Source organism: Nonomuraea sp. NPDC049028 (assembly GCF_043197735.1).
Lineage (GTDB): Bacteria > Actinomycetota > Actinomycetes > Streptosporangiales > Streptosporangiaceae > Nonomuraea.
This window is the reverse complement of record NZ_JBICTR010000003.1, coordinates 752404-865618: the sequence shown is the minus strand read 5'-3', so window position 1 is coordinate 865618 and position 113215 is coordinate 752404. Positions and strand designations below refer to the sequence as shown.

The following is a 113215-nucleotide window of genomic DNA, read 5'->3' as shown; positions in this document are numbered from 1 at the left end:
GTGTCGCTGATCGGTGGGCAGAGAAGCGATCGCCGAAGCCACCCGGTCGGCTTCCAACCGCTGCAATACCTCATCCTCGGCCGACCACACGGTGGCGTCCACGAGCGGTTCATGGTGTCGCACCAGCCGCCGCGTCCGCCGCAGGCACTCGTTGCGGACGATGCGAAACATCCATGACGCCAGCGCACCGGACGCCCGCAACGTGCCGATCTTGCGGTACAGAATGATCAACGCCTCCTGCGCGGCGTCTTCAGCATCTTCCGGCGAGGCGCACATTGAGTAGGCGAATCGCTGCACATGCGGGTGCGCACCGGACACCAGCGCGGCGATCGACTCGACGTCGCCATCCCGCGCGGCGACAACCAGCTGCTCAACCGGCCAACTCACCTCAGCCACGCGACCGACCCCGCCGACGCAGCACCACGACGGTGCACGCGCACAAGAGCACAGCCGCGACGACGATACCAAGGAGCATGACAACCTCCTGAACCTGTCCCGACGCTGTTGCCGGGTACAGGTATAAGAGACGCGAACCCCACCAAAGGATTCACCCAGCACCCCAAGACCGGAACTCATCCAAGGGGTGCCCTCTCCTAAAACCCATGAACGGGTCGATGTCAGGCGTCAGAGTGGGCGAAGGCCTCCTGAAGGGGCGGCAGCATCTGGCGAGCGTCGTACCCGGCGAACCACAAGCCGACCACGAACACACTCACGGCTTCCAGGTATCGCGCCCGCCTCAGCCCACCTGCCCGTACCGGCTCGAATCCCAGATCGCTCACCAGACCGGCGACCACCTCCACGGCCCGCTCATCGTCGCCGCACAGCGGCACCCCCAGCCCGCGCCCTGCGTGGGAGGTCCACACCTCCGCGGCGCACATGTTGAACGCCTTGACAACCCCCGCCTCAGGGGCCAGCCTGGCCACCCGCTCGGCCACCGCGTCGTCGGCCAGTAGGAACGAGTTCGGCGCGTCGGTGAACGCGTCAGGCTCGTAGGCGTTGGTGCAGTCGATCAGCGTCCGCCCGGCCAACGCGCCGTCCGCCGCGCCGACCCCGGCGAGAATCCCGTCCACCGACAAGGCCGGTACGGCCAGCAGCAACGCCTCGCCGTGCTCCGCGGCGGCCCGCAGATCACCGCCACAGGCGCCCGCCCCGATCGCCTCGGCCAGCTTGCGCGCCTTCTCCTGCGACCGAGCGCCGACCATCACCTCGTGCCCGGCCCGCGCCCATCCCGATCCCAGCGCCTCGGCCATCTGCCCGGCCCCGAGTATGCCAATACGCATGTCTTTCCCTCTTCCTCGCCTGAACCGCAGCTTCCCGCGAAGACAGTAGGCGTGCCGATAGGCACCTCCAGGTGTCCAACGGATGCGGGAGACTGGCGAATGTGGACCACCACGACGACGCTCCGTTCGAGCCCTACGGCGACTTCGTCGCCGACTGCCCGGCCCGTCTGGCCGTGGACCTGTTCGCCCATGCCTGGCTGCCGGTGGTGGTGTTCGCCCTAAAGGAGGGGCCCATGCGCCCCGGCCGGCTCCGCCGGGAGATCGGCGGCATCAGCCAGAAGGTGCTCACTCAGACCCTGCGTCGCATGGAACGCTGTGGCCTGGTCGAACGCCGACGCTATGCCGAGGCCCCGCCGCGGGTGGAGTACGAGCTGACCCAAGCGGGCAAGGACCTGCTGGTGCCGATCCGTGCTCTGGGCGACTGGGCCTTCCGCCACGCCGACACGGTCCTGACCGCCTACGACGACTCCGCCCGCACGGCCGGCTGACCAGCACGGCCAGGCGAACCACGGCCGGATCAGCCGACGGGGAGAGTGCTCCGTGGAGGCTGGGTCGCGCCGCCGGGTCTGGTGTTGTCAGGGCGGTCGCGGTTCACGTCCGGGGAGGCGAGTCCCCACAGGGCGAGTGCGCCTGCGGCCCGGCGGTCATCTTCCTGGAAACAGGAAGGAAACAACCGCTGCGTTACAACTGGTCCGCATGACGTACCGAAGATCACTGACGGCATTGGCATTGGCGCTGGCGGGGCTGGCGGCGCATCCTTCCGCGGCGGGCGCCACCGCTGAGGCCGGCCCGAGCGCGAGCGTCACCGCGAACCCCAGCCCGAGCTCCGGCGTACCGTCCGTTCAATGGAAATCCTGCCCGGACTACTCCGATGAGGTGATCCAGAGTCTGCGCGTGACGCAGGAGCAGGTTCCGGCCTTCCGTACGCTGATGAAGCGCCTGGAGTGCGGGACGGTCGGCGTCCCGCTGGACCACCGCGACCCCGGCGGGCGGAAGATCGACATCGCGGTGACCCGGCTCGCCGCCACCGACAAGGCCCACCGGCTCGGCGCGACCGCCGTCCTGCCAGGAGGGCCGGGCAACAGCGGATACCTGGACCCGATCCTGCGGGCCGCGCTCAGGAACGAGGAGATGGCCAAGCTCAACGAGCGATACGACATCATCGGCTTCGACCCGCGCGGGGTCGGGTACAGCACCAAGGTCGCCTGCCCCACCTTGCCAGGAGGCCCGCAGGAGCCGGGCGCCCTGACCAAGGAGGCGGCCAGGAAGATCTACGACGGCCAGGTCGCCGCCAACCAGAAGTGCGGACGCTCCGACGCCGCCTTCCTCGGTCAGCTCACCACCGGCAACGTGGCCAAGGACCTGGACCTGGTGCGGACCGCACTGGGTGAGCGCAAGCTGAACCTGCTCGGCTTCTCCTGGGGCACCTATCTGGGCATGGTGTACCGCAGCCTGTTCCCCGAGCACACCGGACGGGCCTTCCTGGACAGCGTGGCGCCGCCGTGGACCCGTTTCGACGAGCACGTCAAGGACAGCGCGGAGGCGGCCGAGCGTGACTTCGGGCGCATGGCCGCCTGGCTGAGCCGCCGCGATGAGACCTATGGTCTCGGTGCTACCGCCCGGCAGGTGCGCGAGCAGGTGGCCCAGCTGGTCCGCGACTACGACAAGAGCCCCAAGACGTACACCGACCTGCCGCGGCCCATCGACGGCTCGGCCGTCGCCGACCTGGCCAAGCGCAACTCGACCGAGTGGGTACGGGCGGGCAAGGCACTGGCCGAACTGCGGACGGCGACGGGCACCACCGCCCCGCCGACCGTCAAGGAGATGCTCAGCGGCGGTCAGATGATGGGTACGCCCCTGCCCGGCGCGCCCGAAATGCTGAACATGACCATGAACTTGGCGGTCGCCTGCAACGAGGACAGCAGCCGGGCCGGTTTCGACACCGCCTGGCGTACCTACCAGGAGCTCGTGAAGCGTCATCCGGCGACCGGCCGGTCCTGGGGACTGGGTGTCATGTGTGCCGGCTGGCCGCTGCCGGTGCAGCAGGCCACGTTGAAGCGGAGCAGCGGGTCGCTGGTACTGGCGGGGCACCTGTACGAGTTCATGTCCGTCTATGACTGGACGCTGCAGACGCGGCGCGCCATCGGCGGCACCGTCTACACGGTCGCTGACGACGTGCACGTGTCGACCACCCGGGTGCCCGAATGCGCCGCCGAGGTGGTGCGGTACTTCGAGACGGGCCGGATCGGCAGAGGCTGCGAGGGCAGCGCGATCCCGAGCTGACCATCGGTTTCCGGGCGCGGTGTTCCCGCGACCAGGAAAAGGATCTCCATCGTTAATCGTGCGACAGCGTGCGGCCTTGCCGGCTTTTCGCCACGCGGCCGGGTCCCGCTGTCGTTGAATTGAAGCCATTCACAGACTTCACGAAATTCTTGAAATAAGTTTAGTGTTGCTGTCATGAAGGACACCGAACTCATCGGGGTGCAGAAGACTCTCAGCCCTGTCCTGAAGGCCAAAGCACTGGACAACCGACTGCCGGACCCGATCCTCGGCGACGAATACGCCGAGCAGGCGATGCGCCGCCTCGACCCCGGCTACGACAGCCGCAGATTCGGCACCAGCCAGATGGGCCTCGCCGCCGTGGTGCGCACCAAGGCCCACGACGACTGGGCCCGAGGCTTCCTCGCCGATCACCCCGACGCGGTGGTACTGCACCTGGGCTGCGGCCTCGACGCCCGGGTGTACCGGATCGACCCGCCCGCCACCGTCGACTGGTACGACCTGGACTACCCCTCAGTCATCGAGCTGCGGCGACAATTCCTGCCGCCGCGCGAGCACTACACCCTGATCGACTCCAGCGTCACCGACCTGACCTGGCTGGAACGCATCCCCCGGGGGCGGCCGGTGCTGATGATCGCCGAGGGGTTGGTGCCCTACCTGACCGAGACTGACGTCCGGCGGCTGCTGACCAGCGTGGTCGATGCCTTCCCCACCGGCCAGATACAGTTCGACACGGTGCCGGTCTGGGCGTGGCGCACTTCGAAATGGGATCCCACGCTGCGCAAATACGGCGCCCAGTTTCACTGCGGCTTCGACGACCCGGCGGAGCCGGCCGATTGGCACCCGCGGCTCGAATACGTCGACGAGGCGCCGATGTACGACGCACCGGTGCTGACGGCCAAGGCACCCGCGGGCGTACGCCGCATGTACCGCCTCCTGAACCTGCTGCCGGGCCTGAAGCGGTCCACCCGCATCGTGCGGTTCCGCTTCTGACGCGGCCGATGGTCGGTACTGCGGCCGTTGTTCGCCGCGTTCCATCTCCTCATCCAGCCCGTGTTCCTTGATCGATGGGCTTAGTAGTGCCGTGGCCTCGAGGCTGTCTGCCGCTGGCGGAAACTCGGGCGAGCTCGGTGCGCCCCCTGGGTAGATTCGGGCAGTGCCCGAGCTGAAGCAACTGCATGCTGGTCATGCCCCGGCGGTCCTGGCCTTCGAGCTGGCGAACCGCGCCTACTTCGCCGCCTCGATCTCTGATCGCGGCGACGACTTCTTCGACCAGTTCACCGACCGGTACAACGCCTTGCTGGCTGAGCAGGAGGCCGGCGTCTGCGCTTTCTACGTACTCATCGCCGAGGACGGCTCGGTGCTCGGCAGGTTCAACCTGGTCGACATCGAGGATCGCATCGCGAACCTTGGCTACCGGGTGGCGCAGCACGTCGCCGGCCGCGGCGTGGCGACCGCGACCGTTCGGGAGCTGTGCCGGCTGGCGGCGTCGCGGCACGGGCTGTGCACCCTACGGGCGGCCACCGCCCACAAGAATGCCCCGTCCCAGAAGGTGCTGACCAAAGCCGGGTTCGTCCTGGTCGGCCCAGCTGACCCGGCCGACCTCGGCGGCAAGCCAGGCAGTTGGTACCAGCGCGACTTGGCCGGCTGGTCGGCGATCAGTCCATGACGACCGGTAGCTCCTTGATGCCGTTGATGAAGTTCGACCGTAGGCGCCGGGCCTCTCCCGTTTGCCGCAGTCGGGGATACCGCCGGGCCAGTTGCTCGAACAGCACCCGCAACTCCAGCTTCGCCAGGTGATTGCCCAGGCAGAAGTGTGCCCCACCGCCACCGAAACCGATGTGCGGGTTCGGGCTGCGGCCGATGTCGAATACCTCGGCATCGGGGAAAATGGAGGTGTCCCGGTTCGCCGCCGAGTAGAAGACCACGACCTTGTCGTCCTCGCGGATCTGCTGGCCGCCCAGCACCGTGTCCGCCGTGGCCGTGCGCCGGAACAGGTTCACCGGTGACACCCACCGGACGATCTCGTCGGATGCCGTGCCCGCCAGCGTGGGATCCGCGACGAGCCGCTGCCACTGCTCGGGGTGCTCGAAGAGGGCGAGCATTCCGCCGGAGGCCGCGTTGCGGGTGGTCTCGTTGCCGGCGACCACCAGCAGGAGGACGAACAGATCGAATTCATCCTCACCGAGGGTCTCGCCGCTCTTCTCGTCGGGCTGGATGAGCTTGGTGACGATGTCGTCGCGCGGGTTCGCCTTGCGCTGGGCGGCCAGTTGGTTGGCGTACGCGTACACCTCCATAGCCGCATCGCCGCCCTGGTCCTCCGAGGTGGCGTAGTCGGGGTCCTGGGCGCCGATCATGCGGTTCGACCAGTTGAAGATCTTGTCCCGGTCCTCGACCGGGGCGCCGAGCAGTTCGCAGATCACGTAGAGCGGCAGCGGAGCCGCCACCTCGGTGACGAAGTCCGCCTCGCCCGAGCACTTGTCGAGAAGGTCGTCGCAGATATCCCGGATGTGCTGTTCGAGCGCTCCAATCGTGCGCGGCGTGAACCCCCGGTTGACCAGCGACCGCCGCCGCGTGTGCTCCGGTGGGTCCTGGTTGAGCATCATCAACCGCTGGAGCGCCCGCTGGTCCTCGGTGACCTCGTCGAACAGTGCCAGTTTCCTGGACGAGGAGAAGAGGTCCGAGCGCCGAGACACCTGTACGACATCGTCATATCGGGTGACGGCCCAGAAGTCGGGCTCGCCCTCGTGCCGGTGTACGGGATCGTTGTCGCGCAGCCAGCGCAACTGCTCGTGTGGCGGGCCGGAGGTCGCGTAACGGTCCTGGTCGACGAGGTCAATATGCACTCGAGCTCACCTCGGGCCTGTGGAGTGATCAAGCGCTTGGTTAAGCGCCTTATTGAAACGTGTTCTATTACGCCCTGCTGCCTCAGTCAACCGCCCGCTCCGCCATCATCCCGATCCCCGTCATCCTGGCCCGCCGACGCTGCCAAGCCGGCTCTGTCATGCCTGAGGCGGACTCATCTTGTCTGCTCGTCCATGATCATGCCAACCTGTCCGCCCATCCGTCCAGCGGCCCAGCTCTTGCCCTCTCAGCTCTCTCTCAGTTCATAGCCCGGCACCTCCCGTCGCGTCGATGACCCGGCCTGTCACCCAGCGCGCGTCGTTGGAGGCGAGGAAGGCCACGATGTCGGCCACGTCTTCCGGTTGCCCGACCCGGCCGAGGGCGGCCAGGGCGGCCGCATGTGCCTCGGCCTGCGGATTGCCCCGCAGCCAGGCCGCATTGACATCCGTGTCGATGATCCCGGGGGCCACCGAGTTGACCGTGATGCCCCTTGGGCCCAGTTCCTTGGCGAGGTTGAGGGTGAAGGTGTCCAGTGCGCCCTTGGTGGCGCCGTAGGCGATGATCTCCGGCATGGCCAGGCGGGCCGCACCGCTGGAGATGTTGATAATCCGGCCTCCGTCACGCAGGCGCGACAGCCCCTGCTGCACGATGAAGAACGGTGCACGCACGTTCACGGCGAAGATCTCGTCGAAGCCGTCCTCGGTCAACGAGGCGAGCGCCGCGCTGCGCCCTATGCCGGCGTTGTTGACGATGATGTCGAGCTTCCCGTCGGACGCGTGGTCTTTGCCCGCGGCGTCGAAGGCGGCCCAGAGGCGCCTCGCGTCGCCGGGCCGTCCCAGCTCGGCGCGCAGTGCGAAGGCCAGCCCGCCGTTCTTCCGGATTCGCTCGACGGTCTCGCCGGCCGCCGTCTCGTCCCGGGCGTAGGCGACGCCGACGGCGGCACCGTCCCGGGCGAGTCGTTCGGCGATGGCCCGGCCGATGCCTCGGCTGCCGCCCGTGACCAGCGCGACCTTGCCCTCAAGTGCTTCTGCTGCCATGGCTGTTGACCGCCTTCCCATTTCTTGAGCGATGACTCAAGAAATGAACGTAGCACGCTTTCTTGAGTGCTCGCTCTAAAATCAGGGGCATGAATGGACCAGGCGTGAAGCGCGGACGGCCACCGGCGTTCGACCGCACGACGGCCCTGGCAGCCGCAACGCGACTGTTCTGGGAGCACGGTTACGAGGCCACCACCATCGGCGAGCTGACCCGGGCGATGGACATCAAACCCGGCAGCCTGTATGCGGCGTTCGGGGATAAGAAATCCCTGTTCAAAGAGGTTGTCCACGCCTACGGGCGCTCTCCCGTCGGTGCGTTCATCGGCACCGCCCTGGAAGAGGAGCGCACAGCCCGCGGCGCGTTCCGCCGCATCCTTCGCGAGGCGGCCGCCGTCTATCCCGACCCCTCCCACCCGGCCGGCTGCCTGACCATCAGCGCCGCCACCAACGTCACGGTCCAGGACGCCGACATCTCGGCATTCCTGAGCGACCTCCGCAACGCGAACCTGGCCGCCTTCGAAACCCGCCTGACGACCGCGCAGCGGCAGGGCGAGCTATCCGCCGCAGCCAACCCTCGCGCGTTGGCCGCCTACTTTGCCGCGATCATCCAGGGCATGTCACAGCGGGCCCGCGACGGCGCCACGGCCGCAGAGCTCACCGAAACCGCGGAACTGGCACTGGCCGCCTGGCCCCAAGCGCGAGGCTGATCGCCGCCCGGCAAGAAGCCCCGGCAAGAAAACGAGCTCTAACCGCGCTCGCCGCCTACGCCCTGCCGGGCTGCGGTTCCAACCGTTTGCCGGACAGTCCTCGGTTTTGGGGTTGGTGTGGTTGGTGGCGTCGCTGGGTTGCGAGGGTGAGGGTCGGAGGGGCGGAGGGCTGGTCGTGGGGGATGGGGGATGGTGTCGTACGTGGGGCATTGTGGTGATTCATCGGGTGTTTGAGGGGCTTTGATGGAGGTTTACCCGTTAAGTGGGGCTTGTGGGTGAGGCGGATGGGGAAGGCTGCGAGGTGGGTGAGCCCCGGTTCGCCCGGCAATTTATGCTAGACCTCCGAGGATCCACCCGTTACGCAGGTGAAAGGAGTCCGATATGGGGAACGGGGGCCATCCGATGTATGTGACGGCCACTCGGTGGCCCTTCCCGCGAAGATTGGGCGAAGCTGGTCACTGCAACCGTTTGTAATGCGACTTCAGCGCCACTCTCGACCCCTATGGATCCGATGTATCGCGCGTGGAGGCTTGACAGGCCCTACCCAGGCCGACCAGCATCATGCTAGATACATCCGATGTATAACTTAAGGATGCGGTGTGAAGCTGCTGCGAGTAGGACCCGTCGGCCAGGAGCGTCCGGTGGTGATGGACGGCGCCGGTAACCTGCGCGACATCGGAGAGCCCGAGATCGATGGGGCTTTCCTCGCTTCCGGGGGAGTGGCGCGCGTCCGCGACGCGCTCGAGCGCGACGCGCTGCCCGTGATCGCGGCCGAGGGGCTGCGCGTGGGCGCTCCGGTCGCGCGACCAGGCAAGATCGTCTGTATCGGGCTGAACTACAGCGACCACGCGGCCGAGTCCGGCGCGGAGGTGCCGGCGGAGCCGGTCGTGTTCATGAAGGCCACCAACACCATGGTGGGCCCCTACGACGAGGTGCTCGTACCGCGCAACAGTCTGAAGACCGACTGGGAGGTGGAGCTGGCCGTCATCATCGGTAAGCGGGCCCGCTACCTGGGCAGCCGGGAAGAGGCGCTCGACGTCATCGCGGGGTACGCGGTGGCCAACGATGTCTCTGAGCGGGAGTTCCAGCTGGAGCGGGGTGGCCAGTGGGACAAGGGCAAGTCGTGCGAGACGTTCAATCCGCTCGGGCCTTGGCTGGTGACCGCCGATGAGGTGGCCGACCCGCAGAACCTGACCATGCGGCTGTCGGTGAACGGCGAGGTGCGCCAGGACGGCGTCACCAAGAACATGATCTTCGATGTGGCGGAGATCGTCCGGTACCTGAGCCAGTTCATGGTGCTCGATCCGGGAGATGTGATCAACACCGGCACTCCGGCCGGCGTCGCCATGGGGATGCCCGGCCAGCCGTACCTGCGCGCGGGTGACGTGATGGAGCTGGAGATCGAGGGACTCGGCCGCCAGCGCCAGACAGTGGGCCAGGCATGACGACTCCCGACGGACAGAAGAGCAGCTACCGGATCGTGGAGTTGGAGACGCACGACATCCGTTTCCCCACCTCCCGGGAGCTGGACGGCTCCGATGCCATGAACCCCGACCCCGACTACTCCGCCGCCTACGTGGTTCTCAAAACCGATGACGGCTACGACGGGCACGGGTTCGCCTTCACCATCGGGCGCGGCAACGACGTACAGACCGCGGCGATCAGCGCCCTCGAGTCGTACGTGATCGGCAGGGACGTCGAGGACCTGGGCGCCCTGTACAAGGAGATGGTCTACGACTCGCAGCTGCGCTGGCTGGGCCCCGAGAAGGGCGTCATGCACATGGCGATCTCCGCCGTGGTCAACGCGCTGTGGGATCTGAAGGCGAAGCGGGCGGGCAAGCCGCTCTGGTTGCTGCTGTCCGAGATGACCCCCGAGGAGATCGTCGATCTCATCGACTTCCGGTACCTGAGCGACGCCCTGACGCCTGAACAAGCCCTAGAAATCCTGAAAAAGGCGGAAAAGGGGAAGGCGCAGCGGGTCGAGGACATCAAGCGCGAGGGGTACCCCGCCTACACCACCTCCCCGGGCTGGCTCGGCTACGACGACGACAAGCTGCGCCGGCTGTGCAAGGAGGCGCTCGACGCGGGCTTCGGCCAGATCAAGCTCAAGGTGGGCGCCGATCTCGACGACGACATCCGACGTTTCCGGGTGGCCCGCGAGGTGTGCGGGGCCGACTTCCCCATCGCGATCGACGCCAACCAGCGCTGGGACGTGGGCGCGGCCATCGACTGGGTGAACGCTCTAAAGCAGTTCAACCCGCACTGGGTGGAGGAGCCGACCAGTCCCGACGACGTGCTCGGCCACGCCGCCATCGCCGCGGGGATCAAGCCCATCCCGGTGGCCACCGGCGAACACGTGCAGAACCGGATCGTGTTCAAGCAGCTCCTGCAAGCGGGCGCGATCTCGTACCTGCAACTGGACTCTGCTCGGGTCGGTGGTGTTAACGAGAACATCGCGATCCTGCTGCTCGCGGCCAGGTTCGGCATCCCCGTCTGCCCGCACGCCGGCGGCGTGGGGCTGTGCGAGCTGGTGCAGCACCTGTCGATGTTCGACTACGTGGCCGTGACCGGCACGATGGAAAACCGGGTGATCGAGTACGTCGACCACCTGCACGAGCATTTCGTCGACCCCGTGGTCATCGAAGGCGGCCGGTACGCCGCCCCCAGCGCGCCGGGCTTCAGCGCGGCGATGCACCCTGAATCGATCGCCGCCCACACTTTCCCCGGCGGCGAGGTCTGGAGGGACGCATGAGTCTTAAAGCGATTGTCACGGGCGGCGGAGCCGGTATCGGCCTCGCCACGGCCACGTTGCTCGCCGAGCGCGGCATGAAGGTCGCCTGTTTCGACATCAACCCGCCCGGTGATCCGTTCATCGGCATCAAGGTGGACGTCACGGACGACGCCGGCGTACGCGCTGCCGTGGCCGAAGCGGCCGAGCGGCTCGGCGGCATCGACATCGTGGTCAACAACGCGGGCATCGGGGCGCAGGGTACGGTCGCCGACAATCCCGACAGCGAGTGGCAGAAGGCGTTCGACGTCAACGTGTTCGGCATGGTCCGGGTGACCCGGGCGGCGTTGCCGTACCTCAGGCAGTCGGAGCACGCGGCGGTGGTCAACACGTGCTCGATCGCGGCCACCGCGGGCCTGCCGAACCGGGCGCTCTACAGCGCGACCAAGGGTGCGGTCCTGTCGCTCACGCTGGCGATGGCGGCGGATCACGTACGGGAGGGCATCAGGGTCAACTGCGTCAACCCCGGCACAGCGGACACCCCGTGGGTGGGAAGGCTGCTCGACGCGGCCGACGACCCGGTGGCGGAGAGGCAGGCGCTGAACGCCAGGCAGCCGATGGGCCGCCTGGTCAGCGCGCAGGAGGTGGCCGCGGCGATCGCCTACCTGGCCGGGCCCGAGGCCGGCGCGACGACCGGCACCTCGCTCGCGGTCGACGGCGGCATGCAGGGACTACGGCTCCGGCCGGTCAACTGAACGAGTCGACGGACAGCCAAGCCCAGTCGAGGGCCGGTCAAGCAGAGGCATTCGAGGAAGGTAACCCCCCACCATGAAGTTCGGTCCTTTAGCCGCAGGCGCGGCCCTCTTGGCGGTCATCACCGCGTGCGGCTCCGGAGGTCAGACAGCAGCCGGAGGAGGCGGCGGCGGGAAGGTCGGCATCGACCACCCGCGCGCCGACTCCGACTTCTGGAACTCCTACATCAAGTACGTCCCGCAGATGGCCGGCGAGCTCAAGGTCGACCTGATGCCCGCGACGAACTCGCAGAACGACGTGACCAAGCTGGTCAACAACGTTCAGGCGCTGATCGGCCAAGGGGCCAAGGCGATCGTGATGGCGCCCCAGGACACCGGCGCGATCGCCACGACCCTCCAGACGCTGGCGAACAAGAAGATCCCCGTCGTGACCGTCGACACCCGGCCGGACAAGGGTCAGGTCTACATGGTCGTACGCGCCGACAACCGGGCGTACGGGACGAAAGCCTGCGAGTTCTTGGGCGAGAAGCTGGGCGGCAAGGGCAAGGTCGTCCAGCTGATGGGCTCCCTGAGCTCGATCAACGGGCGTGACCGGGCTGAGGCGTTCCGGGAGTGCATGAAGACGAAGTTCCCCGGGATCACGGTCTTCGAGGAGCCGACCGAGTGGGAGGGCAGCAAGGCCGCGTCCATGCTGCAGACCAGGCTGGAGCAGAACCCGGACATCAAGGGCATCTATATGCATGCCGGTGGTGTGCACCTGGCCCCGACGCTGCAGGTGCTGAAGCAGAAGGGCCTGCTCGTCCCGCCGACCGATCCCAAGCACGTGTTCGTGGTCTCGAACGACGGCATCCCGCAGGAGTTCGAGGCGATCCGCAAGGGCGACATCGACGCCACGGTGTCGCAGCCCGCTGACCTGTACGCGAAGTACGCCCTCTTCTACGCCAAGGCGGCGATCGACGGCAAGACCTTCAAGCCGGGACCGACCGACCACGACAGCACGATCATCCAGCTGCCGAACGGCCTGGAGGACCAGCTTCCCGCCCCGCTCGTCACCAAGGACAATGTGGACGACAAGAACCTCTGGGGCAACCAGGTCAAGTAATGAAAAATCATGTTGAAGCCCGAAATGTCGTGAAGCGCTTTGGCCCCACCACGGCGCTGAACGGCGCGGGCATCGCGATCGCCGAGGGGGAGACCCACGCGCTCGTCGGCAGGAACGGCGCCGGAAAGTCCACCCTGGTGTCGATTCTCACCGGGCTTCAGCGGCCGGACGAGGGCGAGGTGCGGTTCTCGGGAGAGGCGGCGCCCGCCCTCGCGGACCGCGACGCCTGGCGGCAGCGGGTCGCCTGCGTGTACCAGAAGTCGACGATCATTCCGGCGCTGACCGTCGCCGAGAACCTGTTCCTCAACCGCCAGACCACCGGCGGCATGATCAGCTGGCGGACACTCCGGGCGAAGGCCCGCGAACTGCTCGCCACGTACGAGGTGGAGGTGGACGCGGAGGCACTCGCCGGCGACCTGAACGTCGAACAGCGGCAGCTCGTGGAGATCGCCCGCGCGCTGTCGTTCGGCGCGCGGTTCATCATCCTCGACGAGCCGACGGCCCGGCTGGACGGCCCGGCCATCGAGCGGCTGTTCACCCGCATGCGGGCGCTGCGCGAGCAGGGCGTGACGATGATGTACATCTCCCACCATCTCGACGAGGTGTACGAGATCTGCCAGAGCGTCACCGTCTTCCGCGACGCCCGGCATGTCATGACCAGATCGGTCGCCGAGCTGCCGCACGACGAGCTGGTGGCGGCGATGACGGGCGAGGCCACGGCGGCGTACGAGGCCAGGACCCGCGGCGCCGCGAACGGCGACGTGGTCCTGTCGGCCGAGAGACTGTCGCTGGCCGGCCGCTTCCAGGCCGTCGACCTGGCGGTCAGGAGCGGCGAGGTGGTCGGCCTGGCCGGATCCGGCAGCAGCGGCAAGGTCGGCCTGGCCGAAACCCTGGTCGGCCTGCGCAAACCCGACTCGGGCACGATCACGGTCAACGGCACCCAGGTCAGGCCGGGCGACGTACCGGCCGCCCTGGGGGCGGGCCTCGGCTTCGTGCCGGAGGACCGCAACCGCGAGGGCTTCGTCCCGCTGCTGTCGGTGGGGGAGAACGGCACGCTTCCGATAGCCCGCAAGCTCGGCAGGTACGGCCTCATTTCACCGACGAGACGCCGGAACAAGGCCTTGCGACTGATCGAGGATCTGGACATCAAGACCGAAGGGCCCGACCAGCCCGTCGGTGATCTGTCTGGAGGAAACGCGCAGAAGGTGGTGTTCGCGCGGGCGCTGGTCGACGACCCGTCCGCGTTGGTGGTGATCAACCCAACCGCGGGCGTCGACGTCAAGGCCAAACAGGCCCTGCTCGGCGCCGTCGAGGACGCGGTCGAGCGGGGAGCGGGAGCCGTACTGGTCTCCGACGAGCTCGACGACCTGCGCATCTGCGACCGGGTGCTGGTGATGTTCCACGGCAGGGTCGTGAAGGACGTGCCGCGTGGGTGGACCGACCATGAGCTCGTAGCCGTGATGGAAGGCATTGAAGAGTGACAACCACACTGTCTGCGCCGGCCCCCCGGGTGCGGCTCGCCAGGTTCCGGGACCTCACGCTGGTGCCGGTGATCCTGATCCTGCTCATCGTGGGCGCGTTCCTGGACCCGATCTTCTTATCGGTCGGCAACCTGACGAACGTACTCCAGCAGCAGGCGTCGATCTCACTGCTGGTGCTGGCCGAGGCGCTGATCCTGATCGCCGGCAAGTTCGACCTGTCGCTGGAGTCGACGGTCGGCATGGCTCCGGCGATCGCGGTGATGCTGGTGATCCCGGCGTCGGCCGGTGGGTTCGGGCTCGGCCTGCCCGGGCCGTTGGTGATCCCGCTCTGCCTGCTGATCGGGGCGGCGATCGGGGTGTTCAACGGGTTCCTGATCATCAAGTTTCAGCTGTCGGCGTTCATCGTCACGCTGGCCATGCTGATCATCGTGCACGGCCTGCAGCTGGGCCCGACCGAGGGCAAGACGCTGTTCGAGCTGCCCGACTCCATCCTCTACCTGGGCAGCGCCATCTGGCTCGGCCTGCCGGCGGCGATCTGGATCGCGGCCGTACTGTTCGCGGCGGGCATCGTCGGGCTCGGCTACTTCCGGCTCGGGCGCTCGCTGTACGCGATCGGCGGCAACGCCGACGCGGCGCGGGCGGCGGGCATCCGGGTGGACCGGGTGCTCTGGGGCGTGTTCATCCTCGGCGGTACGCTCGCGGCACTCGCCGGCGTCCTGGAGACCGGACGGCTCGGCGCCATCGGCTCCAACCAGGGCGTGGGCTGGATCTTCATGGTGTTCGCCGCGGCCGTCATCGGCGGCGTCAGCATGGACGGCGGCAAGGGCACGATCCTCGGTGCGCTCACCGGCGTGCTGGTGATCGGCCTGGTCCAGAACATCCTCACTCTCAAGGGCGTCTCCGGTTTCTGGCAGCCGGTCGTCTATGGGTGCATCATCCTGATCGCACTCATCATCAGCCGGATCGCCGGCGGAAAGGCCCAGGACTGATGGAACGCATCGCACTGCGTACCAGGCTCAAACCCGGTTACGAGGAGACCTACGACCGGGAGCACGCGAGCATCCCCGCCGAACTGGAGGCGGTCATGCGGGCCAACGGCGTGCACTCCTGGCGCATCTTCCGCGACGGACTCGACCTGTTCCACTTTGTCGAGGTCGACGACTACGCCGCGCTGCAGGCGGCGCTCAAGGACGATCCCGCCGACCAGGCGTGGCAGGTCCAGATGAACCGGCTGCTCGACGGCGACTTCGACAAGGGCGCCGGCGGGCTCGCGCTGGTCTGGGAAATGACGTGACGAATGCTGACCTGGAGAACGACATGATCGAACTGCCCCGCCACGGCTTCGGAGCGGCGCCGATCGCCGGCCTCTACGAGGCGGTCAGCGACGAGCAGGCCCGCGCGACCGTGGACGCCGCCTGGTCTCATGGCGTGCGGCTGTTCGACACGGCCCCGCACTACGGGGTCGGCCTGTCCGAACGCCGCCTCGGCGCCGCGCTCGCCGGCCGCGAGGGCTACGTGCTCTCGACCAAGGTCGGCCGCCTGCTGGTCCCCTCCGCCATGGGCGGTCGCGACGAGCAGGGCTTCGACGTACCGGCCGCTTTCGAGCGCGTCTGGGACTTCTCGGGCGACGGCGTACGGAGATCTCTGGAGGAGTCCCTGGCCCGGCTCGGCCTGGACCGCGTCGACATCGCCCTGATCCACGACCCGGACGCCCACGCCGACCAGGCCATCAGCGAGGCGTACCCGGCGCTGGCCGAGCTCCGCTCGCAGGGCGTGATCGGCGCGATCGGCGTCGGCATGAACCAGTGGCAGGTGCCGCTGCGCTTCGTCCAGGAGACCGACATCGACGTGGTCATGCTGGCCGGCCGCTACACGCTGATCGACCAGTCGGGGCTCCCGCTGCTCGACGCCTGCGCCGACCGGGGCGTACGCGTGCTCGCGGCGGGCGTCTTCAACAGCGGCCTGCTGGCCACCTCCACCCCTGGGGGCACCTACAACTACGAGCCCGCTCCCGCCGAGGTGCTCGACCGCGCCAGACGGATCGCCAAGGTCTGCGAGAGGTACGACGTGCCGCTCCCGCAGGCGGCCATGGCCTTTCCGCTCCGGCACTCGGCGGTGGCCTCGATCGTCATCGGGGCCCGGTCGCCGGAGGAGGTGGCGAGCAACGCGGCGCTCTGGGAGCGTCCGGTGCCCGACAACCTGTGGTCGGAACTGGAGGCCGAGGGCCTCCTGTCGCGACCGGCCTAGCTCTCGCGACCGGCCTACCGTGGATCGCTGAACGTCCCGGCCACGTCGCTCGCAACTGCGGCAGACGTGGCCGGTTCAGCCATCGGGGACGTAGCTGGCCTAGCGGCCCGTAGGCGGTAGTTGGTTCAGCCGCCGTAGGCGTAGTTGGCGATCCACAGCCCCGGGATCACCTCCACCTCGTCGAGCCCCTCGAACCCCAGCCGCTCGTACAGCTTCCTGGCCGGCGCGTTGGCCCGGCCGGTGGACACCACGATCCTGCGGCCACCCGCCCGGCTCATGACCTCCTCGACGAGCGCCCGTCCCACTCCTCGCCGATGCGCCGCGGGATCGACCACCAACCGGTCGATGTCCACCTCATCTACCGCCTCGCTCCACGCGACGGCACCCACCAACAACTCGTCCTCGTCGAACGCCCCCACCCACCGCAACGGCCGCGCCCGCAGCTCATCGAGCGTCTCACTCAACGGGGGAATCCGGTCATCCTCGATGATCTTCGCCTCGACCGCGTACGCGGCATGCTGAACCGCCAGCAACCGAGGCCCCACCGACTCACTATCAGGCGATATTTCGGAAATCTGCATCCCCCGAGTATCGCCTAGCCGATCTCCCACAACGCGCTCACCGGCATCGCCCGCATCCGGTCGCCGAACGAGTAGGTCTGGTCGCCGGTATAGAGCACGAGACGGTCAAGAGATAGCGGCCCGGCCGCGGATCCCGGTCGACTTGGGACTTGATGGCAAGCAGCAGGTCGGGGACTCGCTGGATCTCGTCGATGACCATCAGGTCCGGGAACGCCACAAATCCAGGTTGCGGAGGCCGACCATGATCCGGGGTGCCGGGTAAGCCGGCACGGGCGCGCGGCGACGTGCTCCAGATGGCGGGCGAGCACGACGATCGGGGACGATGGCACGCGAATGCGGCCCCTGTTCTTGATCGACTGGCGTAGACAAACGATCATCAGGGGTCGCATTTGTCGTGCGTACCCGGGGTGCCGCTCAACCGCGTCATGCGAACGCTTCGGCCCTGGTGGCAAGCCCGATACCGGTTGCGATATACGTAAGACGCTTCACCGCGGCCCTCCTAATAAGTGCCATCGATGTTCTCCCGGTTATTGGAGCCAAGATCGTTGCTCTTGACGGGAGTCGTCATACAGCCGAGGCGGGAATCGGTCTTGTTGAGCATGGGTGTGGAGTAGTCGTCGTGCTGCAGGCCGACAGCGTGTCCGGTCTCATGGCAGACCAGCCCATAGGTGTAATTTCCGTTGCCTCGGATGCGAATGTACTGCTGGTCGCATTTGTAATGCGCTCCGCCGCGCGCATTGCACCACGTCATACCATCTGCACTGTCCGGAACGCTGGTCGAGCCCTCCTGGTAGACGATGTCGGTCTCCGCGCTCCCCTCGAACACCGGCGACGAGTCGTAGTGGAAGGCCAAATCCGTGGGCCGGTACTCTCCGTCAATGGCGTCGTTTACCGTCGACCGGTCCTCCGACTCCAGCTTGTGTTCGCCGCTGCTGTCCATGTAGAAATAGACCTCGCGATTGTCGGTCTGGCATGGCGGATGGCCCATGCTGAGCACGCAGCTACTACCGGTGCTTTCGGTCGGGAACATGTTGTCGGTGACGGCGGCCCAGGCCACCCCGACCGCCACCATCAACGGCACGAGAGCTATCGCGACCACACCGGTAACCCGTCGTCGAGCGGGCCTGCGACTGAATACTGACACTCTTCTCCTTCGGAAGTCATGAAACACGTACGGCGCCGCACAATGGGCGGCACCGTACGACTCAGGGGTCAGCCTTTATCGGCCTTGCCGATGGCCTGTTCCAACTGGTCCTCGGGTGAGGACTCTTTTCACAAGCCCTCGAGCAGAGGGCAGACCGATGCTCAGCCGCAGGTGGCCGTCGGCGGCGGTTCGAACTGCTGTCTTTCCCCAGGCTGGGTCGCCTTCAGCTTGGCGGCGAGGGCGTCCGCGCTGTTGCCTGCCATTTCCTCTTCCAGTCCGGCGTTCGGACCGGCGTCGGCCGCCAGCGTGCGTGCCTCGGCGGCGCTCTGCGCGTGGCCCTCCTCCTCGCCCTGGCCGATGATGTCGCCGTCGAAGGGCAGCTCCGAACCCTCGCCGAGCCCCATCCACTTTGCGGGCTCCGGGGTGTCGCCCTCGGCGCAGTGCTGCCCTTCCCAGGTGATGGCCAGGATGTACTGGTGCCCGGGTTCGATGCGCGGCCGATCGTATATGGCCGTCGCGGTCGGACTGTTCAGGTTCCCCTCGGTGAAGGTCCAACCGGACGCGTTGTACTCCCACTCCTTCGGGGCCGGCTGGGCCGCGTCCTCCCGCGACCACAGCACTTTCTTGACCTCCAGCTTCACCTTCCGCCCGATCAATCCTTCCCCTCGCTCGATCTCGATCTGGGCGGGCGGGATCGTCTCCTCGGAGGCGGCGCTGACGACGACCACATGGTCGGCGTACGTCACCCAGTCCGTGGCCGTGATGCTGGGCAGGCGGTCGTCTCCGTCGGCCATCACGACCCGGCGCGGCGCGGGCGCGCCGTCGGCGGCATTCACAGTGGCGACTCCCGCGACGGCGAGAGCCGCGGCGAGCCCGATACCGGTTGCGATATACGTAAGACGCTTCACCGGGGCCCTCCTAATAAGTGCCATTGATGTTCTCCCGGTTATTGGAGCCAAGATCGTTATGGTCGGTGGAAGGGGTCACCAGACAGCCGAGGCGGGAATCGGTCTTGCTGAGCATGGGTGTGGAGTAGTCGCCGTGCTGCAGGCCGACGGCGTGTCCGGTCTCATGGCAAACTCTCGCGTAGGTGTAACGCCCGTTGCCTCGGATGCGAATGTACTGCTGGTCGCATTTGTAATGCGTGCTACTGACCCCATTGCACCACGTCCTACCGGCCGCACTGTCCGGGAGGCCGGTCGAGCCCTCCTGGTAGATGATGTCGGTCTCCGCGCTCCCCTCGAACACCGGCGACGAGTCGTAGTGGAAGGCCAGATCCGTGGGCCGGTACTCTCCGTCAATGGCGGCGTTGACCGTTGACCGGTCCTCCGACTCCAGCTTGTATTCGCCGCTGCTGTCCATGTAGAAATAGACCTCGCGATTGTCGGTCTGGCATGGTGGATGGCTGCCCGTGCTGACCACGCAGCTACTGCCGGTGCTTTCGGTCGGGAACATGTTGTCGGTGACGGCGGCCCAGGCCACCCCGACCGCCACCGTCAACGGCACGAGGGCCATCGCGACCACACCGGTAACCCGTCGTCGAACGGGCCCGCGACTGAATACTGACACTCTTCTCCTTCACGAAGTCATGGGCGCTTGATGTACCGCTTTATACATGGGCATGAAACACGTACAGCGCCGCACTGATATCGTTCGCAAACGCCGACGATTCGATGTTTCACATACTTCAACTCATTGCGCAGAAGACATGGCTACAGCCCCGGACAGAAAGACGCTACGACGCCGTTCTTCCGTTCCTCTTCCATTCCTCTTCCGTTGTAACGGCACCGGTCGCGGCGTGTGATACAGGTAGAAAGCCAGGTCGCGGGGGTTGCCGAGCGAGCGGCGGATGAGCAGGCGGTGCGCGGGTCACATGGCCCCAACGGCGTTGTCGAGCGCACAGTCGACCAGCCCTGCCGTCTCGGGCGAAATGGGGTGACGTGCGCGTGCCCAGCAGGTATTGCCGCGCAGCATCAGGCTGCAGGGCGCACGAGCAGAACAGGCGCAGGCGCACGCGACGGCCTGCTCGCCCTGGCTCACCCACAGCCTGGGCGCCCGCACCGGTCGCCCGCGCATTGACCCCGCCAAGATCTCGACGGACGCTGCACAAGGCTCCGCTCCCTTCGGTGCGGTGCCTGTCCCGCTGAGGCGCAAACGGTTGCCGGCCGTATCTCCGGTACGGGCCGACCGGTAATGGGGCCGCTCAACCAGGGCAGCTTCTAGGTGCGCAGCGTTCTTCGACGACTGGAGGAAACATGATCGAATACGGTCAACCCAACCCGGCAGCCGGCCCGCCGCTCGTCGCCGTCGAGGGGACGCCTCGTGAGATGGGGGCCGAGATCGGCCGCAGGACCAGCGAACTCGTCGAGCGGAGCCTGGAGACGTACCTGCGCAGGTTCCGTGACGACGTGGGCCTGTCGGACGCCGACGTGCTGCGCTGGGGTGCCACCTATCTCGCTGTGGCTCAGGGTTACGACCGTACGATCGCGGAGATGCTGGAGGGTCTGGCCGAGGGTGCGGGCAGGCGGGTCGAGCACATCACGGCGCTCAACGCGCGTACCGAGCTGCTCTACGGGACCGGCTACCACGACGAGGGCTGCACCTCGGTGGCGGTGTTGCCGCAGTACACGCGCGACGGCCACACCCTGCTCGCGCAGAACTGGGACTGGAACCCCGAGCAGGGACCCGTCACGTTCCTGCTGGCGACCCGCGACACCGAGGGCTTCTCGGTGCTCACGCTGGCCGAGGCGGGCATGCTGGCCAAGAGCGGCCTGAACTCGGCGGGCCTCGGGGTCTGCGCCAACCTGCTCGTCTCCGACCTGGACACCGGCGGCGAGGGCGTGCCGTACCACTATCTGCTGCGCGGGGTGCTGAACTCGCCGCGGATCAGCACCGCCTTGCGCAGGACGCTCAACGTGCCCCGCGTCTCCTCGGGGAACGTGCTCATCGCCGACGCCGGAGGTGAGGCGATCGACCTTGAGGTGGCGCCCGGGATGTTCGGGCACCTGCTGCCGGAGGACGGTCTGCTGGCCCACTCCAACCACTTCCAATGCCCGCTTCCGCTGCGTGACGAGAAGGTGGCGGCCTCGGCTCTGACGCTGCTGCGGCCCGCGCGGATGCGGCATCTGCTGGAGGACGCGGCGCGCGTACGAGCGGTGACCGTCGAGGACATCGTGGCGGCGCTGCGCGACCACTTCTCCTTCCCTGACGGCATCTGCCGCCACCGTGATCCGGACGTCGCGGAGGCCGATCTGTCCACGACGGTGTACTCGATCGTGATGGATCTTGATGAGCGTGTGCTGTCCATCGCGAGCGGGCCGCCCTGTGAGCACCGCTACGCGCGCTGGCGCCTGGACGACGTCTTCACCCAGGACGCCGTGCCCGCCCTGCACGCGATACCGGAGGAGTCGGTCGGGGCTAGGCGGGGATGAAGAGCCAGGACTTCGACGCCCCCGGCTCATAGGGGGAGTCGAGGCGCTTGGCGATCACGCCGGGCAGCCCCTGCTCGCGGGCCGCCTGCCGTACCGGCTTGGCCTGGCCCGGCCACGCGGGGGCGGTCTGCCAGCGGGCGGAGGCCGGCTTGAGCGCTTCCAAGGCCGCGCGGCGGGTCGTGTACGGCAGCGCGACCAGGGAGTGGCCGTCGTCGTAAAGGAGGTCATAGCAGACCAGGACCTCCGTGCCCGCCATCGTGACCACCTCGCCGTCCAGCACCGCCGTGCGGCTGCCGAACGACGCCGCGAGCGGGCGCAGCCAGGGATAGCGCCGCGCCGCCTCCGTACGCCCGCCGTCGATCGCCACCAGCACGCGCTCCCCGCCCCACGCGAACTCGAACGCGTAGTCGGCCACGTCACGTGGCAGCCGGGTCCGTTCGACCGGGAGCATCGGGTCGAGCGGGGGCAGGGGGTCGCGGGAGGGCGGGTCCATGCGGTGGATCATCCAGTTCTTGCCGTTCGTCGGGAACAGCACGAACCGTCCCGCGGCTCGCGAGCCGTGCAGCACGACCTTGACCTCGCGGTCGGACCACTTCTCGGTCTCGTACGTGCCGCGGTCCCAGACCGTCATCGTGCCGCCGCCGTACTCGCCCTTGGGGATCTCGCCGTGGAAGTCGAGGTATTCCATCGGATGGTCCTCGGTCCGTACGGCCAGGTGATTGACGCGTGGGTCGGCCGGCAGGCCCTTGGGGATCGCCCAGGAGGCGAGCACGCCGTCGCGCTCCAGTCGCAGGTCCCAGTGCAGGGCGCGGGCGTGGTGCTCTTGGATCACGAACGCCGCCCCGTCGCCCGACTCGGGGGCCGTGTCGGGGACGGGCTCGGGGGTACGGCTGGCATCGCGTTTACTGCGATATTTCTCCAGTTTGTCGGCCACGCCGGGGTATCTACCCTCAGTCGAGGGCCTTGCGCAGCCAGGATTCCACTCCCGCGATGTGCACCGTGGCCCACGAGCGGGCCACGTCGGGCTGACGGGTCGCGATGGCCTCGTAGATCGCGGTGTGCTGCTCCCGCGTCTTCTCCATCGCGCCCTCCTGGGTCAGCCCGCGCCAGATCCGCGCCCGGGTCGTCGGCCCGGACAGGCTCTCGATGAACGAGCAGAGCACGCTGTTGCCCGAACCCCGCGCGATCCGGTGGTGGAAGTCCAGGTCGTTGGCCACCAACTCCTCCACCGTGGGCGAGTCGGGCAGCGACTCCAGGATCACCCGGAGCTCGTCGATCTCCCCGTCGGTCATCTGCTCGGTCGCCATCGCCGTCGCCGCGGGCTCCAGGATGCGGCGTACCTCGAAGAACTGGATCACCGTGTCGTCGCGATGCAGGTCGAGCACGAACGACATGGTGTCGAGCAGCAGGCGCGGCTCCAGGCTGGTGACGTAGGTGCCGTCTCCCTGGCGTACGTCGAGGACGTTGATCAGCGCCAGTGCTCGTACGGCCTCGCGGAGCGAGTTGCGCGACAGGCCGAGGCGCTCGGCCAGGTCGGCCTCCTTCGGCAGCCTGTCGCCGGGCGTGAGCTCGCCCGAGAGGATCATCTGCTTGATTTTGTCGATGGCCGCGTCGGTGACCGCCACGCTTTTCTCCCTAGACATCGGATGTCTAGGATTCTAGGGCCTGGAAGCGCACCGTATCGACTCCGGAGACGCGGCGAATCACACCACGCGCCTCCAGCGTGCGCAGATGCGCGGCCGCCTCTCCCGCGGCCATGCCGCGCAGGACGGGGGACAGGTCGTCCCAGGGCCGGTTCCAGGTCATCATCGCGGCGGTCTCCCAGATGGTCAGCGGTTGCGCGCGCTCGGCCAGGAGGGCGCCGAGTCGCTGGAGCTTCTCCTCGTGATGGCGGCGGATCTCGGCGGCGCGCGCGGCTACATCCGGAAATATCCATTCATGGGCGGGAAGCGCGTCCAGCGGGCCCAGCTCGCCGACGCGGTCCAGCGACTCCAGAAAATCCCCCAACGGATCAACATCGTCCCGGTCATAGGGATAAATCCCGACGTGGGGGGTGATGTCGGGGAGGACGTGGTCGCCGGTGAACAGGCGGTCGGCGTCCTCCAGGTGCAGGCAGATGTGGCCGGGGGTGTGGCCCGGCGTGTGTACGGCCCGCAGCTTGCGGCCTGGCAGGTCCACCAGGTCGCCGTCGCGTAGCTCGCGGTCGGGCAGCGCGGGCGTGTCCGGGCGGCCGGCGGTCGCGACCGCCACGTCCTCGTGCCCGGCCCCCGCCCGCCTGAGCATGTCGGCCTGGAAGTCGCGGTGTTCGCCTTCGGCGAGGTTGTGCATGAGCCTGACCAGCGCGGCGTCCGATTCGTGCATGGCGATCCAGGCGCCGGACTCCGCCCTGACCTGACCGGCCAGCCCGGCGTGGTCGGGATGGAAGTGGGTGACGACCACGCCTCTGACCGCGCTCACGTCAAGACCGAGCGTCCGCAGGCCGCCGCTGAGGGCCGCCCAGGCGTCCGGGTGGTTCCAGCCGGCGTCCACCAGCACGGGGCCCTTGGGGGAGTCGACGGCGTAGACGAGCGTGTAGCCGAGCGGGTTGCCGGGGATCGGCACGAGCACGCTCCACACCCCGCCGCCGAGGTCCTGCGGGCGCTGCTCGGTGTACGGCCTGCGCCGGGTCGTCTTCATGCTGGGGCCCCCGTTGAGCGTGCTTGTACTTGGTCGAGTGTGCGGGAGGGAAACGTGAGATCGGTACGGGTTTTCCCCGGACACGGCCGCGGATGACTCGCCCGGCGGGTCCACGCGGTGGTGGGACGGCCGTCCCCTGTCACGTGATGCGTTCGATGATCGTGGCCGTCGCCAGCGCCCCGCCCGCGCACATCGTGACCAGCGCGGTCGCCGAGTCCGAGCGCTCCAGCTCGTGCAGCGCCGTCGTGAGCAGCCGCGCCCCCGTGGCACCGACGGGGTGGCCGAGCGCGATCGCGCCGCCGTTGACGTTGACGCGGTCGAAGTCGGGCTCGTGCACGCTCGCCCATGACAGCACGACCGACGCGAACGCCTCGTTCACCTCGAACCTGTCGATGTCGCCGATCGTCATCCCGGCCGTCGCGAGCACCTTCGCCGTCGCGTCCACCGGCCCATCCAGGTGGTAGTACGGCTCCGCGCCGACGAGGGCCTGGGCCAGGATCCGCGCCCGGGGGCGCAAGCCGTGGCGCAGGGCCGTCTCCTCGCTCATCACCAGCACCGCGGCGGCGCCGTCGGAGATCTGCGACGAGGTGCCTGCGGTGTGCCGGCCGCCCTCGCCCATCACCGGCTTGAGCCCGGCCAGCCCGTCGACGGTGGTCTCGCGTAAGCCCTGGTCCCTGCGCACCTGCCCGACGGGCACGATCTCCCGCTCGAACCGCCCGTCGGCCCACGCCTTGGCGGCCAGCTGCTGCGACCGCGCCCCGAACCAGTCGAGCCGCTCGCGGGTCAGCCCGCGCCGGTCCGCGATCCGCTCGGCCGCGGTGAACTGGTCGGGCAGGTCGATGTTCCAGTCGTCGGGCTTCGGCTTGGCCGGCAGGACGTTGCTGCCGAGCGGCGCCCGGCTCATCACCTCGACCCCGCACCCGATGCCCACGTCGATGACGCCGGCCTGGATCATCGCCGCCGCCAGGTGTACGGCCTGCTGCGACGATCCGCACTGCGCGTCGACCGTGGTCACTCCCGTTTGGTACGGCAGCCCCGCGTACAGCCAGGAGTGCCGTCCCACATGCCCGCCCTGCTCGCCCGCCTGGGTCACGCACCCGGCGAAGACCTGGCCGACGATCGCCGGGTCGATCCCGGAGCGCTCGATCAGGCCGTTGAGCGCGGTGGCCAGCACCTGCTGCGGTTTGAGCTCGGCCAGCCAGCCGCCACGCTTGCCGATGGGGGTGCGGACGGCCTCGACGATCACCGGTGTGCCCACAGTAGCCTCCAGAATGATGCTCTGGACGTGACTGTAACGGGTTCTAGTTTCCGGTGGAAGCCCCGCTCAGCGTGCGAGGCAGCCCGAAGGTGTCGAAGAGGCCCAGGTCGAAGAACATCGCGACATGGCTGACCCGCGAGCCGGTGAACGTGAGCACCGGCAGCCCGAACGCGTCATAGACATCCCCGTGCCGCAGATACATCCCGAACGCCGGCTGCCCGTTCGCCTCGACCGGCACCAGCCGCAGGTCGCCGGGCTGCTTCGCCGGGCAGTTGGTCGCGATGAGCCGGCCGATCTCCTCGGCGCCCTGATACCAGCCGGTGAACGGCGGCATCTCCCAGACCGCGTCCTTCGTGAACAGCTCCACGATGCCCGCCACGTCGTAATTCTCGAACGCCGCCACGTAGCGGTCGAGCTGCGCCCGCTGCTCGGCCGTCAGCGGCTCGATGGGGTCGTCGAGGCTCGGTGCCACCTCGTCGAGTTGGGCATGGGCGCGTTGCAGCGCGCTGTTGACCGCGACGGTCGTGGTGTCGAGCACCTCGGCCACCTCGGCGGCCCGCCACTTGAGCACGTCGCGCAGGATCAGCACCGCCCGCTGCCTGGGCGGCAGGTGCTGCAGCGCGGCGATGAGCGCGAGCCGGATGCTGTCGCGCGAGGTGACGATGGCGGCGGGGTCGTCGGCCCCGGCGCCGACCATCCCGGTGGGCACGGGCTCCAGCCACGGCACCTCGTTGCCCTCGACCAGAGGGCCGGTCGCCTCGGACGCGGGCGCGCCGAGCCCGGTCGGCAGCGGCCGCCGGCCCCGGCTGTCGAGCGCCGTCAGGCAGGCCGTCGTGGCGATGCGGTAGAGCCAGGTGCGCAGGGACGAACGTCCCTCGAACCCGTCATAGGCGCGCCACGCGCGCAGATAGGTCTCCTGGACGAGATCCTCGGCGTCGTGCACCGACCCCAGCATGCGGTAGCAGTGCGCCAGCAACTCGCGCCGCATCAGGTCGGTCTGCCGCAGGAACTCCTCATTCGACGGCCGCTCAGTCATGCCTCCCTGTATAGCCCCCGCCACCGACAAATCGACGAGTCTCAGGGACGTACAGAGAGAACGATCTTCCCCGTCGTACGGCCGGACTCGCCCAGTTCGTGGGCTTTGGCCGCGTCCGCCAGCGGCAGCACGGCGGCCACCTCGGCCCGTAGTTTCCCGGCCTTCGCCAGTGCGGCCAGCGCCCGCATCGTGGCGTGGTCGGGCTCGACGAGCATCGCCGCCGACCGGATGCCCCGCTCGGCGGCCCGCGCGTGCAGGCTCTCGTCCAGGAGCGAGAGGGCCAGCGAGACGATCGTGCCGCCCTGGCGCAGGGTGCGCAGCGAGCGCGGGCCGTAGTCGCCGCCCATGGTGTCGATCACCACATCGACGTCGCGGACGACCTCGGCGAAGTCCTCGCTCCGGTAGTCGATCAGCTCGTCGGCGCCGAGGTCGCGGAGCCACTCGTGCTTGGCGGCGCTGGCCGTACCGATCACGTACGCGCCGCGCGCCTTGGCGATCTGCACGGCGAAGTGCCCCACACCGCCCGCCGCCGCGTGCACGAGCACCCGCTGACCCTCCGTCAGCCCGGCGGTGTCCACCAGCGCCTGCCAGGCGGTCAGCGCGGCGAGAGGGATCGCGGCCGCCTGGTTGTGGTCGAGGTTCGCGGGCTTGGGGGCGAAATGGCGGGCGGGGGCGCTCACGTACTCGGCGTAGGCGCCGTGGCCGAACGGAAAGCGGAGCATGCCGAAGACCTCGTCACCGGGCTGGTAAAGGGTCGAGCCCAGGCCCACCTGCTCGACGACGCCGGAGACGTCCCAGCCGAGCACGAACGGCGGCGCCCCCAGCTGACCGCCGCTGGTCCGGGTCTTCCAGTCCGCGGGGTTGACCCCGGCCGCGTGCACTCGCACGAGCACCTCGGTCGGTCCCGGCGTGGGCCTGTCCATTTCGATCGTCTTCAGTACTTCTGGTCCGCCCAGGGCGTCCTGGCTGATCGCGCGCATCTTCATACGGTCAAGCCTGCTGTGTCGGGTTGGGGGGCTGCGAGTGGCCCGAAGGCCAAGATGTGTAAAGATCGGGCCATGCATCGTGTGGTCGTACTGGCGCTGCCGAACGTCATCCCGTTCGAGCTGAGCGTGCCGTCCAGGATCTTCTGTACGGCACGCGATCCGGGAGGCGAGCCGCTGTACGAGGTGATCACCTGCACACTCGACGGCCGCCCCGTCGCCACGGCCGCCGACTACACGATCGCCGTCGAACACGACGCGGGCGCGCTGGCGAGCGCCGACACCGTCGTCATCCCCGCCGCCGCCGGCTTCGCGGACATCACCGGCCCGGAGTCGCTGCCTCCCGAGCTCCTCGACGCCCTCTCCTCGATACGGCCGGGCACCCGCGTCGTCTCGATCTGCATCGCCACCTTCGTCCTCGCGGCCGCGGGCCTCCTCGACGGCCGCCCGGCCACCACCCACTGGCGGCACGCCGAGCGCTTCGCCCGCCTCTTCCCCGAGGTGCGGATGGACTCGGACGTGCTGTTCGTGGACGACGGGGACGTGCTCACCTCGGCGGGCGCGTCGGCGGGCGTGGACCTCTGCCTGCACCTGGTACGGCGCGACCACGGCAGCGAGATCGCCAACCAGGTGGCCCGCCACTGCATCGTCCCCCCGTGGCGGGACGGCGGCCAAGCCCAGTACGTAGAACGCCCGGTCCCCGAACCATCGGCCTCAGGCACCGCGCCCACCAGGGCGTGGGCCCTCCAGCACCTGTCCACCCCGCTCCAGCTGGCCGACCTGGCCGAACACGCGGGCATGAGCAGACGCACCTTCACCCGGCACTTCCGCCACGAGGTAGGCCAGAGCCCCGGCCAATGGCTGCTCCAGCAACGCGTGGAGCTGGCCAGACACCTCCTGGAGAGCACGGACCTGCCGGTGGACCGGGTGGCGGAGCAGTCGGGCTTCGGCACGGCGGCCTCCCTGAGGCAGCACCTGAACGCGTCACTGGGGGTGTCCCCGCACGCGTATCGCCGCACCTTCAGGGCCGTCGGCTGACGACGACTAGAGGTCGTTGACCAGCCGTGCGGCGGCGATCTCGATGCGGCGCTGGATCTGCTCATAGGTGCGGCGCCCGCGCAGCATCTCCAGGAGCTCCTGCACCCACACGCTGGACAGCGACCCCGCCAGGTCGAGCTGCACCTCGCTGGCCCGATCCCGCGTGAGGTCGGCCGACACGCGCAGCAGCAGCCCCGTCATCCGGTCGCCGAACGGCGTCTCCACCTCGGCCATGATCAGTGACCGGATCAGCGCGTCGGCCAGCTCCGGCTCGCGCATGAGGCCGCGCGTGGCGCGCATCAGGACGTCGACCGCGCGGCCCGCCGGGGTGGAGGCGCTCGGCGGACGGCGCTGGATGCTGCTCTCCAGCAGGTCGATCTCCTCGCCGACGACCGCCACGACCAGGTCCATCTTCGACGGGAAGTAGCGGTAGAGGGTGCCGAGCGCGACCCCCGCCCGCTCGGCGACCGTGCGCATCTGCATGGCCTCGACGCCGCCGCGCGAGGCCAGGGCGGCGGCCGCCTGGACGATGCGCTTGCGGCGCTGGTGCTGGCTACGCGTACGGACGCTGTGACCGCCGGACGTGGAATGGCTCTCCATGATCCCCTCGGTGTCGCTGGGGGGCGCGGCGGTGGTCGCCTGCGGGGTACGCATGAGAACACGTTATCTGATTTCTCGATAACTCGGCTTGTTACTCGCGGGTCACAAAGAGCCTGCATAGACGCATGTCTGCGGCGCTACAGGCATATATCCAGACTTGTTGGGATGTGTCGTGGCTGGACAGATATTAGAATCTGTTCTAGTTTGCGGAACTGTTGACCGAGCGCTTGCTGGGAGGGTCGATGGCCGCGGACACACTCGCCGCCCTGCTACTGGCCCGGGCCGATGATGACCGTCCGGGGCTGGTGTTCGAGGATCGCGTGTGGTCGTGGCGCTCGGTCGTGGCCGCCTGCCGTACCGCCGCCGACTGGTTGACCGCTCGCTCCTTCGACGGGCCGCCGCACGTAGGGGTGCTCTGCGACAACGTTCCGGAGATGGTGTTCCTGCTGGGTGGGGCCGCGCTCTCCGGGCGGGTGCTGGTGGCGCTGAATCCGACCCGATCGGTGGCGGAGCTGACCCGCGACGCCCGGGCCACCGACGTCGGCCTCCTGCTGTGGGACACGCCGTACGAGACGGTGGCGCGGTCCGTCGCCGAAGCCTCGGGTACGGCCTCGACGCCCGTCCCGGACTGGGGCTCGGGGGACGCGCCTGATCTGCCTCTTCCGGGGCCCGACGCGAGCCCGCCGGATCCGGGCGCGTTGGTCATGCTGATCTTCACTTCCGGAACGTCCGGGCGGCCGCGGGCGGTGCGGATCACGCAGCGGAAGATCGCCGTCCCCGGCGTCTCGCTGGCCGTGATGCTGACCCCCGCCGACGCCGTCTACTGCGCGATGCCGCTCTTCCACTCCGGCGCCGTCATGGCCGCGTACGCCCCCGCCGTGGCGTCAGGGGCCGCGTTGGTGCTGCGTCGGAGGTTCTCCGCGTCGGGCCTGCTGCCGGACATCAGGCGATACGGCTGTACGTACCTCCACTACGTCGGCAAAGTGCTCTCCTACGTCCTGGCCACTCCACGACAGCCCGACGACGCCGACAACCCCCTGAAGCTCGCCTTCGGCAACGAGGGGAGCGCCACGGCGACCAGGCGGTTCGGGGAGCGGTTCGGCTGTCATGTGATCGACGCGTTCGGGTCGACGGAGACGGCCATCTCGCTCACCCCGGACCCCATGGGACCGCCCGGCTGCCTCGGCAGGCTGCCGGCGGGCATCGAGATCCGCAGCTGGCTGACCGGTCTGCCGTGCCCGCCGGGCCGCGTCGAGGACGGGCGGCTGCTCAACCCCGACGAGGCGATCGGCGAGCTGGTGAACATCGGTGGCCTCGGCCTGTTCGACGGCTACTACAACGACCCGGAGGCCGACGCCGAGCGGATGCGGGAGGGCGCGTTCTGGTCGGGCGATCTGGCGTACGCGGACGCCGACGGCTACGTGTTCTTCGCCGGGCGGGGCACCGAACGGCTCCGCGTGGACGGCGAGAACCTGGCGGTGGCGCCCATCGAGGCGGTCCTGCGGGAGTTCCCGGGCGTGATCGAGGCGGCCGTTTACCCGGTGCCGGACGCGGCGGCCGGAGACCAGGTCATGGCGGCGCTGGTCCTGGAGGCGGCGTTCGATCCCGTGGCGTTCGCCGGGTTCCTCGCCGGGCGCCGCGATCTGGGTGCCAAGTCGTTCCCCCGGTACGTACGCATCTCTGATGGTCTGCCCCAGACCCCCTCGCACAAGGTCGTCAAGCGTGTCCTGGTGCAGGAGGGCTGGCGGACGGCCGACCCCGTCTGGTGGCGTCCTGCGGGCGCGGAGATCCGATTACTGGGCGGCGCGGATGTCGCGGTGATCGAGCGGGAGTTCGCCCGGCACGGCCGGCAACACCTTTTGGAGAAATAGTGGATTTCAACCTGGATGAGACCCAGCAGGACCTGCGGACCCTGACCGCCGACCTCCTGGCGAAGGAGGCGACCTCGGAGCGGCTGGAGGCGCACGAGAAGAGCGGCCGGCCGTATGACGAACGGCTCTGGCAGGCGCTGTGCCAGGCGGAGCTGATGAGCGTGTGCGTGCCGGAGGACGCGGGCGGCGCCGGGCTCGGGCCCGTCGAGCTGGCCGTGGTGCTCCGCGAGTTCGGCGCGCGGGCCGCACCGGCGCCCGCGCTGGCGACACTGGTGAGCACACTCGCCCTGGCCCGCTACGGCACACCCGCGCAGCAGCGCCCGCCGGGTGACGGCGTCGGTACGGTGGCGCTGCGGGAGCCGGGCTGGGCGCCGGCGGCCCCGCCCGTGACCGCCGCTGAGAGGGATAGCGACGGGTGGGTGCTGACCGGCCGCAAGGTCGGGGTCCCGTACGGGAGCGAGGCGGCGTACATGCTGGTCACGGCCGCCGAGGGGGTGTTCCTGGTCACCGGCGGATGGACGGCGCGCCCGGAGTTCGCCGCCAACGGCGAGCCGCTGGCCACCATCGTGCTCAACCGGACCCCGGCCGAGCGGCTGGCCGGTCCGGAAGCGGTCTCCAGTCTGCGGCAGATCTTCACGGCGGCCGTCGCGGCCCAGGCGAGCGGCGTGTTGGCCGGCGCTCTCAAATTGACCACCGAGTACATCAAGAACAGGAAGCAGTTCGGCCGGGCCCTGGCCGAGTTCCAGGCGGTCACCGTACAGATCGCCGACGTCTACATCGCCACGCGGGCGCTCGACGTGGCCGTGTGGTCGGGCGCCTGGCTGCTCGCCAACGACCTCCCGGCGGAGGAGGACCTGGCCGTGGCCGCCTTCCACGTCAGTGAGGCGTACAAGGCGCTCTTCACCTGCCAGCACCTGCACGGCGGTCTGGGCCTCGACGTGACGTACCCGCTGCACCGCTACTTCGCGCACGCCAAGCACCTGACGCACCTGCTCGGCGGCGCCGACGCCCAGCTCGACCTGATCGGAGCGCTCGTCTGATGCTGATCGACCTGACCCCCGACCAGCGCAGGCTCCGCGACGAGCTGCGCGAGTACTTCCAGAACTGCCTCACCGACGAGGACCGCCGCAAGATCTCCCAGGATCCCTTCGGCACCGCCTACATGGAGCACTGCCGCAGGCTCGGCCGCGACCGCAAGCTCGGCCTCGGCTGGCCGAAGGAGTACGGCGGCGCCGGTTACGGCCCGCTCGAACAGCAGATCTTCGCCAACGAGATCGCCCGCGCCGGAGTGCCGTACCCGATCATCACGCTGCAGACGGTCGGGCCCACCCTGATGCAGTACGGGACGCAGGAGCAGAAGGAGATGTTCCTGCCGAGCATCCTGGCCGGCGAGTGCCACTTCGCGATCGGCTACAGCGAGCCCGAAGCCGGTACGGACCTGGCCTCGCTGCGGACCACGGCGGTGCTCGACGGCGACCACTACGTCGTCAACGGCCAGAAGATCTTCACCAGCGGCGCCCACTACGCCCAGTACATCTGGCTCGCCACCCGCACCAACCCCGACGCCAAGAAGCACAAGGGCATCACGATGATGATCGCCTCGACCGACGATCCCGGCTTCTCCTGGACCCCGATCATCACCATGGACGGCCGGCACCACACGAACGCCACCTACTACGCCGACGTCCGCGTCCCGGCGAGCATGGTCGTCGGCGAGGTGGACAAGGGCTGGGACCTGATCGTCAACCAGCTCAACCACGAACGTGTCACGCTCGGTCCCGCCGGGAACCTCGGCCAGACCTACGACCGCTTCCTGGCCTGGGCGCGGCGTACCGGGCTGGTGGAGAATCCGGACGTACGACGGGCGCTCGGCAGGGTGCGGGCGTACTTCCGTACGAATGAGCTGCTCAACTGGCAGGTCGCGGCGAACATGGACCTCGGCTGGCTGGGCGCGCCCGACGCGTCGGCCACCAAGATCTACGCCTCGGAGCGGGTACAGGAGGTCGGCCGGCTCATCGGCGACATCCTGGCCCGCTACGGCGACCCGTCGGACCCGGAGACGGCCGAGCTCCTGGAGCGCACCGATCACGGGGTGAAGGGCGCGGTGGTGCTGACGTTCGGCGGCGGGGTGAACGAGGTGCAGCGCGAACTGATCGCGATGCTGGGCCTGAACCTCCCGAGGCCGCCCCGATGACCGACCCCTCGACTCCCGAGTCTGTGATCCCCGGCCCCGCCACGCCCGACCTCGCCACGCCTGACCCCGCGAGCGTGGACAGGGAGTTGCGGGAGCTGGCGGACAAGCAGGTCGCCCTCGGGGAGATGCGCGGCACCCCCGCGGCCGATCCGGTGAACGTACCCATGATCAGGCACTGGCTGACCGCCCTCGGCGACGCGAACCCGGCCTACCTCGACCAAGGGGTCGCCCCGCCCGCGATGATCCAGGTCTGGACCATGCAGGGCCTCCGCCAGGACGCCAAGGATCGCTCGCCGGTCGACGACATGCTCGCCGCCCTGCAGGCGCACGGCTACACGGGCGTGGTGGCGACGAACTGCGAGCAGACCTATCACCGGTACGTACGGCTCGGCGAGCGCCTGACTCCGTCGACCCGCTTCACGAGCCTCGTGGGCCCGAAGCGGACGGCGCTCGGCGAGGGCTACTTCGCCACCTGGAATGTCACCTGGTACGGCGAGGCGGACGAACCAGTGGCCGAGATGATGTTCCGAATCCTGAAATTTCGCCCACGCACCGGCCAACGCCCCAGCTCCACGACCGCACCATCCGAGACCGCTCCATCTACGGCCGCAGCGTCCGAGACCGCGAAAGCCCCGGAGACCGGCCGTCGCGAGCCGTACCCCTTGCGTCCCGCCGTCAACGCCGACACGGCCTTCTTCTGGGAAGGCGTCCAGCAGGGCGAGCTGCGCATCCAGCGCTGCGCCGACTGCGGCGAGCTGCGCCATCCGCCCGGCCCGATATGTCCCGCTTGCCGCTCCACCAACCGCACCCACACCGTGGCGAGCGGCCACGGCACCGTCTACAGCTACGTCGTCCACCACCACCCCCCGGTGCCGGGACGCGAGACGCCCTTCGTGGTGGCAGTGGTGGAACTGCCAGAAGGGGTGAGGATCGTGGGAAACATCGTGGACTGTCCGACCGACGCCGTCAGTATCGGCATGTCGTTGCGTGTGACGTACCGCGCGCTGGACGACGAACTAGTCCTGCCCATGTGGGCGCCAGGGGAGTCGTGATGGAGACGCTGACCGAAGACCAGGTCGAGATCGGTTCGGTGCTTCCCGAGCTGTCGATCGACCTCACGCCCACGGTGGTCGTCTCCACCGCCCTGGCCACCATGGACTTCACTCCGGTGCACCACGACGTCGAGCGCGCCCGCGCGCAGGGCTCCAAGGACATCTTCCTCAACATCCTGACCACGATGGGACTGGTGGAGCGGTACGTCACGGACTGGGCGGGTCCGGCGGCCATCATCAGGCGCATCAACGTCAAGCTCGGGGTCCCGGCGTACGCGGGCGACCGGCTCAGCTTCACGGGCACGGTCGTCTCGCAGGCGGCGGGAGAGCTCACGGTCGGGGTACGCGGCAAGGTCAGCCTCGGCGACCACGCCACCGGCACGATCACCCTCACCCTCCCCACAGCCCCCTGACCCGAAGGAGTGGCACGTCAGTGCTCAAGTCACGAGCCGCCATCGCCGGCATCGGCGCCACCGAGTTCAGCAAGCGATCCGGCCGGTCGGAGCTGCGGCTGGCGGCCGAGGCCGTGTTCGCGGCGCTCGACGATGCCGGGGTGGCGCCGGGTGACGTGGACGGGATGGTGACCTTCACCCAGGACACCAACCAGGAGATCGCCGTGGCCCGCGAGATCGGCGCCGGTGAGCTCACGTACTTCTCCAGGGTCGAGTACGGGGGCGGCGCGGCGTGCGGCACGGTGGCGCAGGCCGCCATGGCCGTCGCGACCGGAATGGCCACCACCGTCGTCTGCTATCGGGCGTTCAACGAGCGGTCGGGCCGGAGGTTCGGGCAGCCGGACGCCCGCCTGGGCGGCCAGCCGACCTCGCAGGGGTTGGAGATGAGCTGGCACGTGCCGTTCGGGCTGATGACGCCCGCCGGGTGGGTGGCCATGTTCGCCCAGCGGTACATGCACACCTACGGCGCCACCTCAGAGGACTTCGGCCGGGTGGCCGTCGCCATGCGCAGGCACGCCTCCACGAACCCCGCCGCCTGGTTCCACGGCCGCCCCATCACCCTGGCGGAGCACCAGGAGTCCAAGTGGATCGTGGAGCCGCTGCACCTGCTCGACTGCTGCCAGGAGAGCGACGGGGCCGTGGCCCTGGTGGTCACGACCACCGAACGGGCCCGTGACCTGCGCCGCTCCCCGGCCGTGATCACCGCCGCCGCCCAGGGGTCGGGCGCGGGGCAGATGATGATGACCAGCTACTACCGCGATGACATGAGCGGCCTGCCGGAGATGGGAGTCGTCGGCCGACGTTTATGGGAAATGTCCGGCCTGACCCCACAGGACATCCAGACGGCCATCCTGTACGACCACTTCACCCCGTTCGTCCTGGCCCAACTGGAGGAGCTGGGCTTCTGCGGCCGGGGAGAGGCCCCTGGCTACCTCCAGGACGGCGGCATCGAGCTCGGCGGCCGCCTGCCCGTCAACCCGAACGGCGGCCAGCTGGGGGAGGCCTACATCCACGGCATGAACGGCATCGCCGAGGCCGTACGGCAGCTGAGAGGCACCTCCGCCAACCAGGTGAGCGGCGTCCGCAACGTCCTGGTGACGGCGGGCACCGGCGTCCCGACCAGCGGGCTGATCCTTTCGGCCGGCTGACGGCCTCCTGAGCGGCCCGGCCGTCGGCGGGGGTTCCCGTGGTTCGTCACGCGACCGTCTCGATCTCTGTGACGGTCCCGGGGCCGCCCGGCGGACTTTGACGACGACCCCTGCCACAAAGTGGTGGACGGCACCGCACTCTGCCACAAGCGCGTCAACGCGAGGCTGCGCAATGAGGCACCCGGGGCGCTGCAGCCTTTGCCCGTGAGCACGGCTTGAGATGATGCGCAGGTGTTCTAGGTGTGAGACCGGAATACGAACGAAGCGTGCCATGGCTCGGTTCCACCGCTGGTGGAGGCCGGTGTATCGAAGCCTGATCGGGATCATTAGGATTCTGTCACTCTGTTGGCCGCGCTGATCGTCGAGGTATCTGTTGACGTCGATCGACCGGCGCTGGAGGAGTTCCTGACCTCCGGGCGGGAGCTGCCCTGCTGGCCGGGCACACCGGCCAGGTCATCACCGCGCTGACCAGCCAGGCCGCCACCACGGCCGCCCACCGCCGCGACGGCCTGGATGCGTGCATCCGCTACCTGACCAACAACATCGAGTACCTGCGCTATGACCAGGCGCTCGAAGCTGGATGGCCGATCGCGACCGGAGTGATCGAGGGAGCGTGCCGTCATCTGATCGCTGACAGGTTCGACCTGGCCGGGGCGCGGCGGGGTCTGGCCGGGGCCGAAGCGGTGTTGAAACTCCGCGCGCTGGTCGCCAACGGTCATCTTGAGCAGTACTGGAGTTTCCATCTCGCCCGGCAGCACGAGCGTGTCCATCAGAGCGACTACCAGGACGGATATGCCCTCACGGCTTGATCATTTCAATCACTGAGAACGAGCCGCACCCACCGTGGCGCGTCAAGCCAGGGAGCGCAGGACGCAGAACTCGTTGCCCTCGGGGTCGGCCATGACCACCCAGCTTCGGTCTAGGCCTTGGCCCACGTCTCTCTTGGTGGCGCCGAGGCCGAGCAGTCTGGTCACCTCGTCGTCGGTGCTACCGTCGATCGGGCTGACGTCAAGGTGGAGCCGGTTCTTCACGGTCTTGCCCTCGGGCACCAGAATGAACAGCAGGGTGGGCGGCATCTGGCGGGCCCGGACCTCCTCGACGGTCGGCTCCCAGGAGCCGATCTCGACCTTGCCCTCGTTCCGGTCGATCACCTCGAAGTCCAGGACCTCGCACCAGAAGGCCGCGAGTCTCTCCGGATCGTGGCAGTCGACGGCCAACTCGATGAATCTACTGGTCATGTCTCTATTCCCTCTGTTTCAATGCGTTCCGAACCATGCGGAGAGTGCCTCCCGCAGCGGGGACATGGCGCTGTCCGTGGATTCGTCGAGGCCGGCGGCCCAGGCGACGTGGCCGTCCGGGCGGATCAGCAGCGCGTCAGCCGGCCGATCGTCGGTCTTGGCGGTGTGGACGTCGAGGAGATGCCGCCAGTCCCGGGCGATCTGGCGGAGCTCTGGGCGGTCGGCCAGGTCGAGGAGGATGGGTCGGGCGGTGTGCATGAGGTCGGCGACGCTGGTGACGCCCTGGTCGGTGTGCAGGGTGAGGTCGGGGGCGAAGGTGCCGGTCAGCGGGTGGTGGTGGGAGCCGGGCATCGGGTAGCGGATGTCGGTTCCGGCGACGAGGGCTCCCATCCGGCGTAGCGGCTGCTCGTCGGTGAGCAGTTCGGTGAAGACGTCGCGAAGTGCTTCGGCGGCCGCGTCGTGTCCGCGTCGCAGGGCTACCTGCGCTCGGGTGTGCAGCAGGGTGCGGGCGCCGGCCAGATGGCGCTCGGTGTGGTAGGTGTCCAGCAGGCCGGCCGGGGCCGTGCCGTGGAGTTCGGCGGCCAGCTTCCAGGCCAGGTTAACCCCGTCCAGCATGCCGGCGTTGAGCGCCACTCCGGTGGCGGGGAACAGGTGTGCCGCGTCGCCGGCGAGCAGGATGCGACCGGCACGGTATCGCTCGGCCTGGTGGGCCTTGAAGGTGAACCGGGACAGCCGGGTCGATCCGGCCAGGGGCAGGTGGGCGCCGAGCACGCGGTGGATGCTGTCCTGCAGTTCGGTCAGGGTCATGGGGACGTCGTCGTCGTATTCGGTGTTCTCGTCCTCGATGGTGTAGAGGGAGACGGACTGGGTGCCGGGTGAGGAGCCGACGCCGAGCAGGCCCTGGTCGGTGCGGGTGAATCCGGCGCGGATGGTGCCGAAGCCGGGGACGTCGAGATCGCCATTGCCCAGAACGGTGACCGTGGGGGGCAGGGTGACCTGGGCCAGGCGGTTGACCTCGGGATAGGTGGTGCCAGGGAACGGGATGCCGGCCCAGTCGCGGATGCGGCTGCGCGCGCCGTCGCACCCCACGAGATAGCGGGCGCTCACCTGGTAGGGGCCGTCCGGGCCGCGCACGTCCACGGTGACCGCGTCGTCGTCCTGGCTTACCCCGGTCACCTCGTGTCCGCGGCGGAGGTCGACGCCGAGTTCGCCTGCGCGTTCGCCGAGCAGCCGCTCGAGCAGTTGCTGCGGCAGCGGCAGGGCGTGCATCGGGGGATCCGGCAGCTGGGTGAAATCCAGGTGCACGCCGCCGAACGGGAACCGGGGAGCGGGCATCGGGCCGGTGCAGGCCGCTTCGAAACGTTCCAGCAAGCCCCGGTAGCGCAGCAGCTCCAGGATCTGCCCGCCCAGGCCCCCGGCCTTGGGGGTGTCGCGGGGGCGCGGCTGTCGCTCCAGCACCAGCGGCCGCACTCCGGCCAGGCGCAGCTCGGCGGCCAGCATAAAACCCGTCGGACCGGCCCCCACGACGATCACGTCGGCGTCCCCCGCCGGCCGCTCTTCTCGCAGGTCTTCTTCCGCGGGCCGGGCGGCGTCGTGGTGCTTCATCATCTTCATCATCTATGACCTTTCGATCGTGTCGTTCGTCGCGTCGGAACGCGCGAATCGGGACGGAGCTGTCAGCCGGGTGCCAGGCGGCTGAGGTGTTCCCAGGCGCGGTACTCTTCGGCCCTGGCCTGGTTCATCTGCTGAACCAGATCGAAGGACCGGCTGCCGACGATCAGCCGCAGGGGCGGGTCGGGCAGGTCCACGAGCCGCATGACGACCGGCGCGGCCGTGCTCGGGTCGGGACCCGCTTCGTCGCCCCACATCTCGGTCAGCTTCGCCCGCAGCGGGTCGTACGCCGGGTCGGGCGTGGTGGCCGTCGTGCCGGTCGTGAACAGGCCGGTGTCGTAGCCGCCCGGCTGGACGATGGTGACCTTGACGCCGAAGGGTTCGACCTCCATGGCCAGCGCTTGGCCAAGGGAGTCGATGGCCGATTTGCCGGCCGCGTACAGGCCGGCCGAGGCCGTCCCGCCGCCCGTGCCCATCGTCGTCACCAGGAGGATGTGGCCCGAGCCCTGGGCGCGCAGGTGGGGCAGCACGGCCTGGGTGACCCAGATCTGCCCGAGGACGTTGACGTCGAAGTGGGCTCGGATCTGGGTCTCCGTGGCCTCTTCGACCATGCCGTACAACATCGCGCCGGCGTTGTTGACCACGATGTCGAGCCTGCCGAACGCGGCCACCGCCCGATCCACACCCTCGTGCACCGCGGCGCGGTTGGAGACATCGAGCGGAACGCACGCCAGGGTGTCGGGATGGCGGGCCCGCAGGCCCTCCAGCGGCGCCATGTCGCGGGCCGCGGCCACGACGCGATCTCCCCTGCTCAGCGCAGCCTCCGCGAACGCCCTGCCCAGCCCCCTGGACGCGCCCGTAATGAACCAGACACGCATGACACTCACTCCTTGCATCAGTCTTCGAGAGCCTGGTAGACGGTGGTCCAGAAGTCGCTCATCAGGTGGGCGGGGTTGGGCACGCTGTAGCCGAGCTGGCAGAGCAGGATGCCGGTGAGCTGGTTGGCTGGGTCGGCGTAGGCGGAGGTGCCGCTGCCGCCGTCCCAGCCGAACTGGCCGATCGGGGCGTAGTCGCCGCGGTAGGTGCGCACCGCCATGCCCAGGCCCCAGCCGCCCTGCTGGCCCTGGCCGAAGGAGATGTGCACGGCGTTGCGGGCCAGCGCAGTACGGGCGGCGTTCTGCTCCGGGGTGAGCCGGTTGGTGGTCATCAGCCCCACCGCCGGCCGCGACAGGATCCGCCGGCCCTCGTGAACCCCACCGTTGAGCAGCATCCGGAAGTAGGCGTGGTAGTCGTCGGCGGTGGAGACCAGGCCGCCACCGCCGCCCTGGAACGCCGGGGGCTTGCTCCACCTGCCGCCCTCGGGTTCGTCCCACGCGAGGAATTCGCCCGTGGCGGGGTCGGGGGCGTACAGGGTGGGCAGCCGGTCGATCTGGTCGGCGGGCACGTGGAAGCCGGTGTCCTTCATGCCCAGGGGCTCGAAGATGCGCTCGCGCAGGAAGTCCTCGAAGCTCTGGCCGGTCACCCGGGACACCAGCACGCCGACCAGGTCGCTGCTGATCTGGTACTGCCACTGCTCGCCGGGCTGGTGCATCAGGGGCAGCTCGCCCAGGCGGCGCATCCACTCGTCCTGCTCCGGAACCTCGGTCGGCAGGTTCGGGGTCAGCCCCCGCTCGAAGATGGCGTTCAGGATCGGGGTGCCCAGCGCGGTCATGTCCATGCCCAGGCCGAAGGTGGAGGTCAGCACGTCGCGGACGGTGACCGGGCGGCGGGCCGGCACGATGGCGTCGAGCTCGGCGTCGATGCTCTTGAGAACCTGCCGGCCGGCCAGCTCGGGCAGCCACGGGTCGACCACGTCGTCCAGCCGCAGCCGGCACTCGTCCAGCAGCACCATCGCCGCCGCGATCGAGACCGGCTTGGAGGTGGAGGCCATCCGGAAGATCGTGTCGCGGCGCATCGGCGCGCCGCCGTCGTGCCGCATCGTGCCCAGCGTCTCCACGTGGGTCTGGCCGCCGCGGCTGACCAGGGCCACCAGGCCGGGGATCTTCCCCGAGTCGACATGCCGTGCCAGCACCTCACGCAGCCTGCGCAGCCCCTGCTCAGAGAAGCCGTTTCCGCCGATTGCCATGATCCTTATCTCCTTGGCGTCATGATTGGTCCGCCGGTTCCGTTGCGATCCGGCGTTCGTGCATTCACCCTCGCGAATGGGCCCGACATCGGGCCGTCGCCGCCCTGACGCCGCCGCTGACACGGCAGCGCCAGGTCAGCGGGCGGCCCGGCCGGGTGAAGGCCGCTCCGCGGCGAAGCCGGGAACGTAGTCCTTGAGCCGTATCAGGTACGGGCGGGCCGCCGTCGTGCGATCGAGCCCCTCCTGCGGAGGCGTGCCCAGGAAGAACTGGTCGGCGCCTTCGCGCCCCAGGTGCTGGTGCTCGGCGACGAAGCCGCGCATCTCCCGCTCGTAGGCGGCGAACGCCCGCGCATGGCCGCCGTCGGCGGCCAGCTCGCCGGCCAGGATGTAGGCGCCGATCAACGCCTGGGAGGCGCCGCGACCCGAGGCCGACGCCGCGCAGTAACCGGCGTCCCCGAGCAGCACCACCCGGCCCGAGAACCAGCGGTGCATCTCCACCTGGGCGTTCGCCTCGAAGAAGAGGTCCTTCGCCCCCCGCATCTCCTCCAGCAGGCGCCGGACCAGCCGGCCTTCGTCGGCGAACCGCCCGGCCACGATGCGCTTGTGCTGCCCGGCGTCATCGCGGTCGTAGGCCAGCGGCCCGGAGGCGAAGTGCAGCGCCGCCCGGGCTCGGGTGCCGTCGCGGGTGCCGAGCACCGCGGCCGCCTTGCCCGGTACGCGGTGGACCCGGCCGCCTTCTTCGGTGCCGAAATGGCCGGGCAGGCCGAAGACCGCCGTGTAGAGGCCCAGGTGCCGGACAAAGAGCTCGGGCGGCCCGAAAACCAGCGAGCGGGTTCGCGAATACAGCCCGTCAGCGCCAGCCACCAGGTCGAAGCGCCGCGGCTGGCCCCGGTCGAAGGTGACCCGCACGTCGCCGACCGTCTGCTCCAGTGTGGCGATCGAGTCGCCGAAGACATACTCGACCTCCCGGCGGGTGGCCTGGTACAGCAGGCCGGCCAGGTCGTCCCTGAGGATCTCCAGGTCGCCCGCACGGACCGCCACGGGCAGCGCGGCGTACTCGTCCGCCATCGCCGTATCACCCAGCCGCAGGTCCAGCGCTTCGGCCCGCTCCAGCAGGGCCATCCGGTCCAGCACGTCCAGCGCCTCGCCGCGCAGGCCCGCCGCATACCCGCCCGCGCGCACCCGCGGGGCGCGCTCCACCACGGTCGGGGTGAACCCGTGGTGGCGCAGCCAGTACGCCAGTGCAGCCCCGGCGACGCCGGCACCGCAAACCAGGACGTCCATCCACGTGCTCCCTCGACTAGGCGAATCGTACGCATCGAGGATCAAGTACGGTGAACACCCGAAACAACGACGAACCCCGAAAGATCACCTTCAGCGGGAGTGAACGGAGCAGGTCAGGCGTGGAACTGCGGGACATCGAGATCTTCCTGATCCTGGCCGAGGAACTGCACTTCGGCCGCACCGCCACCCGGCTGTGCCTGTCACCCGCTCGCGTCACCCAGGCGATCCAGAAGCAGGAACGGCAGGTCGGCGCTCCGCTGTTCGAGCGCAACAACCGCACGGTCCGACTGACACACGTCGGACGGCAGCTCCGGGACGACCTCCGGCCGCTGTATGCCGGGCTGAAGGACAGCATGGAGCGCGCCCAGCTCGCCGGCCAGGGCATCACCGGCATCCTGCGGGTCGGCATGCTCCCGCTCAACGCCCACGACCTGCGCCCCTACTGGGACGTCTTCCGCCTGCGCCACCCGCTGTGGAAGCTGCGCGTCCACAAAGCACAGGTGGGCGAAGCCTTTCCCGCGCTGCGGCGCGGAGACATCGACGTCCTGGTGAGCTGGCTCCCCGTCGACGAACCCGACCTCACCGTGGGGCCGGTCGTGTTCGCCGAGCAGCGCGTGCTGGCCGTCGCCACCGACCACCAGCTCGCCTCGCGCGCGTCGGTCTCGCTGGAGATGGTCTCCGACTTCCAGCACCCGCACGCCGACACCGGGCCCGGCTACTGGTACGACGCCTACGCCCCGCGCCTCACCCGGCGGGGCCGTCAGATCGAGCGCGGTCCCGTGGTGCGGGACGCGGAAGAGGCCATGACCCTCGCCAGCATGGACGGGCTTGTCGTGCTCTTCCCCGCCCACGTCACCCGCTACTGGGTACGGCCGGACATCGCCTACCTGCCGGTCACCGATATGGAGCCGCTGCCGTACGCGCTGGTGTGGCGGAGCGAGGCTGAGAGCGAGCCCATCCAGGCCCTGGCCGGGGTCATCCGCGATCTGGGCCCTCTTCCGTCGGCCCCTGACCCTTGAAGGCCTGGACGCCTGCAGATGGCCGCCGGCCTCGGAGCGCTCGGACCCAGCGAAGCTCTCCGCCAACTCATCGACCTCAGCATCCCCAGCACTCGATCAGCAGCGGACTGGGAACTTGCCTGCGCCGACCATCTGTACGCCCTCCGGCGCCGTCCCCCCACCCAGGTCCAAGCGGACATCCATCTCGACCTCATGGCGGTGGTGCACCAGGTCCAGCAGAGCATTGCCCAGATCGGGCCCGACCACGCGCATACGCGCGACCTGTACCGCGCCTTGGCCGCGCTCGCCACGCTGCACGCCAACGTGCTTACCCGCCTCGCCCAACACGGCGCCGCACTCCGGTGGTGGCGCACCGCGTGCCATGCCGCCGACGCGAGCGGCGACCTGTACCTGCAACTCGGCGTACGCAGCACGGAGGCGGGGCACGGCATCGACGGCGGACAGCGGGACCCGGAAACGGTGCTCCGTCTTCTGTCCAGCGCCGCGCCATTGGTCGAGAAGGTGCCGGGCTCGTACGGCGCCGCGCTGATCGACTACACCCGCTGCAAGGCCCTGGCCATGGTCGGGCGACACGATGAAGCACGCGCGACGTTGGAGCGGATCAGCGAGCGTCTGAGCACCGGTCATCTGCCGGCCAGCATCATGGCCGACTACTGGCGGTTGGGGCAGTTCCCGTACGCTCGGGTATGGGTGTACAGCGCGGTAGGCGACATGGCGAAGGCCAGTGAGCGCGGGACCAGGTCGTCAGAGACAACCCCGATTACCAGTACCCCGCTATCGCGCGCCTGCTGACCGCGCAATGCACAGTGGTCAACGGCGGGGTTGACGAGGGCCTGCAGGTGGCTGCTGAGGTTGTGGATAGCCTGCCGGCCATCCACCGGACGACGCTGGTCGAACAGGCCGGGCGGATGGTGTTGTCGGCGGTGCCGGTGGAGCAGCGGGAGCGGCCGGCAGTGAGCGATCTGCGGTCAGTGCTGGCAGCTAGCCGATGATGAGCGGGACCGCGAAGAACACGATCATCGCGATGGCGACGCAGACCAGGAACCCGACCAGTTCCCACGCCCAGTCGTGGTGCCGGTCCTTGCCGGGGCGTACCCGGGCTCGCGGTACGTCCGGTACGTCCGGGAGGTCCTCGGGTAGGTCGTCCACGATGGGCAGGTCGTCCACGGTCGGCGGGAACGGCAGCGGGGCCGGCAGCCGGTAGATGGGCTCCCTGGCGGCGGTCCTGGGGACGAAGAAGGAGCCCGGCTCCCTGGCCTCGCCCTTGTGTACGAGGATGTCGCCGATGGCGGGCAGTTCCTGGGTGATCGGCTCGTCGTCCAGCACGTCCGCCGGAATGGACGCCGAGAGAGTGAACGGACGTTTCGGCAGGGGCTCCTCGGTCGGCTGAGCAGGCGCGGGCTTCTCGGAAGCGGGCTGCGGTAAGCGGAACAACCCATCACGCACCGGTCGCGAGCCGGAGAGGGCGTCGTCGGACGGTCGCTTGCTGGGGAGCGCGTCGGAGGGTGGCCGTGTGTCGAAGAGGGCGTCGTCGGACGGCCGCCTGCCGAAGAGCGCGTCCCCAGATGACCGCGTGTCGGAGAGCAGGTCCCCGGGCAGTCGCGTGCTGGGTGACCGAGGCGTGAAGAAGCGCTGTCCCTCAGGAGCCAGGCCCTCAGGAGTCGGACCCTTGGGAGCCAGACCCGCGGGAGCGGGGCCCTCGAGAGCGGAGCCGGGTCCGAACGGGTCGCGGAGTTTGGGCATCGGTGCCGTGGGTGCCTCGTGCTCCGGCACTCGGGACGGCGACGGCGGGGTCAGCAGTTCCGTCGGGAAGATCCCGGTGCTGGTCGCCGCGTCCGCCACAGCCAACGGCTGCGGCCACGTGGGCGGGCCCGGCCAGAGCGGCTTGACGAACATCGGCGCCGCCGTACGACCGGGCGGGATCTGCGGAGCGAAGTGCGAGTGGAGGGACGCGGGCGGTGGCGGCCAGGGCAGCCGTCCCAGTACGTCGCGCAGTGGCGCCACGCCGAGCGCCCCGTAGACGTCGGCCACCGGCTTGGACACGCGGGTTTCTGTGCAGGCCAGGGTGGTGTCGAGCGCCTGCCGGTAGCGGTGCGTGGCGCTGGTGGCCAGCTCGTCCGCCGTGTCGGGCGCTACGTCGAGCACCCAGGCCAGCTCGGCGCGGTCCAGCCCGCACACCTCGCACAGCACGAGCACCTCGCGCTGGTGCGGGCGCAGCTCCCGCAGGACCCGCTCCACCAGCGCGGACGCCGGGTCGATCAGCGGGTCGACCACCGGCGGCGCGTAGACGACATCGCGGCGCTGGATCTCCCGGCGGGCGAACGCGAACAGGGCGGCGCGGGCAGGCGGCGCCGCCTGCCCGCCGACGCGGGCGGACGCTGAGGCAGTGGCCCCGGAACCGCGGGTGGATGCTGAGGTGTTGGCCCCGGAACCGCGGGCGGACGCCCAGGCGTCGGCGGCGGAGCCGAGGACGGACACCAAGGCGTCGGCTGCGGAACCGTGGTCTCCGAGCTGGTCAGCGCAGTACGCGAACAGCCCGGCGGCGTAACGGTCGTAGAGCTCCGCGATCAGTTCCGCCCGGGAGGGGTGATCGGTGAGCAAGTCTGTCACGGGGCCGGATCCTCTTGCTGAAATACGGACGCTTGAGGTGGGGGGTGCGGCGTCTGAGTGTGTGGTGTTAATCATGCCAACTTACCCAGGTGCAGCGCACTATCAGAACGGCATTTCGCATGAAACTTGCAGCTTGCTGAAGCGTTTCACAGAGGCCCGAGGGGACAGAGTGAGCTGGATCGCCGTAGTCTGGTCGTCCTAAGAGATCATGCGGCGGCCGTAGCAGGGGGGCTGCGGCCCCCGCCACGAACGCGAGAGGTCGCGCGTGATCACATTTGACGACGTCACCAAACGCTATCCGGACGGCACGGTCGCAGTCGATCACCTGAGCCTTGAGGCGCCGACGGGTGAGATCACCGTGTTCGTCGGCCCCTCCGGTTGCGGGAAGACGACGTCCCTCCGAATGATCAACCGGATGATCGACGCCTCAGAGGGGCGGATCCTCCTTGACGGTGAGCCCGTGCAGGGCATCGATCCGCCGACGTTGCGGCGCGGCATCGGCTATGTCATCCAGCAGGCCGGGCTCTTTCCGCACCGGAAGATCGTAGACAACATCGCCACCGTCCCCTATTTGCTCGGCTGGGACCGCAAGAAGGCCCGTGACCGCGCCATGGAGCTGCTCGAACGCGTGGGACTCGACTCGGCCATGGGCGAGCGTTACCCGTTCCAGCTGTCCGGCGGGCAGCAGCAGCGGGTCGGTGTGGCCAGGGCGCTCGCGGCGGACCCGCCGGTGCTGCTCATGGACGAGCCGTTCAGCGCGGTCGACCCGATCGTCCGCACCAGCCTGCAGGAAGAGCTGCTCAGGCTGCAGGCGGAGCTGAACAAGACCATCGTCTTCGTCACCCACGACATCGACGAGGCCATCAAGCTCGGCGACCGGGTGGCCGTCCTGCGCGTGGGCGGCAAGCTGGCGCAGCTGGCCGACCCCAAGACGCTGCTGTCGGAGCCCGCCGACGACTTCGTCCGCGAGTTCCTCGGTCATGACCGGGGCATCAGGCGCCTGCAGTTCATCTCGACGGAGGGTCTGCGCCTGCGCGACGATCTGACCGTGCCCGAGGGCTTCGAGGGGCCCACGGACGAGCCGTGGCTGCTCGTCGTCACCGGGGACGACCGGCCGGTCGGCTGGATCTCGCGCGAGCGGCCCACCGAGCTGGAGCCGTACGGGACGTTCGTGCTCGGCCGCGACTCGATGCGCTCGGCCCTCGACGCGGCGTTGCTGTCGCCGTCGGGCTGCGCGGTGGCCGTCGACGGGGACGGCAAGGTGGTCGGCGCCGCCACGCGGGAGGCGCTCGACGAGGCACTGGCGGAGGCGGCCGATGGCTGACGGACCGCCCTCCACGTGGGCGATTGCTGACGGACCGCCCTCCATATGGGAGTGGATCGCGCGCAACTGGGACACCGGCCGGGTCGACAGCATCAAGAACCTGCTCGGCGACCACCTGATCATGTCGCTGGTGCCGATCGTCGTCGCGCTGATCGTGGCGCTGCCGCTGGGGCTGGCCAGCGTGCGCTGGCGCTGGCTCTACCAGCCGACCACGGGCGTGTTCAACGTGATCTACGCGCTGCCGTCGCTGCCGGTCTTCATGCTGCTCATCCAGTTCACCGGCCTGTCGAAGACGACCGTGATCGTGCCGCTGACCTTCTACGCCTGCGCCGTGCTCATCCCGTCGGTCGTCGACGGGCTCGGCGCGGTTCCTGAGCACGTACGGCAGTCGGCCGTCGCGATGGGGTTCACGCCGCTGCGCCGCCTGGTGCAGGTGGAGCTGCCGATCGCCACGCCCGTCGTGATCGCCGGGCTCCGGGTGGTCGCCGTCTCCAGCATCAGCCTCGTGAGCGTCGGCGCGCTGATCGGGCAGGGCGGTCTGGGCATGCTGTTCACCAGGGCCTACCAGAACCCGTTCGTGCCGCCCGCGCTCGTCGGTATCGTGCTGATCGTGCTGCTGGCCCTCATCGCCGACGGCCTTCTGGTGCTCGCCCAGCGGCTGCTCACGCCCTGGGTCCGGGCTAGGAGGTCCGCGTGAACTGGCTGCTGGAGTTCTTCGGCAAGGCCGACAACTGGTCGGGCCCGGCGGGCATCCCCGCGCGGCTGCTCGAACACCTGGAGTTCTCGGTCATGGCGCTGGCCCTGGCCGTGCTGATCGCGATCCCGCTCGGCCTGCTCATCGGGCACACCGGCAAGGGCGGAATCGGCGTGGTGGTCACGGCCAACCTGGCCAGGGCACTGCCGACGCTGGGGCTGCTGGTGCTGTTCGTGCTGCTGCTCGGCACCGCGTCCATCCTGCCGGTGATCATTCCGCTGGTGCTCCTGGCCATACCGCCGATCCTGGTCAACACCTTCGAGGGCATCAGGGGCGTGGACCCGGAGCTGCGTGATGCCGCCTATGGGATGGGCCTGCGGAGCGGGCAGGTGCTCGGGCGGGTGCTGGTGCCGGTGGCGCTGCCGCTGATCCTCCTGGGGCTCCGGCTGTCGGCCATCCAGGTGGTCGCCACCACCACGATCGCGGCCTACACCGGATTGGGCGGGCTGGGGCGATTCGTCATCGATGGCTTCTCGACTCAGGATTACGCCAGCGTCGTCGGGGGTTCAGTACTGATTGTGTTGTTCGCGCTCGTCGTGCAGGTGCTGTTCACCCTCGTTCGGAGGGTGACGGTCTCCCCAGGGGTGAGCCAGCGGGTCAAGGTCCGCTAATCTCTCCAATACCTGCCGCTAAGGAAGGAAATAACGATGAAACGCATGTTCGGCACCGCGGCGGTGCTGCTGACGGCATCGCTCGCGTTGGCCGCTTGTGGGGGTGGCGGCAGTGGTGGAGGCAACCCGCTCAACACCACGAGCGCGGCGCCCAGTGGTTCGGCCGCCGCGAGCGGTGGCAAGGTCATCATCGGCTCCGCCAACTTCGATGAGAACACCCTGCTGGCCTCGATCTACGCCCAGGCGCTCCAGTCCAAGGGCGTGCAGGTGGAGGAGAAGCCCAACATCGGCACCCGCGAGGTCATCTACGACCAGGTCAAGAGCGGCGGGCTGACCGTCGTGCCCGAGTACAACGGCAACTTGCTGGCCTTCGTCGACAAGGAGACCAAGGCGAAGACCACTGACGAGGTCAACGCCGGGCTCAAGGAGAAGCTGCCGCCCGAGCTCGAGGTCCTCGACTCCTCTCCCGCCGAGGACAAGGACACCCTGACGATCAGCAAGGACACGCAGGCCAAGCAGTCGCTCAACACCATGGACGACCTGGCCAAGGTGTCCAAGACCATGGTCATCGGGGCTCCGGCCGAGTTCAAGAAGCGCTGGGAGGCGGAGCTCAAGTCGGTCTACGGGATCGAGTTCAAGGACTGGAAGGCCACGGGCGCCACGACCGCCGACGCCATCAAGGACGGCACGGTCCAGGTCGGCAACGTGTTCAGCACCGACCCGAAGATCGCCGCCAACAACCTCGTCTCGCTCCAGGACACGAAGAACCTCTTCGCCGCCCAGAACGTGACGCCGCTGGTCAACAAGGCGGCCGTGAACGACACGGTCAAGACCACGCTCAACGCGATCTCGGCCAAGCTCACCACGCAGTCGCTGCTCGACATGATGCAGAAGATCGCCGTCAACAAGGACGAGCCCGCCACGGTGGCCAAGGAATGGCTGACCTCCAACGGTCTCGGCTGACCCGCCCGGCGAGGGGCCCCGCACTCCGGGGGCTCTCGTCGTGAGCGAGTTCACCGAGGCGATGGCGCAGCTCGCGGCGGGCGTGGCGGTGGTCACCGTACGCGACGGCCGCGACGACCTGGGCACCACCGTCTCGGCGCTGATGTCGGTCTCGCTGGAGCCGCCGCTGATCCTGGTGAGTCTGGGCAGCGGCGGCTACCTCTGCGAGGTGCTGCTGCGCCAGGACCGCTGGGCGGCCTCGCTCCTGTCCGCGGGGCAGGCCGCTATCGCGAGCCGCTTCGCCACCGCCGGGCGGCCCAGCGCCCGTCACCTGGTGGCGGGCATCGCGCACCACCGCAGCACCCTCTCGGACGCACTCGTCGTCGAGGGCGGCGTCGCGGCCCTGGAGGCGGAGACCACCCAGGTGGTCCCCGCCGGGGATCACACGCTGTTCATCGCGCGTGTGCTCGCGGTGCCGTATGTCACGCCCTCGCTCCAGCCGCTGGTCCGGCTCCGCGCCCGCTACCGCCCGATGGGCGGCTCCTGACGAAAGAGCCCACCGGACATCACGTACGGCGGTTTCAGCGAATCGTGTACCAGCTCGGGAGGGTCAGCGGCCCGGCGGCCGGGAGGCCCAGCTCGGCGGAGAGCCGGGCGAGCGGCCCCCAGGCTTCCAGGCGGACGCGGGCCAGCGCGGCGGCCTTGTCCTCGCTCGACTCCGGCCCCAGCAGCCGCTCCAGCGGGTTGAGCCGCGGATAGACCCGCACGGGCGCCTCCGCGCCCAGGCCCGCGCGCTTCCTGGCCATGCCGAGCGCGTCCTCGAGGCCGCCCAGCTCGTCGACCAGGCCACAGGACCGGGCGTCGGCGCCGGTCCAGACGCGGCCGCGGGCCAGCTCGTGGGCGCGCTCCCGGGTCAGGCCGCGACCCTCGGCGACCTTGCCCACGAAGTCATCGTAGATACGGTCGAGCCAGGCGTTGACCCGCTCCCACTGCTCGGGGGAGAAGGCGCGCGTCGCGGAGAACATGCCCGCGTTGGCGCCCCCGGCCACCAGCTCGGAGTTGACGCCGACCTTCTCCAGCAGCTCCCGCATCACCGGCTTGCCGGCGAACACGCCGATGGAGCCGGTCAGCGTGCCGGGCTGGGCGACGATCACGTCGGCGGCCATCGAGACGAAGTAACCGCCGGACGCGGCCACGTCGCCCATCGACACGATCACCGGCTTGACCTTGCGGGCCAGCACGACCTCACGCCAGACCGTGTCCGAGGCGACGTACGAGCCGCCGGGGCTGTCCACTCGGAACACGATCGCCTTGACGTGCTCGTCGCGCCGGGCGGCCCGCAGCGCGGCGCTCACCGTGTCGGAGCCCATCGCGCCGCCGCCGCCGAGCGGGCTGCGTCCGCTGCGGCCGGACCTGATCTGCCCGTTGCCGTGGACCAGCGCGATGCCGTCGGCCGTCGGATGCGGCAGCTTGCGTACGGCCGCGGCCTTGGCGTAGCGGGAGACGTACTGCAGGTGCGGCTCACCACCCGCGGCCCGCTTGACCTCGTCGTACACCTCGTCGCGGTAGGCCAGCCCGTCGACCAGGCCGGCCTCCAGCGCCTCGGCGCCGATGAAGGGCCCCTGGTCGATCAGCTCGCGCACCTTGGCCGGGTCGAGCCGGCGGCCCTCGGCGATGCCCGCGCCGACCTGCTCGATGACCGACTCGACGATGCGGGTCATCGACTCGCGGTGCGGCTCGGTCATGTGGTCCTGGGTGAACATGTTGGCCGCGGTCTTGTACTCGTGCCGCTGGCCGACCTCGTAGTCGACGCCCAGCTTGGCCAGCGTGCCCTTGACGAACCGCTGCTCCAGCGCCACGCCCGTCAGCCCCACGTCGCCGCTCGGCTGCAGGTAGATCCGCTCGAACGCGGTGGCCAGGTAGTAGGGCACGGTGGCGTTGCCGAACTCGCCGAACGTCTCGGCGAAGGCGACCGTCAGCTTGCCCGAGTCCCGGAACTGGGTGACCGCCTGGCGCAGCTCCTGCACCATCGCCAGACCGAGCGGGTTGCCGCCCATCTTCACGATCAGTGCCTTGACCCGGGAGTCCTGCCTGGCCCGCTTGAGGCCCGAGAGCACATCGGCCAGCCGCGTCTTGCGCATGGACAGCACAGCGGAGAGCGGGTCCGCCGGTGGCCCTTCGGTGAGCCCTTCGGTCAGATCGAGCTCGAGTACCAGCGGGGCGGTGCGCCGCTGGCGAAACCTGTCAACGGTATCCAAGATCGCCTTGCCTGCGTCCATAAAAGCCACCCTAAGCGGCAGGAGTCGGTCATGGGTTGACCAAACTCCTGCCGAGGGCCGGACGGCAGGCCGGGGCGAGGGTTTAGAGAGCGGACCGGGCCGGGAGGATCGCCCTGGCCAGGTTGATCCGTTCGGTGCTCACCTCGGTGAATTCGCTGCTGTAGGAGATGTCCATGCCGGTGTTCTGCAGCTTCGCCATGACCTGGGCGACGCTCAGGCCGGGAAAGGCCTGCTTCATCACCGCGAACCCGCCGGTCACGTGCGGCGCGGCCATCGAGGTGCCGCTCAGCTCCGCGAAGGTGCCACCGGGCACCGACGAGTTGATCTTGACGCCGGGCGCGAACACGTCCAGCATCGCGCCGCGGTTGGAGAACGAGGCGATCTGGTCACTGTCGTCCGTGGCGCCCACCGCGATGGCGCTGGAGACGCAGGCCGGAGAGGCGACGCCGTCGTTGCCGGAGTTGCCCGCCGCGATCACGGGCGCCACACCGAGCGCCCGCAGGGCGTCGAACTGCGCCTTGTGCGCGCCGGCCCGCGGGTCGTTGTCGCACGGCTCGGTCCACATGCGGCCGCCGCCGAGGCTCATGTTCACCGCGGCGATGTGCCGCGCCTTGGCCGCCTTCGCGACGTACTCCAGCGCGAGCTTCTGGTCGGAGGTGTAGCTCAGGAAGCACGGGGTCGCGGGGGCTCCCGCCGCGCCGCAGGCCGTGGCGCTGTTGATGCGGGTGAAGACCTGGATGGGCAGGATGGCCGCGGCCGGGGCCACGCCGTTGGACGGAGCGCCCCGCACCATCGCGCCCGCCGCTATGCCCGCCACGTGCGAGCCGTGGCGGCACTGGTTGACGCCGTTCGCGATGCACAGCGGGGTCTCGGCGTTCGCCGCGCCGAGGCCGGTCTGGCTGGGCTGCCCGTTGGGGCAGAGCGAGACGGCCTCGACGCTCGGGTTCGCGGAGGAGAAGCAGGCTTCGTCGGTGATCCGGCCGGCGAAGAACGGATGGTCCTCGTCGATGCCGGTGTCGAGGATGGCGACCGTGGCGCCCTTGCCGGTCCAGCCGGCCGCGTTGGCCCGGTCGGAGCCGATCACCTTGGTGCTGACGTCCAGGAGTTTGGAGTTGTCGTCCATGAAGGCCGAGCTCAGCTCGTCCTGGTAGACGGATTTGACGCGGAGGTCGTCCCTGAGCGCGTCCAGGCACGCGTCGTCGAGTTCGGCCACGAAGAAGTTCGGCGACTTCGCCGTCTCGACGATCCGCGCGGCCGCGGAGGCCGCCATGATGTCCCTGGCGACAGCCTCGCCGTCCTGGCCAGGATGGAGCTCGACGATCGAGCGGACGCGCTGCGTCCTCTGCATCTCAGCGATGAGCGCCGGGCTGATGAGCGGGCCGCCGGCGCGGCTGTCCGCGCTGCCGGCCGGGGCCGCGACGAGCGCGGCCGAGACCGTGGCGAGCGCGACCATACCGGTCAGCAGCGGTCGTAGCTTCACTGGTTCCTCCGTGGTGGGGAAAGGCATACTGCCTGCACAGTCCCCACCCGCGAGAAGGGTGATGTCGCTGTTTCCCAAGTGACGCATCTACGCCAGAGAAACCTTTGCCGCTACTTCGGCAGGACGCTCTTCGCCGCCTTCTTCAGCGCGGCACTTGTGGCTTTGGTGGTGAGTCGCACCTTTTCGGCGGACTTCAAGGTTGTTGTCCCGTTGGTTCCGTGGGCCCAGTTCAGCCAGCCCGTCAGCAGGGCGGCGTCCAGCTTCGCGCGGTTGGTCTTGCTGGCCTTCAGCACCCGGTACGCGGTGCCCAGGGATGACGCCTTGGTCAGCTCGGGGAAGACCGTGCTGGCCTTCTGCACCAGGCTCAGGTAGCAGGTGAGCGTGGCGTCGGGCAGCTTGCCGGTGCTCCGGTGCAGCTCCACGGCCCATTTCTTGGCCGTCAGGCGGGTGCCGGTCGTACCGCGCGTACACACCGTGGCGGGGGCCTTGGGGGTGACCGTCACGGTCACAGTCACGGTGAGGGTCGGCAGCGGGACCGGCGTCGGGCTCGTCTCCGACGGCTCGGGCGTCGGCGTGGGGCCGCTGCTGTCCGACGGGTCGGGCTCGGGGTCGGGGTCGGACGGGTCGGGGTCGTCGGGGGCCGGCGCCGGGGTCTGGGTGATGGGCGGCTGCGGCGCGCTACCGGTCAGCGCGGCGAGCACGTCCAGGCGCGGCGTGGTGACCTGGGTGCCGTCGGCGACCTGATAGACGTACGGGCGGCCGCTCGACTTGAGCTTGTCGATCAGCTCGGTCATCGGGGACTGCGGGGACTGCGCCTTCAGCAGCGCCAGCGCGCCCGCCACGTGCGGAGTCGCCATCGAGGTGCCGCTGTAGACGGCGCTCTGGTTGTCGGGCACCGAAGAGTCGATGTCCACACCCGGCGCGAACAGGTCCACCCCGGCGCCCCGGTTGGAGAAGTCGGCGATCGCGTCGCTGTCGTCGTTCGCGCCCACGGCCACCGCGGAGGTGATGCAGGCGGGGAACGAGGCGCCCTCGGAGTACTCGTTGCCAGCCGCGACCACGGTCGCGATGCCCTTGGCCAGCAGGGCGTCGATCTTCGGCTTGAAGATCGCGCCCTCCTCGCTGTCGTCGCACGAGGTCTCGGGCAGCCCGCCGCCCAGGCTGAGGTTCACCGCGGCGATCGGCTGCGCCGAGGCGGCCACGTAGTCCATGGCCAGCCGCAGCGACGACTCGTACGCCAGCAGGCACGACGGCTCGCCGTAGCAGACCGACTCGTCGTTGACCCGGCTGAACACCTGCACCGCGACGATCCCCGCGCCGGGCGCGACGCCGCCGTTGCCCGCCGCGATGCCCGCGACGTGGGAGCCGTGGTCACACAGGTTCTCCCCGTTGGCCAGGCACTTGGCCGTCATGGCGTCGGCCGCGCCCTTGCCGGTCTGCGTGGTCTGGTGGTTCGGGCACAGCGACTCCACGCCCTCGTCCACCGCGGAGAAGCACGCCTCGTCCACGATCCGGCCGCCGAAGTTCGGGTGGTCCTCGTCGATGCCGGTGTCGAGGACGGCCACCGCCTGGCCGGTGCCGACGAAGCCCTGGGCGTGCGCTTGGTCGGCGCCGATCTGGGTGAGGTTGTTCGCCGCACTCGGGGGATAGGCGCGATCACGGTGGATCGAGGTGACGCGCGAGTCCGCGGCGAGCGCGGCCAGCTCCTCGGCGGTGCCCTGGACCACCATGAACGGCTGGCTCTCCGGCCGCAGCACGACGTCCACGCTCTCGGCCGCCGCCTGCTTGGCCACCGGCGCGTTCTGCGCCGGGTCGCTCAGCTCGACGATAGCGCGCACGGTGCCGCCGCTGAGCGCCAGGCCGTCTTCGAGCTTCTCCTGGGTCGCGCTCGGCGAGGGGGTCGGGGTAGACGTGGGGTCGTCGGCGAAGGCCGGAGCGGCCGGCACTAAGGCCAGCAGGATCGCGCACACGATCAAGGAGCGAAGTCGCACGATCCCGGAGTTTAAGGGGATTTATCCGGCGCGCACAGGGGTGGAGGGGCCCTCTCAGCGAACTCTCACTCACTTCCCAGCGCGTCGTGACGCAGCCACACGGCGCCCAGCGGCGGAACCCGCAGCGTGGCGGAGTGCGGCAGGCCATGCCAGGGCTCCTCGACGGCTTGGACCTCGCCCATGTTGCCGACCCCGCTGCCCCAGTAGTCGTAGGCGTCGGTGTTGACGATCTCCGTCCACTGCCCGCCGTACGGCAGGCCGAGCCGGTAGTTCTCGTACGGCCCGCCGCTGAAGTTGGCCACGCACGCCACCGCCGATCCGTCGGCCGCGTAGCGGACGAACGAGAAGGTGTTACCCCGCGCGTCGTCGGCGTCGATCCAGCGGAAGCCCTCGGGCGTCGCGTCCTGCTCCCACAGGGCCGGGGTCTCGCGGTAGAGCCGGTTGAGATCGCGCACCAGCCGTTGTACGCCCGCGTGCCCGTCGAACTCCAGCACCCACCAGTCGAGCCCGCGCTCCTCCGACCACTCCGAGCCCTGGCCGAACTCGCCGCCCATGAACAGCAGCTGCTTGCCCGGGTGCGCCCACATGAACGCGAGCAGGGCCCTGAGCTGGGCGAAGCGCTGCCATTCGTCGCCCGGCATCTTGCCCAGCAGCGAGCCCTTGCCGTGCACGACCTCGTCGTGGGACAGCGGCAGCACGAAGTTCTCGGAGTAGGCGTACATGAGCGAAAAAGTCATCTGATGGTGGTGGTACTGCCGAAATATCGGCTCATGTCGTAGATAGCTGAGCGTGTCGTGCATCCAGCCCATGTTCCACTTGAAGCCGAACCCGAGCCCGCCCAGGTGCACGGGCCGCGACACGCCCGGCCACGCCGTCGACTCCTCCGCCACGGTCGTGATGCCCGGAGCCTCCCGGTAGCAGACGGAGTTCATCTCCTTGAGGAACTCCACCGCGTCGAGGTTCTCCCGGCCGCCGTAGATGTTCGGCGTCCACTCACCCTCGCGCCGCGAGTAGTCGAGATAGAGCATCGAGGCGACCGCGTCGACCCGCAGCCCGTCGATGTGGAACTCCTTCATCCAGTAGAGCGCGTTGGCGACCAGGAAGTTGCGCACCTCCCGGCGGCCGAAGTCGAAGACGTAGGTCCCCCAGTCGGGATGCTCGCCACGGGCCGGGTCGGCGTGCTCGTACAGCGGCGTGCCGTCGAAGCGCGCCAGCGCCCAGTCGTCCATCGGGAAGTGCGCGGGCACCCAGTCCAGCAGCACCCCGATCCCGGCCTGGTGCATCCGGTCCACCACGTGCCTGAACTCATCGGGCGTCCCGAACCGGGCCGTCGGCGCGTAGTAGGACGTCACCTGGTAGCCCCACGACCCGCCGAACGGGTGCTCGGCCACCGGCAGTAGCTCCACATGCGTGAAGCCCATGTCCTGGACGTAGTCGACGAGCTGCTCGGCCAGCTCCAGATAGGACAGACCGGGCCGCCACGACCCCAGGTGCACCTCGTAGACGCTCGCCGGACCCCGCTGCGCGTTCTTCTCGGCGCGCTCGGTCATCCACGAGTCGTCTTCCCAGGTGTAGGCGGACTGCTCGACCACGGAGGCGGTCTGCGGCGGCACCTCGGTCCGCCTGGCCATCGGGTCGGCCTTGTCCCGCCACACGCCGTCGGCGCCGAGAATGTGGAACTTGTACCGCTCGCCCCGCCCGATCTCGGGAATGAACAGCTCCCACACGCCGGAACGGCCCAGCGAGCGCATCGGGTACGCGGTGCCGTCCCAGTGGTTGAAGTCGCCGACGACCCGGACGCCGCGCGCGTTCGGCGCCCAGACGGCGAACGCGGTGCCGTCGACGTCCTCGTGCCGCATCACGCGCGCGCCGAGCACCTCCCACAGCCGCTCGTGGCGGCCCTCGCCGATGAGGTGCAGGTCCACCTCGCCCAGCGTGGGCCAGTGGCGGTAGGGATCACGGGCCTGGTACGGCTCGGAGCCCGCGTACTGGACGCTGAAGGAGTAGGAGGGCACCTTGTCGAGCCCCTTGACCGTGGTCTCGAAGACCCCGTGGGCTTGGTGCTTGAGATCGTGGGCCGTCCCGTCGTCCAGCACTACGCGGACCCGTTCGGCCAGCGGGCGCAGCGTACGGAAGGTGACACCGCCCTCGACGGGATGTGCTCCCAGCACGGAATGCGGATCGTGGTGTGCTCCGCCCGCGAGTCGGTCGAGCTCTGTCCTCATCGGCATGCTCCCACCCTGCCCTACGTCAGACCTACAACCCAGGCACTGCCCGCATTCACGCAGACAATCACCGAAAGTGCGAAATCTTGGGTTTATCGCGAGCCAGCGGCGGGGGTAAATGCCCGCTTTAAGAAGGGTTCTGGATGGTCTGCGGGGGCGCAAGCGCCGTCCGTACCGAGGCCGCGATCCGGTCGACATCGCCGCGTTCCGCCTCGGGCAGCGGGGCGCCCACCGACACCCTGAGCGCATCCGCCGTGGTCAGGAGCCCGGCCGCCTCCTCGTGCCGGCCGTCGAGCGCGTGGGCGCCCGCCAGGCCCTCCAGGGCGAGCGCTATCGCGCGCGGATCGCCCACCCGCCGTGCCACCGCCAGCCCTTCGCGCTGCCACTCCAGCGCGGCCACCGCGTCCCCGCGCTGCTCGGCGACGAACCCCAGCTCGGCCAGGATCAGCGCCGCCCCCGGCTCGCCGGCCACCTCACGCACCCAGCGCAACCAGCGGCGCAGCAGCCGTTCCGCCTCATCGAGCCGCCCCTGCCGCCGGGCGACCAGGGCCAGCCCGACCTCGGCGAACTCCTCCAGCGGCACATCCGACCGGGCGACGGCCAGCCGCCGGGCCCGCTCGTGCAGCTCCCGCGCCGCGTCGAGGTCTCCGGTCAGCAGCGCCACCCGGCCCAGCCTGGACAGCGCGCCGGACACCTCGCTCTGCAGCCCAAGCTCCTCGGCGCCGCGCAGCCCGTCGCGCCGCAGGTCGGCGGCCCGCACGTAGTCGCCGGTGATCTCGGCCAGCGTGCCGAGGTTCTCGGCGGCCCGCATCTCACCCCACCGGTCGCCCACCTCCCGGAACAGCTCCAGCCCCCGCTCCCCGTCCTGCCGCAGCGCCGCCAGATCGCCGCGCAGCAGCGCCCGCCTGGCCCGCAGGCTCAGCGCCGCCGCCGTGCCCCACCGGTCGTCCAGGGCGAGGAAGGACTCCAGCGCGCCGTCCAGCAACGCGTCGGTGACCACCGGGTCGTCATAGCCGTACAGCGTGAAGGCCAGGAACCACCGCGCCCTGGCCCGGCGCACCGGATCCGTGATCGCGGCCGGCAGTTGCTCCACACCGGGGGCCCGCCCCTGCCCGGACAGCATCCGCAGCCCGGCCAGCCAGACACGGGCCTGCGCGTCGTCGGCGACGGCCAGCACCGCCTCCAGGGTCCGCTGTCCCTCGCCGAGCCTGCCGCGCAGCACCCAGTACCAGGCCAGCGCGTTCACCAGCCGGACCGCCACGTCCGTTGCGCCGAGCCGGAGCGAGGTCTCGATCGCGGCGCGCAGGTTGGCCGCGTCGGCGTCGAGCAGTGCGAGCCAGTGTCGCTGCTCGGGTCCGCGCAGGCCCGGCTCGGCGCGTTCGGCGAGGTCGGCGTGGTGGTGAGCGTGCCGCAGCCGGACCGCCTCCGTCTCACCCGCTTCGGACAGCCGTTCCAGGCAGTACGCGGCCACCGACTCCAGCAGCCGGTACCTGCCGCCGGGGGTCCGTACCACCAGCGACCTGTCCACCAGCCTGGCCAGCAGGTCGAGCACGTCCAGGCCCGGTTCGGCGCAGATCGCCTCGGCGGCTTCGAGCGTGCAGCCGTCGGCGTGCACGGCCAGGCGCCGCAGCACGACCCGCTCGGCGTCGGTCAGCAGCTCCCAGCTCCAGTCGATCATCGCCCGCAGCGTCCGCTGCCGCGCGGGCGCACCTCGATGCCCCGTGGCGAGCACCCGGAACCGGTCGTCGAGTCGGGCGGCGAGTCGGCGCGGAGTGAGCGCCCGCAGCCGGGTGGCGGCCAGCTCCAGCGCCAGCGGGATCCCGTCGAGCCGCGCGCAGATCTCCGCCACGCCGTCGTCGTCCGGCCCGATGCCCGCCCTGGCGGCGAGCAGCCGTGCGGCGGCCTCCGGCCCGAGTGGCGGCACGCTCCACAGGACCTCGCCGGGGACACGCAGCGACTCCTGGCTGGTCGCCAGGACGCGCAGCTCGGGCGCGGCCCGCAGCAGCCGCTCGGCCAGCTCGGCGACCTGGTCGACCACGTGCTCGCAGTTGTCGAGGACGAGCAGGGTCGCGCTGGTACGGAGCGCGGCGGCGAGCCGGTCGACCACGGATCCGGGCGCATCATCCCTGACCCCCAGCACCGTCGCCACCACCTCGGCCACCACGCCCTCGGTGGGGGAGGTGGCCGAGGCCAGCTCGACCAGCCACACCCCGCCGGGGAACGGCCGGCCGGGCTCGGCCGCCGCCTCCAGGGCGAGCCGGGTCTTACCGACCCCGCCCGGCCCGGTCAGCGTGACGAGCCGCCCGGCCCGCAGCAGCGACCGCACCTCGGCCACCTCCGCGTCCCGGCCGATCAGCTCGGTGAGCGGGGCGGGCAGGTTCGTCGCGGGCGGCCCGGCGAGCGATCCGGCCGGACCGGAGCCCTGCGGCGCTCCAAGAGGCGCGGGCGGATGGGAGTGCGTCGGGTCCATGGGCAGTGCGGGTGGGTCGAGGATCGGGTCCTGGCGGAGGATCGCGGCGTGCAGTGCCGTCAGTTCGGGTGCCGGGTCGATGCCCAGCTCCTCAGCCAGCAGCCCGCGCAGCTGCGCGTAACCGGCCAGCGCCTCGCTCTGCCGCCCCGCCCGGTACAGCGCCCGCAGGTGCGCGGCCCGCAGCCGCTCCCGCAGCGGGTGCGCGGTCACCAGCTCGGCCAGCTCGGCCGCCAGCGCCCCGTGGTCGCCCAGCTCCAGCCGCGTCTCGGCCAGTTCCTCCAGCGCGACCAGCCGCTGCTCCTCCAGCCGGTCGACGGCCGCTCTGGCGAAGTCGCCGAACTCGGCGTAGGGAGCCCCCCGCCACAGGCCGAGCGCCTCGGTCAGCAGCGCCTGCCGTACCCGCGCGTCGTCGCTCCGCCCGGCACGGGCGAGCAGGGACTCGAACAGGCCCGCGTCCACCTCCTCCGCGTCCACCGCGAGCAGGTACCCCGGCGGCCGGAAGGCCACCAGTGAGCGGTCACCGAGCGCCCGGCGCAGTTGGGAGACCTTGACCCGGAGTGCGGCGGGCGCGTCGGCGGGCGGGCGGTCGCCCCACAGGTCCTCGATGAGCCGGTCGGTGGAGACCGGCCGCCCCCGGTGCGCCAGCAGGTCGGCGAGCAGCGCGCGGACCTTGGCCTCGGGCACCTGGACCGGCTGCCCGTCCGGCGTCCACACCGAGAGGGGGCCCAGCACCCCGAATCTCATCAGCCCCCCATAACAAACTCCGAACCCGACCATAACCCCCGGCCAGCAATGTGGAAGCCGTCAACGGAAAGGACTGCTCAGCATGCGTATCTCTATCCTCGGCCTGGGCCTCATGGGCCAGGCCCTGGCCCGGACCCTCGTCGGGGCCGGTCATAGCGTCACCGTGTGGAACCGTACAGAAGGCAAGGCTGACGGCCTGGGCGCCACCGCCGTGGCGACCGCGGCGGAGGCGGTCGCGGCCAGCCCGCTGGTGATCGTCTGCGTGCTCGACTACGCGGCCGTACGGGAGCTCCTCGGCTCGGTACGGCTGGACGACCGGGTCCTGCTGAACCTCACCAACGGCAGGCCGGCGGAGGCCCGCGACATGGCGGAGTGGGTGGCCGAGCGCGGCGGCGACTATCTGGACGGCGGCATCATGGCCGTGCCCCAGATGATCGGCACGCCCGGCGCGCTGATCCTCTACAGCGGCTCGCCCACCGCCTTCGAGCGTTACGAGGAGGCGTTGGGCGCGCTGGCCAGGCCCCGCTACCTGGGGGCGGACGCGGGGCTCGCACCGCTGTACGACCTGGCCATGCTCACCGGCATGTACGGCCAGATCGCCGGGTTCCTGGAGGCGGCGGCGCTGATCGCCTCGGAGAAGCGGCCGGTGGCGGAGTTCACCACGGAGCTGCTGGTGCCATGGCTGAACGCGATGGCCGGGCAGCAGCCCCGGATGGCGGCGGACATCGAGGCGGGCGCCTACGTGACCGACGTCTCCAACCTGGAGATCAACCAGGTGGGCATGGTCAACCTGATCCGCGCCTTCGAGGAGCAGGGGGTGAAGCCGGACCTGCTGCTGCCCATGAGGGAGGTCCTCGACCGGCGGGTGGCGGCCGGCAACGGCGCCCACGGCCTGTCGAGCCTGATCGAAGAGCTCCGTTAGCGACAGGTCAGCGGCGGAAGGCGGCCAGCGGGATGCGGATCCATGAGGGCCGGTTGCGGGCCTCGTAGACCACCTCGTACACCGCCTTCGACAGCTCGAACGCGCGCAGCAGGGCCGCGTCCGCCGAGGTGATCACGCCGCCGCCCTCGGTGTAGCCCTCCAGGAAGGCGGCCCTGTTGCGGTCGGCCCACTCGGCGGCCCGCTCCTCCAGGGATTCGGGCTGTGAGTGGTCGGCCAGCAGGTGCCTGGCCGCGTAGTCGAACGAGCGGAGCATCCCGGCCACGTCGCGCAGCGGGGACGACAGGGCCCGGCGTTCGGCCAGGGGCTGGCCCGGCTCGCCCTCGAAGTCGAGCACCACCCAGCCGGTCGCGATGCGCATCACCTGGCCCAGGTGGTAGTCGCCGTGCACCCGTTGCACGGGCACCTCGACGGTCAGGTCCTCCACCGCGTGGTAGGCGGCCTCCAGCGCGTCGACGTGCTCGCGCAGCTCCGGCACCTCGCCCACGGCCCGGCCCAGCCGCCGCCGGAAGCCCTCGGCCATCCGCTTGACCTCGTGCACCTCGATCAGGTCGGTGGGGAAGGCGGTGGCCAGCTCGTGATGGACGTGGGCGGTGGCCACGCCGAGCCGGTGCGCCTCGGCGGCGAAGTCACCTCCGACCTCGCCCGCCGAGAGCTCGGGCATCGAGCCGTACAGGTCCCGCACGCTGGCCAGGGCCAGGTCCCAGCCGTCGTTGGCGGTGGAGAGGTATTCCTGCATGATGGCCAGCGTCGTGGCGGTGCCGTCGAGGTCGGTCTCGATCCAGCCGTACGGCTTGGCGATGTGCGCGGACTCCAGGGCGTCCAGCGCGGTGACGATCTCCAGCTCCGGGTTCACACCGGGAATCAGGCGGCGGAAGAACTTGCAGATGTAGGCGTCCCCGTACACCAGGGAGGTGTTGGACTGCTCGGCGCCGAGCACCAGGCTGCGCGGTGAGGTGTCGATGGTGACGCCGGGCAGGTGGCGGAAGCGGACGGTGTCCCAGCCGCAGCCCTCGGCCATGCACTCCAGGACCCAGTGGGTCAGGGCTTGGTCGTGGACGGCGTCGTAGACGTACCACTCGGGATGGTCGGGGCCGTTTTCGAAGGCGTAGGGGCCGTGCGTGCCGATCAGCGCGTGTTTCAGCCGGTCGGGCAGCTCGGTCCGCATTCCGAGCAGGATCTGGTAGCGCTCTCTCGACGCTCCCTGCCAGACGGACACGATCAGGTGGCGGAGGCCGGGGTCGTCGGCGTCGATCACGACGTCCGACTCGATCGACAGGGAGTCGATCGCGCGCCCCTTGCCGCCGAACCATCGTTGGCGACTGATCCATGCGGCAAGGAGCTCGTCAAGCACGTCTTACTCCTCCTGGGTGAAGGCCGGTGGGAGTGTGAACCAATAGAACCCATGCCCGGGAAGCGTCAAAAGATACGGAAGTTCGCCAATTGCCGGGAATGGAACTCCACCCATCGTCTCAACGGGCGAGACGCCGACGAATCTACGCAGGTCAAGCTCGACCGGCTGGGGGAAGCGCGAGAGGTTGTTCACGCACAACATCCGGTCGTCGCCCAGCTCGCGGACGAACGCCAGCACGCTCGGGTTGGAGGAGTTGAGCTCGGTGAACTCACCCAGGCCGAACACCGGGTGCCGCTTGCGGATCTCGATCATGCGCTTGGTCCAGTGGAGCAGCGATCCGCCGCTCTTCTGCTGCGCCTCGACGTTGAGCCCCTGGTAGCCGTAGATCGGGTCCATGATGACCGGCAGGTAGAGCCGTCCCGGGTCGCAGTCGGAGAACCCGGCGTTGCGGTCGGGGTCCCACTGCATGGGCGTGCGTACGCCGTCGCGGTCGCCGAGCCAGATGTTGTCGCCCATGCCGATCTCGTCGCCGTAGTAGAGCACCGGCGAGCCGGGCAGCGACAGGAGCAGCGCGGTGAACAGCTCGATCTGGTTGCGGTCGTTCTCCAGCAGGGGCGCCAGGCGCCGCCGGATGCCGACGTTGGCCCGCATGCGCGGGTCCTTGGCGTACTCGGTGTACATGTAGTCGCGTTCCTCGTCCGTGACCATCTCGAGCGTCAGCTCATCGTGGTTGCGGAGGAAGATCCCCCACTGGCAATGTTCCGGAATCTTCGGGGTTTGGGCCAAGATTTCGGAAATGGGGTAGCGCGACTCCCTGCGTACGGCCATGAAGATGCGCGGCATCAGCGGGAAGTGGAACGCCATATGGCACTCGTCGCCCCCGCCCACCGGGTCGCCGAAGTACTCGACCACGTCGGAGGGCCACTGGTTGGCCTCGGCGAGCAGCACCCGGTCGTTGTAGAGCCGGTCGACCTCCTTGCGGATCCGCTTGAGGTAGTCGTGCGTGCGCGGCAGGTTCTCGCAGTTGGTGCCCTCCTCCTCGAAGAGGTACGGCACGGCGTCGAGGCGGAACCCGTCGATGCCCAGGTCGAGCCAGAAGCGCAGCACCTCCAGCATCGCGTCCTGCACGGCCGGGTTCTCGTAGTTGAGGTCCGGCTGGTGGTGGAAGAAGCGATGCCAGTAGTACTGGCCGCGGACCTGGTCATAGGTCCAGTTGGACGTCTCGGTGTCGATGAAGATGATCCGGGCGTCGGGATAGGCGCTGTCGTTGTCCGACCAGACGTAGAAGTCGCCGAACGGCCCCTCCGGGTCGTGGCGCGCGGCCTGGAACCAGGGGTGGGCGTCGCTCGTGTGGTTCATCACCAGGTCGGCGATGACCCGCATGCCGCGTTTGTGGGCCTCATCGACGAGCTTCACGAAGTCTCCGAGATCGCCGAACTCCGGCAGGATCTTCATGAAGTCGGCGATGTCGTAGCCGCCGTCGCGCAGCGGTGACTCGTACAGCGGCAACAGCCACAGGCAGTCCACGCCGAGCCACTGGAGATAGTCGAGCTTGCTGATCAGGCCCTTGATGTCACCGGTGCCGTCGCCGTTGGAATCGGCGAAGCCCCTGATCAGAACCTCGTAGAAGACCGCGCGCTTGTACCAGTAGGGGTCGCGCGGCTTCTCCTCGTCGAAGGGGTTGGGAATGGGTGTGGAGCTCATGAGCACTCCCTTGGGCTCATGAAGGAGGCGCTTTCACACACGTTGAAGACTCCCCGCTGAATTCTGTGTTCTACCGTGGCGCGGCTCGTACGGTGAAGATGTGGGCTGGCTGGATGTGGGGGTCGAGGCGAACGTAGTTGTTCTGCCGCCAACGGTACGACTCGCCCGACAGTTCGTCGTCGACGACGAACTCGGCATTCCAGTCGAGACCGAGGGCCGGCATGTCCAGCTCGACCGCCGCCTCGTGGGTGTGGTGTGGGTCGAGATTGACAACCGCCAGGACGACATCGCCCAGCCCGTGCCGTCGTGTGGCGGGGTCATAGGCGCCCGGCAGGCGCTTGGAGAAGCACACCATGTCCGGTTGGTCAACCCGGTGGAACCGTAGATTACGCAACTCCTGCAGCGCTGGATGTGCTCTTCGGAACAAATTCAGGTGGGTGATGAACGGCGCCAGGCTCCACCCTGCCCGCTCTGCCTCCGCCCAGTCCCGCGGTTTGTACTGATATTTCTCACTATCTAGATATTCCTCACTACCCGGGCGGACAGGGACATTTTCCCCAAGCTCGTACCCGGAATAGACGCCCCAGGTGGGTGAGGCGAGCGCGGCGAGCACGGCACGGATCCGGAAAGCAGGGTTTCCGCCGTGTTGCAGGTATTCGTGAAGAATATCCGGTGTGTTAACGAACACATTGGGCCGCAGGAAGTACGACGTCTCCCGGGCGAGCTCGGCGAGGTAGGTCTCCACGTCGTGCTTGGAGTTCTTCCACGTGAAGTACGTGTAGGACTGGTGGAAGCCCACCTTGGCCAGCGTCTGCAGCATCGCCGGCCGGGTGAACGCCTCGGCCAGGAAGATCACGTCCGGGTCGGTCGCGTGGATGTCGGCCAGCAGCCGCTCCCAGAACCCCACCGGCTTGGTGTGCGGGTTGTCCACCCGGAAGATCCGTACGCCGTGGTCCATCCAGTGCCGCAGGACCCGTCTCACCTCGGTGTAGATGCCCTCGGGGTCCTTGTCGAAGTTGATCGGGTAGATGTCCTGGTACTTCTTCGGCGGGTTCTCGGCGTAGGCGATCGTGCCGTCGGCCCTGATCGTGAACCACTCCGGGTGCTCCTTGACCCACGGATGGTCGGGGGAGCACTGCAGCGCGAAGTCGAGCGCGACCTCCATGCCCAGCTCGCGGGTGCGGTTGACGAACTCGGCGAAGTCCTCGATCGTCCCCAGATCGGGATGGAGCGCGTCGTGGCCGCCGTCGTCGGAGCCGATCGCCCAGGGCGATCCCGGCTCGTCGGGCTCGGGGCTCAGGGTGTTGTTGCGCCCCTTGCGGAACGTGAGGCCGATGGGATGGATCGGCGGCAGGTAGACGACGTCGAAGCCCATCTTGGCGATCGCGGGCAGACGCTTGGCCGCAGTCTGGAAATTTCCGGACTTGGAGACGCCGGACTCGTTGATGACCGCGCCCTCTGACCTGGGGAAGAACTCGTACCAGGAGCCGTACAGCGCCCGGCGCCGGTCCACCCTGATCGTCCGCGGCCGGGCCCTGGTCACCAGGGCGCGCAGCGGGTGCGCCTCCAGCAGCGCCGCCGTCTCCGGCAGTTGCGCGATGGACAGCCGGGCCCGGGGGTCCAGCTGCTCGTCGCGGAGCGTGGCGGCGACGGCCAGCAGCGCGGCGCGGTGGCCGCACGTGCTGTCGCCGTTGCCGTTGACCTTGGTGGATGGCTTGGTGGATGGCTTGGTGGATGGCTTGGTGTCGGTGGCCCGGCCGGTCCTGGTGTGGGCCGCGGGATGCCCGTTCCCGTTGCCGGGGGCGGGACAGTCCGCCTGCCGTACGGCCTTGGCGGCGCGCTCGAACAGCCGGGCGCCCTCCTCGCACATGAGGTCGCTGTCCATGCCCCGCGGGATCTTGATCTCCGCGTCGTGCAGCCAGGTAGCGATGGGGTCGCTCCACGCCTCCACCCTGAACAGCCAGTCACCCTCGGCCGGCAGGCACACGTCCAGGCCCCACCTGTCGGTGCCCGGCGCGAGCTCGCGCATCGGTCTCAGGCGGCCTCGCTGCCCATCGGGCGCGGTGAGCACAACGCCCGCGGCCACGGCGTCGTGGCCCTCTCTGAACACGGTCGCCGAGACCTGAAAGGTCTCGCCGGCGACCGCCTTGGCGGGCCACTGCCCGCAGTCGACGACGGGGGAGATGTCCGTGATGGGAATTCGTCCGATCATCGCATTTCAAGGTTGCGACGGCACGCTCGGTACCGCCGGAGGCTTCCGTGGTAGGAACGATCCTTGCATGTAAATTGTGGGCAGCAGTGGAGGACCTCCCGAGTGTCCCCAGGAGAACCGACATTGGTGGAAGTTGCCCCAATATTTCCTCTTCATGCTTCTTCTCGGAAGGGGTTTGAACGGCCTTGCCGAAGGTGAGGGACTGAGAGGTCCCTCCTAGCCCATAGGGTTCGAAAACGTGAGAGCAATCCGCCGGTTCACCGTCCGCACTGTCCTGCCCGCGGAGTTGGCCGCCCTCGGCGAGCTCGTGCACAACTTGCGCTGGTCATGGCACCCGGAGACGACCGACCTCTTCGCCGAGGTCGACCCGCGTCTCTGGGAGCAGGTAGGGCACGACCCCGTCGCCCTCCTGGGCGCCGTCGACCACGCCAGGCTGGCCGAGCTGGCCGCCGACCGCCGATTCCTGCGCCGTCTCGCCGATGCCGCCGACGACCTGCGCGAATACATCACCGCGCCGCGTTGGTATCAGACGCTGCCCGACGCCGCGAGCGCCATCGCCTACTTCTCCCCCGAGTACGGCATCGCCGCCGCACTCCCTCAATACTCCGGCGGCCTGGGCATCCTGGCCGGCGACCACCTCAAGACCGCCAGCGATCTCGGGGTGCCGATCCTCGCGGTCGGCCTGCTGTATCGCCACGGCTACTTCACCCAGTCGCTTTCGCCAGAGGGCTGGCAGCTGGAGCACTACCCGTCACTCGACGCGGGCGGCCTGCCGCTGACCCTCCTGAAGGAGGAGGACGGCACCCCCGTCAAGATCCGCATCTCGCTGCCCGGTGAGCGGGTGCTGCACGCGCAGATCTGGGTGGCCCAGGTGGGCCGGGTGCCGCTGCTGCTCCTCGACTCCGACGTGGCCGACAACGACGCCGCGGCCCGCGACGTCACCGACCGCCTCTACGGCGGCGGCACCGACCACCGGCTGCTGCAGGAGCTGCTCCTGGGCGTCGGCGGCGTACGGGCGATCCGGGCCTACTGCCGCATCACCGGGCACGCCGAGCCCGAGGTGTTCCACACCAACGAGGGCCACGCCGGCTTCCTCGGCCTCGAACGCATCCGCGAGCTGACCGAGTCCCGCCTCTCCTTCGACGAGGCGCTGGAGGCCGTACGCGCGGGCACGGTCTTCACCACGCACACACCGGTGCCCGCGGGCATCGACAGGTTCCCCGTCGACATGATCGAGCGCCAGTTCGGCGGCGACAACGCCTGGCCGACCGTGCCCGTCGAACGCATCCTCGCGCTCGGCGCCGAGGACCAGCCCGGCCGGTTCAACATGGCGATCATGGGCATGCGGCTGGCCCAGCGCGTCAACGGCGTCTCCGTGCTGCACGGCGCGGTCAGCCGCGAGATGTTCAAGAGCCTGTGGCCCGGCTTCGACGTCGACGAGGTGCCGATCGGCTCGATCACCAACGGCGTCCACGCGCCCACCTGGGTTGGCCGCGAGCTCATGGAGCTGGCCGGCCGCGAGCTGCCCTCGCTGATCGAGCGGGCGCGCGGCTGGGAGGGCGTCCAGAAGGTCCCCGACTCGGACCTCTGGGACATCAGGGGGACGCTACGGCGCCGGCTCGTCGAGGGGGCCAGGGTCAGGCTGCGCAAGGCGTGGCGCGACCGCGGTGCCTCCGATGCCGAGCTCGGCTGGATCGACGACGTGCTCGACCCCGACGTGCTGACGATCGGGTTCGCCCGGCGCGTGCCGTCCTACAAGCGGCTCACGCTCATGCTGCGCGACGCCAAGCGCCTGTCGGACCTGCTGCTCGACGCCGACAAGCCGGTCCAGATCGTGATCGCGGGCAAGGCCCACCCCGCCGACGAGGGCGGCAAGAAGCTGATCCAGCAGATCGTCAAGTTCGCCGACCGGCCTGACGTGCGGCACCGCATCGTGTTCCTGCCCGACTACGACATGGCGCTCGGCCAGCTGCTCGTCCAGGGCTGTGACGTGTGGCTGAACAACCCGCTCCGGCCGCTGGAGGCGTCCGGCACCTCGGGCATGAAGTCGGCGCTGAACGGCGGGCTCAACCTGTCGATCCGCGACGGCTGGTGGGACGAGTGGTACGACGGCACCAACGGCTGGGCCATCCCCACAGCCGACGGGGTGACCGATCCCGACCGGCGCGACGAGCTGGAGGCCGCCGCCCTCTACGACCTGATCGAGAACGAGGTGGCCGACCGCTTCTACGACCGGGCCGGTGACGGGCTGCCGCGCCGCTGGCTGGAGATGGTCAAGCACACGCTCACCTCGCTCGGCCCCAAGGTGCTCGCGGGCCGGATGCTGCGCGACTACGTGGTCGGCCTCTACCTGCCCGCCGCGCGGGCCGCCCGCGCGCTGGAGGCCGACTCCTCCGCCGGGGCTAAGGCGTTCGCGGCCTGGCGCGTACGTGTCACGCGGGCCTGGCCCGGCGTCCGGGTCGAGCACGTGGAGTCGTCGGGCGTCGGAGACGCGCCCGAGGTCGGCGCGGCGCTCGAAATACGCGCCACCGTCGCGCTCGGCGACCTGGAGCCGGGTGACATCCTGGTCGAGGCCGCTTACGGCCGGGTCGGGCCGCACGACGAGCTGATCCACCCGGCCTACGTCGAGCTGCGGACCGAGGGCGCCGACGACGACGGCCGGGCCCACTACGTGGGTGAGGTGCCGCTGGACCGTACCGGCGCGTTCGGCTACACGGTCCGGGCGGTCCCGCACCACCCGCTGGCCGCCTGCCGCGCCGAGCTCGGCCTCATCGCCGTTCCCGAGGAGCCCGCGGGGATGACGAACGGCATGCTCCGCTGAACGTAGTAACGAACGGGCGGGGCGGGTCGTGGTGATCGGGCTGGGTGGGCCGTGCAATAGGGAAAACGCTGGAGGAGCGTCATAATCGAGACCGTGGACGACAGCGCGAACGGCCTGCGGGCAGACACTCTGGTGGCGACGGTCCGCGGCGTGCTTCCGTCCCTGACTCCGGCCGCGCAGACTGTCGCCCGGCTCATCCTGGAAGACCCGGCGACGGTGGCCCGCAGCACGATCACCGAGCTGTCCGCCGCCTCGGGCACCAGCGAGGCGACGATCGTACGTACGGCCAGGCTCCTGGGCTTCGCCGGCTACCCGCAGCTGCGCCTCGCCCTGGCCGCGGCGGCCGCCCAGCCGGACCGTCTGGTGCCGGGTGACCTGGCGCCCGACGATCCGCTGTCGGAGGTCATCCAGAAGGTGGCCAGGGCCGAGTCGGAGGCGATCAACGACACGGTCGCCCAGCTCACCTCGGAGCGCCTTGGCCTGGTCGTCGACGCGATTGTCGGCGCCCGGCGGGTGGACGCCTACGGCGTGGGCGCCTCGGGTCTGGTCGCCGAGGACGTGGCGCAGAAGCTGCTGCGCATCGGCCTGTCCAGTCACGCCTTCCAGGACGCCCACCTGGCGCTGACCAGCGCCGTGCTGCTCAAGCCCGGCGACGTGGCGATCGGCATCAGCACGTCGGGCGAGACGCCCGACGTGCTCGAACCGCTGTCGAGGGCGGGGGAGGCCGGCGCGACGACCGTCGCCATCACCAACAACCCCCGCTCGTCGATCGCGGAGCTGGCCGAACACGTGCTGATCTCGGCCGGGCGCGAGACGGAGTTCCGTCCCGGCGCCCTGGCCAGCCGGATCAGCCAGCTCCTCGTCGTCGACTGCGTGTTCGTCGGCGTCGCCCAGCGCACCTTCGACTCCTCTCAGGAGGCGTTGCAGAGCACCAGGCGCGCCGTCAAGGAGTTCACCAGGCGAGCGACACCCGCACGTCGTCAGCCTTGACGAACATCACCCGGTGCCCGAACTGGATCTGCAGGTACTTCGTCTTGCCCTTGACCACCTTGTGGCCGGCCTCGTCGAAGGTGACCGCCCGGTAATACTCGGTGGCCGCGTTCCCGGCCAGGGTGTACTTCTCTCCGGCCGAGAACGTGTACTGCAGCGGGGTCACCGCCTGGTACGGGATGTCGGCCGGGTATGCCTCCTGCTCCGGGTAGGCCCTGCCGTACACCGGGACGGTCGCCAGACCCGGCTTGGGCGTGACCACCAGGCCAGCGGATGGGACGGCGGTCGGCGCGGAGCGCGGGTTGTAGAACCAGCTCTTCTGGCCGAGGTACCAGATCGCGGTCCAGTCGCCCTGCCGGTCGGCGACGGCGAACCGCTGGCCGGTGCTCGCCCTGGCGCTGTGGTCGTACACGCTGTAGAGCGAGTCGTTGGTGCCCGTCGGGTGCTTGCCGATGTCCTTGATCAGCGGCGCGTCGTCACGCGGCTCGGTGCGCAGCCACACGGTCCCGGCGGGGAGCGGCGGGCAGGCGGCCTCCGGGTTCTTGCGGTCGCAGCCGTAGAAGTACGGCTTGTTGGTGGCGAAGTCGGGCCTGATCATGATGGAGCCCGCCTTGGGGCCGCCGAAACCATGCAACGGCGCGCCGATCAGGTCGAAGTAGTGCTTCCAATCCCAGAACGGGCCCGGGTCCTCGTGCATGCCTCGCACCGTGGTCGGCAGCGTGCCCGGCACGTTGTCGTGGCCCAGGATGTGCGCCCGGTCCAGCGGCACGTCGTACCTGGCCGCCAGGTAGCGTACGAGCTTGGCGGACGAGCGGTACATCGCCTCGGTGTACCAGGTGCTGCCCTCGGCCAGGAAGCCCTCGTGCTCGATGCCGATCGACTTGGCGTTGATGTACCAGTTGCCGGCCTGCCAGGCGACGTCCTTGCCCTTGACGTGCTGGGCGATGTGGCCGTCGGTGGAGCGCACCGAGTACTGCCAGCTCGCGCCGTAGTTGACGTCCTGGTTCAGCTTGATCGACGGGAGGAAGTAGCCCTCCATGTCATGGATGACGATGTACTGGATCTTCTGGCTGACGGGCCGGTTGGCCAGGTCGTAGTGGCCGTAGTCGCCGTTCGGCTTCTGCGCGTAGGCCGACGGGATCCACTCGCAGGAGATCGACCTCGGGCATTCGACACCGTCGCGGCGCGGCGGCCGCAGGCCGAGCTTCTCCAGCCACTTCTCGATCCGCTCCAGGCCGGGGATCGGCGTGAGCTTGACCTGCTGCCCGTCGTCGGTGACCCGCTCGGCGCCGTCCTCGATCGTGCTGTAGACCTCGTCGGCGAAGACCTTGGCCGCCTCGGACTCGTCGGCGCCGGAGTATTTGGCGACCGCCCCGTACCACTGGGCCGGGTCCGCGCTCAGCGGCGCGCCGATCGACTTCTGGTAGTCGGCCAGCAGCGCCGCGCCGCCCCTGATGTTCGTGGCGGCGTCGGACCGGAGCGCCTCGTGGCTCGCGCCGGTCAGCTGGGCGGCCTTCTCCATGGTCTTGAGCGAGGCTGGGATCTCGGTGGGCGCGACCGCCGTCGCGACCGGGGGTAACGGCCTGGTCTCGTCGCCGCGCGCGTCCTCCTCACCCTCGCCGTGGTGGTTGGACCCGGTGAAGGCGGCGGCGTCGGTCAGGTGCATGGGGCCGAATCCGGCGTCGTTGCTGGGCTGCCCGGCGTGGGCGTCCCAGCGCGACTCCAGATAGGAGACACCGAGCAGGACGCTCTCCGGAACCTGGAACTCCTTGGCGGCCGCGGCGAACGCCGCCTGCCGATCCGGGGGTTGCTCGGCAGTGGTGCCGGCCGCGGCCGTCATGTTGACTAATGGCAGCAAGGCGACCACCGCGATCGCCAGTGCTCTGCGCATCTACTGCTCCTCGACTGGGGGAATATCGGAGTCAGCGTCTCAACATTTTCCTTCTTCGGCGAGAGCTTTGCGAAGACATTTTTCAGGACATCACGCCCTATGGTGGGGCGGGTGACGTCGATCGTGACCGGTGCGGCCGGGTTCATCGGCCGCGCGCTGACGTCGGCCCTGCTCGCGTCCGGCTCCCCGGTCATCGCCATCGACCGCCTGCCTGTCGAGGAACAACCCGGACTCACCGTGATCAAGGCCGACCTGCTGGACCTGGAGCCAGGGGCCTTCTCCGGCGCGGAAGAGGTCTACCACCTGGCCGGGTGCGCGGGCGTGCGCGACGCCGCTCCCGGAATCGCCTGGCGACGCCATCGGGACAACGTGCTCGCGGGCGCGCGGGCGCTGGCCCTCACGCCACCCGGCGTCCCGCTCCTGATCACCTCCTCCAGTTCGGTGTACGGCGGAGCGTCCCACGGCCGGCCCAGCGCGGAGTCCGACCCGGTCCGCCCCGTCGGCGGCTACGCCACGAGCAAGGTCGCCCTCGAACGGCTCTGCCTCGACCGCCCCGACGTCACGATCGTCCGGCCGTTCACCGTCGCGGGGGAGGGGCAGCGGCCCGACATGGCGCTGTCGATCTGGTTACGCGCCGCCCAGGAGGGCCGTCCTTTGCGCGTGCTCGGCTCGCTCGACCGTACGCGGGACGTCACCGACGTACGCCAGGCCGCCCGCGCGATGATCGAGCTCATCGGCGCGCCCGGCATCGTGAACCTCGGCACGGGCCGCGGCCACACCCTGCGGGCCATGGCGGAGGCGGTCGCCACGGTGACCGGAGCCCGTCTCACCTTCGACGTCGTGCCCGCCCCGCTCGAGGAGCCCGGCGACTCACTGGCCGACACCCGCCGCCTCCACTCGCTGCTCGGCTGGACGCCGCATACCGATCTACTGGACTTGGTCCAGCGCCAGCAGCTTGTAATGTCCTGAGCATGGGTGATTTCGTACGCGTTGAAGTGGCCGACCAGATCGCCACGATCCGGCTTGACCGTCCCAAGATGAACGCCCTCAACGGCCAGATGCAGCACGAGCTCGGCGAAGCCGCCCGAGCCGTCGACGCCGATCCCGAAGTGCGCGCCGTCGTCGTCTACGGCGGCGAGCGGGTCTTCGCGGCCGGCGTCGACATCAAGGAAATGGTCGTCATGTCCTACGCCGACATGGCCGCCCACTCCCGCGGGCTCCAGGGCTGCTTCACCGCGGTGGCCGCCATCGGCAAGCCCGTCATCGCCGCCGTCACCGGCTACGCGCTGGGCGGCGGCTGCGAGCTGGCCCTGTGCGCCGACTTCCGGGTGGCCGGCGAGTCGGCCAAGCTGGGCCAGCCGGAGATCCAGCTCGGCCTCATCCCCGGCGCGGGCGGCACCCAGCGCCTGCCCCGCCTGATCGGCCCCGCGCGGGCGAAGGACCTCATCTACTCGGGTCGCCACGTGCCGGCCGCCGAGGCGCTGTCGATCGGGCTGGTGGATCGGGTGGTGCCGGACGCGGAGGTGTACGCGGCGGCGCTGGCCTGGGCGGGGACCTTCACAGGCGGGCCCGCCGTGGCGCTGCGGGCCGCCAAGCAGGCGGTGGACCAAGGGGTGGAGGTCGATCTGGATACGGGGCTGGAGATCGAGCGGCTGCAGTTCTCGGGTCTGTTCGCGACGGACGACGCCAAGATCGGGATGCGGGCGTTCACGGACAAGGCCGAACCGAAGTTCACCGGCCGCTGACGGACGGCCACTCGCCGTCGGCCGGCGGCGAGTGGCCGCTTCGGGCTTAGGCGTGGCGGCCTGGGATGACGACGGTCGTGAGTGCCCGGGGCTGGAGGACCACGGTCCCACCGGTGACCGGACTCGCGGTGAGCGCGTTGGCGTTGTCGGTCACGTACGCGGTGGCCCGGCCGTACACACCGTGCCACGTCACGGCGGCGGTGCCGGTGTTGAGCACCTCGACCACCTGGGAGCCGTCGGGGTTGCGGAACGCTGAAACTTTCAGCGCCGGATCGGCCGCCGCCGCGTCCACCCGTACCGCGCCGGGCCGGATGAACCGGCTGTACGCCGCCAGCGCCCACAGCCGCTTGGAGACGTGATACGTACCCGCGGCCTCGTCGATCTGGAGCAACGCCCGGGTGGCGCCGCGCGAGGCGCCCAGCCAGTAGACGTAGCCGCTGACGTTGCCGAGCGTGAGCGCGTCATGGACGGCCTGTGCGATCGTGAAGCCGTCGTAGCCGCTGCCGTCGTCCCAGCTCTCGTCCCAGGTGGAGCCGTTGGGGTTCCACTCAGACATCCAGGTGTTTCCGCTGGTCGGCAGCGGCCCGTCCACTGGGCTGGCGTACGTGTGCCCGGTGTGCGTCTTCACCCAGTGGCGGGCCTCGGGGTCGGCCTCGATGGCGGCCGTGTACGCCTTGGCCTCGGTCCAGCCGAAGGAGTCACAGCAGGCCACTTTGAGACCCTTCACGCCCTTGGCGATCGGGCCGAGCACCTTGACGAACTCGGCGGCCTGCTGCGGGGTGAACCGCATGGAGGCGTACGTCGCCGTCCAGTCAGGCTCGTTGGTGAAGCCGAGGTCGGTGATCCTGATGCCCTCACGAGCGTAGAACTTCGCGTATTGCACCAGGTAGCGGGCATAGGCTTGCCGCCACTCCGGCTTGAGCGTGCCGCCGTTCTTGTCGTCGCCGTTGTCCTTCATGTAGGCGGGCGCGCTCCAGGCGTCGGCGTAGAACCGCTCGACCCCGTACCCCTTGGCCGCCTTCGCCACCCAGACCTGGCTGTTGTCCTCGCCCTCCCACACGTACTTGGGCGGCGCGTCCGGCCCGCCCGGGTCTTCCGGCTGGATGGAGACCATCTGGTCGTACGGGCTGCCCACGGGAGCGGAGCCGATGCCGAGCCGCAGAATGCTGAGCCCGGCGCCCTTGTCGCGGTTGAACCACAGGTCGAGGATCTCGCGCCGCTGCCCCTCACCGAGCGCCTTGACCAGCTCGTTGCGGCGGAACGCCTGGGAGATCCCGAACCCGTCGATGTGCTGATGCCGAACGCGCTCGCGCACGGTGATCGCCGGGGGATCCGCCAGGGCCGGGGCCTGGATGATGGGTAGACCGAGCAGAGTGATCGCGACAACGCCTCGTAACATGCCGCCTCCGAAACTTTCGGAACCTTCGTGATAATTTCGCCCCCGGAACCGTAAACACCCACCGCCCCTTCGTCAACCTCTTCGGTGGTCGGCCGCCTGCTGCCTGCCATCAGCTGGTGCTGCTGAGGTCGATCGTGTTGAGGGGCCGGGTGTTCCGTCAGCCGGTGCTGCTGAGGTCGATCGCCGGAAACGTCACCGGTGTCGGTGGTTGGCCGGCCTGCACTATCCAGGCTTCGCCGGTCGCGCCGTGTCGGGTGAGGGTTTGGACCGCGTCGGCGACTTCGTCCGGGTCGGCGATGGCGAGGTGGCTACTGAGAACGTGGTCGCGGATACCGGCGAGCATCGGTGTGTCGACGAAACCCGGGCAGACGGCGTTGATGGTCACACCGGATTCGGTCAGGGCGGGCGCGAGTGACCGTACCAGCCCGATGATGGCGTGCTTACTGGCGGAGTAGACGGGGTCGAACGGGTTGGGCGCGATGCCGGCGAGGCTCGAAGTCACCACGATGGCGCCGCCGCCCGCCGAGACCAGCGCCGGCAGAGCCGCGCGGATGCCGAACATGGTGCCGTCGATGTTGACCGCGATGATGCGGCGATAGCAGTCGAGGTCGAAGTCGTCGCCGGCGCCACCGGCGCCGCCCGTCCCGGCGTTGAGATGCACGATGTCGAGCCTGCCGAAGGCGTTCACCGCGGCCTCGACGGCGATGTGGTTGTCCCGCTCGCGGGCGACATCCGCCGGCACGAACACACCTCCGACCTCGGCGGCGACGACCGGGCCCGCCACCTCGTCGAGGTCCGCGATCACCACGCGGGCCCCGGCCCGGGCGAAGCGCCTGGCCACCGCGGCGCCGATGCCGCTGGCTCCTCCGGTGATCAGCACCACGGTCGTCATGAGGACACCTCCCGTTCCTGCCCGGTCTCGATGTCGACGCGCGCGCCCGCGCGCCGCAGGTAGATCTGGCTGCTCACCTCGAGGGCGACGAACACCGCCACGTACTGCAGCCCGCTGACCAGCGGCACCCGGTCCACGGGGAGTGTGTACGCCAGCACCACCCGTACTCCGGCGTCCAGCACCAGCCCGACGCCCCAGATCGCGGTCGCCACCCGCATCATGTGCCGGAAGGCCGGTGAGTCACGCCACGCGATCTCGGCGCGTTCGTGGGTGGCTCCGGTGGTGAACGAGCGAATGGCCTGGTGGTAGAAGGGCGTACGCGGCAGTGTCGCGAGCATCCACAGTCCCGCGACGGCGGTCATCCAGCCGTCCTTGGCCAGCAGGAAGCGCGTGCTGCCGGTGAGGAACGACACTGCGACGCTGAGCACAAGGATGCTCAGGGTGAACACGGCGAGCCCGTCGACCCGCCTCCGCTTGGTCACGGTCCACACCGCTCGAACCCCCGGCGGTACCACCCCCAGGGCTAGCGCGAGCCACTGGCCGACACCGGCGGCGCGTAGGCCGTAGAAGATCGCGAGCGGGGCCGCCACGTTGAGGACGAGGTTGATGACGACCTCGCGTCGCGGGTCAGGCGATTTGCCGCCTGTGGTGGCAGGTGCGGTCATCTCTGTGCCCCCACCTGCAAGGCAATCGAGTCGACCTCGCCGCCGCCGCTGCGCGGTCGCCAGGCCCGGAAGAGGGAGCCGGTGGTGACGAGGGCGAGGACGAGAACGGCGAGCCAGGCGATCCAGCTGCCCGGCGTGGCGAGGTCGCCCGTGTCCTGGGTGAGGGCGTGGTTGAGCACCTGAGCCTGCCAGAACAGCCAGGCGAGCGGTACGGTGCCCGCGAGTGTGAGCGCCGTGGCGGCCACGGCCGTGGCGGGACTCCACTGGCGCAGCCGGAAAGTCACGGCTCTGACGACGAGAGCCAGCACGGTGACGGCGATGAAGTAGGGAACCCAGAAGGCCCAGAGCCCGGGGTTGACGATCGGCACGGACGCGCCGTCCGCGGTGGTCACCGGCGAGAGCACCCGCTGCGCGAACAGCGCGGCGATCAGCACGACGGCCAGGACGATCTCGACGATCAGGTCGCTCCAGCGCGCCGGTCGCGGATTCTCGATCGTGACCAACCGGTCCGGCGTCCAGGGCTCGATGGGTTCGGTGGTCTCGGGGTGGGCGCCGCGCTGGCGATCGGCGATGGCGAACAGGGCGGTCACGCCGACCACGAGGTACATCGCCACGGTCAGCGTGATCCCGATGGGGCGGAAGATCGCCGTCCACGCGTTCTCGCCGTGGGCCCGCAGGACGAGGGCCAGGACGACGTACAGGGCCGGCAGCACCGACCAGCACGCCACGCGCAGTGCGTGGACATAGCCGGGGTAGGTGTCGGGGCCGATGAGGGCCATGGCCCGGTGAACGTAGCGGGCGGCCAGGTGTGCGGGGTCGCCCAGCTCGCGTAACGCCGCGTACTCGGCATCGGCCGGCGCCTCGCCGTGGGCGGTGCGGGCCTCGATGTCGTCGGCGATCGCGGCACGCAGCTCGCGCTCGATCTCGCGGCGGTGCCTCTCGGGTAAGTGTCGTACGGTGTGGGCGACATAGCGGTCGGTCAGCGAAGTGGTCACAGTTCCTGCCCTTCGATCTCCAGGCGGGTGAGGGCCTTGTCGATCCCCTGCCACTCACGCAGCAGTGCCCGAGCGAGGCGGATGCCGTCCTGGCTGGTGCGGTAGAACTTGCGCGGACGGGCCTCACTGGTGTCCCACTCGCTGGTCAGCAGACCTTGGCTCTCCAACCGGCGCAGCAACGGGTAGAGGGTGTTGGCCGCGACCGGCACCCCCGCGCGATCAAGCGCCTCCAGCAGGCCGTAGCCGTACCCCGGCGTCCGCAAGGCCAGGAGGCTGGCCAGCACCACAGAGCCACGGCGCAGCTCTTGCCGGTGCGCATCGAGCAATTCGGACTCGTTCACACCGGACACGATAGTGTGTGTCACACAGTATAGTCTAGGCCACAACGATGTGCTGCACCTGCCTCCGGCTATGGCGCCAGGCGCATCACAGCCGCTTGGACCTGCCCCACCGCTGACATCGCCGACAGGCGTTCACAAAGGGCTCGCCGATCGGCGCTTCGCGCTTTGAAGACTCGGCGTTCTTCCTTGGCGCTTGCGCGCACTGCACGGCCTTCGCTTCGCTCAGACGCCCCCTGAGCGCGGGCTCCGCCCGCGCGCGCTTCGCCACTGGTTTACTTCCAGACAAATTGTCATTCGTTGGCCATAGGGGATTAGCAGGTATTTCTGCGGCGGCTATCGCACATGGCCAAAAAGCAGAGAGCTCCAGAAAGCGTCCGCAACCTCGTCTATCCAGCGATCTGTCTCATGAACTACCCTTTTTCCCCTGACGCTCATTGTGCGACGGATGTAGCGCACCCCGCCGAGCGTGACCAGTTCGTACACGACCGGCTGACAGTCGCAGGTCCACCGCAACACCCGCGCTTCAGGCTCGCCCTCATGCGGCGGCATCCACAACAGCGGTTTGTATTCCGGCCGAGTGGGAATGTGCGGCGATTCGCAGTGCGGCGGAAAATCCCATCGAACCATCCAGCTCACGCCCCGATCTCTCGCGTCAGAGCATTGCCGGTCGCCTCGCACATCACCGTGGCGAACTCCGCCCAGACCGTGAGGTGGCCAGAGCCCAGCCGTCGCATACCCCATGTGGTCGAGATCTGCTCCACCAGCCTCAGGCCCCGCCCGCGAGAGTCCAGGTCATCGGACACGCGCGGACACGGAATGGTGCGGGCCCCGTCATCGGTCACCTCGATCCGAGCCACGTCGGTACCGAAGCCGACGACATCCACCGCGACGAGGCCACCACCACGACCCGAGGCCGTGTGCTGAATGGCGTTCGCGACCAACTCGCTGACGATCAACCGCGCGTTGTCCGCGTCTCGATGACCTGCACCCAGCAGGATCGCCGCGACGCTGCGACGAGCCACAGGTACCACCCAGGCGTCGCCGGGGAACACCATCCCGCCCAGAAACCGCTCCGTCACTGCGCCTCCTCCCAGACCCGTGCAACCGCGTCCTCGTCGTACGCAGCCACCCACCGACCCTGACCGTGACCCCAGGTGAAGACCCAGTCCTCACGCCTCAACGCAGCCCGCACCCGCAAAGCGCCCCGCGCCCGAGGGATGGAAATGAACGGCTCGTGCCTTCGAGGCCACTGCATCGCCAGCGCCACCCCGAGCTGAGCCAGATCCCACGTCAATCGCATTAAGTGAATGAACTGTTCCTCATCGTGATCGAAGGTACGCATGCCAGCACCTCGCTTCGGGGTGAGCGCGACTGTGTCCTTGAACTCCGTACCGGTTGCCCACGAGCTTCGCCGCGAATTGCCTCAAGTGGGCAATTCATCGCATTTCGTAATCATGAAATGGAATGATTTGCCCGCTCAGCTGCTACTCCACGGGCGATTCCCTGGCTGTTGGCGCTACCATAGTGCCGATGGGCATCGACGATTGGCAAGATGCCATCTTGATTTGTCACTTGCATGTAGCCACGGGGTGCGGAACTCTGATTGCGCAAGGAGCAAACACTTAACGTCGAGGTGAATATGGCCGCCGGGAGTAGCCCCACCGTGAGGCGCCGACGCCTTGCCAGCGAGCTGCGCCGCTTGCGCAAAGAATCGGGACTAACGTCGGAAGCGGTAGCCATCCAGCTCGAATACGACCAATCATGGGTAAGCCGCATCGAGTCGGGACGGCGTGGTATTCGCATCCCGGACCTGAAGGCGCTCCTCGACGTGTACGGGATCACGGATCAGGCTCGCGAAGAGCTTCTGCAACTGGCACGTCAAGCTCGGCAACGAGGATGGTGGCATACGTACGTAGACGTCATCCCGGATTGGTTTCAGATCTTCGTCGGCCTGGAGGCCGAAGCCTCCGAACTGCGCCGGTACGACACCGAACTCGTGCCTGGACTGCTCCAGACTGCCGACTACTACCGTGCTTACCTTCGGGTGGCCCCGATGCCCTGGAAGCCGGAGGAAGTTGACCGGATGATCGAGTTTCGCAGGGTCAGGCAAGAGCGGATCACCACCGGATCGCTACGGCTTTGGGCCATCATGAACGAGGCCGTCATCCGACGGCACGTCGCCAGTCGCCAAACCATGAAGGCCCAGCTAAACCATCTGATCGAGATGTCAGAGACGCCGAACGTCACCCTTCAAGTGCTTCCCTTTGCGGCAGGGCCACACCCAGCCATGGACGGCGGCTTTGTGATCATCGGCTTCCCAGAGGCAAATGACCCTGACGTGATCTATCAGGAGAGTCAATCAGGTAGCCTCTATATGGAGGAGTCGGCCTTGATAGACCGGTATAACGTGGTATTCAACCATCTAATGGCCAAGGCGGACGACCCAGATAGAACCCGCGATCTACTCATCTCGGCGGCGAAGGAAGCGTGAGAATGAGCAAGCAGAAGGGCACAGAGGCGGGGATGGAGGCAGAATTCTCCCGTGCGGCGTGGCGCAAGAGCAGCTACAGCAACGCCGGTGGCGACTGTGTCGAAGTCGCCCCTCTGAGCGGGGGCCGCATTGGCGTCCGCGACACCAAGGACCGCAACGGCCCCGTACTCGTGTTCACATCTGACGAGTGGCACGCCTTCCTCAAGGGCACCAAGGGCGGCCAGTTCGACCTGATCTAGCAGGACGCTCCACAACCAACAGCAAAAGCGCCCGAGTCGTTTTTGCGGCGACCGGGCGCTCTGCGCGGGCTCCTTGCGCGCCCTACAGACAGACGGACCGCAGCGACCTGCATGGGGTTTGACGTGATCCATTTAGGGGTCATAGCTTGACGGTCGGCTTGCCAGCCCCGTCCGGTCCCAGGATGCCGATGACCTTGCCCATGGGGATCTCCAGGTCCACCCGTCCAGCGCGGTCGTCTCGCCGTACCTCCTGATCAGCCCTTCGGCTCGGAGCACGTGCATCGTCCCGCCCGGCTGCTCCGCGGAATGAGATATTTGGGAGATTTCGCACGGAAGTAGAGCGCGCGACGATATAGGAACGTATTGGAGCGACTTCAAGCCATGGCGGTCAGTCCGGAAGCGACACGCGATCTGGTCGCTTGTGTGCTTGCGAGCACCAAGTGAGAGGAGTGCGGGATGGCGAAGAAGGAAGTCGATCTCTCCCGTGCCCAATGGCGCACCAGTAGTTTCAGCGGCTCGAACGGTCAGTGTGTGCAGGTCGCTTTCGTTCCCGACCATGTGGCCGTTCGCGACAGCAAGGACCCGCACGGGCCGGCGCTGATCTTCACCCTCGACGAGTGGGCGGCCTTCCTGGCAGGAGCCAGGGACGGCGAGTTCTGAGCAAGGGCATCCGTCCTTGCCGCAGACAGCCATGAACGCCCGGTCGCCCTCTACGGCGATCGGGCGTTCACGTACTGACAGGGAGCCGCAAAGGCTTCGATCATGCCTCCGGCGAGGGCTCCGCTGCGGAATGACCAGGCCAGGCCAGTTAGTGTCTACGCCATGCCTGACGCGATCACGGTCCACCCCGCGGAGCCGGGTGACGGGGACGTCCTCGGCGAGATCCACGCCCTGTCTTGGGGCGTCTCGCATGGCCCGTTTTGCACGCCGAAGGTCGCTGCGGCCGGGGTCGAGGAGCGGCGCACCAAGTGGCACGGCATTCTGGCCGAGGTCGAGGCCAAGGGCCTGGGCATGGACACGATCCTGCTGGCGCGCTTGAACGAGCGGCCGGGGGCCTTCGCCCGGTTCGGGGCCTCCACTTCCCGCCCCGGCCACGCGGAGATCCATACCTTCTTCGCCCACCCGGACGTCTGGGGCAGCGGCATCGCGAAGGTCCTGTTGACGGCCGTCTTGGACCGAGTGCGAGACGCCGGGTACGACGACGTGCATCTGTGGACGCTCCGGGACTCCGCCCAAGCGCGCCGCTTCTACGCCAAGAATGGCTTCGCCGAGACCGGCAGGACTCACGACCACGACTTCGGTGAAGGTCCCCCGCTGGCCCTGGTCGAGTTGGAGCGAGCCGTGCCTGGCCGCTGAAACGCTCGATCGGCGACTTCGTCGTGGCTGACCTCCATGGCCTGGTCCGCATCGTCCAGCGTCAGCTCAAGAAGATCCAGTACCGGCCTCATCTGATCACCACAGGCCGGCCTGACTCTCGAACCACCATGATCATCCCGCTTGCCGGCCCCTATTTGGCCCCGGGATGCCGATGACCTTGCCCACGGGGACCTCCAGGTCCACCCCGTTCAGCGCGGTCGTCTCCCCATACCTCTTGATCAGCCCTTCGGCTCGGATCACGTCCGTCGCCGTCTCCTCATCGTTCGACGAGCTAGACGATGCCGGGAGCCGCTGATACGGCGCTAACAGCGGCCCAGGGACAGGCATGCGTTGCCGTGTCAGCGGCCGCGTCAGCACGGCAACGGCCCGGTATCAGAGCGGTCGGCGATCGTAAACGCCATGAACGGTTCAGCGATCGCGGCCTCAAGGCCGGGTGCGATCTCCGTCCGTTCCTTGAACTTCGTAACGGATCTGAAGGAGCACAACACGATGTCGATCACCCTTAACGACCAGGACAAGCTCACCCTGCGGACCGCCGGCTGGGGCGCCGTCTCCCTGATGTCCGCCGCCGGTGCCGCCGGCTCGGCCCACAAAGCCGCCACCGAGGCCTCCATCGCCCTGACCTCCGCGACCGGCCTGGTCGGGCACGTGCTCACCAAGGCGCCCAAGGGCGTGAAGTACGGCAAGACGGTGGCCTCGCTCGCCGACCAGGTGCTGCCGGCGCTGACCGCATCCATGAGCCTGCTCAAGGCGCAGGCTCCGGAAGAGGCCGACAACTTCCGCCGTACCGTCGTCGTCGCCATCGAGGCAGCCGGCCGGCCCCAGAAGGGCGCGCCCAGCCCCACCATGACCGAGATGGCCCGCAAGATCACTGAGGCCCTCGACGCCGCTTGACGGATGCCGGCCTGCGACAGCCACAGCTCGTCACGGGGTCCTCTTCGGACCCCGTGACATGGCGGCGTGATGTCCCAGGCAGGGGCGTTCCAGAAGGCAGTGCAGCGGCTCATCGATGAGCTCTTCGCCTAAGCGCGACACCAGAGACGAGGAACTATGAAACCCGCATTCCCACCAGCGATCAGGGCGACCAAGGTCTTCCGGCGAGTGGCTCTCACGGCGCTGGCGGCCGCGCTGTTAGCTGGGGTGGCCACACCCGGGGTGGCCGCGGCCGACAGTGTGGCCGTGCCGAAGGCCGCCGCCGGGCCGGATCGCCCGGAGCTGCAGCAGGTCATCCAGGAGGTCGTCGATTCCGGTTACGCCGGGCTGCAGCTACGCGTACACGATCAGCAGGGCGACTGGGTCGGCAGCGCCGGGGTGCGCAAGCTGGGCGAGGTCGCCAAGCCGCCGACCAACGGGCGGTTCTGGATCGGCAGCTCCACCAAGAGCTTCACCGCGACCCTGGTGCTGCAGCTGGTGGCCGAGGGCAAGATCGGGCTGGACAGCCCGGTGGCCGGCTACCTGCCCAAGCTCGGGCTGGACCGGCGGATCACCGTACGGATGATGTTGCAGCACACCAGCGGGCTGTTCAACTACACCGGCGAGTACTACACCGACGGGACGTTCGTGCCGGGGATCCCCGCCACGGGCAAGGAGTGGGTGGACAACCGGTTCCACAGCTACCAGCCCGAGGAGCTGGTACGGCTGGCGCTGTCCAAGCCGGCTAAGTTCGCGCCGGGGACGAACTGGAGCTACGCCAACACCAACTACACGCTGGCCCTGCTGCTGATCGAGAAGGTCACCGGCCGCTCGTACGCCGAGGAGATGCGGCGGCGGATCCTGGGCCCGCTCGGCCTGCGGGGCACCGTGGTGCCGGGCAACCGGACCGAGCTCCCCGGGCCGTACGCCCACGGCTACTACCGTTACCAGGACGCCGACCAGTGGAAGGTGGTCGACGTCACCCGTCAGAACCTCTCCCTGCTGGCCGGCGCCGGTGACATGATCTCGACCACCCAGGATCTCCAGACGTACTTCTCCGCCCTGCAGAGTGGCAAGCTCCTGCCGGCCTCGCTGCTGGCCGAGATGCGCAAGCCGGACCCGAGGAGCACCGGCCTCTTCGGCCAGTACGGCCTCGGTCAGTATGTGCTGGACACCGGCCCGGACTGCGCCGGCATCATCCTCAACCACGACGGCAGCCCTCCGGGGGGCTACGGGTCGTTGATGTACAGCACGCCTGACGGCAGCAAGACGCTGACCGCCTCGCTGACCATGGGGGACGCCGCAGTCGACCAGTCAGTGGTGTTCCCGAAGGCCCTGGACAAACTCATCAAGGCGGTGTTCTGCGGCGGGCAGGCGGGGGCGGCAGACCAGGCCAACCTGGTTCAGTAGAGCGAACCGTACGGCTTGAGGGGGGACTCCCTCCGGTCGTGCATCAGGTGGAGCAAACCGGCCACGCCGAGCTCGTTGAGCTCGGCGTGGCCGTCGCCTTGGTTCCACAGCTCGGGCCTATGTGGTGGCTGGTGTCACGTTGGTTGACGGCGTCCTAGGGCGGCCGCGCTCCCCAGGCTCACTCTCCAGACGGCGTGTCGCGCCGCTATGAGATGAACGGTGCCCGGGTGCGCACTAGACTTGGATAATTCGTTATCTTGTACCATTCGTGTTTATGTAGGTAGGTTTGGTCGCATGACCGCATCCAGCACTCCGACCATCGCCGAGGAGTTGCGCGGCGCCGGCCTGCGGGTGACAGCGGCCCGCGTCGCGCTGCTCCAGGCCGTCCGGGACGGTGACCACCTCGGTGTCGAGGCGATCGCCTCCGGGGTGCGCGATCGCGTGGGCCACATCTCGCTGCAAGCCGTTTATGAGGCGCTCCACGCGCTCACCGCAGCGGGGCTCGTACGCCGCATCGAACCGGCCGGCAGCCCGGCACGGTACGAGGGGCGCGTAGGGGACAACCACCACCACATCGTGTGCCGGTCGTGCGGTGCCGTCGCCGACGTCGACTGCGCGGTCGGCGAGGCGCCCTGCCTGACCGCCTCCGACGAGCACGGCTTCGCGGTCGACGAGGCCGAGGTCATCTATTGGGGCCTGTGCCCCGGCTGTTCAACCGCCCGTACTTCCTGAGCTGTTCAACCGCCCGTACTTCCTGAGCACGTGATCCACATAGTCCGGAAGGATTCCCATGACCGAGAACCATGACGCGATCGTCACCGACCCGAAGACGGAGGGAGCAGGTGGCTGCCCGGTCGCGCACGAGCGCGCCCCGCACCCGACTCAAGGCGGCGGGAACCGCCAGTGGTGGCCGGAGCGGCTCAACCTGAGGATCCTCGCCAAGAACCCCGCCGTGGCCAACCCGCTCGGTGAGGAGTTCGACTACGCCGAGGCGTTCAAGACCCTCGACCTCGCGGCCGTCAAGCGGGACATCGCCGAGGTCCTGACGACCTCGCAGGACTGGTGGCCGGCCGACTTCGGCAACTACGGCCCGTTCATGATCCGGATGGCGTGGCACAGTGCGGGCACGTACCGGATCAGCGACGGCCGCGGCGGCGCCGGGGCCGGGCAGCAGCGCTTCGCCCCCCTCAACAGCTGGCCGGACAACGGCAACCTCGACAAGGCGCGCCGCCTGCTGTGGCCGGTCAAGAAGAAGTACGGCCAGAAGCTCTCCTGGGCCGACCTCATGATCCTCACCGGCAACGTCGCACTGGAGTCGATGGGCTTCAAGACCTTCGGCTTCGGCGGCGGTCGCGCGGACGTCTGGGAGCCCGACGAGGACGTCTACTGGGGCCCCGAGACCACCTGGCTCGGCGACGAGCGCTACACCGGCGACCGGGAGCTCGAGAGCCCCCTCGGCGCGGTACAGATGGGCCTTATCTACGTCAACCCGGAGGGTCCGAACGGCAATCCGGACCCGCTCGCCGCGGCTCGCGACATCCGTGAGACCTTCCGCCGGATGGCGATGAACGATGAGGAGACGGTCGCCCTGATCGCGGGCGGTCACACCTTCGGCAAGACCCATGGCGCGGGCCCCGCGGACAACGTCGGCCCCGACCCCGAGGCCGCCTCGATCGAGGAGCAGGGCCTCGGCTGGCGGAACTCCTTCGGCACCGGCAAGGGCGCCGACGCGATCACCAGCGGCCTTGAGGGCATCTGGACCAACACCCCCGTGACGTGGGACAACAGCTTCTTCGAGATCCTGTTCGGCTACGAGTGGGAGCTGTTCAAGAGCCCCGCCGGCGCCAACCAGTGGCGGCCGAAGGACGGAGCCGGGGCGGACACCGTCCCCGACGCCCACGACCCGTCGAAGCGCGTCGCACCGACGATGCTGACGACCGACCTCGCGCTCCGCGTCGACCCGATCTACGAGCAGATCTCGCGCCGCTTCCTCGAGAACCCCGCCGAGTTCGCGGACGCCTTCGCCCGCGCCTGGTACAAGCTGACCCACCGCGACATGGGCCCGATCGTGCGTTACCTCGGCTCGGAGGTCCCGGCCGAGACGCTGCTGTGGCAGGACCCGCTCCCCGCCGTGACGCACGAGCTCGTCGACGCCGCGGACATCGCCGCACTCAAGGGCCAGATCCTGGCCTCGGGCCTGTCGGTGTCCCAGCTGGTGTCCACCGCGTGGGCGTCGGCGTCCTCCTTCCGTGGCAGCGACAAGCGCGGCGGCGCCAACGGCGCGCGCATCCGCCTCCAGCCCCAGAGCGGGTGGGAGGTCAACGACCCCGACCAGCTGGCGATCGTGCTGCGTACCCTGGAGGGCATCCAGAGCACCTTCAACGCCGCCCAGACCGGCGGCAAGCAGATCTCGCTCGCCGACCTGATCGTGCTCGCCGGTGCCGCGGCCGTCGAGCAGGCCGCCAAGACCGCCGGCTTCGACGTGGAGGTCCCCTTCACGCCGGGTCGCGTGGACGCCGCGCAGGAGCAGACCGACGTGGAGTCGTTCGCCGCGCTCGAGCCGGTTGCCGACGGGTTCCGCAACTACCTCGGGAAGGGCAACCGGCTGCCGGCCGAGTACCTGCTGCTCGACCGGGCGAACCTGCTGACCCTGAGCGCCCCCGAGATGACGGTCCTCGTCGGTGGTCTGCGCGTCCTGGGCGCGAACCACCAGCAGTCGTCGCTCGGCGTCCTCACCGCGACCCCCGGGTCGCTGACGAACGACTTCTTCGTCAACCTGCTCGAGCTGGGTACGACGTGGAAGGCGACGTCCGAGGACGCGACCACGTTCGAGGCCCGCGACGCCGTCACGGGCGAGGTCAAGTGGACCGGTAGCCGGGTCGATCTCGTCTTCGGGTCCAACTCCGAGCTGCGCGCGCTCGCGGAGGTCTACGCGAGCGACGACGCGAAGAAGAAGTTCGTCGAGGACTTCGTCGCCGCGTGGGACAAGGTCATGAACCTGGACCGGTTCGACCTCGTCTGATCCTTGAGGTCTGATCCTTGAGGTCTGATCCTTGAGGTCTGATCCGTCTGACCGTTGACGTCCAGGTCGGCCCACACCTCGGCCGACCTGGACGTTTTGTCATATGAACGGGCAGTACCGGGTAGCCATGCAGGTATGTCACCGGGTGTCGTGAATGACGACCTCTTTCGCGGCGTGCTCGACGAGCTCGGCGCCGTGCTCGCGAACGTCGACGAAGAGTCGATCGACGCGGCCTGCCGGCTGATCGCCGACGCCAGAACGATCGGCGTCTACGGCTGCGGCCGGGAGGCGCTGCAGATCGAGGGTTTCGCGATGCGCCTGTTCCATCTCGGTCTGCCGGTGGCGGTGGTCGGCGACATGACCATGCCGGCGCTGGGGCGCGAGGACGTCTTCCTCGCCACCTCCGGCCCCGGCGAAGCGTCCACGGTCCTGGCGCTGATGCGGACGGCGACGGCGGCGGGTGCGACGAACCTGCTGCTGACCGCCGAGCCCGAGAGCGGTGCCGCGGAGCTCGCCGACGCCATGCTCGTGATCCCGGCGCAGACCATGGCCGGCGAGTGGCGTACATCCGTGCTGCCGATGGGGTCGGCCTATGAAGGCGCGTTGTTCGTGCTGTTCGAGGTGATGGTGCTGAAGCTCGGGGCGCTGATCGGCGCCACAGGAGAGGCGATGCGCGCCCGGCACACCAACATGGAGTGATGGGTCACTGGGCCTTGACGGTGGCGGTGCTCGTCTGGCGCATGTACGCGTCGATCAGGGCGAAGGTGGCTCCCAGCTGCTCGATCTGTGGCAGGTGGCCGGCCTCGGGGATGATCTCAAGCTGGGCGTTGCCGAAGGCGGCCGCGTACGCCGCGCCGTAGGCGGGGGTGACGATGCGGTCGCTTTCCCCCCAGAGCAGCAGGGTGGGCAGGTCGACGCGGGCCAGGCGGTGGGCGAGCTTGGGGTCGTGCATGTACGGGTCGCCGGCCAGGACGCGCATGGTGGCCATGTTGCCCTCCCGGAGGGCGAGTTGCCCGGCGGGGATGTCGGCGGGATCGACGTAGAAGCGGTCCGAGTCGTGCCAGGAGTACTCGGCGACGCCACGGGCGTCGAGAGCGAAGAAGTCTCTGATCGGCTCGGTCTCGACATGCACTCCGACGGGGTCGATCAGGACGAGCCCGGTGATGATCCCCGCGTTGTCGCGTACGGCCATCTCGGCGGCGGTCCAGCCGCCGAGTGAGGAGCCGATGACCAGCACGTCGGACAGCTGCCGGTCGTGAAGATAGTGCAGGTAGGCGAGGGCGAGATCGTCGATGCCGGTGAACCAGCCGGGGCGGTCGGTGCCGTCCCAGCCGGGGTGCGTGGGGGCGATGGCGTGGCCGGTCCGCGCGAGATGGTCGACGAGCCCGGCGACGGTGGCCGGGCCGCCACCGCCGTGCAGGATCAGGACGGGCCGGCCGGTTCCGGCCTCGGACAGGGTGAGCGGCAGGTCCGGGTAGAGCGCGATGGTGTGGCTTGTCGTAGGCATGGCCAACACCATAACTAAACTTGTTGATATAAGCTAGTTGAGTAGCTGCTAAACTCGATTCGTGCTCGGTGAACTGCAGGTCCTTGGAAGAGCGGTCAAGCAAGCCCAATACCGGCAGCACCGGGCGCTGGACAGCCGGCTCGCCGCCATCGGCACCACGCTGGCCCAGTGGGATGCCCTGCGGGCGATCAGCCGGTCACCTGGGGCGCCGGCGCGCGCCCTGGCCTCGGCGACATTCCAGAGCGAGCAGGCGTTCGGCACACTCGCCGGCCGGCTGACGGCTCAGGGCCTGATCGAACGCCGGCCAGGTCATGGGCGACGCATCGAGCACCATCTGACACCGGCCGGCGAGCAGATGCTCGACGCGGGGCACCGGGTCGCGGACGAGGTCCTGACCGACTGTTTTGCCCCCCTGTCGCCAGGCGACCGCGCGACCCTGCTCGATCTCTTGCAGCGCCTCAACTACGGCGGAGACACCTGACGCCGTACACCACGCGCGTGTGGTGTACGGCGCCGCCATCTCAGGTGTCGCCGCTCAGGCGAGTCGCCATTCCTGGTTGCGCTGTCCGATCAGGCAGGTCCACTGATGGACGTTGGCTCCCTCGGCCGTGCTGACGCCCGCCACGTCCAGGCACTTGCCGCTGTGGCGAGCGACAAGGGAGAAGTAGCCGTTGTCCTTCTGGACGAGCCGCCACTCCTGGTTGCGCTGCTGGTTGAGGCAGGTCCACTGGTGGACGTTGGCCCCGTCGGCCGTGCTGACGCCCGACACGTCCAGACACTTGCCGCTGTGCGTCGCACGGAGGGTGTAGTAGCCGTCGCTGGTCGCCACGAAGTTCCACTCCTGGTTGGCCTGCCCGTTGATGCAGGTCCACTGGTGGACGTTGGCCCCGTCGGCGGTGCTGACGCCCGCCACGTCGAGACACTTGCCGCTGTGACGGGCCACCAGGGTCGCCGAGAACTTGGGAAGGAGCCGCTGCGCCGCGCCGGCGGTGTCGGCGTTCGCCGCCGACGCCGCCGTGAACGGGGCAACGAGCAGAGCGGCCGCGACAGCGACTGCTTGACCAGCGTGAATGAGTGTCATCGAACCTCCTGAGACGCTCTCGAAAGATCAGCAGGTCCGTCGTAACATGAATCACTCAGCGCATCGGCGAGTCGCTATCCGTGATGATATTCGTGTCGCGTGGCGTAGATGAGCTGGTTTACGAGGCAGCGAGTGCCGCGTCCAGGTGGTCCGGGTTCGGGCCGCCTCGCAGGGGTCCACCGGGTTGATCGATCAGGTAGGTCGTCCGTTCGGTCAGATGGGTCGCCTGGGAGTCGCCCGTTCGGTGGCTACTCCCCGGTGCGTCCGTCCACCGCCTCGCGGAGGAGGTCGGCGTGGCCGTTGTGCCGTGCGTACTCCTCGACCAGATGGAACAGGATCCACCTGAGGCTGGGCACCCGGCCGTCGGCCCAGGGGCGCACGGCCAGCCGGTCCAGGCCGCCGTCGGCCAGCGCGTCCGCGACCAGGGAGCGGGAGCGGGCCACGGTGTCCTGCCAGAGCGTGAGGAGTTGCTCGGGGGTGTCCTCGGTGGCCGAGTGCCAGTCCCAGTCGATATCGGCCTCCCAGTCCACGGTGTCCCACGGGGGCTCCGGGGCGTGCCCGTACAGTCGCTGGGAGCACCACCAGCTCTCGACATAGGCCAGGTGCTTGAGCATCCCGCCGAGGGTCATCGTCGAGGCGCCGACGGTCGCGTTCAGGCCGGCCGCGTCCAGCCCGGCGCACTTCCACTCCAGGGTCGCGCGCTGGTAGTCCAGGTAGCCGAGGAGGGTGGCGGTTTCGTCGGCCGCGACCGGAGGTTCGGGGCGGCCATGCTCGTCCAGGTCAATCACGCGCGGGGAGTCTACCCACCTTCCAGGGCGGCCGTCGTCCTCGCCCCGGTGCGTTAGCGGCCGCGCGTGAGTTCCAGCACGTCGGTCAGCTGCCGTGCGGTCGGCAGGATGCGCAGCGCCTCGTCGATCTCACGTTCCGCCCACTCGCGGTGCCGCCGCTCGGCGTGCGGGTCGAGGGCGACGCGGGCCTGGACCAGCAGGAAGTTCAGGTGGGACGCGAGAAGCATGGTGAAGTCCGCCGGGCCCGTGATGCGGCCCGGACCGCCCTCGCTTATGTACGCCTCATACATGCCGCGCATGGCTTCGAGGTCGGCGGTCGAGTCATCGCAGAACCAGTCGAACAGCGCCCGCGCCAGTTCCCGGCCCGGCATGGCCGGTCCGAGGTTGTCCCAGTCGATGACCACGAGCGCGCCGGCGGAGTCGGCGAGGACGTTCTCCGGGTGCAGGTCGCGATGGCAGACGATCAGCTCGGCGGGATCGACCGGCGAGACGGCCGCGCACAGCTCTGGGAGCGTGGCCAGCAGATCGGCGAGTCTCGCGGCCCACACCGCACCCGATGTGGCCACCTCCGCCCACTCGGGCGTGGTGGGAACGCGGTCGTACCAGCGAGCGGGCGGTCCGCCGTCCGGCTCGACCGTCGCGGCCGGGGCGCACCGGTGCAGGCGTGCGAGCAGCGCCCCGATCTCTCCCGGTGTGGCCGGTGCCGTCAGCTCGACCGGCCGCAGGTCGATCCAGTCGTACAGGCGCAGCCACGTCCCGCCGGGCGGCTCAAGCAGGTGGCGCCCGTCGCGGTCGGGGTGACTGGCCGGCAGCCGTACCCCTGCCTCGGCCGCCCGCCGCCCGAACGCCAGCTCCGCCTGGATCAACGCCTCCGACGGCGGCTCGGCGAAGATCTCCTTGAGCGCGTAGCGTGCCGGGCCGACGTCCAGCCGCCAGATCTGCCCCAGCGCGCCCCGCGGCCCTGCGGACACCACAACGTCCTCACCCCACCCGAACGCCTCCCGTACGTGGGCGACCAGCTCATGGACCATGATCAGACTCCTGAGGACAGGAAGGACGACACGACCAGACTCCTGGAGACAGCAGGACGAACGGCGAACGGCGGGTGGCGAAAGGCGGGTGGCGGACGGCGGGTGGCGGACGGCGGGTGGACGCGGCGACAATCTGGGCGACACTGCTGCTCCCGCCGCCGACGCCACGGATGCTGCTGCCGTGCCTGACGCCGCCACTGCCGACGACGCCACCGCCGCGGACGCCGCCGAGATTCACACAACTGAGTATGGGCGATACGAGTGGTGGGACGCTTGCCGATTTATCCGTCGCGACAGCGGAAGTTGACACCAGTTAGATAGCTTGGTTGCCATTCGGAAACAGCGTCCTAGCGGCCGTGGATTTGCCACTATCGTGGCGTTTCATGATGCGCGTCCTGGTCCCCGCCCGCCTGCGCAAAGCCGTGCGCACGTGGTTCGATTCCCGCTACATCTCCATCGGCGATCACCGTCAGGACATCAGGGACGCTCTCTGGGAGGTCCAGACCCTGCGCCGGGAGATGGCGAGCCTGCAGGACGAGGTCGAGCGTCTGCGAAACGCCAGACCCGCCACCGCCCCCACCAGCGCCCCCACGGACAAAGCCCGGCTCGACGACACGCACCGCCTGGCTCAGGAGACGGCCAAGGCGCTGGACGGCGTGCTCCAGAACGAGGTCCTCCTCTGGCAGGCGATCGACGACCTCAAGTCACGGACGTCAGATTCCGGGGAGGGCGTACGAGCCTCCAGGTCCGGCGACGGCACGCAAACGTCGGGCCCGCGTGACGGCGCGGAGGTGTCGAGTTCGGGGGATGGTGCGCAGGCGTCGGGTCCGCGTGAGGCTGCGCGGACGGAGGACACGTCATGCGCGTGAGCTGGTCGGGAGGCGAGCTGACGTTCCGGCTCGGGGCCGACGACGAGATCACCGGCAGAGCTGCCGACGAGCACCCGGTCAAGCTGGCCACCAACTCCTGCACCATCGCCGGGGTGCCCGGAGACGCGCACCCCGACCTCTTCGCCGTCGCCGCGTGGACCGTGGTGGCGCCGTGGACGCGTAAGGAGATCGTGTTCGACCGGGCCATCTCCCCTGAAGTGGCCGCCGCGCTGCACGACGGGTGGGGGATCGAGGCCGGGCCGGTTGGCGCGGAGGCCCGGCGTACCGGGACGAACCTGGCGATCTCCTACAGCGGTGGCGCGGACTCCGTGGCGGCGGCGACCATCTATCCCGAGGCGCCGTTCGTGCACTTCCGGCGTGTGCCGCACCCCCGCGTGCCGAACCGGTGGCCGCACTACCGCTCCGACGTCCTTGCCAGGCTGGCCAGGCGCACCGGACGGGAACTCACCGTGGTGGACTCCGACCTGGAATTCACGTTGTCCGAGCCCCGGCCCGGATACCCGGAACACCACGCGGTAGCGGCAGGGGCGTTATTGCTCGCCGACCAGATGGATCTCGGTGGACTGGCGTTCGGGTATGAACTGGGTTCACGGTGGCTCGGCGGGGATCGCTACCTTCTGCGTTACACGCCCGACAACCTGATGTGGGCGCCGCACGGGGCGTGGGGGCGGTTGTTCGCGGCGGCGGGCGTACACATCGTGCTTCCCGTGGGCGGCGTGAGTGAAGCGGTCACCATGCGGCTGGCGCTGAACTCGGAGCTCAAGGAGCACGTCCGATGGTGCCTGCAGGGCACCGACGGTCCGTGTCGCAGATGTGGCAAGTGCCTGTACAAGGAGCTCATTCAGGCCGCCGTCGAACGGCGGCCGCTCGACACGCCCTTCACCGCCGATGACCCCCGCGTGCGCAAGTGGCTCCAGCCTCCGCCGTACGGGGGACAGGAGATGGTCGAGTACGGCCTGGCGAGGGTGCCCGGCATCGAGGACACGCTGTTCGGGAAGGCGCTCGACTATTTCGACGCCACGGAGGAGTCGACGAGCTGGCTCGACCATTGCTACCCGCCGGCGCTCGACGAGATCCCGGCCCAGTGGCGTGAGCAGGCGACCGGGTTCATGACGTCCAAGGTCGGGCTCATGACCGAGGCCGAGGTCCGCCGGGTGGAGACATGGGGCACGTGACGCTCTCACGCCCTGTTCGATCCCTCTCGCTCGACCCGCCGATGGCCGACCCGCCGATGGCCGATACGGCTTCGGCCTATCGGCCTTCGGTCGATTCCCCGGCGGTCGATCGGCCTTCGGTCGGTTCTCCTTCGGCCGATCTGTCGTTGGTCGATACGATTTCGGCCGATCTGCTGTTGATCGATTCGGTTTCGGCGGATCCGCCTATGGTCGATACGCCGTTGGTCGATGTCGGGTGCGCAGGTGAGGGAGTGGGACTGTGAAGGTGTACTTGTCGGTCGACATGGAGGGCGTGACCGGGCTCACCGACCCTGAGGAGATGCACGCGGGCAAGCGGGGCTATGAGCGGGGCTGCGAGCTCATGACCGCCGATGCCAACGCCGCCGTCGAGGGGGCGTTCGCGGCCGGGGCGACCACGGTGCTGGTGAACGACGCTCACGGGTCCACCAAGAATCTGCGGATCGACCTGCTGGACCCGCGCGCCACCCTCATCCGGGGGCCGGGTAAGGCGCAGCGGATGGCGCAGGGAGTTGACGGGTCGTTCCAGGCCGCGTGTTTCGTGGGGTACCACGCCCGCGCGGGGGTGACGAACGGTGTGCTCAACCACACCTGGATGGGCAAGGAGATCCAGAACGTCTACCTCAACGGCGAGGTGTGCGGTGAGACGCGGCTGGTGGCGGCGTGTGCGGGGTTCCACGGTGTTCCGGTGGTGCTGGTGACCGGTGACGAGGCCGTCGGTGAAGAGGCGCGCGAGTTGCTCGGCGATGTGGAGACGGTGGCGGTCAAGAAGGGGATCGACAAGTTCTCGGCCGAACTGCTGCCGCCGAGCGTTGCCCAGGCTCGGATTCGTGAGGCGACGGCTAGGGCGTTGGGGCGGTTGAGCGACTTCACGCCTTACCGGGTGGCTGCGCCGTACACGCTGGGGGTGGAGTGGAACTCCACCGCCATCGCGGCTGCCGTCGGACTTGTTCCCGGCGTGAAGGCGGTGGGATCGCGTCACACCGAGTTCACTACCGATGACTTCGCACAGATCATGGCGCTGTTCGGTATCTTCGCCACGATCGGTGGTCAGATCTCCTGTGGCAGCGGCCCCTACGGTTGAACGCCACAAAGAGCAGACGCCCGCCGGCTGGTGAATGGCAGGTCAGCGCATACGGGTTGGTGAATGGCCGGTCGGCGCATGCGGGCCGGTGAGGAGCAGGTCGGCGTACGCAGGCGGGTGATGAGCCGGTCGGCAACGCAGGCGGGTGAAGAGCAGGTCAGCGCACGCAGGCCAACGGAATGGCAGGCCCGCATAGTTGGGAGCGAGTGGCATGGAGGGCGCGGCGCTGACCCGGCGGGGGTTACTCGTCGGTATCGGGGCGGTGGGTGGTGCGGGAGCCATGTACGCCGCCATGGGCGCGCTGGGTCTGGCGCCGTCCCAGCAGGACAAGGACTTCGCCGCGCCCCAGCAGGGCGACTTCTCGCTGCGCGGCAAGGCGGCCGCCAAAGTGGTGATCATCGGGGCGGGGGTCGCCGGGCTGACCGCCGCGTACGAGCTGGGCAAGGCCGGCTACGACTGCACGCTGCTGGAGGCCAAGGACCGGGCCGGCGGCCGGAACCTCACGCTGCGTGGCGGCGATCGGCTCACCGAGCTCAACGGTCCCGCGCAGGAGGTGAAGTTCGGCGAGGGCGTCTACTTCAACGCGGGCCCGGGGCGGATCGCGCCGTGGATGGTCACCCTGGACTACTGCCGCGAGCTGGGCATCCCGATCGAGACGTTCATCAACAACAACGGCCAGGCGCTCGTCCACACCAACGGGCAGACAATCCGGGCAAGGGCCGCGCGTGCGGATATGTACGGGTATGTGGCGGAGCTGCTGGCTAAAGCGACGAATGTTGGGGCGCTCGACAAGAAGGTCGGTAAGGACGATCAGGAACGACTGCTGGAGTTTCTGCGCAGGTTCGGCGATCTGGGGCCCAAGCTCGATTACGAAGGCTCCGACCGCCGGGGTTTCGTGAAATATCCGGCGCTGGACGGCGGCACCCCCATCGCGGCCCCCGGCACCCTGCACGCGGTCCTCGCCGCCGGCACCGGCCGTTCCATCACCAACGACTTCGGCTACGAGCAGTCGACCCCCATGCTGCAGCCCGTCGGCGGCATGGACGCCATCGTCGTCAAGCTCACCGAGGCGGTCGGCGCGGACCGGATCAGGACCGGCGTCAAGGTCACCAAGATCACCAACCTGGCCGACGGCGTCGAGGTGACCTGGGACGGCGGCTCTCTCAAGGCCGACTACTGCATCGCCACCCTGCCGCCCCACCTGCTCGCGAAGATCCCGCACAACCTCGGCGCCCCCGTCACGGCCGCGCTCAAGACGCCCATCCCGGTCGCCAGCGGCAAGATCGGCCTGGAGTACGGCCGGCGCTGGTGGGAGCTGGAAGACCGCATCTACGGCGGCGTGACCGAGACAGACCTGGACATCACCCACATCTGGTACCCGTCGGCCGGTTTCCACGCCCAGCGCGGCGTGCTCGTCGGCTACTACAACACCGACCAGAACGCCGAGCTCTACGGCGCCCTCACCCCGGATGACCGCAGACGCCGCGCCCTCACCCAGGGCAGGAAGATCCACGGCGACAAGTACGGCAAGGACCTTCTCTCCAGCGTCTCCATCGCCTGGGACCGCCAGGAGCACATCCAGGGCGGCTGGGTACGCTGGCCCGCCTTTGATTCGTCCTTCACTCTTCTGCAACGCCCCAGCGGAAGGGTTTACTTCGCGGGCGACTGGCTCACCCATCTGATCGCGTGGCAGGCGGGCTCCATGGAGTCGGCCCGTGGCGCCGTCACCCAGCTGCACCAACGGGTGCTGCAGTCACCGTGACGTCGCGCGCTGCTCAGGTGACCGGCGTAAGGTCCTGAGTGAGCGATCGAGGAGATGGGATGACGTTGGACTGGGTGCCCGCGACCGACCGGACCGACCTGCTGGCCGATCCGGTGGCCCTTGCCGTGCAGGGGCTGGCGGGCGTCGAAGTGGCCGAGATCGACCCCGAGCTGGCCGATACGGCGGCGTTCTGCGAGCGCTACGGCGTGACGCTCGACGAGTCGGCCAACTGCGTGGTCGTCGCGGCCAAGCGCGGCGGCGAGACGCGCTATGCGGCGTGCATGGTGCTCGCGACGATGCGGGTCGACGTCAACGGCGTCGTACGCAGGTATCTCGACGCGCGCAAGGCGAGCTTCGCCCCGATGGCGGAGGCGGTCGAGCTCACCGGGATGGAATACGGCGGCATCACCCCGCTCGGCCTGCCCGCCGACTGGCCGATCCTGGTGGACACGAAGGTCGCCGAGCACGACAGGGTAGTGATCGGAAGCGGGGTTCGGCGGTCGAAGTTGGCCGTCTCCGGGGCCGCGCTCGCCGGGTTGAAGGGGGCGGAGACCCTTCCCCTGGCCAACTGAAGCCAGAAACTGAAGCCAATTCGAGACCGTTGAATGGGAAACCGATGGGCCCCTTCGGGACGTTGTACGAGTGGGAATGTGGCCTCATGGTTCATCTCGTGGGCGGGGATTAAGCCGGTATGGTGCTTCATGCCATGAACGATGACCGACTCGGCCCTTACCGGCTGCTCAGGCGGCTCGGCGAAGGCGGGATGGGCGTTGTCCACCTCGCTGTCGACCCGCAGGGTAGGCAGGTGGCGGTCAAGGTCCTGCGCGCGGAGGTCGCCGGCGACGAGGTCGCCAGGCGGCGTCTGTCGCGTGAAGTCGAGACCATGCGCCGCGCGCGCAGCAAATACATCGCCGAGGTGATCGACGCCGATGTGACGGGTCATCGGCCCTACATCGTCACGCGTTACGTCGCCGGGCGGCCACTCGACGAGATCGTCAAGGACGACGGTCCGCTCGACCTGCCCGCGCTGGTCAAGATCGCGCACGGGGTCGCCACCGCGCTGGCCGCCGTGCACGCGGTCGGCGTGATCCACCGCGACCTCAAGCCGGGCAACGTGCTGATCATCGACGGCGAGCCGGTACTGATCGACTTCGGCATCGCCCAGGCGGTCGACGCGACCAGGCTGACGCAGACGGGGATGTTCATCGGCACGCCCGGATACCTCGCCCCCGAGATCATCGAGGGTCAGGAGGCCGGGCCCGAGGTCGACATCCACGCCTGGGCGGGCACGCTGCTGTACGCGGGCACCGGCCAGCCGCCCTTCGGCAAGGGCACGCTGGAGATGATCTTCTACAACATCACCGCGGGCAAGGCCGACGTGAGCGCGGCCCCGAAGGAGCTGCAGCCGCTGCTCAAGGCGGCCTTCCAGCGCAACCCCGCCAAGCGGCCCAAGGCGGCCGAGCTGGCCGAGCAGACTGCCAGGATGCTGCCCAGGCCGCGGGGCAACGAGCGCGACGAGATCTCGACCGTGCCCCGGTCCGACCGCTCCAACCCGTCGCTCGAGCTGCCGACGCCGCAGCCGCTGGCCGACAAGCCGTCGTACGACATCTCGACGCCGCCCATGACGCCGCGCCGGCTCGTCGACGGCCAGCTGCGCCAGCAGCCCCCGCACCCGGGCCAGCCGCACCAGGGGTCCGGCCCGAACTGGCAGCCCCAGGGTCAGCCGCCCCAGCCGCCGCCGCAGGAGCAGCAGTACGTCTCGCTGCTCCCCGAGCAGCAGGGCGACCCCTATCCGACCCGCCGGGTGACCCCGGAAGAGCTGCGCAAAATGCAGCGCGAGGCCAACCCGCAGCCGTGGCAGGTCTCCGGGCAGGGCAACAACCAGCAGAGCAACAACCAGCAGGGCAACAATCAGCCGAGCAACAGCCACACGCCGTCGCCGGCCGACGCCGACGTGCCCACCCGGCGCGTACGCCCCGACCCGCCCGACGTCCCCACCCGCCGGGTACGCCCCGAAGCGCCCGACTACGGGCGAGGCAACCCGGTCCAACCGCCGCCCTACATCCCGGTCCAGGGCCAGTTCCCGCACGATCCGCAGGCGCAGCCCTACCTGCCGCACGAGGCGCAGACCAGGAGAGACGCCTATGGGCAGCAGCCCGACCTGCGGACCAAGCGCGAGCCGTTCATCCCGGCGGCCCGCCCTGGGCAGGTGCTGCAGCGGTCCCGGGCCTACGGCCTGGCGAGCGCGATGCTGCTGATTCTGATGATCATGGTAGCCGTGGTGGCGCCCGTGCTCGTGGGCCTGCTGGTGATCCCGGTCGTGGTGCTGCTCCGCGCGGCCGACCTGGCCCAGCCGGAGCTCGTCGCGCGCAGGTCCACCGGGTCGGCGGCGCTGGACGTGGTGCGTGTCTTCGCCTTCCCCAAAAAACTGGCCAAGTCGGTGGGGATCACGTTCGCGCTGTTCTTCTACGCCCTTATCCTGGGGCTACCGGTGACGCTGCTGCTCACCGTGTTCGTCAAGATGAACCCCTACAACGCCTTGGCCTGGGGCGCGGCGATCGCCCTGTGGACCGTCTGCGCGGGCCCCGGAGTGGAGGGGCCTGGAAGGCAGATGCGCAGAACCCTCTCATCGCTCGTACCCTCGAGAACAGCGGCGATGGTGATGGTGGGAGTTCTCGCGGCGGGGGCCGCGCTCTCCCTGATCCTCGCTTACAGCTCGTTCGACAACGCGAGGAGGGCCGTATGGGCTCCGCTGAACGTCGGACCTGTGGTGACCCAGCTCAACGGACTGAAGGGGAGCACAGGGGGATGACGCCGGGACGGTGGCGATGAGCACGCAGGCGCCGGAGCGGCTCGGCCCCTACCGGCTGGTCAGGAAGATCGGCGAAGGCGGCATGGGCGTGGTCCACCTGGGCCTCGACACCGAGGGCCGCGAGGTCGCCATCAAGGTCCTGCACCCGCATGTCGCGGCCGACCTGAAGGCCCGTGACCGGCTGACGCGCGAGGTCGAGACCATGCGCCGGGTGCGCAGCCCGCACGTGGCCGAGGTGCTCGACGCCGAGCTCGTCGGCGGCCAGCCGTACGTCGTGACCCGCTTCGCCCCCGGCCGCACACTCGAGGAGACGGTGCTGGCGGAGGGCGCGCTGGAGGCGCGCGAGGTCATCAGGCTGGCCCAGGGCCTGTGCCAGGCGCTGGTGGCCATCCACGCCGCCGAGGTGATCCACCGCGACTTCAAGCCGTCCAACGTGATGCTGGTCAACGGCGATCCGCTGGTCATCGACTTCGGCATCGCGCACCTGGTCAACGCGACCCGGCTGACGCAGACGGGGATGTTCGTCGGCACGCCCGGCTACCTGGCGCCCGAGATCATCCGCGACTCGGAGATCACCCAGGCGGCCGACGTGCACGCGCTGGCCTCCACGGTGTTCTTCGCCGCGACGGGCGCGCCGCCGTTCGGCACGGGCACGTTCGAGGCGGTCTGCTTCAACATCATGGAAGGGCGCGCGCAGATCGACAAGGCGCCCGCCTGGCTGCGCGGCTGGCTGAGCCGCGCGCTGCGGGTCGAGCCCAGTGCCCGGCCCGGCGCCCAGGAGCTCCTGCGGATGGCCAGGGCGCTGGACCCGTCGGTGACCTCCTTCCACGAGACGTCCGCCGACGGGCCGACCGGGACCAAGCGGATGGGCAACCGGACGCGGGTCATGGAGAACTACTCCGACCTGCTGCCCCCGGTCGCGTACGGCACCCCGCCCGCGCCCGCGCGCGAGGAGAAGCCGCCGCGCGAGGAGCGGCCGCCGCCCTACGTCCCGGCGCCGATGCCGGAGCGGCACCCGGCCCCGCGCGTCGACCAGCGGGTCGCGGGCTACCCGGCGCCGCCGACACACCCGCCCGCCTACCGCCCGGCCACCCAGGCGGGTCAGCAGCGGCCGGTCGCGCCGCCGCCTCCCTACACACCGCCGGCCGAGCGCAAGCGCTACCTGGTCGGCAGCCAGTTCGTCGGCCTGCTGCTGCTGGTCACGCTGACCGCGCTGGCCGTCGTGCTGCCCGTCGCGGTGAGCGCGGTGGCGGTCGCGCTGGCGTTGGTGCTGCGGGTGGGCGAATACCTCTTCGGCGACATGGTCAAGCGCCGGCAGGTGCGGGGGAGCAGCGCGGCCGATCCGCTGCTCGTCCTGGTCGGCACGCCGTGGGCGCTGGTCAAGGCCGCGCTCGTGACGCTGGTCCACGTGCCGCTGGCGCTGATGTTCGGCGTCTGTGTCTGGGGCGTGCTGCGCTGGGGTGGCGGGATGAGCGTCAACGCCGCCGCCGCGTACGGCGCGGGCGCCTTCACAGCCGGGCTGTTCGTGCTGCCGGGCGGCGGCGCGCCGCGCAAGGCGGTCACGCGCTCGCTCACGGGCATCCTGCGCACTCCCGGCGCGGCCCTGGTCGCGGCCCTGATCGTCGGTACGGCCGCGATGTTCGCGGTGATGTTCGCGATGGGCCAGGCCCCGACGTGGGCCCCCTGGCGGGCCCCGGAGACCGTGATCAACGAGCTGACCAGCGACGCGCGGCGGAGCACGATGGGCTTGATCACCGGCCTGATCAACGATCTGCTCGACGGCGTGGGGATGGGGTTCCTGTCACCCTGGTCGTAAGTGTCTTGGCCCGCTCCGGGGGGAGAAAAGGGGTATGAGTGAGCGGCTGGGCCCGTATCAGTTACTCTCCCGGCTCGGGGCGGGCGGGTTCGGTGAGGTGCACCTGGCGCTCGACCCCGAGGGCCGTACGGTGGCGGTCAAGGTCCTGCACCCGCACGTGACGGCCGGCAGCGGCGCGCTGACCCGGCTGGCGCGCGAGGTGGAGACGATGCGGTTAGTGGGCGGGCCGCACGTGGCCGAGGTGCTGGACGCCTCGCTCGACGTCGACAAGCCCTATCTGGTGACCCGTTACGTCCAGGGCAGGCCGCTCAGCGCGGTCCCCACGCCGGTGGCCGAGCTCCGGCAGCTGGCCGCCGGACTGGCCGACGCGTTGCTGGCCATGCACGAGGCGGGCGTCGTGCATCGGGATCTGAAACCGGCCAACGTGATGATGGCCGAAGGTGAGCCGGTGGTCATCGACTTCGGCATCGCCAGCGCGCTCGACTCCCTCTCGGTCACGGCCTCGGGGGCCGTGGTGGGCACGCCCGGCTATCTGGCGCCCGAGGTGCTGGAGGGCAAGGAGTCGGGGATGGCGGCCGACGTGTTCTCGTTCGGGGCCACGCTGGCCTACGCGGCCACGGGGCGGCAGCCGTACGGGCAGGGACCGGCCTCGGCGGTCGCCTACCGCGTCGTGCACCACGACGCCGACCTGGAGGGGGTCCCCGACTGGCTGAGCCCGCTGCTGCGCGAGTGCCTGGCCACCGACCCGCTCGCGCGGCCGACGGCCGCGCAGATCTGCGCCAGGCTCGGCGTCGAGGCCGTCCATTACGCCATCCGCCCGCCCGCCACGGCCCTGCGCCCCCGGCCCGGTGAGGCGCACGACCTGGAGACCCGGGAGTGGCGGCCGGGCCAGGAGCGGGGCCGTCCGTCGGTCGAGGAGTCCAGGGCCAGGCATCGAGAGAAGGTACGCAGGCGCTGGCTGATCGGCTCCGGGCTGTTTGTGGCGCTGCTGGCCGCCGCCGCGCGGGAGCCGCTGCCGGAGGTGACGCTGTTCCTGCTGGCCGCGTACGCGCTGGTGGCGGTGGCCGACGCGGGGGTGGCGCTGTTCAGGCGCGGCCGCTTCCGGATGAGCCGGATCATCTTCGATTTCGCCGGGATGCTCGGCGCCGCGGGGCTCTGCCTGGGGCTGAGCACGGTCTTCAGTACGTTCACACTCGCACTGTTCGCCGGTACGGCGCTGGTTGTCGGGGTCGTCTTCCTGATGTCGGCCTGAACTCAGGCAACGGAATAAAGTTCGGTAGGGTGGTGGGTGCTTTGTCGTAAGCCTTGCTTGCTTGCGCCTAAGCTACTCATGGGTAACATGGCCGCGAGAGCACCCGCTGTCACGGCCCCCATGGGACACCTGGCAGTCTGTCAGCAAGCATCAGGCGCCGAGCGTCGGCGCACGCGAACACGGGAGGTCGGCCACCGGCCATGAACATCGTCGTCTGCGTGAAGCAGGTCCCCGACACGGCGACCGAGCGCAAGCTCCGGTCCGATGACAAGACGCTCGACCGTGACGCCGTCGACGGCGTGGTGAACGAGCTTGACGAGTATGCGGTCGAGGAGGCCCTGAAGCTCAAGGAAGCCCACGGCGGTGAGGTGACCGTTCTCACCATGGGACCGGGCCGGGCCACCGAGACCATCCGCAAGGCCCTGGCCATGGGCGCGGACAAGGCCGTCCACTTGACGGATGACGCGCTGCACGGCTCCGACGCCCTGTCGACCTCCTATGCGATGGCGCAGGTGCTCAAGAAGATCGGTTTCGACCTGGTCATCCTGGGTTCGGAGTCCACCGACGCGCGTACGGGCGTGCTGGCCGCGATGCTGGCCGAGCGCCTGGGCGCACCCCAGCTCACCCTCGCCAAGAAGGTCGACATCGAGGGCTCCGAGATCGTGATCCAGCGGATCACCGACTACGGGTTCGACAAGGTCGCGGCCCAGTTGCCCGCCGTCGTGTCCGTGGTGGAGAAGATCAACGACCCCCGCTACCCGTCCTTCAAGGGCATCATGGCGGCCAAGAAGAAGCCGGTGGAGACGCTGGCCATCGCCGACGCGGAGATCGCGGCCGACCAGGTCGGCCTGGACGCGGCCTGGTCCGAGGTCGTCGAGTTCGCCGCGGCCCCGCCGCGCGCGGCCGGCACGATCGTCAAGGACGAGGGCGACGGAGGCTCGAAGGCCGCCGACTTCCTCGCGTCCAAGAAGTTCATCTGAGCACGGGAGAGACAGCTGATATGTCGGAGATTCTCGTTCTCGTCGAGCACGTCGACGGCGAGGTCAAGAAGGTCACACTCGAACTGCTGACCCTGGCCCGCTCGCTCGGCACACCGGCCGCCGTCTGGGCCGGACCCGGCATCACCGACGCGGCCAAGGCCAGGCTCGCCGAATACGGTGCCGAGAAGATCTACGTCGCCGGAGCCGACGAGATCGTCGACTACGTCGTCGCGCCCAAGGCCGAGCTGCTCGCCCAGCTCGTGGCCGACAAGTCGCCCGCCGCCGTGCTGGTGGCCGCCACGACCGAGGGCAAGGAGGTCGCCGGCCGGCTCGCGGTCAAGACCGACTCGGGCGTCATCACCGACGCCGTGGGCCTCGGCGAGGGCTTCGTGGCCGACCAGTCCATCTTCGGCGGCGGCGTCAACGTCCGCTCGAAGGTGCGCAAGGGCACGCCGATCGTCGCCGTACGCCCCAACTCGACGGCCCCCGAGGCCGCCGCGGGCGCGGGCACCGAGGAGCAGGTGTCGGTCACCCTGACCGAGTCCGCCAAGGCCGCCCGTGTCCTGGAGCGCGTGAAGCAGGAGAAGGGCGCGCGCCCCGAGCTGACCGAGGCCGCGATCGTGGTCTCCGGCGGCCGCGGCGTCGGCTCGGCCGAGAACTTCTCGGTCATCGAGGGCCTGGCCGACGCCCTGGGCGCGGCCGTGGGCGCCTCCCGCGCCGCCACCGACGCGGGCTGGTACCCCCACCAGTTCCAGGTGGGCCAGACGGGCAAGACGGTGTCGCCGCAGCTGTACATCGCGGCCGGCATCTCCGGCGCGATCCAGCACCGGGCCGGGATGCAGACCGCGAAGACCATCGTCGCGATCAACAAGGACCCGGAGGCGCCGATCTTCGAGCTCGCCGACTACGGCGTCGTGGGCGACCTGCACCAGGTGGTGCCGCAGCTCACCGAAGAGGTCACCAAGCGCAAGTAGCGCTTGCCGGGGCCGGAGTCACTGGTCGATGGCGGGGAGCAGGACCTGAAAGGCCGCTCCCCGCCCCGGCGCGGAGCGGAGCTCCACGCGTCCCCCGTGGGCGGCGACGATGGAGCGCACGATGGCCAGGCCGAGTCCCGCCCCACCGGTGGACCTGGCCCGTGAGCCGTCGGCGCGGTAGAAGCGGTCGAAGACGCGGGCCGACTCCTCGGCGCTGAGCCCCGGCCCCTCGTCCTCGATGACCAGCACCGCCTGGTCGCCGAGGGTGCCGACGCCGATCCTGACCGGGGAGCCGGCCGGGGTATGGGTGACGGCGTTGCCCACGAGGTTGCTGACCACCTGCCGCAGCCTGGCCTCGTCGCCCAGAACAGGGGCGCTGGCCGCCGGTCCGCCGCCGGGGCCGGTGAACGCGATCGGCCTGGACGGGTCCAGCGCGGCGAAGTCGTGCCGCGCGTCGGCGGCCAGCGTACGCAGGTCCATGGGCGTGAGGTCGAGCCCCGCGGTCGTGGGTTCATCAAGGAAGGCGAGCAGCAGCAGGTCGTCCACCAGCCGCGCCAGACGCCCGGACTCGCTCTCGATGCGGGCCAGCGCCGCGTCGGCGTCCGTGCCGCCCATGCGATACAGCTCCGAGAACCCCTTGATGCCGAACAGCGGGGTACGCAGCTCGTGGCTGACGTCGGCGACGAACCCGCGCATACGGGCCTCGGACTCGGCGCGGGCGGCGAACCCCTGCTCGATCTGGGCGAGCATGCCGTTCAGCGCGTGCGCGAGCCGCCCGACCTCCGTCCCCGGCATGGCCAGGTACGGTACGCGCCGGGTCAGGTCGCCGCCCGCGATCGCCGCCGCGGTCTCCTCCACCCGCCGCAGCGGCGCGAGCCCGGCCCGGATCGCCACGCCGCCGACGAGAGCGAGCACGGCCAGCAGCACCGAACCCGCGATGAGACAGGCGACCCGCACCCGGTCGATCGTGGCGTCCATGCCGTCGAGCGACAGTGCGACGACGACACTGGCGTGAGCGGAGCCGTCCCGTCCGGCCTTGGGCAGCGCCATCGCCCGCCATGCCGTGTCATCCGCGCTGCTCACGGTGAACGGCCGCTTCGCGCGGGTGGCGACGGTCGCGGAGTCCAGCCGGGGCAGTTCCGGGCGTCCCCCGGTGGTCAGCTCCCGAAGGGGCTTGCCGTCGGCGGACAGGTAGGCCGCGTAACCCTGCTCGGAGAGGTCGAGAGGCGCCACGGGGTTGCCGACTGGCCGCTGCCGCAGCCGATCGGCCAGTTCGGGCGAGATCACGGACAGGGCGGTGCCCATGGGCGCCAGCTTCTCGTCGATTCTGGTCAGAAGCTGGGATTCCAGCTGCTGCACGACCACCGAACTGATCACCACCAGCCCGACGAACAGCAGCGCCACCGTGATGGCCAGCAGCCTGAGCCGCAGGGACAGGCGCCTGATCATCGCTTGGGCCTGCGCAGCACGTATCCGACGCCGTGCACGGTGTGGATCAGCTTCGTCTCACCGGTGTCGATCTTGCGGCGCAGGTAACTGACGTAGGTGTCGACGATGCTGGAGTCCCCGGCGAAGTCGTAGCGCCAGACGTGTTCGAGGATCTGCGCCTTGGACAGCACCCGCCCGGCGTTGAGCACGAGATGGAGCAGCAGCCTGAACTCCGTCGGAGACAGCCGTACGGCCTGACCCGCCCTGGTCACCTGGTGGCCCTCGGGATCGACCTCCAGGTCGGCCACGCGCAGCGTGTCGTTGCCGGGAGCCGCGCCCGTGCGCCGGAGTATGGCGCTGATGCGGGCCAGGAGCTCCTCCAGGTCGAACGGCTTGGTCACATAGTCGTCGCCGCCCAGCCGCAGCCCGTTGATCTTGTCTGCCGTGGCGTCGCGGGCCGTCAGGAACAGCACCGGCACGGGTCCCGGCCGGCCGTCGCCCCGGGGCAGCAGCCTGAGTCGGCGGATGACCTCGAAGCCGTCCAGGTCGGGCAGCATGACGTCGAGCAGCACCAGGTCGGGCGGGTCGGCTCGGGCCGACTCCAGCGCCTGGACACCGCTCTCGGCCGAGCTCACGGTGAAGCCGGCGAAGCGCAGGGTCGCCGAGAGCAGCTCCCTGACGGTGGGTTCGTCGTCGACCACGAGCAGCCGTTCGCCCTCACCCAACTGCTGTCCTCCCTGTTGTGACCGAGCCTACGAGTCCGTACGAGCGGATCAGAGATCGCGGGCCTCGAACCGTACGAACGCGACACCCAGCATGACCGCCGTGAACCCGACGAGGATCCCGAACCCCACCCAAGGGGACAGGCCGGCGTCGGCCCGGCCCGAGGCGGCCGCGAAGGCCGCCACGTTCGGCCAGTAGACGCCCAGGGCCTCGCGCAGCCAGCCGGGAGAGGTCCCGGCGAAGATCGGGAGCAGCAGGAAGGCGGTGTTGACGTTCACGGCGGCGGCCGTGGCCCGCATCAGGAAGCCGAGTGCCAGCCCGAAGAGCGCCAGCAGCGTGAGCACGAGCGGGCCGAGCGTCAGGACGCGGACGAGGGCGGCGTCGCCGAACCAGACGGCCGGCGCCCCGCGAGCCGAAAGCGTCGCCATGCAGGTCAGGACCATCAGCCACACGGCCGCCACGCTCACCGGAAGTGCGGCCAGCACGGTCATCCCGGCCTTGACGGTCAGCAGCCGTCGCCGGCCCACGGCCGCGGCGCTCGCGCGGATCGTGCCCGAGCCGTACTCGGACGAGGCCACCAGCGCGCCCAGCCCCGCGACCAGCAACTGCACGATGAACAGGCCCCGGGTGGCCGAGGTCATCGGGTCGAAGTCCAGCCGGTCCTGTACCGAGGCGGCGGCGTACTGGTTGGCGCTCGCGGTGCCGAACAGCCAGCCGAACATCGTCGAGATCGCGACGATCGCCACGGAGAGGACCGTCGTGGAGCGGATGGTGGCGAACTTGGTCCATTCGGCGCGCAGCACACCCGCGGCGGTCATCGGGGCACTCCGTACTCGACGCTGTCACGGGTGAGCTCCATGAAGGCCTCCTCCAGGCTGGTACGGCGTGGGGCGAGCTCGAACAGGGGCACGGCCTCGGTGGCGGCCAGCCGCCCGATGTCGGGCGCGGTCAGGCCGGTCACGATCAGCTCGCCGTCGAGGCCCGCCCGCACCCGGGCTCCGGCCAGCAGCAGCAGCCGGGTGAACATCACGGCCTCAGGTGTACGGACGAGCACCCCCTCGCCGGTGTCGGTGAACGTGGCGGTGTCCGCGTCGGCGATGAGCTTGCCCTTGCCGATGACCACCAGCCGGTCGGCCGTCAGCGCCATCTCGCCCATCAGGTGGCTGGAGACCAGCACCGTGCGCCCTTCGGCGGCCAGGCCGCGCATCAGCGTGCGGATCCACAGGACCCCCTCGGGGTCCAGCCCGTTCACCGGCTCGTCGAACAGCAGCACCGGCGGGTCGCCGAGCAGGGCGGCGGCGATGCCGAGCCGCTGGCTCATGCCCAGGGAGAACGTCCCCGCCTTCCTCTTGGCCGCGTCCCGGAGCCCGACCAGGTCGAGCACCTCGGCGACGCGCCGGTCATGGATCCCGTTGGTCTGGGCAAGGTAGCGCAGGTGGTTGTAGGCGCTGCGGTGCGGATGCACGGCCTGCGCCTCCAGCAGTGCCCCCACCTCCCGCAGCGGCTGGGACAGGTCGCGGTAGGCGCGCCCGTTGACCGTCACCGAACCCGCCGTGGGCAGGTCGAGGCCGACGATCATCCGCATCGTGGTGGATTTGCCCGCGCCGTTCGGCCCGAGGAAGCCCGTGACCAGGCCGGGCCGTACGGTGAAGGTCAGGTCGTCCACGGCGAGCACCTCGCCGTAGCGTTTCGTCAGTCCGTTGAGCTGGATCATGCGGCCAGCGTCCTACGCCCAGATGGAGGGCTTCTGGGGAGATCTGTGAGATTCCTGGGAACGCGAGCCCCCGAGCAGCGGAGCGACATGGAGCGTGGCCGGAATCCACAGAGAACTTCCAGCTCACGCCTCGGCGAGCGTCTCACGGCCCGCTTTTCACGCGAGCGATGTAGGCCGATACGTCGAACGGGACGTTCCTCTCAGAGCCCATGCCGCGATCATGCCACCCAGCAGAGCAGCGCCGTGGAGGTCGGCGAGGGCGGTGACCGTGACGGCGACGACCGCGAGGACGACGGGGAAGAGCCACAAGGGCAGCCGCTCGTGGCGGGTCACCAGCTGGAACCCGACCGCAGTGAGGGCGATCGTCACCACCCAGCTCCAGATGCCGCTGGAGGGCGCGAGGGCGGACGCGCCCAGCATCACCGCGTAGAAGGCGCCCACGGAGCGCTCCAGTGACCCCTCGCAGGCGATGGCCAGGCCCGCCGCCAGGCCGCACAAGGCGATCGAGTTCCCGGCTCCCGGGTCGTTGAACAGGTATCCGGCCGCCTGCCCGGCCACGGCGCCCGCGCCGTACAGGATGAGCCATCGGGCGGGCCCGAGCGAGCGCTCGGCGAGGTAGCCGAGCACCGCCAGGAACGCCAGGTTGAACAGGGTGCCGAACACGCCGCTGTCCTGGACGACGAGGGAGGTCCCCAGCCGCCACCATTCCCCGGCGCGGATGGCCGCCGGGTCGCGCATGAGTGCGGGCTCCAGGCCGGGGAGGAAGAACTGGAGGACACTCGGCACGGCGGTCACGACGAGGACCGAGGCGGTGACGATTGGTTTGACCATGGGCTCAGCCTCACACTGATCTGCGGATCGGGGCAGTGCAGAATGTAAGCCGCTGAACCAGGACAAATGTCACAGGGTCAGGCGGTGGCGAGTTCGGGCTCCCTGACGGCCGGGCTGGCAGTGACCACCGCGGGCTCCTCGCGCGGCAGGAAGCGGGCGGCCACCGCGATCGCCACGCCCAGCACCACCGCGATCCCGAGCGCGACACGCAGCGACGTGGCGTCCGTCAGGAAGCCGATCACCACCGGGCCGAGCAGCAGTCCCGCGTAGCCCATGGCCCCCGCCTGGGCGATCGCCGGGCCGGGGGTGTCGGTGGCGGTCCCGGCCAGCGAGAGCGTCATCGGCGAGATCGTCGCCACACCGAGGCCGACGAAGAACATCGCCAACACCGCCACCAGCGGCGCGGGCGCGACCAGGACAACCGCGAAGAACCCCGCCGTGGCCACGCCGGAGGCCGTCATGATGCCGCGTACCCCGAACCGGGTCCGCAGCCTGTCGCCGGTGAGCCTGGCGACCAGCATGCCCACCTCGAAGACCGGGTAGCCGAGCGCGGCCAGCGCCTCCGGCGCGCCCAGGGTGTCGCGCATGAACAGCCCGTTCCAGTCGGCGACCGTGCCCTCCACCATGAACGCGAAGAACATCAGAGCGCCGAGCAGATAGACGATCGGGGGCAGGCGGCGACCGGCCTTGGCGGTGGTCGACACGGCCGGGGCCTCGGGCAGGTACGTACGGCCCAGCAGGACCATCACCGGCAGCGAGACCAGGCCGACCAGCGCCACGTTCACGGTGAACGACAATCCCAGGGCGATCGACAGGCTGCCCACAGCGCCGGCCGAGATCGCGCCCACGCACCAACCCGCATGCATGCCGTTCAGCAGTGGGCGCCCGTAGGCCCGCTCGACCGTGGACCCCTGGGCGTTCATCGCGATGTCCACCATGCCGAACGCCATGCCGAAGAACGCGGCCGCGACCAGCAGCAGCGGGAGGTTCGGCGCGAAGGCCACACCCACCAGGCCGAGCGCCGTCAGCGGGCCGCCGATCCGCAGGACGGTCTTGCTGCCCGCCCGGCTCATGACCCGGCGCATGGACTGCATGGTGATCAGCGCGCCCACACCCCACGCCAGCAGGATCAGGCCGACCGCCGACTCGGACAGCCCGAGCTTGTCGGTCAACGCCGGGATGCGCACGGTCATCGTGCCCACCAGGAGTCCGGCCAGGACGAAGGTAAGGACTGCCCCGAAACGGGCAATCCTCAAGTCGCGAACCATTGGTACATACCTCGCAAATCACTCATTAACTGGCATGCGGCGCGGCCCGGAGCTCATAGTGCGAGCGCGGGCGGCGAAGAAAGGGGAACGGGGGAGGGGAAGTTAGGGTTTGAGGAGGGCGCGACAGCGAGCCTCCAGGGCGCGCAGGTCGCTCTCGGCGTGGAGGCCGGGATCGTGGCTCGCCACGTCCCACAGCCCTTCACACGCCAGCCGGACGATCTGGGACGCCACCCGGTCGGGTTCGTCGTCCAGCCCCTCGCGGTGCCAGCGGGCCATGGCCTCGCGGATCGGCGCGAGCAGGAAGAGATTGCCCGACGCCCCCGTGACCACGGCCCATCGTCGCAGTCGGTTGGAGCGCACGGCCTCAAGCGTCGCCGCGAGGTAGCGCTCGGTGTAGGTGGGGTCGCCCTGGGCGGCCATCAGCTCGTCGAAGTCGTCGATCAGCCGCTCCACCATGCCCTTGATCAGGGCTTCCTTGGAGGAGAAGTGATAGAGGAGGCCGCCCTTGCTCACACCGGCCCGATCGGCCACCGCGGACAGGGTCAGCGCGGTCGAGCCCTGGTCGCAGAGGAGATCCTCTGCCGCGTCCAGTAGCTCGTCCCTTCTCATGCTTCTACTGTACCGTCCGGACGGTACAGTGGCAAAGGGGATACGATTTCCTGGTGAGCAGACCGTCGGCCTACCTTGATCACGCGGCGACCACGCCCATGCTTCCCGAGGCGATCGAGGCCATGACGGAGCAACTCGGCCTGGTCGGCAACGCGTCCTCGCTGCACGCGACCGGCCGCCGAGTGCGCAGAGTGGTCGAAGAATCGCGCGAGACCATCGCCGACACGCTGGGCGCCAGGCCGAGCGAGGTGGTGTTCACCTCGGGCGGCACCGAGGCCGACAACCTCGCCGTCAAGGGCCTCTACTGGGCGCGCCGGCCGAGGAAGCGGGTGCTGGTCAGCTCGGTCGAGCACCACGCCACCCTCGATCCGGCCCACTGGCTGGCCGACAGCCAGGGCGCGCGCGTCGAGCTGCTGGAGGTCGACGAGCTCGGCCGGGTGCATCCCGACACGCTGCGCGCCGCCATCGCCCGCGACCCCGACGACGTCGCCATGATCAGCGTCATGTGGGCCAACAACGAGGTGGGCACGGTCCAGCCGGTGCACGTGCTGGCCGCCATCGCCCACGACAGCGGCATCCCCTTCCACACCGACGCCGTGCAGGCGGTCGGGCAGCTGCCGGTGTCGTTCGCCGACTCCGGCGCCGACGCGCTGACGGTGACCGGCCACAAGGTCGGCGGCCCGATGGGCGTGGGCGCGCTGCTGCTGGCCCGCGGGATGACTCCGGTCTCGGTCATGCACGGTGGCGGCCAGGAGCGGGACGTACGCTCAGGCACGCTCGACGCGCCCGCCATCGCCGGCCTCGCCACCGCCATCCGGGTCGCGGTCAAGGAGCAGGAGTCGCTGAGCCGCCGCCTGACCGCGCTGCGGGACGAACTGATCCAGCGCGTACGGCAGGCGGTCCCCGACGTGCTGCTCAACGGCGACCCGACGGACCGGCTGCCGGGAAACGCCCACTTCTCCTTCCCCGGCTGCGAAGGCGACGCCCTGCTCATGCTGCTCGACGCCAAGGGCGTGGAGTGCTCGACCGGGTCCGCCTGCTCGGCCGGGGTGGCCCAGCCCTCCCACGTACTCCTGGCGATGGGCGCCGACTCGGCGGCGGCCAGGGGCTCGCTCAGGTTCTCCCTCGGCCACACCTCGACCCACGACGACGTCGACCGGCTGATCGAAGTGCTCCCGGCGGCGGTCGAACGCGCCCGCCGCGCCGGCCTGAGCTAGTTGATAAAAGCCACCACCGCACTCCACGCGGGGTCGGTGGCCACGTCGACCCGTGGCTCCCCTTCCTCCCAGCCCACGATCAGCTCCTTGGCGTGGATCGCCGCGTCGCCGGTCGGGTCGGCGTAGATGTGGATGACCCGGTGGCTCTCCGCGCTCAGATGCGCCACCAGCACGGCGTCGTCGTGGAGCTTGAGCAGCCGCGCCGCCAGCCGTTCCTCGAAGTCGC

General features: G+C 69.4%; 105 protein-coding genes and 1 pseudogene (2 of these 106 running past the window's edge). 56 read left to right on the top strand and 50 right to left on the bottom strand.

What is annotated here, in order from left to right:
• A protein-coding gene (locus ACGFJ2_RS15010; RefSeq protein WP_393468265.1) for an RNA polymerase sigma factor crosses the window boundary here: on the bottom strand, positions 1 to 396 show its 5' portion. It extends 165 nt beyond the left edge of the window; the window shows 396 of its 561 coding nt (coding positions 1–396); it begins with the start codon at positions 394 to 396; its stop codon lies off the left edge, out of view.
• A 221-nt stretch (positions 397 to 617) separates the two neighbouring features.
• Positions 618 to 1280 carry an NAD(P)-binding domain-containing protein gene (locus ACGFJ2_RS15005; RefSeq protein WP_357949873.1) on the bottom strand — a complete coding sequence of 221 codons (663 nt, stop codon included), beginning with the start codon at positions 1278 to 1280 and terminating at the stop codon, positions 618 to 620.
• 101 nt (positions 1281 to 1381) lie between these two features.
• On the opposite strand from ACGFJ2_RS15005, the gene ACGFJ2_RS15000 reads away from it, so the two are divergent.
• The 4 genes from ACGFJ2_RS15000 (at position 1382) to ACGFJ2_RS14985 (ending at position 5229) form a co-directional block, all read left to right on the top strand.
• The gene (locus ACGFJ2_RS15000) at positions 1382 to 1768 is read left to right on the top strand and encodes a helix-turn-helix domain-containing protein (protein WP_357949875.1); all 387 of its coding nucleotides are present in this window, start codon (positions 1382 to 1384) and stop codon (positions 1766 to 1768) included.
• A gap of 208 nt (positions 1769 to 1976) precedes the next feature.
• Complete coding sequence (locus tag ACGFJ2_RS14995; protein ID WP_393468261.1) at positions 1977 to 3563, top strand: alpha/beta fold hydrolase; 1587 nt, start codon at positions 1977 to 1979, stop codon at positions 3561 to 3563.
• Between the two features lie 174 nt (positions 3564 to 3737).
• A complete protein-coding gene (locus ACGFJ2_RS14990) occupies positions 3738 to 4553 on the top strand; it encodes a class I SAM-dependent methyltransferase (protein ID WP_393468258.1) in 816 nt (271 codons plus the stop codon).
• 163 nt (positions 4554 to 4716) lie between these two features.
• Positions 4717 to 5229, top strand: a complete 513-nt coding sequence (locus tag ACGFJ2_RS14985; protein ID WP_393468255.1) for a GNAT family N-acetyltransferase — start codon at positions 4717 to 4719, stop codon at positions 5227 to 5229.
• Here the strand turns inward: ACGFJ2_RS14985 and ACGFJ2_RS14980 are convergent.
• Positions 5219 to 6406 carry a cytochrome P450 gene (locus ACGFJ2_RS14980; protein WP_357949889.1) on the bottom strand — a complete coding sequence of 396 codons (1188 nt, stop codon included), beginning with the start codon at positions 6404 to 6406 and terminating at the stop codon, positions 5219 to 5221. The genes ACGFJ2_RS14985 and ACGFJ2_RS14980 overlap by 11 nt on opposite strands.
• 261 nt (positions 6407 to 6667) lie before the next feature.
• Positions 6668 to 7441 carry an SDR family oxidoreductase gene (locus ACGFJ2_RS14975; RefSeq protein ID WP_393468250.1) on the bottom strand — a complete coding sequence of 258 codons (774 nt, stop codon included), beginning with the start codon at positions 7439 to 7441 and terminating at the stop codon, positions 6668 to 6670.
• 104 nt (positions 7442 to 7545) lie between these two features.
• Between ACGFJ2_RS14975 and ACGFJ2_RS14970 the strand changes: the two genes are divergently transcribed.
• From ACGFJ2_RS14970 to ACGFJ2_RS14930, 9 genes are all read left to right on the top strand, one after another.
• The gene (locus tag ACGFJ2_RS14970) at positions 7546 to 8148 is read left to right on the top strand and encodes a TetR/AcrR family transcriptional regulator (RefSeq protein WP_357949895.1); all 603 of its coding nucleotides are present in this window, start codon (positions 7546 to 7548) and stop codon (positions 8146 to 8148) included.
• Between the two features lie 599 nt (positions 8149 to 8747).
• Positions 8748 to 9593: a fumarylacetoacetate hydrolase family protein gene (locus ACGFJ2_RS14965; protein WP_357949897.1), complete on the top strand. Its 846-nt coding sequence runs from the start codon at positions 8748 to 8750 to the stop codon at positions 9591 to 9593.
• The gene (locus ACGFJ2_RS14960) at positions 9590 to 10900 is read left to right on the top strand and encodes an L-fuconate dehydratase (protein ID WP_357949899.1); all 1311 of its coding nucleotides are present in this window, start codon (positions 9590 to 9592) and stop codon (positions 10898 to 10900) included. Before ACGFJ2_RS14965 ends, ACGFJ2_RS14960 begins: the two co-directional genes overlap by 4 nt.
• Positions 10897 to 11631, top strand: coding sequence for an SDR family oxidoreductase (locus ACGFJ2_RS14955; protein WP_357949902.1), 735 nt, complete (start codon positions 10897 to 10899; stop codon positions 11629 to 11631). The genes ACGFJ2_RS14960 and ACGFJ2_RS14955 overlap by 4 nt, the downstream gene beginning before the upstream one ends.
• Before the next feature lie 73 nt (positions 11632 to 11704).
• Positions 11705 to 12730 carry a sugar ABC transporter substrate-binding protein gene (locus ACGFJ2_RS14950; RefSeq protein ID WP_357949905.1) on the top strand — a complete coding sequence of 342 codons (1026 nt, stop codon included), beginning with the start codon at positions 11705 to 11707 and terminating at the stop codon, positions 12728 to 12730.
• 29 nt (positions 12731 to 12759) lie between these two features.
• On the top strand, positions 12760 to 14211 hold the full coding sequence (locus tag ACGFJ2_RS14945) for a sugar ABC transporter ATP-binding protein (RefSeq protein ID WP_393468245.1): 1452 nt from the start codon (positions 12760 to 12762) through the stop codon (positions 14209 to 14211).
• Entirely contained in the window at positions 14208 to 15200 is a 993-nt protein-coding gene (locus ACGFJ2_RS14940) for an ABC transporter permease (protein ID WP_357949910.1), read from the top strand. Before ACGFJ2_RS14945 ends, ACGFJ2_RS14940 begins: the two co-directional genes overlap by 4 nt.
• On the top strand, positions 15200 to 15505 hold the full coding sequence (locus ACGFJ2_RS14935; RefSeq protein WP_357949913.1) for an L-rhamnose mutarotase: 306 nt from the start codon (positions 15200 to 15202) through the stop codon (positions 15503 to 15505). The genes ACGFJ2_RS14940 and ACGFJ2_RS14935 overlap by 1 nt, the downstream gene beginning before the upstream one ends.
• A complete protein-coding gene (locus ACGFJ2_RS14930; RefSeq protein WP_393468242.1) occupies positions 15502 to 16458 on the top strand; it encodes an aldo/keto reductase in 957 nt (318 codons plus the stop codon). The genes ACGFJ2_RS14935 and ACGFJ2_RS14930 overlap by 4 nt, the downstream gene beginning before the upstream one ends.
• A gap of 125 nt (positions 16459 to 16583) precedes the next feature.
• Here ACGFJ2_RS14930 and ACGFJ2_RS14925 read toward each other — a convergent pair whose 3' ends face one another.
• The 4 genes from ACGFJ2_RS14925 to ACGFJ2_RS14910 all read right to left on the bottom strand — a co-directional run bounded on the left by ACGFJ2_RS14925 (position 16584) and on the right by ACGFJ2_RS14910 (position 19707).
• Positions 16584 to 17003 carry a GNAT family N-acetyltransferase gene (locus ACGFJ2_RS14925; RefSeq protein ID WP_357949918.1) on the bottom strand — a complete coding sequence of 140 codons (420 nt, stop codon included), beginning with the start codon at positions 17001 to 17003 and terminating at the stop codon, positions 16584 to 16586.
• A 535-nt stretch (positions 17004 to 17538) separates the two neighbouring features.
• Entirely contained in the window at positions 17539 to 18120 is a 582-nt protein-coding gene (locus ACGFJ2_RS14920) for a hypothetical protein (protein ID WP_393468239.1), read from the bottom strand.
• Between the two features lie 224 nt (positions 18121 to 18344).
• Positions 18345 to 19091, bottom strand: a complete 747-nt coding sequence (locus ACGFJ2_RS14915) for a hypothetical protein (protein ID WP_393468236.1) — start codon at positions 19089 to 19091, stop codon at positions 18345 to 18347.
• A gap of 10 nt (positions 19092 to 19101) precedes the next feature.
• Positions 19102 to 19707, bottom strand: coding sequence for a hypothetical protein (locus ACGFJ2_RS14910; RefSeq protein ID WP_393468234.1), 606 nt, complete (start codon positions 19705 to 19707; stop codon positions 19102 to 19104).
• Positions 19708 to 20438: 731 nt separating this feature from the next.
• On the opposite strand from ACGFJ2_RS14910, the gene ACGFJ2_RS14905 reads away from it, so the two are divergent.
• Positions 20439 to 21614 (top strand): C45 family autoproteolytic acyltransferase/hydolase, encoded by a 1176-nt coding sequence (locus tag ACGFJ2_RS14905; RefSeq protein WP_393468231.1) that lies wholly within the window; start codon positions 20439 to 20441, stop codon positions 21612 to 21614.
• On the opposite strand, the gene ACGFJ2_RS14900 is transcribed toward ACGFJ2_RS14905, so the two are convergent.
• The 6 genes from ACGFJ2_RS14900 to ACGFJ2_RS14875 form a co-directional block, all read right to left on the bottom strand.
• Positions 21601 to 22548, bottom strand: a complete 948-nt coding sequence (locus tag ACGFJ2_RS14900; protein WP_357949934.1) for a DNA polymerase ligase N-terminal domain-containing protein — start codon at positions 22546 to 22548, stop codon at positions 21601 to 21603. The two genes, ACGFJ2_RS14905 and ACGFJ2_RS14900, sit on opposite strands and share 14 nt — an antisense overlap.
• Positions 22549 to 22564: 16 nt before the next feature.
• On the bottom strand, positions 22565 to 23239 hold the full coding sequence (locus ACGFJ2_RS14895; protein ID WP_357949938.1) for a FadR/GntR family transcriptional regulator: 675 nt from the start codon (positions 23237 to 23239) through the stop codon (positions 22565 to 22567).
• A gap of 25 nt (positions 23240 to 23264) precedes the next feature.
• On the bottom strand, positions 23265 to 24290 hold the full coding sequence (locus ACGFJ2_RS14890) for an MBL fold metallo-hydrolase (RefSeq protein ID WP_393468226.1): 1026 nt from the start codon (positions 24288 to 24290) through the stop codon (positions 23265 to 23267).
• Positions 24291 to 24429: 139 nt separating this feature from the next.
• Positions 24430 to 25548, bottom strand: a complete 1119-nt coding sequence (locus tag ACGFJ2_RS14885; RefSeq protein ID WP_358178622.1) for a steroid 3-ketoacyl-CoA thiolase — start codon at positions 25546 to 25548, stop codon at positions 24430 to 24432.
• 43 nt (positions 25549 to 25591) lie between these two features.
• Positions 25592 to 26584: a sigma-70 family RNA polymerase sigma factor gene (locus ACGFJ2_RS14880; RefSeq protein WP_357949946.1), complete on the bottom strand. Its 993-nt coding sequence runs from the start codon at positions 26582 to 26584 to the stop codon at positions 25592 to 25594.
• A gap of 41 nt (positions 26585 to 26625) precedes the next feature.
• Complete coding sequence (locus tag ACGFJ2_RS14875; protein ID WP_393468538.1) at positions 26626 to 27564, bottom strand: NADP-dependent oxidoreductase; 939 nt, start codon at positions 27562 to 27564, stop codon at positions 26626 to 26628.
• A gap of 78 nt (positions 27565 to 27642) precedes the next feature.
• Here ACGFJ2_RS14875 and ACGFJ2_RS14870 point away from each other — a divergent pair, with 78 nt between their 5' ends.
• Complete coding sequence (locus ACGFJ2_RS14870) at positions 27643 to 28605, top strand: GlxA family transcriptional regulator (RefSeq protein ID WP_393468222.1); 963 nt, start codon at positions 27643 to 27645, stop codon at positions 28603 to 28605.
• A 6-nt stretch (positions 28606 to 28611) separates the two neighbouring features.
• On the opposite strand, the gene ACGFJ2_RS14865 is transcribed toward ACGFJ2_RS14870, so the two are convergent.
• Positions 28612 to 29205: a TetR family transcriptional regulator gene (locus tag ACGFJ2_RS14865; RefSeq protein ID WP_357644750.1), complete on the bottom strand. Its 594-nt coding sequence runs from the start codon at positions 29203 to 29205 to the stop codon at positions 28612 to 28614.
• A gap of 242 nt (positions 29206 to 29447) precedes the next feature.
• Between ACGFJ2_RS14865 and ACGFJ2_RS14860 the strand changes: the two genes are divergently transcribed.
• From ACGFJ2_RS14860 to ACGFJ2_RS14830, 7 genes and pseudogenes are all read left to right on the top strand, one after another.
• Positions 29448 to 31076 carry an AMP-binding protein gene (locus ACGFJ2_RS14860; protein ID WP_393468219.1) on the top strand — a complete coding sequence of 543 codons (1629 nt, stop codon included), beginning with the start codon at positions 29448 to 29450 and terminating at the stop codon, positions 31074 to 31076.
• A complete protein-coding gene (locus ACGFJ2_RS14855; RefSeq protein ID WP_358178618.1) occupies positions 31076 to 32116 on the top strand; it encodes an acyl-CoA dehydrogenase family protein in 1041 nt (346 codons plus the stop codon). Before ACGFJ2_RS14860 ends, ACGFJ2_RS14855 begins: the two co-directional genes overlap by 1 nt.
• Complete coding sequence (locus ACGFJ2_RS14850) at positions 32116 to 33270, top strand: acyl-CoA dehydrogenase family protein (protein ID WP_357949956.1); 1155 nt, start codon at positions 32116 to 32118, stop codon at positions 33268 to 33270. The genes ACGFJ2_RS14855 and ACGFJ2_RS14850 overlap by 1 nt, the downstream gene beginning before the upstream one ends.
• Positions 33267 to 34322 (top strand): bifunctional MaoC family dehydratase N-terminal/OB-fold nucleic acid binding domain-containing protein, encoded by a 1056-nt coding sequence (locus tag ACGFJ2_RS14845; protein ID WP_393468215.1) that lies wholly within the window; start codon positions 33267 to 33269, stop codon positions 34320 to 34322. Before ACGFJ2_RS14850 ends, ACGFJ2_RS14845 begins: the two co-directional genes overlap by 4 nt.
• Positions 34322 to 34735, top strand: a complete 414-nt coding sequence (locus ACGFJ2_RS14840; RefSeq protein ID WP_358178612.1) for a MaoC/PaaZ C-terminal domain-containing protein — start codon at positions 34322 to 34324, stop codon at positions 34733 to 34735. Before ACGFJ2_RS14845 ends, ACGFJ2_RS14840 begins: the two co-directional genes overlap by 1 nt.
• Positions 34736 to 34755: 20 nt before the next feature.
• Complete coding sequence (locus ACGFJ2_RS14835; protein WP_357949964.1) at positions 34756 to 35922, top strand: lipid-transfer protein; 1167 nt, start codon at positions 34756 to 34758, stop codon at positions 35920 to 35922.
• 548 nt (positions 35923 to 36470) lie between these two features.
• Positions 36471 to 36639, top strand: a pseudogene (locus tag ACGFJ2_RS14830) (ISKra4 family transposase); the annotation flags it as partial.
• A 134-nt stretch (positions 36640 to 36773) separates the two neighbouring features.
• Here ACGFJ2_RS14830 and ACGFJ2_RS14825 read toward each other — a convergent pair.
• From ACGFJ2_RS14825 to ACGFJ2_RS14805, 5 genes are all read right to left on the bottom strand, one after another.
• Complete coding sequence (locus tag ACGFJ2_RS14825; protein ID WP_393468210.1) at positions 36774 to 37160, bottom strand: VOC family protein; 387 nt, start codon at positions 37158 to 37160, stop codon at positions 36774 to 36776.
• 18 nt (positions 37161 to 37178) lie between these two features.
• On the bottom strand, positions 37179 to 38777 hold the full coding sequence (locus tag ACGFJ2_RS14820; RefSeq protein ID WP_393468207.1) for an FAD-dependent monooxygenase: 1599 nt from the start codon (positions 38775 to 38777) through the stop codon (positions 37179 to 37181).
• 59 nt (positions 38778 to 38836) lie between these two features.
• Positions 38837 to 39649: an SDR family NAD(P)-dependent oxidoreductase gene (locus ACGFJ2_RS14815; RefSeq protein ID WP_357949973.1), complete on the bottom strand. Its 813-nt coding sequence runs from the start codon at positions 39647 to 39649 to the stop codon at positions 38837 to 38839.
• 17 nt (positions 39650 to 39666) lie between these two features.
• Positions 39667 to 40896: a serine hydrolase domain-containing protein gene (locus ACGFJ2_RS14810; RefSeq protein WP_357949975.1), complete on the bottom strand. Its 1230-nt coding sequence runs from the start codon at positions 40894 to 40896 to the stop codon at positions 39667 to 39669.
• A gap of 135 nt (positions 40897 to 41031) precedes the next feature.
• Positions 41032 to 42180, bottom strand: a complete 1149-nt coding sequence (locus tag ACGFJ2_RS14805) for an FAD-dependent monooxygenase (RefSeq protein ID WP_358178604.1) — start codon at positions 42178 to 42180, stop codon at positions 41032 to 41034.
• 119 nt (positions 42181 to 42299) lie between these two features.
• Between ACGFJ2_RS14805 and ACGFJ2_RS14800 the strand changes: the two genes are divergently transcribed.
• Both ACGFJ2_RS14800 and ACGFJ2_RS14795 read left to right on the top strand, forming a co-directional pair.
• Complete coding sequence (locus tag ACGFJ2_RS14800; protein ID WP_358178602.1) at positions 42300 to 43199, top strand: LysR family transcriptional regulator; 900 nt, start codon at positions 42300 to 42302, stop codon at positions 43197 to 43199.
• Positions 43200 to 43217: 18 nt separating this feature from the next.
• Complete coding sequence (locus ACGFJ2_RS14795) at positions 43218 to 43991, top strand: hypothetical protein (RefSeq protein WP_393468202.1); 774 nt, start codon at positions 43218 to 43220, stop codon at positions 43989 to 43991.
• 189 nt (positions 43992 to 44180) lie between these two features.
• Here ACGFJ2_RS14795 and ACGFJ2_RS14790 read toward each other — a convergent pair whose 3' ends face one another.
• The gene (locus ACGFJ2_RS14790; protein ID WP_393468200.1) at positions 44181 to 45809 is read right to left on the bottom strand and encodes a hypothetical protein; all 1629 of its coding nucleotides are present in this window, start codon (positions 45807 to 45809) and stop codon (positions 44181 to 44183) included.
• A gap of 265 nt (positions 45810 to 46074) precedes the next feature.
• On the opposite strand from ACGFJ2_RS14790, the gene ACGFJ2_RS14785 reads away from it, so the two are divergent.
• Genes ACGFJ2_RS14785 through ACGFJ2_RS14765 form a run of 5 tightly spaced genes read left to right on the top strand, consistent with a single transcriptional unit; the run spans position 46075 to position 49987 of the window.
• Positions 46075 to 47133 carry an ATP-binding cassette domain-containing protein gene (locus ACGFJ2_RS14785; protein WP_357949993.1) on the top strand — a complete coding sequence of 353 codons (1059 nt, stop codon included), beginning with the start codon at positions 46075 to 46077 and terminating at the stop codon, positions 47131 to 47133.
• Positions 47126 to 47830 (top strand): ABC transporter permease, encoded by a 705-nt coding sequence (locus ACGFJ2_RS14780; protein ID WP_357949996.1) that lies wholly within the window; start codon positions 47126 to 47128, stop codon positions 47828 to 47830. Before ACGFJ2_RS14785 ends, ACGFJ2_RS14780 begins: the two co-directional genes overlap by 8 nt.
• A complete protein-coding gene (locus ACGFJ2_RS14775; RefSeq protein ID WP_357949999.1) occupies positions 47827 to 48498 on the top strand; it encodes an ABC transporter permease subunit in 672 nt (223 codons plus the stop codon). Before ACGFJ2_RS14780 ends, ACGFJ2_RS14775 begins: the two co-directional genes overlap by 4 nt.
• 36 nt (positions 48499 to 48534) lie before the next feature.
• Complete coding sequence (locus tag ACGFJ2_RS14770) at positions 48535 to 49461, top strand: ABC transporter substrate-binding protein (RefSeq protein ID WP_358178595.1); 927 nt, start codon at positions 48535 to 48537, stop codon at positions 49459 to 49461.
• A gap of 40 nt (positions 49462 to 49501) precedes the next feature.
• Positions 49502 to 49987, top strand: coding sequence for a flavin reductase family protein (locus ACGFJ2_RS14765; protein ID WP_393468195.1), 486 nt, complete (start codon positions 49502 to 49504; stop codon positions 49985 to 49987).
• Positions 49988 to 50021: 34 nt separating this feature from the next.
• Here the strand turns inward: ACGFJ2_RS14765 and sppA are convergent, their stop codons facing one another.
• From sppA to ACGFJ2_RS14740, 5 genes are all read right to left on the bottom strand, one after another.
• The gene (gene sppA / locus ACGFJ2_RS14760; RefSeq protein WP_357950008.1) at positions 50022 to 51719 is read right to left on the bottom strand and encodes a signal peptide peptidase SppA; all 1698 of its coding nucleotides are present in this window, start codon (positions 51717 to 51719) and stop codon (positions 50022 to 50024) included.
• Between the two features lie 82 nt (positions 51720 to 51801).
• Positions 51802 to 53199 (bottom strand): S8 family serine peptidase, encoded by a 1398-nt coding sequence (locus tag ACGFJ2_RS14755; RefSeq protein WP_357950010.1) that lies wholly within the window; start codon positions 53197 to 53199, stop codon positions 51802 to 51804.
• Between the two features lie 110 nt (positions 53200 to 53309).
• Positions 53310 to 55190: a S8 family serine peptidase gene (locus tag ACGFJ2_RS14750; protein WP_393468192.1), complete on the bottom strand. Its 1881-nt coding sequence runs from the start codon at positions 55188 to 55190 to the stop codon at positions 53310 to 53312.
• A gap of 65 nt (positions 55191 to 55255) precedes the next feature.
• Positions 55256 to 57415, bottom strand: a complete 2160-nt coding sequence (glgB, locus tag ACGFJ2_RS14745) for a 1,4-alpha-glucan branching protein GlgB (RefSeq protein ID WP_393468535.1) — start codon at positions 57413 to 57415, stop codon at positions 55256 to 55258.
• A 127-nt stretch (positions 57416 to 57542) separates the two neighbouring features.
• Positions 57543 to 60629 carry a BTAD domain-containing putative transcriptional regulator gene (locus ACGFJ2_RS14740; protein WP_393468190.1) on the bottom strand — a complete coding sequence of 1029 codons (3087 nt, stop codon included), beginning with the start codon at positions 60627 to 60629 and terminating at the stop codon, positions 57543 to 57545.
• Positions 60630 to 60711: 82 nt separating this feature from the next.
• Here ACGFJ2_RS14740 and ACGFJ2_RS14735 point away from each other — a divergent pair, with 82 nt between their 5' ends.
• Positions 60712 to 61551, top strand: coding sequence for an NAD(P)-dependent oxidoreductase (locus ACGFJ2_RS14735; protein WP_393468188.1), 840 nt, complete (start codon positions 60712 to 60714; stop codon positions 61549 to 61551).
• Positions 61552 to 61558: 7 nt separating this feature from the next.
• Here ACGFJ2_RS14735 and ACGFJ2_RS14730 read toward each other — a convergent pair whose 3' ends face one another.
• The 3 genes from ACGFJ2_RS14730 to ACGFJ2_RS14720 form a co-directional block, all read right to left on the bottom strand.
• Entirely contained in the window at positions 61559 to 62923 is a 1365-nt protein-coding gene (locus ACGFJ2_RS14730) for an aminoglycoside phosphotransferase (RefSeq protein WP_357950022.1), read from the bottom strand.
• A gap of 3 nt (positions 62924 to 62926) precedes the next feature.
• Positions 62927 to 64627, bottom strand: a complete 1701-nt coding sequence (treS, locus tag ACGFJ2_RS14725; RefSeq protein ID WP_357950024.1) for a maltose alpha-D-glucosyltransferase — start codon at positions 64625 to 64627, stop codon at positions 62927 to 62929.
• A 70-nt stretch (positions 64628 to 64697) separates the two neighbouring features.
• Entirely contained in the window at positions 64698 to 66839 is a 2142-nt protein-coding gene (locus ACGFJ2_RS14720) for an alpha-1,4-glucan--maltose-1-phosphate maltosyltransferase (RefSeq protein WP_393468185.1), read from the bottom strand.
• A gap of 238 nt (positions 66840 to 67077) precedes the next feature.
• Between ACGFJ2_RS14720 and glgP the strand changes: the two genes are divergently transcribed.
• Positions 67078 to 69660 (top strand): alpha-glucan family phosphorylase, encoded by a 2583-nt coding sequence (gene glgP, locus ACGFJ2_RS14715; protein ID WP_358178585.1) that lies wholly within the window; start codon positions 67078 to 67080, stop codon positions 69658 to 69660.
• A 93-nt stretch (positions 69661 to 69753) separates the two neighbouring features.
• Positions 69754 to 70650, top strand: a complete 897-nt coding sequence (locus tag ACGFJ2_RS14710; protein ID WP_225292140.1) for a MurR/RpiR family transcriptional regulator — start codon at positions 69754 to 69756, stop codon at positions 70648 to 70650.
• Here the strand turns inward: ACGFJ2_RS14710 and ACGFJ2_RS14705 are convergent.
• Positions 70613 to 72541, bottom strand: a complete 1929-nt coding sequence (locus tag ACGFJ2_RS14705) for an N-acetylmuramoyl-L-alanine amidase (RefSeq protein ID WP_393468182.1) — start codon at positions 72539 to 72541, stop codon at positions 70613 to 70615. The two genes, ACGFJ2_RS14710 and ACGFJ2_RS14705, sit on opposite strands and share 38 nt — an antisense overlap.
• 111 nt (positions 72542 to 72652) lie before the next feature.
• Between ACGFJ2_RS14705 and ACGFJ2_RS14700 the strand changes: the two genes are divergently transcribed.
• Positions 72653 to 73510 (top strand): NAD-dependent epimerase/dehydratase family protein, encoded by an 858-nt coding sequence (locus tag ACGFJ2_RS14700; protein ID WP_393468179.1) that lies wholly within the window; start codon positions 72653 to 72655, stop codon positions 73508 to 73510.
• Positions 73511 to 73512: 2 nt separating this feature from the next.
• The gene (locus ACGFJ2_RS14695; protein ID WP_393468176.1) at positions 73513 to 74286 is read left to right on the top strand and encodes an enoyl-CoA hydratase/isomerase family protein; all 774 of its coding nucleotides are present in this window, start codon (positions 73513 to 73515) and stop codon (positions 74284 to 74286) included.
• A gap of 46 nt (positions 74287 to 74332) precedes the next feature.
• On the opposite strand, the gene ACGFJ2_RS14690 is transcribed toward ACGFJ2_RS14695, so the two are convergent.
• The 7 genes from ACGFJ2_RS14690 to ACGFJ2_RS14660 all read right to left on the bottom strand — a co-directional run bounded on the left by ACGFJ2_RS14690 (position 74333) and on the right by ACGFJ2_RS14660 (position 79920).
• Positions 74333 to 75685 carry a glycoside hydrolase gene (locus tag ACGFJ2_RS14690; protein ID WP_393468173.1) on the bottom strand — a complete coding sequence of 451 codons (1353 nt, stop codon included), beginning with the start codon at positions 75683 to 75685 and terminating at the stop codon, positions 74333 to 74335.
• 157 nt (positions 75686 to 75842) lie between these two features.
• Positions 75843 to 76577 carry an SDR family NAD(P)-dependent oxidoreductase gene (locus ACGFJ2_RS14685; RefSeq protein ID WP_393468170.1) on the bottom strand — a complete coding sequence of 245 codons (735 nt, stop codon included), beginning with the start codon at positions 76575 to 76577 and terminating at the stop codon, positions 75843 to 75845.
• On the bottom strand, positions 76574 to 77242 hold the full coding sequence (locus tag ACGFJ2_RS14680) for a VC0807 family protein (protein ID WP_393468167.1): 669 nt from the start codon (positions 77240 to 77242) through the stop codon (positions 76574 to 76576). The genes ACGFJ2_RS14685 and ACGFJ2_RS14680 overlap by 4 nt, the downstream gene beginning before the upstream one ends.
• On the bottom strand, positions 77239 to 78237 hold the full coding sequence (locus ACGFJ2_RS14675; RefSeq protein ID WP_393468164.1) for a permease prefix domain 1-containing protein: 999 nt from the start codon (positions 78235 to 78237) through the stop codon (positions 77239 to 77241). Before ACGFJ2_RS14675 ends, ACGFJ2_RS14680 begins: the two co-directional genes overlap by 4 nt.
• On the bottom strand, positions 78234 to 78578 hold the full coding sequence (locus ACGFJ2_RS14670) for a PadR family transcriptional regulator (RefSeq protein WP_357950051.1): 345 nt from the start codon (positions 78576 to 78578) through the stop codon (positions 78234 to 78236). Before ACGFJ2_RS14670 ends, ACGFJ2_RS14675 begins: the two co-directional genes overlap by 4 nt.
• Before the next feature lie 632 nt (positions 78579 to 79210).
• Positions 79211 to 79657 carry an ATP-binding protein gene (locus ACGFJ2_RS14665; RefSeq protein WP_393468160.1) on the bottom strand — a complete coding sequence of 149 codons (447 nt, stop codon included), beginning with the start codon at positions 79655 to 79657 and terminating at the stop codon, positions 79211 to 79213.
• Complete coding sequence (locus ACGFJ2_RS14660) at positions 79654 to 79920, bottom strand: hypothetical protein (protein WP_393468157.1); 267 nt, start codon at positions 79918 to 79920, stop codon at positions 79654 to 79656. Before ACGFJ2_RS14660 ends, ACGFJ2_RS14665 begins: the two co-directional genes overlap by 4 nt.
• Before the next feature lie 261 nt (positions 79921 to 80181).
• Here ACGFJ2_RS14660 and ACGFJ2_RS14655 point away from each other — a divergent pair, with 261 nt between their 5' ends.
• The 4 genes from ACGFJ2_RS14655 to ACGFJ2_RS14640 all read left to right on the top strand — a co-directional run bounded on the left by ACGFJ2_RS14655 (position 80182) and on the right by ACGFJ2_RS14640 (position 82664).
• Positions 80182 to 81069 carry a helix-turn-helix transcriptional regulator gene (locus ACGFJ2_RS14655; RefSeq protein ID WP_357950056.1) on the top strand — a complete coding sequence of 296 codons (888 nt, stop codon included), beginning with the start codon at positions 80182 to 80184 and terminating at the stop codon, positions 81067 to 81069.
• A 2-nt stretch (positions 81070 to 81071) separates the two neighbouring features.
• Positions 81072 to 81308, top strand: a complete 237-nt coding sequence (locus ACGFJ2_RS14650; RefSeq protein ID WP_357950059.1) for a DUF397 domain-containing protein — start codon at positions 81072 to 81074, stop codon at positions 81306 to 81308.
• A gap of 456 nt (positions 81309 to 81764) precedes the next feature.
• Positions 81765 to 81968 carry a DUF397 domain-containing protein gene (locus ACGFJ2_RS14645; RefSeq protein ID WP_393468153.1) on the top strand — a complete coding sequence of 68 codons (204 nt, stop codon included), beginning with the start codon at positions 81765 to 81767 and terminating at the stop codon, positions 81966 to 81968.
• Between the two features lie 162 nt (positions 81969 to 82130).
• Positions 82131 to 82664 carry a GNAT family N-acetyltransferase gene (locus ACGFJ2_RS14640; RefSeq protein WP_393468150.1) on the top strand — a complete coding sequence of 178 codons (534 nt, stop codon included), beginning with the start codon at positions 82131 to 82133 and terminating at the stop codon, positions 82662 to 82664.
• 132 nt (positions 82665 to 82796) lie between these two features.
• Here ACGFJ2_RS14640 and ACGFJ2_RS14635 read toward each other — a convergent pair whose 3' ends face one another.
• Complete coding sequence (locus ACGFJ2_RS14635; RefSeq protein ID WP_393468147.1) at positions 82797 to 82925, bottom strand: hypothetical protein; 129 nt, start codon at positions 82923 to 82925, stop codon at positions 82797 to 82799.
• Positions 82926 to 83174: 249 nt separating this feature from the next.
• On the opposite strand from ACGFJ2_RS14635, the gene ACGFJ2_RS14630 reads away from it, so the two are divergent.
• The 5 genes from ACGFJ2_RS14630 to ACGFJ2_RS14610 all read left to right on the top strand — a co-directional run bounded on the left by ACGFJ2_RS14630 (position 83175) and on the right by ACGFJ2_RS14610 (position 88728).
• Positions 83175 to 83579: a hypothetical protein gene (locus tag ACGFJ2_RS14630; RefSeq protein ID WP_357950066.1), complete on the top strand. Its 405-nt coding sequence runs from the start codon at positions 83175 to 83177 to the stop codon at positions 83577 to 83579.
• A gap of 156 nt (positions 83580 to 83735) precedes the next feature.
• The gene (locus ACGFJ2_RS14625; RefSeq protein ID WP_393468144.1) at positions 83736 to 85007 is read left to right on the top strand and encodes a serine hydrolase domain-containing protein; all 1272 of its coding nucleotides are present in this window, start codon (positions 83736 to 83738) and stop codon (positions 85005 to 85007) included.
• Between the two features lie 294 nt (positions 85008 to 85301).
• On the top strand, positions 85302 to 85739 hold the full coding sequence (locus ACGFJ2_RS14620) for a Fur family transcriptional regulator (RefSeq protein ID WP_357950071.1): 438 nt from the start codon (positions 85302 to 85304) through the stop codon (positions 85737 to 85739).
• Between the two features lie 58 nt (positions 85740 to 85797).
• Positions 85798 to 88029: a catalase/peroxidase HPI gene (katG, locus tag ACGFJ2_RS14615; RefSeq protein WP_393468141.1), complete on the top strand. Its 2232-nt coding sequence runs from the start codon at positions 85798 to 85800 to the stop codon at positions 88027 to 88029.
• Positions 88030 to 88179: 150 nt separating this feature from the next.
• Entirely contained in the window at positions 88180 to 88728 is a 549-nt protein-coding gene (locus ACGFJ2_RS14610) for an SIS domain-containing protein (RefSeq protein ID WP_393468138.1), read from the top strand.
• A 4-nt stretch (positions 88729 to 88732) separates the two neighbouring features.
• Here ACGFJ2_RS14610 and ACGFJ2_RS14605 read toward each other — a convergent pair whose 3' ends face one another.
• Positions 88733 to 89536, bottom strand: coding sequence for an alpha/beta fold hydrolase (locus ACGFJ2_RS14605; protein ID WP_393468135.1), 804 nt, complete (start codon positions 89534 to 89536; stop codon positions 88733 to 88735).
• 61 nt (positions 89537 to 89597) lie between these two features.
• On the opposite strand from ACGFJ2_RS14605, the gene ACGFJ2_RS14600 reads away from it, so the two are divergent.
• Positions 89598 to 90017, top strand: a complete 420-nt coding sequence (locus tag ACGFJ2_RS14600) for a MarR family winged helix-turn-helix transcriptional regulator (RefSeq protein WP_393468132.1) — start codon at positions 89598 to 89600, stop codon at positions 90015 to 90017.
• A gap of 54 nt (positions 90018 to 90071) precedes the next feature.
• On the opposite strand, the gene ACGFJ2_RS14595 is transcribed toward ACGFJ2_RS14600, so the two are convergent.
• From ACGFJ2_RS14595 to ACGFJ2_RS14585, 3 genes are all read right to left on the bottom strand, one after another.
• Positions 90072 to 90617, bottom strand: a complete 546-nt coding sequence (locus tag ACGFJ2_RS14595) for an RICIN domain-containing protein (RefSeq protein WP_357950084.1) — start codon at positions 90615 to 90617, stop codon at positions 90072 to 90074.
• Between the two features lie 248 nt (positions 90618 to 90865).
• Positions 90866 to 91405, bottom strand: coding sequence for a DinB family protein (locus ACGFJ2_RS14590; RefSeq protein WP_357950087.1), 540 nt, complete (start codon positions 91403 to 91405; stop codon positions 90866 to 90868).
• 53 nt (positions 91406 to 91458) lie between these two features.
• A complete protein-coding gene (locus ACGFJ2_RS14585) occupies positions 91459 to 92436 on the bottom strand; it encodes a phosphotransferase enzyme family protein (protein WP_393468129.1) in 978 nt (325 codons plus the stop codon).
• 383 nt (positions 92437 to 92819) lie between these two features.
• Between ACGFJ2_RS14585 and ACGFJ2_RS14580 the strand changes: the two genes are divergently transcribed.
• The 11 genes from ACGFJ2_RS14580 to ACGFJ2_RS14530 all read left to right on the top strand — a co-directional run bounded on the left by ACGFJ2_RS14580 (position 92820) and on the right by ACGFJ2_RS14530 (position 105199).
• A complete protein-coding gene (locus tag ACGFJ2_RS14580) occupies positions 92820 to 93305 on the top strand; it encodes a hypothetical protein (protein ID WP_393468126.1) in 486 nt (161 codons plus the stop codon).
• On the top strand, positions 93296 to 94501 hold the full coding sequence (locus ACGFJ2_RS14575; protein ID WP_393468123.1) for a DUF6395 domain-containing protein: 1206 nt from the start codon (positions 93296 to 93298) through the stop codon (positions 94499 to 94501). Before ACGFJ2_RS14580 ends, ACGFJ2_RS14575 begins: the two co-directional genes overlap by 10 nt.
• Positions 94489 to 94764, top strand: coding sequence for a hypothetical protein (locus tag ACGFJ2_RS14570; protein WP_393468120.1), 276 nt, complete (start codon positions 94489 to 94491; stop codon positions 94762 to 94764). The genes ACGFJ2_RS14575 and ACGFJ2_RS14570 overlap by 13 nt, the downstream gene beginning before the upstream one ends.
• Positions 94761 to 95603 carry a M55 family metallopeptidase gene (locus tag ACGFJ2_RS14565; RefSeq protein WP_357950102.1) on the top strand — a complete coding sequence of 281 codons (843 nt, stop codon included), beginning with the start codon at positions 94761 to 94763 and terminating at the stop codon, positions 95601 to 95603. Before ACGFJ2_RS14570 ends, ACGFJ2_RS14565 begins: the two co-directional genes overlap by 4 nt.
• Before the next feature lie 211 nt (positions 95604 to 95814).
• Positions 95815 to 97365: an FAD-dependent oxidoreductase gene (locus ACGFJ2_RS14560; RefSeq protein WP_358178547.1), complete on the top strand. Its 1551-nt coding sequence runs from the start codon at positions 95815 to 95817 to the stop codon at positions 97363 to 97365.
• A gap of 59 nt (positions 97366 to 97424) precedes the next feature.
• On the top strand, positions 97425 to 97937 hold the full coding sequence (locus ACGFJ2_RS14555) for a YbaK/EbsC family protein (RefSeq protein WP_393468116.1): 513 nt from the start codon (positions 97425 to 97427) through the stop codon (positions 97935 to 97937).
• A 134-nt stretch (positions 97938 to 98071) separates the two neighbouring features.
• Positions 98072 to 100177 carry a serine/threonine-protein kinase gene (locus ACGFJ2_RS14550; RefSeq protein ID WP_393468114.1) on the top strand — a complete coding sequence of 702 codons (2106 nt, stop codon included), beginning with the start codon at positions 98072 to 98074 and terminating at the stop codon, positions 100175 to 100177.
• A gap of 16 nt (positions 100178 to 100193) precedes the next feature.
• Entirely contained in the window at positions 100194 to 101993 is a 1800-nt protein-coding gene (locus ACGFJ2_RS14545) for a serine/threonine-protein kinase (RefSeq protein WP_358178543.1), read from the top strand.
• Between the two features lie 34 nt (positions 101994 to 102027).
• The gene (locus tag ACGFJ2_RS14540) at positions 102028 to 103245 is read left to right on the top strand and encodes a serine/threonine-protein kinase (RefSeq protein WP_357950114.1); all 1218 of its coding nucleotides are present in this window, start codon (positions 102028 to 102030) and stop codon (positions 103243 to 103245) included.
• Between the two features lie 200 nt (positions 103246 to 103445).
• Positions 103446 to 104225, top strand: coding sequence for an electron transfer flavoprotein subunit beta/FixA family protein (locus ACGFJ2_RS14535; protein WP_225292104.1), 780 nt, complete (start codon positions 103446 to 103448; stop codon positions 104223 to 104225).
• 20 nt (positions 104226 to 104245) lie between these two features.
• Positions 104246 to 105199, top strand: a complete 954-nt coding sequence (locus ACGFJ2_RS14530) for an electron transfer flavoprotein subunit alpha/FixB family protein (protein ID WP_358178537.1) — start codon at positions 104246 to 104248, stop codon at positions 105197 to 105199.
• An 18-nt stretch (positions 105200 to 105217) separates the two neighbouring features.
• Here ACGFJ2_RS14530 and ACGFJ2_RS14525 read toward each other — a convergent pair whose 3' ends face one another.
• The 7 genes from ACGFJ2_RS14525 to ACGFJ2_RS14495 form a co-directional block, all read right to left on the bottom strand.
• Positions 105218 to 106648, bottom strand: coding sequence for a sensor histidine kinase (locus ACGFJ2_RS14525; protein ID WP_393468109.1), 1431 nt, complete (start codon positions 106646 to 106648; stop codon positions 105218 to 105220).
• On the bottom strand, positions 106645 to 107352 hold the full coding sequence (locus ACGFJ2_RS14520) for a response regulator transcription factor (RefSeq protein ID WP_393468106.1): 708 nt from the start codon (positions 107350 to 107352) through the stop codon (positions 106645 to 106647). The genes ACGFJ2_RS14525 and ACGFJ2_RS14520 overlap by 4 nt, the downstream gene beginning before the upstream one ends.
• 48 nt (positions 107353 to 107400) lie before the next feature.
• Positions 107401 to 108168 carry a hypothetical protein gene (locus ACGFJ2_RS14515; RefSeq protein WP_393468104.1) on the bottom strand — a complete coding sequence of 256 codons (768 nt, stop codon included), beginning with the start codon at positions 108166 to 108168 and terminating at the stop codon, positions 107401 to 107403.
• Positions 108165 to 109064, bottom strand: a complete 900-nt coding sequence (locus ACGFJ2_RS14510; RefSeq protein ID WP_357950127.1) for an ABC transporter ATP-binding protein — start codon at positions 109062 to 109064, stop codon at positions 108165 to 108167. The genes ACGFJ2_RS14515 and ACGFJ2_RS14510 overlap by 4 nt, the downstream gene beginning before the upstream one ends.
• Before the next feature lie 156 nt (positions 109065 to 109220).
• Positions 109221 to 109895, bottom strand: a complete 675-nt coding sequence (locus ACGFJ2_RS14505; protein WP_358178531.1) for a rhomboid family intramembrane serine protease — start codon at positions 109893 to 109895, stop codon at positions 109221 to 109223.
• Between the two features lie 77 nt (positions 109896 to 109972).
• Positions 109973 to 111151: an MFS transporter gene (locus tag ACGFJ2_RS14500; RefSeq protein ID WP_358178529.1), complete on the bottom strand. Its 1179-nt coding sequence runs from the start codon at positions 111149 to 111151 to the stop codon at positions 109973 to 109975.
• A gap of 114 nt (positions 111152 to 111265) precedes the next feature.
• Positions 111266 to 111772, bottom strand: a complete 507-nt coding sequence (locus ACGFJ2_RS14495; protein ID WP_357643534.1) for a TetR/AcrR family transcriptional regulator — start codon at positions 111770 to 111772, stop codon at positions 111266 to 111268.
• 53 nt (positions 111773 to 111825) lie between these two features.
• Here ACGFJ2_RS14495 and ACGFJ2_RS14490 point away from each other — a divergent pair, with 53 nt between their 5' ends.
• Positions 111826 to 112989, top strand: a complete 1164-nt coding sequence (locus tag ACGFJ2_RS14490; RefSeq protein WP_357950135.1) for a cysteine desulfurase family protein — start codon at positions 111826 to 111828, stop codon at positions 112987 to 112989.
• On the opposite strand, the gene ACGFJ2_RS14485 is transcribed toward ACGFJ2_RS14490, so the two are convergent.
• Positions 112986 to 113215: the 3' end of a DUF695 domain-containing protein gene (locus ACGFJ2_RS14485; RefSeq protein ID WP_357950137.1), read on the bottom strand. It continues 823 nt past the right edge of the window; the window shows 230 of its 1053 coding nt (coding positions 824–1053); its start codon lies beyond the right edge, outside the window; its stop codon occupies positions 112986 to 112988. The genes ACGFJ2_RS14490 and ACGFJ2_RS14485 overlap by 4 nt on opposite strands.

Excerpts from the sequence above, each read along its gene's own strand:
- ACGFJ2_RS14880 (WP_357949946.1), bottom strand. The coding sequence starts at position 26,584 with ATGACTGAGCGGCCGTCGAATGAGGAGTTCCTGCGGCAGACCGACCTG.
- ACGFJ2_RS14995 (WP_393468261.1), top strand. The coding sequence starts at position 1,977 with ATGACGTACCGAAGATCACTGACGGCATTGGCATTGGCGCTGGCGGGG.
- ACGFJ2_RS14810 (WP_357949975.1), bottom strand. The coding sequence starts at position 40,896 with ATGGCAATCGGCGGAAACGGCTTCTCTGAGCAGGGGCTGCGCAGGCTG.
- ACGFJ2_RS14690 (WP_393468173.1), bottom strand. The coding sequence starts at position 75,685 with ATGTTACGAGGCGTTGTCGCGATCACTCTGCTCGGTCTACCCATCATC.
- ACGFJ2_RS14890 (WP_393468226.1), bottom strand. The coding sequence starts at position 24,290 with ATGAAGACGACCCGGCGCAGGCCGTACACCGAGCAGCGCCCGCAGGAC.
- ACGFJ2_RS14660 (WP_393468157.1), bottom strand. The coding sequence starts at position 79,920 with ATGCGTACCTTCGATCACGATGAGGAACAGTTCATTCACTTAATGCGA.
- ACGFJ2_RS14990 (WP_393468258.1), top strand. The coding sequence starts at position 3,738 with ATGAAGGACACCGAACTCATCGGGGTGCAGAAGACTCTCAGCCCTGTC.
- ACGFJ2_RS14795 (WP_393468202.1), top strand. The coding sequence starts at position 43,218 with ATGGCCGCCGGCCTCGGAGCGCTCGGACCCAGCGAAGCTCTCCGCCAA.
- ACGFJ2_RS14540 (WP_357950114.1), top strand. The coding sequence starts at position 102,028 with ATGAGTGAGCGGCTGGGCCCGTATCAGTTACTCTCCCGGCTCGGGGCG.
- ACGFJ2_RS14905 (WP_393468231.1), top strand. The coding sequence starts at position 20,439 with ATGATCGAATACGGTCAACCCAACCCGGCAGCCGGCCCGCCGCTCGTC.
- katG (WP_393468141.1), top strand. The coding sequence starts at position 85,798 with ATGACCGAGAACCATGACGCGATCGTCACCGACCCGAAGACGGAGGGA.
- ACGFJ2_RS14620 (WP_357950071.1), top strand. The coding sequence starts at position 85,302 with ATGACCGCATCCAGCACTCCGACCATCGCCGAGGAGTTGCGCGGCGCC.
- ACGFJ2_RS14955 (WP_357949902.1), top strand. The coding sequence starts at position 10,897 with ATGAGTCTTAAAGCGATTGTCACGGGCGGCGGAGCCGGTATCGGCCTC.
- ACGFJ2_RS14560 (WP_358178547.1), top strand. The coding sequence starts at position 95,815 with ATGGAGGGCGCGGCGCTGACCCGGCGGGGGTTACTCGTCGGTATCGGG.
- ACGFJ2_RS14680 (WP_393468167.1), bottom strand. The coding sequence starts at position 77,242 with ATGACCGCACCTGCCACCACAGGCGGCAAATCGCCTGACCCGCGACGC.
- ACGFJ2_RS14780 (WP_357949996.1), top strand. The coding sequence starts at position 47,126 with ATGGCTGACGGACCGCCCTCCACGTGGGCGATTGCTGACGGACCGCCC.
- ACGFJ2_RS14815 (WP_357949973.1), bottom strand. The coding sequence starts at position 39,649 with ATGCGTGTCTGGTTCATTACGGGCGCGTCCAGGGGGCTGGGCAGGGCG.
- ACGFJ2_RS14870 (WP_393468222.1), top strand. The coding sequence starts at position 27,643 with ATGCATCGTGTGGTCGTACTGGCGCTGCCGAACGTCATCCCGTTCGAG.
- ACGFJ2_RS14825 (WP_393468210.1), bottom strand. The coding sequence starts at position 37,160 with ATGACCAGTAGATTCATCGAGTTGGCCGTCGACTGCCACGATCCGGAG.
- ACGFJ2_RS14605 (WP_393468135.1), bottom strand. The coding sequence starts at position 89,536 with ATGCCTACGACAAGCCACACCATCGCGCTCTACCCGGACCTGCCGCTC.
- ACGFJ2_RS14685 (WP_393468170.1), bottom strand. The coding sequence starts at position 76,577 with ATGACGACCGTGGTGCTGATCACCGGAGGAGCCAGCGGCATCGGCGCC.
- ACGFJ2_RS14650 (WP_357950059.1), top strand. The coding sequence starts at position 81,072 with ATGAGCAAGCAGAAGGGCACAGAGGCGGGGATGGAGGCAGAATTCTCC.
- ACGFJ2_RS14695 (WP_393468176.1), top strand. The coding sequence starts at position 73,513 with ATGGGTGATTTCGTACGCGTTGAAGTGGCCGACCAGATCGCCACGATC.
- ACGFJ2_RS14575 (WP_393468123.1), top strand. The coding sequence starts at position 93,296 with ATGCGCGTGAGCTGGTCGGGAGGCGAGCTGACGTTCCGGCTCGGGGCC.
- ACGFJ2_RS14705 (WP_393468182.1), bottom strand. The coding sequence starts at position 72,541 with ATGCGCAGAGCACTGGCGATCGCGGTGGTCGCCTTGCTGCCATTAGTC.
- ACGFJ2_RS14850 (WP_357949956.1), top strand. The coding sequence starts at position 32,116 with ATGCTGATCGACCTGACCCCCGACCAGCGCAGGCTCCGCGACGAGCTG.
- ACGFJ2_RS14865 (WP_357644750.1), bottom strand. The coding sequence starts at position 29,205 with ATGGAGAGCCATTCCACGTCCGGCGGTCACAGCGTCCGTACGCGTAGC.
- ACGFJ2_RS14550 (WP_393468114.1), top strand. The coding sequence starts at position 98,072 with ATGAACGATGACCGACTCGGCCCTTACCGGCTGCTCAGGCGGCTCGGC.
- ACGFJ2_RS14720 (WP_393468185.1), bottom strand. The coding sequence starts at position 66,839 with ATGATCGGACGAATTCCCATCACGGACATCTCCCCCGTCGTCGACTGC.
- ACGFJ2_RS14640 (WP_393468150.1), top strand. The coding sequence starts at position 82,131 with ATGCCTGACGCGATCACGGTCCACCCCGCGGAGCCGGGTGACGGGGAC.
- ACGFJ2_RS14535 (WP_225292104.1), top strand. The coding sequence starts at position 103,446 with ATGAACATCGTCGTCTGCGTGAAGCAGGTCCCCGACACGGCGACCGAG.
- ACGFJ2_RS14645 (WP_393468153.1), top strand. The coding sequence starts at position 81,765 with ATGGCGAAGAAGGAAGTCGATCTCTCCCGTGCCCAATGGCGCACCAGT.
- ACGFJ2_RS14975 (WP_393468250.1), bottom strand. The coding sequence starts at position 7,441 with ATGGCAGCAGAAGCACTTGAGGGCAAGGTCGCGCTGGTCACGGGCGGC.
- ACGFJ2_RS14525 (WP_393468109.1), bottom strand. The coding sequence starts at position 106,648 with ATGATCAGGCGCCTGTCCCTGCGGCTCAGGCTGCTGGCCATCACGGTG.
- ACGFJ2_RS14845 (WP_393468215.1), top strand. The coding sequence starts at position 33,267 with ATGACCGACCCCTCGACTCCCGAGTCTGTGATCCCCGGCCCCGCCACG.
- sppA (WP_357950008.1), bottom strand. The coding sequence starts at position 51,719 with ATGGACGCAGGCAAGGCGATCTTGGATACCGTTGACAGGTTTCGCCAG.
- ACGFJ2_RS15005 (WP_357949873.1), bottom strand. The coding sequence starts at position 1,280 with ATGCGTATTGGCATACTCGGGGCCGGGCAGATGGCCGAGGCGCTGGGA.
- ACGFJ2_RS14545 (WP_358178543.1), top strand. The coding sequence starts at position 100,194 with ATGAGCACGCAGGCGCCGGAGCGGCTCGGCCCCTACCGGCTGGTCAGG.
- ACGFJ2_RS14530 (WP_358178537.1), top strand. The coding sequence starts at position 104,246 with ATGTCGGAGATTCTCGTTCTCGTCGAGCACGTCGACGGCGAGGTCAAG.
- treS (WP_357950024.1), bottom strand. The coding sequence starts at position 64,627 with ATGAGCTCCACACCCATTCCCAACCCCTTCGACGAGGAGAAGCCGCGC.
- ACGFJ2_RS14495 (WP_357643534.1), bottom strand. The coding sequence starts at position 111,772 with ATGAGAAGGGACGAGCTACTGGACGCGGCAGAGGATCTCCTCTGCGAC.
- ACGFJ2_RS14770 (WP_358178595.1), top strand. The coding sequence starts at position 48,535 with ATGAAACGCATGTTCGGCACCGCGGCGGTGCTGCTGACGGCATCGCTC.
- ACGFJ2_RS14935 (WP_357949913.1), top strand. The coding sequence starts at position 15,200 with ATGGAACGCATCGCACTGCGTACCAGGCTCAAACCCGGTTACGAGGAG.
- ACGFJ2_RS14595 (WP_357950084.1), bottom strand. The coding sequence starts at position 90,617 with ATGACACTCATTCACGCTGGTCAAGCAGTCGCTGTCGCGGCCGCTCTG.
- ACGFJ2_RS14555 (WP_393468116.1), top strand. The coding sequence starts at position 97,425 with ATGACGTTGGACTGGGTGCCCGCGACCGACCGGACCGACCTGCTGGCC.
- ACGFJ2_RS14570 (WP_393468120.1), top strand. The coding sequence starts at position 94,489 with ATGGGGCACGTGACGCTCTCACGCCCTGTTCGATCCCTCTCGCTCGAC.
- ACGFJ2_RS14515 (WP_393468104.1), bottom strand. The coding sequence starts at position 108,168 with ATGACCGCCGCGGGTGTGCTGCGCGCCGAATGGACCAAGTTCGCCACC.
- ACGFJ2_RS14630 (WP_357950066.1), top strand. The coding sequence starts at position 83,175 with ATGTCGATCACCCTTAACGACCAGGACAAGCTCACCCTGCGGACCGCC.
- ACGFJ2_RS14580 (WP_393468126.1), top strand. The coding sequence starts at position 92,820 with ATGATGCGCGTCCTGGTCCCCGCCCGCCTGCGCAAAGCCGTGCGCACG.
- ACGFJ2_RS14735 (WP_393468188.1), top strand. The coding sequence starts at position 60,712 with ATGCGTATCTCTATCCTCGGCCTGGGCCTCATGGGCCAGGCCCTGGCC.
- ACGFJ2_RS14505 (WP_358178531.1), bottom strand. The coding sequence starts at position 109,895 with ATGGTCAAACCAATCGTCACCGCCTCGGTCCTCGTCGTGACCGCCGTG.
- ACGFJ2_RS14860 (WP_393468219.1), top strand. The coding sequence starts at position 29,448 with ATGGCCGCGGACACACTCGCCGCCCTGCTACTGGCCCGGGCCGATGAT.
- ACGFJ2_RS14805 (WP_358178604.1), bottom strand. The coding sequence starts at position 42,180 with ATGGACGTCCTGGTTTGCGGTGCCGGCGTCGCCGGGGCTGCACTGGCG.
- ACGFJ2_RS14820 (WP_393468207.1), bottom strand. The coding sequence starts at position 38,777 with ATGATGAAGATGATGAAGCACCACGACGCCGCCCGGCCCGCGGAAGAA.
- ACGFJ2_RS14960 (WP_357949899.1), top strand. The coding sequence starts at position 9,590 with ATGACGACTCCCGACGGACAGAAGAGCAGCTACCGGATCGTGGAGTTG.
- ACGFJ2_RS14740 (WP_393468190.1), bottom strand. The coding sequence starts at position 60,629 with ATGAGATTCGGGGTGCTGGGCCCCCTCTCGGTGTGGACGCCGGACGGG.
- ACGFJ2_RS14585 (WP_393468129.1), bottom strand. The coding sequence starts at position 92,436 with ATGGTCCATGAGCTGGTCGCCCACGTACGGGAGGCGTTCGGGTGGGGT.
- ACGFJ2_RS14510 (WP_357950127.1), bottom strand. The coding sequence starts at position 109,064 with ATGATCCAGCTCAACGGACTGACGAAACGCTACGGCGAGGTGCTCGCC.
- ACGFJ2_RS14625 (WP_393468144.1), top strand. The coding sequence starts at position 83,736 with ATGAAACCCGCATTCCCACCAGCGATCAGGGCGACCAAGGTCTTCCGG.
- glgB (WP_393468535.1), bottom strand. The coding sequence starts at position 57,415 with ATGAGGACAGAGCTCGACCGACTCGCGGGCGGAGCACACCACGATCCG.
- ACGFJ2_RS14875 (WP_393468538.1), bottom strand. The coding sequence starts at position 27,564 with ATGCGCGCGATCAGCCAGGACGCCCTGGGCGGACCAGAAGTACTGAAG.
- ACGFJ2_RS14840 (WP_358178612.1), top strand. The coding sequence starts at position 34,322 with ATGGAGACGCTGACCGAAGACCAGGTCGAGATCGGTTCGGTGCTTCCC.
- ACGFJ2_RS14950 (WP_357949905.1), top strand. The coding sequence starts at position 11,705 with ATGAAGTTCGGTCCTTTAGCCGCAGGCGCGGCCCTCTTGGCGGTCATC.